Source organism: Rhizobium atlanticum (genome assembly GCF_030182485.1).
Taxonomy (GTDB): Bacteria; Pseudomonadota; Alphaproteobacteria; order Rhizobiales; family Rhizobiaceae; genus Rhizobium.
This window is the reverse complement of record NZ_JAQJCJ010000014.1, coordinates 57,672-169,650: the sequence shown is the minus strand read 5'-3', so window position 1 is coordinate 169,650 and position 111,979 is coordinate 57,672. Positions and strand designations below refer to the sequence as shown.

Here is a 111,979-nt window from a genome sequence, read left to right as displayed (position 1 = left end):
ACCGGCGTCATCATCGCGCCGCCCATGCCCTGCAGGAACCGGGCGAAAACGAATTCGACGAGATTGGAGGAGACGGCGCAGAAGATCGAGCCAATGACGAAGACCGAGATGGCAAGGCGGAAGATCTTCTTGGCGCCGAACCTGTCGGCCATCCAGCCGCTGACCGGGATGAACACCGCCAGCGCCACCATGTAGGAGGTCAGCGCCAGCTTCAGCGTGATCGGCCCGACATTGAGATCCCTGGCGATTGCCGGGAGCGCCGTCGAAATCACGGTGGAGTCCATCTGCTCCATGAAGAGAGCGACGGCAAGGATCAGCGGGACGATGCGGTTCATAGGCGGGAGCCTTGATAGGCTGCGGATCGGAGCAGGGAAGGCACTTGCTGTGTAGACGCAGTTCCAGGGCCTGCCAATCCTTCAATCCGCTTCGATCGCACGTTTGGTTCACGTCTGCGTGAGATGGCTTGCGCGAAAACCTTCCCTATCAAGATTGGCAGATGTTCCGGACAGAAAATCCGGGCAGACACATCGTCGGGGCAGCGCGGCGGCACACTGCGCATCAAAGGGGAGTGGATATGGCAATCTCAACGCATATAAAGCGGCGCACGCTTTTTGTCGCAAGCCTCGGACTGTTGGCGGCGCCGATGATTTTAAGAGAGAAGGCCGAAGCGGCCGTGACTGGAGAAAGCAGCACTATGGATGCAGCGCCTTTGCCCGAAATCGATCAATTCAAGCTTGGTTCCTACAAGGTTACCGTCGTGCGCGACGGCATCAACATCTCCGAAAAGCCCCATGAAACCTTCGGCACCAATCAGGACCCCGAAACGGTCAAGGCATTGCTGACCGCAAACTTCCTGCCGGCAGATAAATTTCTCAACGGATATTCGCCTGCCCTCATCGATACCGGCTCGGATGTCATTCTTGTCGATACCGGCTTCGGTGCAGCCGGGCGGGTGCGCGGCGCCGGCCGCCTTGCGGAAGGCTTGAAAGCCGCAGGATATTCAGCCGACGACGTCACCGTCGTGGCGCTCACCGATCTGCACGGCGATCATATCGGCGGCCTGACGGAGAATGCCGCAGCTGCCTTCAAGAATGCCCGCTATGTCATCGGCCAGGCGGAATATGACTTTTGGTCGAACAAATCACGCGAAGGTACGCCCGCCGAAGGCGGCCACAAAGCCGTGCTCGCCAACGTGACGCCGCTCGTCGAAAAAGCCACCTTCATCAAAGACGGTGACAGCGTTGCGCCCGGCATGACAGCGATGCTGGCAGCCGGTCACAGCCCGGGCCACATGGTGTTCCATGTTGAATCCGAGGGTAAACGCCTGGTGCTGACCGGCGATACGGCCAACCATTATATTCTGTCGCTGCTGCGCCCGGATTGGGAAGTGCGCTTCGATATGGACAAGGCACAGGCGGCAGCCAGCCGCCGCAAGGTTTTCGACATGATCGCCACCGAGAAGATCGCCTTCCTCGGTTACCACATGCCTTTCCCGGCGGTCGGTTTCGCCGAGAAGCAGGATGGCGGCTATCGTTTCGTGCCGAAGACCTATCAGTTCGACATTTGATCCAGGGCGGTTCAGCTTTCACCGAAGGAGGAACCGCTCGATCCCCTTGTTTGGCGCGATTTCCGGCAAACCTGCTTCGCGATTTAGCTGGGAATTGCTCTCCGTGCATGGCACCCATGACGAGCCCGGCCGATGTACCGGGCTTTTTGCTATTTCCTTCCTGTCATAGACGTGTTACCAGCCCTCGCCAACTTCCAAGCAACTCATGCACACCGCCGGGGCGGACGATTCGTTTCCGGGGCCGGTTGCATTTTCTTAAACGAAGGAATTTGGCCATGGCACGCATCATTGAAACGGCAACCGGCGCGGACGCGCTTACCTTCGACGACGTGCTGCTGCAGCCGGGGCACTCCGAGGTCATGCCCGGCCAGACGAACATCGCCACCCGCATCGCCCGCGACTTCGATCTCAACATCCCGATCCTCTCTTCAGCCATGGATACCGTCACCGAAAGCCGGCTGGCGATTGCCATGGCCCAGGCGGGCGGCCTCGGCGTCATCCACCGCAACCTGACGCCGATCGAGCAGGCCGAAGAGGTCCGCCAGGTGAAGAAGTTCGAAAGCGGCATGGTGGTCAACCCCGTCACCATCGGCCCGGAAGCGAAGCTTGCCGAAGCGCTCTCCCTGATGAAATCGCATGGCATCTCCGGCATCCCGGTCGTCGAGAAGTCCGGCCGCCTCGTCGGCATCCTCACCAACCGCGACGTCCGCTTCGCCTCGGATCCGGAGCAGAAGATCCATGAACTGATGACCAAGGACAATCTGGTCACCGTCAAGGAGAGCGTCGATCAGCAGGAGGCCAAGCGCCTGCTGCATTCGCATCGCATCGAGAAGCTGCTGGTCGTCGACGCCGAAGGCCGCTGCGTCGGCCTCATCACCGTCAAGGATATCGAGAAGTCGCAGCTGAACCCGAACGCCTCCAAGGATGCGCAGGGCCGGCTTCGCGCCGCCGCCGCCATCAGCGTCGGCGACGACGGCTTCGAGCGCGCCGAACGGCTGATCGAGGCCGGCGTCGACCTCCTGGTCGTCGATACCGCCCATGGCCATTCGCAGCGCGTCCTCGATGCCGTGACCCGCGTCAAGAAGCTTTCCAACTCGGTCAGGATCATGGCCGGCAACGTCGCAACCTATGACGGCACCAGGGCGCTGATCGATGCCGGTGCGGACGCCGTCAAGGTTGGCATCGGCCCGGGTTCGATCTGCACGACGCGCATTGTCGCCGGCGTCGGCGTTCCCCAACTCGCCGCCATTATGTCGGCCGTCCAGGCCGCCCAGGATCAGGATGTGCCCGTTATCGCCGATGGCGGCATCAAATTCTCCGGAGACCTTGCCAAGGCAATCGCCGCCGGCGCCTCCGCCGTCATGATCGGCTCGCTGCTCGCCGGCACCGATGAGAGCCCGGGCGAGGTCTATCTCTACCAGGGCCGTTCCTTCAAGGCCTATCGCGGCATGGGCTCCGTCGGCGCCATGGCCCGTGGCTCGGCTGACCGCTATTTCCAGGCTGAGGTGCGCGACACGCTGAAGCTCGTCCCGGAGGGCATCGAGGGTCAGGTGCCCTACAAGGGACCTGTCTCGGCCGTCGTCCACCAGCTCGCCGGCGGTCTCAAGGCCGCCATGGGTTATGTCGGCGGCAAGGACCTGAAGGATTTCCAGGAGCGCGCCACCTTCGTGCGCATCTCCGGCGCCGGCCTTCGCGAAAGCCACGCCCATGACGTGACGATCACCCGCGAGAGCCCGAACTATCCGGGCGCCGGCCTCTGATCATGAAGGCGGGCAGCGCAATTCCGCTCTGGATCGTTGCGCTGCTCGCCGCCCTTTGTCTTGCCGTGCTCGCCTGGACGACCTTCGGCTTCGTCGTGCCTTTCAAGCACGAAACCGGGCAGGCGGTACTCGACACCTATTTCGCCGGTTACGACGAATCGGCCGTCTTCCACATGCAGAAGCTGCTCGATGAAAACGAGACGGCGGCCAAATTGCTCAGCGCCATGTATTTCGGGCCGGAGCTGATGTTTCCGGCATTGCTCACGACGCTGCTGTTCCTTGTCTTCGTGAGGCTCGGCCCCGTCGGCTCGTGGTTCGGCCGGTCACTTCATCCGCTCACAGCCAAGGTGATCTATCTGCTGCCTTTCATCTACGGCATCTCGGACTACGGCGAGAACATTTCCAGCCTGATTGCTTTCGGCAACGGCGCATCTGCAGGTCCTGCAATGCACGTGCTGCCGTGGATGACGCGGTTGAAATTCGCAAGCCTCGCTATCTGCTTCATCGTCGCCGCCCGGCTTGCCGTCGCCCGTTGGCTGTCGACAGGCCAGGACTGAAGCGGCATCAGCTCTTTCGCCGCCAAACCGGATTTGACAGTCTCGCCATCATGAAATCGGAAAGGACCTCGACCTTCGCTGGCCGGTTGCGAGCAGAAGGTGTGACGAAATACAGTGCGCCTGTTGGCAGCGTCCAGCCGGGAAGGACCGGCTTCAGCCGGCCGTCTATGAGATAGTCATGTGCGAGAAACTCGGGTAGCTCGATGATCCCGAGGCCGCGTAGCGCCATTGGCACCAAAGCTTGCGAATTGGTGGCCTTGAGAGAGCCACTTGGTACGATGACCTCCTCCTTACCTTCACTGTTGCGCAGGCGCCAGACATCCTGCCGCGCCCTGTAGGAGTATCCGAGGCAATGATGAGCCGCTAGTTCGCTCGGATGTTCCGGCACGCCGTACCGATCGAGATATGCGGGTGCAGCGAGAATGAAGCGATCCACCGGCGTCAGCCTGCGCGCGACCAATGACGAATCCGGCAGCACCGCGATTCTGAGCGCCGCATCAAAGCCGTCTCCCACGATATCGACGACGGCATCGCTCATGTGCAGGTCGATCGAAATCTCCGGAAAGAGCTCGAAAAACTCAGGCAGGACCGGCGCCAGCCAGCGTGTCCCGAAGGCCATCGGTGCGGCAAGCCTGATGAGCCCCTTCGGCCGGGTGGCAATCTCCCTCGCAGTGTCCTCTGCCATCTCGGCTTCCGCATAGATTCGTGCGGCGCTGTCGACCAGTCGCAGGCCGAATTCAGTCAACGCGAGCTGCCGAGAGGTGCGGTTAAAGAGCCTTGCCCCCAGCCTGTGCTCAAGACGGCTCACGGCGCGCGAAACGGTCGGCACTGACACGCCGAGCGTCTGTGCAGCCCGAAGGAAAGAACGCTCTTCGGCGACCTTCGCAAACATCGCCAGACCCTCGAAATCCGGAAACTTGTTCATTTCATTCCTGAAACAATAGCTTTCAATTCTTTCTATTCCGAAAGAATGCCCCCGTCCATATCTCAGCTTCAGTCGAGCCAAAGGAGACGACAAATGACACAACGATTGAATGCGAAGATTGCGGTTATCACCGGCGCCACGTCTGGCATTGGCCTTGCAACGGCCAAGCGCTTCATCGCTGAGGGCGCACGGGTTTTCATCACAGGCCGTCGCAAGGACGTTCTCGATGCGGCAGTCGCTGAGATCGGCGGCGGGGTTGTGGGAATTCAGGCTGACTCAGCCAATCCAGCCGACCTCGACCGCCTCTATCAACGGGTGAAGGCAGAAGCTGGGAAAGTCGACGTGCTCTTCGTCAACGCGGGTGGCGGCTCCATGTTGCCCCTCGGCGAAATTACCGAAGAGCAGTATGACGACACGTTCGATCGGAATGTGAAGGGAGTTCTCTTTACGGTGCAGAAGGCCTTGCCACTGCTTTCGGCAGGATCATCGATCATCCTGACAGGATCGACAGCAGGCTCGACCGGGACACCTGCCTTCAGCGTTTACGCTGCATCGAAAGCCGCTCTGCGCAGTTTTGCGCGCAACTGGATCCTCGACTTGAAGGATCGCGGGATTCGGGTCAACACGCTTAGCCCTGGTCCGACGGAAACGACCGGACTGGTCGAATTGGCGGGTAAGGACCCAGTGCAACAGCAGGGCCTGCTTGACGTCCTGGCGGCCCAGGTGCCAATGGGCAGGGTCGGCCGTGCCGAGGAAGTTGCCGCTGCCGCACTCTTCCTCGCTTCGGAGGATTCCAGCTTCGTCACCGGTGCCGAACTCTTCGTCGATGGCGGCAGCGCCCAGGTGTGAAGACGATATCGGGTTTGCGGATGCCGGCGGCGAGCCGCTGGCATCCGCTTATCCTTTCCGCTAATGCTGCCAATGACATACGAAAGCGGAAAGGAAGTGGCGATCATGACCGGCTATGAAATCTTCTGGCCACTCCTTGCCCATGTGGCCCTGGTCTATGGTCTCTACGCGCTTCTTGGCTTGAGGCGAAAGAAAATGGTCCGAGCCGGAAAAGTCGCTCGGTCGGATTACCGAGAAAATCGCGGCGAGCCGGTCGAAAGCCTCGTTGTGAAGAACGCTCTCGCCAACCAGTTCGAACTGCCGGTGCTCTTCTATGCCTGCAGCATTCTCCTTTATATCACGCAGGCCGACAACATCTTCACCGTCAGTCTTGCGTGGATCTTCGTCGCGCTGCGTTATGCTCACGCCGCCGTTCACGTCACCAGCAATGAAATGCGCTATCGCAGTCCTCTTTTTGCGGCAGGCTACCTTGTGCTCGCTGTCCTGTGGGTCTGGCTCGCTGTGTGGATGGCGATGGACTGACTTGCGTCGATCGCACCTGACCGAACGCGCGCCTGTACCAAGGTAGGTCCGCCGCTTATCCCTGTTCTCACACAACCTTTCGAAGTCTTTTCAATCCCCGTCAATTATCGCGATATGCTGCGAGGGCTTGATTTCACAGGCTTTTGCCGGTCGCTAAAATGTGAACTTTTCCATTTACCGCTGATGAAGGCCTGCAATGTCATATCCGCTCGATGCGGTGGTGGCAGATAGCTCCTGCGCGAAACAATAAGAATGGGAACGACATGGGCGCGGAAAGCATGGATCGCATCGGCTTGCGCAGGCAGCCGAAGCAGGAGCGCAGTATCCAGAGGCTGGATCTTATCCTCGCCGCCGCCGCCAAGATCATCGCCAAAAAGGGCGTCAGCGCCATGCGGATGACGGAACTCGCGATCGCCGCCAAGGTACCGATCGGCTCGGTTTACCAGTATTTTCCCGAGAAGGCGGCGATCGTAAAAGCCCTGTTCGACCAGCACGCTTCGGCGATCCAGGCGAAGACGGCGGCGATGTTCAGCGATGTGCAGTCACTCGACCAGGCCCTCGATCGCGTCTGCGCCACCATCGACTGGTATTACGAATCTTATCGCGACGATCCCGTCTATCGCGGCGTCTGGATGGGAACCGAAACCGATCAGGATCTGCTTCGGCTGAATATCGAGCATAGCGGCCGCGTCGCCGGTATCTTTCATGACGCCGTAAGCAGGTTGGCTCCCGACCTTTGCGACGAGGAAATGTTCGCGCGCACTTACCTTTTCAGCCACCTGATCGGCGCCGTCGTCCGGCTTGCCGCTGTCAGCGAAGAGACCATAGCGCGGCGCATGCTCGGCGAGTGGAAGCGCGTCATCCGCGTTTCCCTTTTCGCCGCGAGCGCGTCGAGCGCCGCCTGAGGCTTTCTACCAGCTCGGCATCATGTTGGCGGCCTTCGGCCGCGGGTAAAGGCGCGCCTGAGCCGATTTGACATCCGCGTCCAGACCGTCGTCGACGACAGCCGGCGTGATGTTGTCGAGGCAGGCAGTGATATGCGCCGTAATCGCGTTCATCAGCGACAGCGAGACGCCTGGCCGCTTCATGATGCCGATCTGCACCGGCGGCAGCGCCGGGAAACCGTCGGCCTGGCTTAGCACCTTCATGCCCGTCCGCAGCGCCGATTCCGGCATGACCGAGACCGCCATGCCGGCCAGCACCGCCGCGGCGACGACGGTGCAGGACCAGCTGGTGAACAGGATCTGGTGCTCGCGGCCGACGGCATCGAGAGCCGAGCAGGCGAGCTGGCGCCACTGGCAGTCGCGGCGGCCGACGGCAAGCGGCACCGGCGCGTCGTCGCGGATCGGATGGTTGGCCGAGCCGACCCAGCAGAGCGGCTCGGTTCTCACCACATCGGACATGCGCTCGCGCGGATTGTGGGTGACGAGCGCGATGTCGAGCTCACCCTTGTGCATGCGCTCGGCGAGATCCACCGAGGGCTCGCAGACGATGTAGAGCTCGACGTTCGGATGGGTCTTGGCAAAGCGGCCGATGATTTCAGGCATATAGCGATCGGCATAATCGTCCGGCGTACCGATGCGCAGCGTCCCCTCCAGCCTGTTGTCGTCGAAGGCGGCGATCGCCTCATTGTTGAGGCGGATAATGCGGCGGGCGTAATTGAGCAGTTTTTCCCCCTCGACCGTCAGCCGGTTACCGCGGCCGTCCTTGATGAACAGCTGCTTGCCGATGCGCTCTTCGAGACGGCGCATCTGCATGGAGACGGCGGATTGGGTTTTGTAGACCCTGTCGGCGGCCTTGGTGAAGCTGCCGGAATCGACGATGGCGATGAAAGTCTGCAATTGGTCGAGATCAAGAGGCGCGGACATGGGTTCACCTATAAAGATAGCTGATGATAATCATTAGAAACATTCGTTGGACTGATCAATAGGTCTTTGGCATCTTCGAGATGCAAATCAAGCAAAGTAAAGGACAGACACCCTGCCTGTCCTACAGCGCCGCGCGTCTTTTCCGACGCGCAAAGGGACGCTGTAGCATTTTGAGTGGCTGCATAATTTTATCCTTAAATCAATTCCGATTTAAGGAATTAAGCAGTGCCGAATCCAGCCTGCTCCCTTCCGCACGACCTCGCGGCAGGGGTGGGTTGTTGCGTGCCCCGAAAGAAAGGAGAGTTCGATGCACACGACAGACCGGACACTAGAACTCGACTGCGGTAAGCTTACCCCGACGTTTTACCAGCGTCTGGCGGCAGGCCTTGCGCCGTTGACCTTCCTCTTTCGCGTGTTCCGCAATCGCATGGAGATCAACGCGCTGCATGATCTGAACGACGCGCAGCTGAGGGACATCGGCCTCACCCGGGCCGACCTGACCTCGGCGTTCCTGGCCTCGACTTTTTTTGAGGACCCGTCGGAACATCTGACGCGCTCGGCGCGTAATCGTTGGCGCCTGCAGTTCTTCCGCTCCTCCGACGAGTAGGAGCGCGAGTTTCCCCGCAGGGTGATAGCCAATAGCCCTGCCGCTTGACCCGGTGATCGGCTTTCCCAGCCATCGCCGGGTCTTTTTATGCGTGCCGGATGTCGCCGGGACGCGACGCGTCAGGTCTCTGACGAAGGCTTCGGCCGGTAGGTTTCGAAGATCGCCTCCAGATTCCTCTGATAGCTCTTCTGCACCTCCAGCCCGCTGTCGAACATGGCGTTCAGCATTTCGGCATAGCTCTCGGCATTGAGTTTTTGCTCTTCCTTCGGCGCTGCCTGCGTCTTCGCTGCCGGCTTTTGGGCCGCCGGCTGCTGGCTGAGGCCGGCCATCATCTCCTGGAAAGCCTTGGCGAAGGGATTGTCGAGGAAGGGGTTGGGTTGAGGCGCCGGTTCGGGCTTCGGTGCCGAAAACATCGTCTGCATCGCTTGCGTGAACGGGTTGTCGAAGATGCTGGCTTCAGGAGCAGTCTTTGGCTTCGGTGCGAAGCCCGTGCTTTCCAGCCATTTCTGGATGGTCTCGCCCATCGCCGTGTTGACGAAGGGATTGACGGGCGCGGCCATTTGACCGGTCGTTTGCTTGAAGAGCCCGCCCATCAGCGTATCTGCCAGCACCGGCAGCATCTGTTTGTAGATTTCCTGCCCGATCCCGGTCATCTGGGCGGCCTGAGCTGCGATCGCCCGCGAAACCTCTTTGGAGCCGAAGAGCTGGGCGAGGATATTGTTGCCGTCGGAAATGCCCTCAGGCGTGAAAGCCCGGCTCATATCTTCGAAATAACGTGCGTAATTGCCGGAGGCGACGGCCTGCATCAATCCGACGAAATCGTAAGGATTACTGGTGCTGCGCTTCAGGCCGGCGGAAAAGGCCGGCATCAGCGCCGCCATGGCCTTCGTTGCCTGCTCCTGCGCCAGGTTGAATTGACGGGCGACCGCTTCCATCGCTGCGCCGTTCTGCGCCTGCATCATCATGTCGAAGAGTGGCAGCATGGAGGTCCCTTTCCCCGAGTCGTGACGCGTGTAACGCCACTATATCCGGAAAAGGTAATGTGCAAACGGCTTTTTGCCATAAGAACTTAAAGCTGTTCCGGCAAAGGCGCGGAGTGAGGTATCCGAGCTAGAGAGTGCCGGTGCGGCAAACCTAATACTGGTAGTCCTCGAAGACCGGCTCGACGGAAAGCTGCCAGCGGCCGTGATAGAGCGACAGCAGATCCTCGGCGAGCGTTGCCTTCTTGGCGAGCACTTCGTCGAGCGGCGCCAGGAAGATGCTCTCGTCCTGCCCTTCGCCGTTGAGCTTGCCGCGGGCTTTGAGGCCGGCCCTCGATATGCCCAACACCTCGCGCGCCGTCTCGAGAAGCGAGTGCCCGTGAAATTCAGCCTGCAGCCCTTCGGCCGGAACGGCGTTGCGCAGGGCGCTGACCTCGGCAAAGCTCCAATCCTTGGTCAGCTGGTCGGCTGCCTCGAGGGCTGCATCTTCATAGAGCAGGCCGACCCAGAAGGCCGGCAGTGCACAGATGCGCCGCCACGGGCCGCCGTCCGCACCGCGCATTTCGAGGAAACGTTTCAGCCGCACGTCGGGGAAGAGCGTCGAAAGATGGTTCGTCCAGTCGCCCATCGTCGGCTCCGGATCGGCGACCTCGCCCTTCAAGGCGCCGTTCATGAACTGACGGAAGGTGACGTGCGTACAGTCGTGATAGCGCCCGTTGCGGACGATGAAATACATCGGCACGTCGAGCGCCCATTCGGCGTAATCGCGGAAACCGAAGTCGTCGCGGAAGGTGAAGTCGAGCAGGCCGGCGCGTCGGTTGTCGACATCGCGCCAGATATCGCCACGCCAGGAAAGCAAACCGTTCGGCTTGCCTTCGGTGAAGGGCGAGGAGGCAAACAGCGCAGTCGCCAGCGATTGCAGCTTCATCGAGACACGCATCTTCTTGCGCATGTCGTCTTCCGAGGAGAAATCGAGATTCACCTGGATCGTGCAGGTGCGATACATCATGTCGAGACCCTTGGTGCCGACCTTCGGCATATAGCGGGTCATGATCTCGTAGCGCGATTTCGGCATCTGCGGAGTCTCGGCATAGGTCCATTTCGGACTGCCGCCGATGCCGAGGAAGCGGATGCCCATCGGCTCGGCGATCTCGCGCAGCGTCGCCAGGTGCTGGTTCGATTCCTTGCAGGTCTGGTGGATCGTTTCCAGCGGCGCGCCGGAGAGTTCGAACTGGCCGCCGGGTTCGATCGAGATCGCGCCCATGCCGTTCTGTTCGGCAAGGCCGATGATGTTGCCGCCGTCCACGATCGGCTCCCAGCCGCTCTTTTTCTGCAGGCCGGTGAGCAGGGCAGAAATGCTCGCATCGCCAAAATAGGGAACCGGGCTGTTGTCGGCGCGGAAGAAGGCGAACTTCTCATGTTCGGTGCCGATCCGGAAGCGCTCCCGCGGCTTGTTGCCCGCGGCGATGTAATCGGTCAGATCCTGAACCGAAGAGAGCGGCGTCTGGTCGGTAGTGTCGCGGGCCATGCGGGGTACCTGTATTCAAGAAGGCGCCCAGGGGGCGGGCAGTTGGAAGGTGATTAGGACCCAAGCCACGTTTGTTGCAAGTGAAATTCTTTCAACGACGCATCAAAAAAACAGCAGTGATTTCCGCGTCAACCGTTTTCCCGGTCACGTCCAGTCGCCGATCGCCGCCTGGACCACCGCCAGCGCCGCAACGGCCGCCGTATCTGCCCTGAGGATGCGCGGCCCGAGCGGAATGGCGGTGACGAAATCGAGGCTTCGAAGCCGCGCCCGCTCTTCTTCCGAAAAGCCGCCTTCCGGCCCGACGAGCAGAGCGAGATGCCTTTCCTGGATGGCTGCCAGCACCGGCAGCGGGTTTTGCCCGGCATCGCCCTCGTCGCAATAGATGATGCGCCGCTCGCTCGGCCAATGGTCGAGCAGATCGAAAAGTCTCACTGGTTCCGCCACATCAGGGATGCCGAGAACGCCGCATTGCTCCGCCGCCTCGACGACATTGGCACGCAGTTTGTCGACATTGGTGATTTTGCCCTGCACGTGCTGGGTCATGACGGGCTGCAGCAAGCCGGCGCCCATTTCGACAGCCTTCTGCACGAGATAATCCATGCGGCCGACTTTGAGCGGCGCGAAGAGATAATGCAGGTCGCAAGGCGCCGGCTGTGGCCGCGTCTGCTCGATCGCCGTCAGCTGGATGCGTTTGCGCGTGGGGAAGGAGAGGGAGGCCTTCCACTCGCCGTCCCGGCCGTTGAAGAGCAGGATCTCCGCAGCGTTCTCCATTCTCAGCACATTGGCGAGATAGTTGAACTGATCGGCATTCGCCTCCACGACGGCGCCGCTGGAAAGGGGCGCGTCGACGAAAAGCCGTTGCATGCGGAAATTGGCGCGCATTCGAAAAACCTGGAGCCTCAGATGAAGAGCGCGAACATAACCCAATAAATCATCGCTGCAAGCGTCGCCGAAACCGGGACGGTAATGATCCAGGCCGCGATGATCGTCATGAAATGTGAGCGGCGCACGAGGTAGCGCCGCCGCCTTTCATGAATGTTCGGCTCCTCCGGTTCATCCAGTTCCCAGCTCTCGGCCTTGCGCCTGATATAGGCGATGCGGCGCTTGGAACGGCGGGTGTACCATTCGCGGAAGAAGCCGACGCCGAAGACGGCGCCGACGGCAATATGCGTGGTGCTGACCGGCAGGCCGAGCCAGGAGGCGACGATGACGGTGAAAGCGGTCGACAGCGCGACGCAATAGGCGCGCATCGGGTTGAGCTTGGTGATCTCTTCGCCGACGAGGCGGATGAGGCGCGGCCCGAAGAGCAGCAGGCCGACGGAGATGCCGAAGGCGCCGATCAGCATTACCCAGAGGGGCGGATGGCCGACGCCGTCGCCGCCGATACCCACCGAATGGACGATCGCCGAAAGCGGCCCGACTGCGTTCGAAACGTCGTTTGCGCCATGCGCGAATGACAGCAGCGCCGCCGAGCCGATCAGCGGCAGCCGGAACAGCACCCGCAGTGAGCTATTGCGGTTTTCGAGATCCCGCGCCTGGGCGAGGACGAGCGGCCGAACGGCAAGCCAGCTCACCAGCCCCATGCCGATTCCGATCAGAATGACGGTGAAGGGCGGAAATCTGCCGATCGGCGACAGCTGCAGCAGCATATAGGCCATGAAGCCGCCGGCCATCGTCGCGACCAACACCGGCACCCAGCGCCGCGCCGCTGCGATTTTGTCGTCGCGATAGATGATGAGGGTCTTGACGAGATAGAGCAGACCGGCCGCGATCAGTCCGCCGAGCAGCGGCGAGGTGATCCAGCTCGAGGTGATCTCAAACATCACCCTCCAATTCACCGGCTCCGGCCCCACAGCTGAGATGCCGGCCCCGATCACTGCGCCGACGATCGCATGCGTGGTGGAAACCGGCGCATTCATCCAGGTTGCAAGGTTGATCCAAAGGGCTGCTGCGGTCAGCGCCGCCATCATGATCCAGCCGAGCACCGCCGGCGACACCTGGCCGGCATCGACGATGTCGGAGGAAATCGTCTTGACCACTTCGCCGCCCGCGATCGTAGCGCCTAAGACCTCGAAGATCGCAGCGATGACAAGCGCCTGGCCCATCGTCATGGCGCGTGCGCCTACGGCCGCACCGACATTGTTGGTCACGTCATTGGCGCCGATATTCATCGCCATGTAGCCGGCAAGGGCCGCTGCCGCCACGACGAGCACGGCGCCCGGACGGTCGAAGACGTAGACGCCTGCAAAGAGCATGACGATGCCGACGAAAATCAGCCCGAGCCCAGGCGCCACCAGCCGCCGCGCAACATGCTTCGCCGCATCCTCGACATAGGTAATCTTATCGAGGTCCTTGTCGAGCGTGCGTTTCGTCAGAACTGCGGGACGGGGCGGCATTCTTTTTCCTGAAGGATGAAATCTGCTTCTACGCTGCTTTCCTAGCAGTGCAAGATGGCAGGATTCATTCCACCGGAATTTGTTTCGTCGCCTTGGCCGAGAGTCTGTCGGTCATCTTTTGCTTGAAGGCGAGGAAGAGATTGCGAAGTTCTGGTTCGCGGACGCGGCTGGCCGCCTCGTCGCATGAGACCCATTCGATGGTGCGCTCGCCCTTTTCCTTGAAGTTCTTCGCCAAGTCGGTAACCTCAAGCGGATAGACCTGCACCTTGCAGACGACCTGCACCCCGTCACGCAGCACCTTCTGATAGGTGTAGAAACCCAGCGTTTCCGCCTCGGCCGCGCCGCGTACGCCGGCTTCTTCCAAGGCTTCCTGCGCGGCGACCTCATGAGCGCACTTACCGTTCATCGGCCAGCCCTTGGGAATGACCCAGCGCCCGGTGTCGCGGCTCGTCATCAGCAGAACTTCGACCTCAGCGCTTTTCTTCTTCACCCGGTAACAGATGGCACCATATTGCTGTCGCGGCGGGCGCCGGAACATCAGTTGCACATCGGATGCCAATCGGGCGAGAAGAGTCAATTGTCCGGTCACCTTTGCATGGTTGTTAGGAATCACTCATATACGTGTATCACGGAACCCTGACGCAATCCAAAGCCGCGGGCTATCCAAAACATGATTAGCCGCCGTTTTTAGGGGAAATCGAGCTGGGGCAGGCTCAGAAATCCGTCGCGGCCTGTTTCGAATGCGTCATATTGCACAGGTGTACAGTATGAGTCGGTCCGGACCCCTAATCAATGCCGGGACGAATTGTTCCCCTATCATTTTGCCAATGTGGTAATTATGCGTCTCCCGCCCCTCAATGCCGTCCGCGCCTTCGTGTCCGTCTGCCGCCATGGCAGCATTCTGAAGGCTTCCGAGGAGCTGAACGTGGTGCGCGGCGCCGTGCGCCAGCAGATTGCCACGCTGGAGAATCACTTCGGCCGGAAGCTTTTCACGCGCGACGGCCGCAGGCTGGTCCCGACACCAGAGGCGAGCGTGTTCGCCGAGGCTGCGAGCGCGGCTTTCGATATTCTGCAGCGGGCCGCTTTGGATTTCGAGGGTGCCGCACCTGGCCGTATTCGCCTCGGCGTGCCTTCCGCCTTCGCGGTCTGGTGGCTGATGCCGCGCGTTGCGGATATGCAGGCAAGCCTCGGCGATACTCTGATTGACATCGTGCCGATGGCCGTGGCCGAGCCGCTGCAGATGCACCCGGAACTGGATGCGGTGATCATGGGCGGCGAATACCGGCCGGCTGCAGGAATTGTCGCGCTGCGCTTCATGGAGGACGAATTCGGTCCCGTCGCCATCCCGGCGCTTGCCGCGACATTGTCCGCAGGACTCGGCGCGATGGGCGCTCTGACGCAACTCGTCAGCCGCAGCGTTCCGCGGTTATGGGACGACTGGTTCGCCGAAAGCGGCACGCCGCCGGTCAGCTTTTCCCGCCGGCAGGAATTCGAGGATCTGCTGCTGGCGCTCGCCGCTGCCCGCTCCGGGCTCGGCATCGCGCTTGCGCCGCGCGCCTCGATAGAGGACGACCTCGCACGTGGGCAACTGGCCGCGCCCTTCGGCTTCATTTCCCGGCCGTCGGGTTACAGTCTCTGCTGCCGCACGCCGGATGCCAAGCGGCCGGCCTTAGCGGCCTTGTCCGCCTGGCTGCTTCGCTGCGGAACACCGGCCTGAAAGGGCAGTTTTTCTGCTCCAGCGCCAGAATTACGTCCATGTCCGCCTTACTGCCGCTGCGCTAATACAGGCGCGGAAACGGAAAAAGGAAGAGAAGATGGAAAGCACCGCAACCCGCATCGACTGGATCGGCAGCGTCTGTCGGCTGCTCAAGGCAACAGCGGCGGAATTCGAGCGCACGCGCCCTTTAGATGGCCTGTCGATCGGCACCGGCATCCATCTGGAGCCGAAGACGGTGGCGCTTCTCATGACGCTTCGTGCCGGCGGAGCGCGCCTCGTTTGCACCGGCAATCTCAACAGCACCCAGCCCTCGACGGTCGAGTTCCTGCGCGCACAGGGCATCACTGTCTTTGCGACCCTGACGACCGATGCCGCGGCCCATCACCAGAGCCTGGAAGCTGTGATCGCCGAAAGGCCGGATCTGCTGCTCGATAATGGCGGTGATCTTTTCGCCATCGCCGTGGAAAAGCCTTTCGCCAATCTTCTCGGCGGCACCGAGGAGACGACGTCCGGCCGCACGCGGCTGTTGCCGATGCGCGCACGCCTGAACATGCCGATCCTCGTCATCAACGACAGCCCGATCAAGCAGTTTGCCGAGAACCGGCATGCGGTCGGTCAGAGCCTGTTCGAGAGCTATCTTCGCTTCACCAATCGCTCCACCAATGGCAAACGGGTGACGGTTTTCGGCTATGGCGCCTGTGGCAAGGGCACGGCCGCCTGTTTTCGCAATGCTTTTTCCACCGTCAGCGTTGTCGACATCGATCCGGTGACGACGCTCGAAGCCCATCTCGACGGTTTCGTGACGCCCTTGCGCGACGCCGCGATCCGCTCGGCCGATATCCTCATCACCGTCACCGGTTTTCCCGCTATTGTGACGGCGGCCGATCTGCCGCTTCTCAAGGATGGCGCGATCCTGATGAATGGCGGCCATTTTCCGCTGGAGATCGATGTCGAAGCCTTTCGGCGCCATCCCGATGTCGCCGGTATCAACCGATATGAGGCCGAGCATATCGAGACCTTCCATCTGAAGGATGGCCGTTCGTTCCACGTGCTTGGCCGTGGCCATATGGCCAACCTGGCCGGTCCCCGGCCGCTCGGCAATTCCGCCGAGTCGATGGACCTCGGCTTCACGCTTCAGGCCCGCTGCCTGGAGCGGATCGCGAAAGGCGAGGCCGGTGCCGAAGCCTGCGTGGTGCCGGTGCCCTCTGATATCGATGCGACGGTGGCGAGCGCCTATCTCGATCTCTGGCGTTAGAGCATGTCGGGAAATCAAGACTGAAAGCGTGGGCCGAGCGGATCTAGAAGATCGCGGCGCGCTTTAAGCCGAGGCAGCGGATCTGCGAGCTCCCAATAAGGGACGGGACCATAAAGCTCGGCCAGATAGTCGATGAACAGCCGCACTTTGGCCGGCAGGAACTGGCGGCTGGGATAGACGGCCGACAGGCCGACATTCTGTGAGCCCTCATAGGCCGGCAGCACCTGCACTAGTTGGCCGGACTTGAGTTCCTTGCCGATATCCCAGGTCGAGCGCAGGGCAATTCCAAGGCCTGCGATCACCGCTTCGCGGATCACTTCGCTGGAATTGGTGATCAGCATGCCCTCCGGCCGCAGGCTGAGCGCACCCTCCGGCCCGATCAGCCGCCACGTGTCGTTGTTGTGCGCCGGAAGGCATCGGTGGTGTTTCAGATCCTCGATGTCCCCCGGTTGGCCATGCGCAGCGAGATAGTCCGACGAGGCACAGAGCACCCGTCGCACCGGCGCCAGCCGCCGGGCAACGAGGCTCGAATCCGTCAACTCGGCGATTCGGATCGCCAGATCGAAGCCGCCTCCGACGATGTCTGAGAATTCGTCCGTCAGCACCAGGTTAATGGCAAGCTCTGGATGCGCCTCCATGAAATTCTTCAAATGCGGCGCGATATGCATGCGACCGAAGGAGGTCGGCGCCGAGATCTTCAGCGTGCCGTGCATCTGCGCCGAGCGGCCGGAAATGTAAAATTCAGCCTCCTCCAACCCGGCGAGAATACCGAGGACACGGTCGTAAAAACCCTGTCCGGCTTCCGTCAGCGAGATCTGCCGCGTCGTGCGCTGCAGAAGCCGGGTGCCGAGCCGGTCCTCCAGCCGTTTGATCCGCTTGGAGACGACCGCGGGCGAAAAGCCGAGGGCCCGCCCGGCGAGCGACATGCTGCCCGTCGAAACGACCTTGGCAAAGATTTCGAGATCACCCAGATTGGTCATAAGGTTTTCAGACTTTTTCCCTTTTGACATAAGTGCTTAGCATTTGCGCCACTTTCGGGAAAGTGCTAAGCCGGTTCACCGGCGGCAGAGGCTGGCGGCCCGTCCCGCTGTCATCTTGCCGCTGCGATTTCCGGTCGTCAGGGTCAGGGAGGACACCATGTCCGACGCCATTCCGTTTCTCGCCCCGCGCGCCGATGTGCTGGCGCGCCGCGCCCGGATCGTTGCCGATCTCGCCGATCTTCTGCCGCCGGAATGCCTGGTTCATGAGGCGCGCGAGCTGGTGCCGTTCGAAACCGACGCCTTCGTGTCCTATCGCCGCCTCCCGCTCGCCGTCGCCCTGCCGCGCACCACGGCCGAGGTCGCGGCCATCATGCGCTATTGCCACCGATACGGCATTCCCGTCGTGCCGCGCGGCGCCGGCACTTCGCTTTCCGGCGGCGCCATTCCGCAGGAGGATGCCGTCGTGCTCGGCCTGTCGAAAATGAACAGCATTCTCGAAATCGATCTGCCGAACCGTGTCGCCGTGGTTCAGGCCGGCGTCACTAATCTCAACATCTCCGAATCCGTCTCCGCGGACGGCTTTTTCTATGCGCCCGACCCGAGTTCGCAGCTCGCCTGCACCATCGGCGGCAATATCGGCATGAATTCCGGCGGCGCCCATTGCCTGAAATATGGCGTTACCACCAACAATCTGCTCGGCGTCAGAATGGTGCTTGTCGACGGCACGGTGATCGAGCTCGGCGGCAAGGCGCTGGACGCGGCCGGTTACGACCTGCTCGGCCTCGTCTGCGGCCACGAAGGCCAGCTCGGCATAGTCACCGAGGCAACGGTGCGGCTGATCGCCAAGCCGGAAGGTGCCCGTCCCGTGCTCTTCGGCTTCGAAAGCTCGGAAGAGGCCGGCGCCTGCGTTGCCGATATCATCGCCGCCGGCATCATCCCGGTTGCCATCGAATTCATGGACAAGCCGGCAATCGAGATCTGCGAGGCCTTCGCCCATGCCGGCTATCCCCTCGATGTCGGGGCGCTGCTGATCGTCGAGGTCGAGGGTTCGGAAGCCGAAATGGACGCCACCCTGAAGGATATCGTCGAGATCGCCCGCCGCCATGCTGTGAAGACCGTACGCGAATGTCAGTCGGCCACCGAGGCCGCGCTGATCTGGAAAGGGCGCAAATCCGCCTTCGGCGCCACCGGCCGCATCGCCGACTATATCTGCATGGACGGCACCGTGCCGCTCAGCCAGCTTTCCCATGTGCTGAAGAAGACCACGGAGATCGTCGATCATTACGGCCTGCGGGTTGCCAACGTCTTTCATGCCGGCGACGGCAACATGCATCCGCTGATCCTCTTCAATGCCAACGACCCCGAGGATGCCGCCCGCGCCGAAGCCGCCGGCAACGATATCCTCAAGCTCTGCGTCGACGCCGGCGGCTGCCTCACCGGCGAGCATGGCGTCGGCATCGAAAAGCGCGACCTGATGCGCCATCAATATTCGGAGGCCGATCTCGCCCAGCAGATGGCGGTGCGCGCCGCCTTCGATCCGGGCTGGCTCCTCAACCCATCGAAGGTCTTCCCGCTCGAAGGGCGCCCGTCCCAATGATCGATCTGATGCCCACAAGCGAGGAACAGGCGGCGGCGATCGTCCTCACACATGCGGAGACGAACCGGCCGCTCGCTATCTGTGGCGGTGATACGCGCTCGGGTTTCGGCAACGCCGTTGCATCGGAAGACCGGCTGCGATCGACCAGGCTTTCCGGCATCATCGCCTACAATCCCGGCGAGATGGTCATGACGGTCCGCTCGGGTACGCCGCTTGCCGAGGTCGAGGCGGCACTGTCCGAAGGCGGCCAGATGCTTGCCTTCGAGCCAATGGATCATCGGCCAATCATGCGCAGATCGGGCGAGCCGACGATCGGCGGCGTCTTTGCCGCCAATGTCTCCGGCCCGCGCCGCCTCATTGCGGGGGCTGCCCGCGACAGCCTGCTCGGCGTGCGCTTCGTCAACGGCAGGGGCGAGATCATCAAGGCCGGCGGCCGGGTGATGAAGAATGTGACCGGCCTCGATCTCGTCAAGCTGATCGCCGGCTCGCACGGCACGCTGGGTTTCATCACCGAACTGACCTTCCGCGTGCCGCCGCGCCCGAAGACGGAACAGACGCTGGTGCTCTCCGGCCTCAACGATGCCGAAGCGGCCAATGCCATGGCGGCGGCGATGGCGCTGCCGGTCGAGATCTCCGGTGCTGCCCATCTGCCGCTGACGGTGACCTGGAAATTCCTTGCCGGCAAATTGCCCGAGGGCGAGGCGACGGTTCTGCGCGTCGAAGGCTTGCCCGGTTCGGTCGACGTGCGCATCGAGAAGCTTGCGGCCGCGATGTCGGCCTTTGCCACGGTGACGCGGCTGGATGAGCCGGAAAGCCGCAGACTCTGGCGAGAAATCCGTGATGTATTACCCTATGCCGACGGCACGACGCGGCCGGTCTGGCGCGTTTCGGTTGCGCCGGGAAACGGCCATCAACTGGTCTCGGCACTCCGCCTCGAAGCCGGCGTCGACGCCTTCTACGACTGGCAGGGCGGTCTCGTCTGGATGAGGATGGAGGCGGATCCTGAAGCAGATCTGGTCCGCCGCTTCATCAAGGCGCTCGGCGGCGGCCATGCGACACTGATCCGTGCATCGGAGGCAGCGAGGGCGGCAACGGCGGCGTTCCATCCGGAGCCGGAGGCGGTGGCGATGCTGTCGCGGCGGGTGAAGGAAAAGTTCGATCCGGCTGGGATTTTTAATCCGGGGAAGATGGGGTGAGAAGATGAGTCTGTGCGCGGGTCACCCCCCTCTGTCCTGCCGGACATCTCCCCCACAAGGGGCGAGATCGGATCGGGGCGACGGCTTCCCCAAACAACGGGGGCACTGCCGGTCGAACACGGCAGAGAGGGACCGATGGCCGATCGTCTTGCCGATCTCCCCCCTTGTGGGGGAGATGTCCGGCAGGATAGAGGGGGGTGCCCCAGGCACAGCGCCCCCTAAGCGGAGGCCCCGCTAGATGCAAACCAATTTCACCCCGGCCCAGCTCGCCGATCCCCATGTCGCCGAATCGGAGCAGATCCTGCGCAAATGCGTTCATTGCGGTTTCTGCACCGCCACCTGTCCCACCTATGTGACGCTCGGCAACGAGCTCGATAGCCCGCGCGGTCGCATCTATCTCATCAAGGACATGCTGGAAAACGGCCGGCCCGCCGATGCCGAGGTCGTCACCCATATCGACCGCTGTCTCTCCTGCCTTGCCTGCGTCACCACCTGTCCCTCGGGCGTCGACTATATGCATCTGGTCGATCACGCCCGCGCCCATATCGAAAAGACTTACAGACGGCCGTTCATGAACCGGCTGACGCGCGCCATTCTCGCGGCCGTGCTGCCCTTTCCCGGCCGGTTCCGGCTGGCGCTCCATCTCGCCCGTCTCGGTCGCCCCTTTGCCGCACTGATGCGGGGGGCAGCGCTGCAGCCCTTTGCCGCCATGCTGGCGCTTGCACCGCGCCGCATCCCCGCACCTTCAGACTTTTCAAAACCCGGCACATATCGGCCCGGGGCGGAGCGGCGCGGCCGGGTGGCGATCCTGTCCGGCTGCGCCCAGCCGGTGCTCGATCCCGGCATCAACGCGGCGGCGATCGGGCTGCTGACGCGGTTCGGCGTCGAGGTCGTGGCGCCGGAAGGCGAGGTTTGCTGCGGTTCGCTGGTCCACCATATGGGCCGCGCCGAGCAGGCGCTCGCAAGCGCCCGCACCAACGTCGATATCTGGACGCGCGAGATCGAGAGTCATGGCCTCGATGCGATCATCATCACCGCTTCGGGCTGCGGCACGACGATCAAGGACTACGGTCACATGCTGCGCCTCGACCCCGCCTATGCAGCAAAGGCGGCCAGGGTTTCGGCGCTGGCAAAGGACATTAGCGAATATCTGGCGACCCTCGACCTGCCGGCCCATATGCCGAGGGGCATCACGGTCGCCTATCATTCCGCCTGTTCGATGCAGCACGGCCAGCGCATCACCCTTCAGCCGAAGCAACTGCTGAAGGCGGCGGGCTTCACCGTGCGCGATCCGGCCGAAGGCCATCTCTGCTGCGGCTCGGCCGGCACCTACAACCTCCTGCAGCCGGAGATTTCGGCGGCGCTGAAGGCGCGTAAGGTCAAAAACATCGAAGCCACCAAGGCCGATATCATCGCCACCGGCAATATCGGCTGCATCACCCAGATCGCCACCGGAACCGAGATCCCGATCCTGCATACGGTCGAACTTCTCGATTGGGCCTATGGCGGCGCTATGCCGGAAAAATTAACCGGTTTGCCGTTAGGCTGAAGGCAATGCGGGCCCATTCGGGCCGCTCCCGGGAGGTTGGGCGATGTGGCGGGGAATGATTGTACTTGCGGGACTGCTCGGTGCGGCAGGCGCGGCCCGTGCCGACAGCCGCCTATTTTGTTCCGCCGATGACGCGCAGGCGCGCTTCACCCTCGAGAGCGGTTTCGCAAGCGATGCCGGCCACAGGCTCAACCATTTCCGCGGCGCGCTTATTGTCAAGGATCCCGCACAAGCGGCCTTTGCAAAACGTGTGTTCGAATCACAGCATCTGAGCAATCACTGGTCGCGCGATGGCGAACTGCTCCTGGAAGTCTTCGACGGCGGCGGTGACGATACCGGCGGCGCAACGCTGGATCTGGTGGTGGTCGCCGGCGCGCGTGGCAAGCCGGCGGCGAATTTCAGCGGCACCTATTCCCTGGCCATCGATGGCGGCAGCAAACCTTACGCCGCCGAGGGTAAGGTCAGTTGCGGCACGAAATAGCGCCGGGGCAATTCAAACTGTCCTCGCGTCCTTTGCGCCTCTGAAAGGCGTGCAGCGTTGCAGCGGACCGAAATCGGAACGAAAAAACAATAAAAGCGCCGCGCCTCCTACCGGGTTCGCGGCGCTCTGTTTCTCTTATTCTGTTACCAGTGGAACGATACGCCGACGTTGACGGCATTCGTGAAGATGTTGGTCTTCAGGTCCACACCGCTATCGATCGGAACGTCGACGCGCGAATAGGTGCCCTTGTATTCGACGAAGGTCGACCAGCGGTCGGTCACCTTGAAGTCGACGCCGGCCTGGGCCTGCAGCGTCACGCCGCCGAATTCATAAGCCCAGGTCTTGCCCTCGGGGCGAATCACTTCGACATGCGGGATGTTGACGCCGATGCCGGCGCCGAGATAGGGCGTCCAGCGGCGGGTGGGATCCTGGAAGCGATAGAGACCGTTAATGGTTAGCAGGTTGAGGCCGTCGGTGAATTCGAAATGCGACCAGCCGGTCTTTTCGAGGGTATCGTCGTCGGCATAGACCTTGTCATGGGTGTAATCGAGCGAGATACCCCAGTTCGGCTTGTTGAAGTTTTCGAGCCACCAAGTGACGCGGCCGCCGTAATAGGGCGGGCTTCCGAAGGATTTGCCTTCCCAACCGGCGGTGAAATGTGTGCCGTCGGAAAGGTCAACACCACTGTGCGGCGCGGTCTGGTAGCCGCCATAGATGGAGAATTCCAGATCTTCCGCTGAAGCCGAGGCGGCTGAAAAGATGGTGAAAAATGCGATGCCCGCAAGAAGGGAGGCGGAGGAGCGCAGCGCAGACGTCATTGAATAACCCCAAATTGCAATATGTCGACTCTGAGGCAGCTTTGGCAGTTTTCCGCCGCAATGTCTAAGCAAAACAAAGGGCGCCTCCAATGGCGCCTTTCGTTTTTTTCTAAAGTGTTGCTCAGCCGCCGAACATCGTGCGCAAAACGTCGATGCCTCTGTCTTCGAACGCCACGTTGCCCTGCTTGTTGCCGGGACCGATGACGATCACCTTGGTGCCGACGGGGGCGCGATCGTAAAGATGCATCACGTCCTCGTTCATCATGCGGATGCAGCCGGAAGACATGTTGAGGCCGATCGTCCAAGGCTGGTTGGTGCCGTGGATGCGGAAGATGGTGTCGCGGCCGCCCTGATAGAGATACATGGCGCGGGCGCCGAGCGGATTGTCCTCGCCGCCTTCCTGGTAGGCGGGGATGATGTGGCCTTTGGCGGCTTCGCGGCGGCGCATTTCGGCCGGCGGCGTCCAGGCCGGCCATTCGGCCTTGCGGCCGATCTTAACGATGCCCGACCAGCCGAAGCCGTCGCGGCCGACGCCGATGCCGTAGCGGGTGGCGCGGTTGTTGCCTTCGACCAGGTAGAGATATTTGTTGTTGGTATCGATGATGACGGTGCCAGCCGCTTCCGTCGTCACCAGGCGCACTTTCTTGCGCTTGAACTGCGGCTTTACGTACTTCGGCATCTGCGCCACGCGCACAATCTGCGCCGGCTGCCGTGCATTGTCGGAAGCCGAGCCGACCGGCGCGGCGAAGGCTGATGTAGAAATCAAGGACAGGACAAGTCCGGCCGCGGCCAGTCCCGGCATCACTTTGATCATAGTCGATTCCCCTCAAGCAAGTCCGCCCGAAGCTACATGATCTTCTGCCCGATTCAAGATCGACATGGCCGGATAAAGCAATTTTGACGAGTGGAGCCGCCTGTCTTAGCGGCTTCATAGAGCATTTCCGTATTTCTCCGAAACACGAAAATGCTCCATCTCGTTGTTTTTACGGAATTCCCAACGCAAAACCGCTGAACACTCTTGCTGGTGCTCCAGCTTTTGCGTGTGCCGTTACATGACGATAACGCGGGTTCCGACGTTGACGCGGTCGTAGAGATCGACGACGTCCTCGTTGCGCAGGCGGATGCAGCCGGAAGAAACGGCGCTGCCGATTGACCAGGGCGCGTTGGTGCCATGGATGCGGTAAAGCGTCGAGCCAAGATACATGGCGCGCGCGCCAAGCGGGTTTTCCGGGCCGCCGTCCATGCGCGCCGGCAGATAATGGCCCTTGGCGGCCTCGCGGCTGATCATCTCGGAAGGCGGCGTCCAGTCCGGCCATTCCGTCTTGCGGGTGATCTTATGGACGCCCGCCCATTCGAAGCCCGGCTTGCCGACGCCGACACCGTAGCGCCGCGCCTTGCCGCCGTCCATGACCAGATAGAGAAAGCGGTTGTTGGTGTCGATGACGATGGTCCCGGGCTTTTCCGTGGTGTCGTAATCGACCATCTGCGGCAGATATTGCGGCTCGATCGGATGGCGGATCGCCGGTATGCCGGGATTGATCGCCGAAACGGTCTGAGGGGCCGGCTGCGGCGCCTGACGCATGATGCGGCGCTGGAAAAGACCACGCTGCTGCGGCTGCACCACCGGGCGCTGATAGACGACAGGCCGGACCTTGCCGCCGAGCTGATTGATCCACGGTCCGGTCAGATCGGGGCTGAGGATGATTGGCGGACGGGTGGCGTAGCGGTCGTCCGCAATGGCGGCCGTGGAGAAGATGCCGCAGAAGGCTGCGGCTAGAAAAAGGTGTTTCATCATCGGACGAACTCTCTACAAATGACCGAAAATGGACTGGCGGGACGGATCCGCTCGCACAGACGCTGCCACCCCATCCGCCAGCGAATGGTAAAGATTGATCCGTGAAAAACCGACGGGCCGAATAAACTTTTCGTCAGGGTTACCGATCGGTTTGGAAAGACGGTTTGCAAATGGTAAAGCCGGAATCATGACTGGTGAGCGAAGCGGATCCCCGAAAATGAAGCGGACATGAGCACGAATGGCATCATCATCGGCGAGGACGGCAGGAGCCGCTGCCACTGGCACGCCAACCTGCCGGACTATCTCAAGTACCACGACGAGGAATGGGGCCGGCCGGTCACCGACGATATCCGCCTGTTCGAGAAGATTTGCCTCGAAGGATTTCAGTCCGGCCTTTCCTGGCTGACCATCCTGCGCAAGCGGGAGAATTTCCGCGCCGCCTTTGCCGGTTTCGATTTCGAGAAGGTTGCCCTCTTCGGTGAGCGGGATGTGGCCCGCTGCCTGGCCGATGCCGGCATTATCCGTCATCGCGGCAAGATCGTCTCCACGATCAACAATGCCAGGCGCGCCATCGAACTTAGGGACGAATTCGGCTCGCTCGCCGGTTATTTCTGGCGCTACGAACCCGGCCACAACGAGCGGCCGGCTGTGGTCGATCGCGACCACATCGTCGCCAATCCGACGACGCCGACATCGGTCATCATTTCGAAGGATCTGAAGAAGCGCGGCTGGACCTTTGTCGGCCCGACCACAATTTATGCCTTCATGCAGGCGATGGGCCTCGTCAACGATCATCTGGAGGGTTGTTTCTGCCGGCCCGAGGTGGAGGCGATGCGCGCCGTGCTGGTTCGACCATGAAAGATCTGTCCGTGAAAATATTGTTCGCTGCCCTTGCCCTGTTCTTCTTGCCGGCATTTGCCGCGGCGCAGACGCCGCAGCTCGATCGCGGCGAGAAGCTGGAGAAGCTGCAGTTTCCGGCCGTCACGATGCAACTCAAGGGATGGACGAAATTCGGCAATAGCCATGTTTACACGCTGCCGGTGCGCGCCGGTCAGCACGTGAAGATCGATTTTTCCACCAAGAGCAAGTTCGCCTTCCTGGCGATCTTCGACCTGTCGAAACCCGATGACGAAGCTTTCTTCGGCACCGATGAGGACGGCATGAGCTACCAGACGACGGTGAAGGAAAATACCACCTGGCTGCTGCGGCCCTATTACTCCAAGGTCTCGCCGCGCCGCGGCCTCGGCGCCCCCTTCAGCATCCTGATCGAGCCCTTGACCGCAGCCCCGCAGCAGCCGCCGGCTGAGCCGGAATCGCCCTCACTGTTTCCGAAGGCGCCTCCCAGGGCGAAGTGAGGCGCGGCCGCGCTATGCGAGCCCGTCGATCAGTTCGCGCAATTCGCCGAGATGGCCGATCTTGCGGAAGCGCGGCGCTTCCGTCGGTTCGTCCACATGTTCCAGCACCCAGGTGAGTTCGTGCGGCACGAAGACGCCGTAGCTGCCGGCGGCGATCGCCGGCACGATATCCGATTTCAGCGAATTGCCGACCATCATCGCTCGCTCCGGCCCGTCGCCAACCTTGGAGAAGATGCGGCGATAGGTGACGGCAGTCTTGTCGGACACGATCTCGACGGCATCGAAGAAGTCGCCGAGCCCGGATTGGGCGAGCTTACGCTCCTGGTCGAAGAGATCGCCCTTGGTGATCATGACAAGCAGATACTTGCCGGCGAGCGCCTCCAGCGTGTCGCGCGCATGCGGCATCGTCTCGACCGGATGGCTGAGCAGGTCGCGGCCAGTATCGAGGATCTTGGCGATGACGCTCGCCGGCACCTTGCCCTCGGTGATCTCGATCGCCGTCTCGATCATCGATAGGGTGAAGCCCTTGATGCCGAAGCCGTAGTGGCGAAGATTGCGTTTCTCGGCTTCCAGCAGCCGCTCGGAGATCTTCGGGCCTTCGGCGAAATCGGCAAGAAGCTCGGTAAAATGAGCTTCCGTCAGTCGGTAATATTGTTCGTTCTGCCAAAGCGTGTCGTCGGCGTCGAAGCCGATCGTCGTCAGTGCTCGCGTCGTCACATGTGCACCTCTTGAACTATGGCCGGCAATCTATCGGCCGCCTGTGTCGAGACAAGGGCTAAGTCGAGACAAGGGCGTCAGCCTTCGATGCGACAAGGCCTGGCGTTGAAAAGCGCCGCCGTCGCACTACATCGAATGGGCCTCACCCAGCAGCCAGCCACGGCTGTGCCTGTCGCGCGCAGGCCAATAATCAAAAGATGAAGTTCTTCCGTTCGCAAGTCCCTCTTGCGGCAGACACAAAGGATTTTTTCGACCATGCGTTACAATCAACTCGGAAATACGGGACTTTTTGTCTCGGAAATCTGCCTGGGCACGATGACCTTCGGCGAAGCCAAAGAAGGCAGCATGTGGGGCGCCATCGCCGATGTCGACCAGAATGCCGCCGACCGGATAGTCGAGCGCTCGCTGGCAGCAGGCGTCAATTTCATCGACACGGCCGATGTCTATTCATCAGGCGAGTCCGAAAGGCTGCTCGGCCAAGCGCTGAAGAACCTCGACATCCCCCGCAAGGACGTCGTCATCGCCACCAAGGTCTATGGCGTCATGGGCGACAAGCCGAACGACCGCGGCGCCTCGCGCGGCCATATCATGGATTCGGTCGAGGCGAGCCTCAAGCGGTTGCAGACCGATCATATCGACCTCTATCAGATCCACGCGACAGATACGGTGACGCCGATCGAGGAGACGTTGCGCGCTTTCGACGATCTCGTTTCGCGTGGTCTTGTGCGCTATATCGGCGTCTCCAACTGGCAGGCCTGGCGCATTTCCAAGGCGCTCGGTCTCTCCGAACGCCGCGGCTTTGCCCGGTTCGAAACGGTGCAGGCCTATTATTCCATCGCCGGCCGTGATCTCGAACGGGACATCGTGCCGATGATGCAGGAGGAAAAGCTCGGCCTGATGGTCTGGTCGCCGCTCGCCGGCGGCCTGCTCTCCGGCAAGTATGGTCCGGGCGCCCCCGGCAACGGCGAGGGCCGCCGCGCCAATTTCGACTTCCCGCCGGTCGACAAGGGCAGGGCCTGGGCCTGCGTCGCCGTCATGCGCGAGATTGCCGAAAAGCATGGCGTCAGCGTCGCGACCGTTGCGCTCGCCTACATCCTCGCAAAGCCTTTCGTCACCTCGGTCATCATCGGCGCTAAGCGTGTCGATCAGCTCGACCAGAACCTCGCCGCCGTCAGGCTGAAGCTCGACGAAGGCGATATGCAGAGGCTCGACGAGGTAAGCGCGCTGGCGCCTGAATATCCGGGCTGGATGCTGGCAAGGCAGGGAGCCGGCCGACGCCCGGCCGATTTCGAGCCGAAGGACTGATCGCCGAAATCCGGTCCAGCACTTCGCAGGGACGCCGGAAAGATCCGGCGTCCCCGTTTCCAGACGATCGGCTATTTGCCGTGAGCTTTGAGCCAGGCATTCATCTCCGTAATCTCGGCTTCCTGTGCCTTGATGACGGCTTCGGCGAGTTTGCGCAGATCGGGGTCCTTTCCGTACTGGAGCTCGATCTTGGCCATGTCGATCGCTCCCTGATGGTGGGGGATCATGCTGCGGACGAAATCCGTATCGGCGTCGCCACTGTACTTGATCATCATATCCTCGTGCATCTTGTCGTTCGCCTTCTTGAACGCCTGGCTGGAGTCGTCGTGGCCGGTCATCGGCTTGCTCATGTCCATGGGTTTGTCTTTGGCAAGAGCGGGCGAAGCAAGGGCAGCGAGCACTGCGGTGATGGCGATGATTTTCAGAGACATGAGAGTTCCTTCCTCTGTCTGACAATAGGTTTTTGGGCGGCGCCTGCCGCCCGTTCGGCATGAAAGAATCCGAGATCAGAACATTCGGGGAGGGGGCGCCAGCGGAGCAGGGCGATCGTCATCCAGGACGCGGGCAAGCGCCGGCGCGGGATAGGCGAAAACCGGCTTTACACCAGCGGCCGTCATGGCCGCCGGCGGCAGCAACAGACAGGCCGCACAAAGTGGCATTTGCGCCGCCCTGCCGGCAGCGCAGGGATCTTTCAGCGCCTGCGCCTTGCCCGTCGCTCCGGACATGTCCATCCCGGCCATCGCGTGATCCATGGTGGCGGACTTGGGGGCCGCCGGCCCGTTCATCGATGCGCATGTCGGACAGCCTGCCCATGCGGACATCGCGCTGTAGACCAGCCAGCCGAGTACCATCGTCATGAGAGCGAGCGTGCGCATGAGTTCCAATGTAGGCAAATCCCGACGGAAGCCAAGTCAGTAACGCAAATCTCAATCGTCGACGGCGCGACAGGCCTTTCACCAGGCGGCAATCACCTTGTGTTCGATCCGGTAATCCCTGCGCTCTTCGCCGAGCGGAGCGACCGGCCATGTCCAGACCGCTTTCGCCGGTGGCGGGGCGATGCCATGCAGCAAGTCGGCCTCCTCATGTGTTTTGCCGTTGCGGTCGATGACGGCATAGGCGATGTCGGTCACGAGGCAATGCCGGCAGGAAAGTCCCGAAAGGCCGCTGAGATGCGCAGCGACCAGCCTCTCCACAGTGTCTTCAGGCATTCGACCGGCCGCCTCTGCCTCATGGCGCCGTTTCACGCCGCGGCCGATCTGCGACAAGAGATTGGCGGAAACCACGAAATCGAGATAGGGCACGCTACGAAGGAAGCCGAGCGGTTCGGCTTCTTGCCCGGCCGCGAGTTCGTCATAGCCGGAGAGATCGCGCTCGATCAGCCGGACGTTGCGATAGCCCTTGGCCGCAAGCCACAGCCGTACTGAGGCGAGATGAACGAGATCGATGAGCACGACCGTGTCGAAATCGCGTACCAGCTCGTCGATCGGCACGTCCCGCAACAGGCCGGAGCCGAGCACGACGGCGGTCCGTTTCTGACGGAGCCCGGCCGCCGCCGCACGGATCGCATTGCGGCTCTTCTCTTCGTGGTCGGCCCAATTACGGGCGCAGCGTCCAGCCCGCGACCAGAGATTGACGGAATAGCGGATGAACTTTCGATGGCGCTTGCCGGTCAGCGGCAACGTCGCGGCATAGAGGAGCGCCTCGGTGATCATGAGCATATCCGCATTCTGAACAATGCCTCTCGTTCAATCGATTCCGGCAGTGCCATCAAGGCCCTTCGCCCTTGCCGCTCCCCGCCCAATCCGCTAGGACACCGCCACTGTCACAGTCAGCGGAATTCCCGGAAATGAACGACAAGCAGAAGAAACCGCAAAAGCTCAAGGCCCGCCTGCCGCGCGGCTTCGTCGACCGCTCGGCCGACGATATCCGCGCCGTCAACGAGATGACGGCAAAGATCCGGGAAGTCTATGAGCATTATGGTTTCGATCCTGTGGAAACGCCGCTGTTCGAATATACCGATGCGCTCGGCAAGTTTCTGCCCGACAGCGACCGGCCGAACGAGGGCGTCTTCTCGCTGCAGGATGATGACGAGCAGTGGATGTCGCTGCGTTACGACCTGACGGCGCCGCTTGCCCGCCACGTCGCGGAAAATTTCAACGAGATCCAGCTTCCCTACCGCACCTATCGCGCCGGCTACGTCTTCCGTAACGAGAAGCCCGGCCCCGGCCGCTTCCGCCAGTTCATGCAGTTCGATGCCGATACCGTGGGCGCGCCTGGTGTTCAGGCCGATGCCGAAATGTGCATGATGATGGCCGATACGCTCGAGGCCCTCGGCATCAAGCGCGGCGACTACGTCATCCGCGTCAACAACCGCAAGGTTCTGGACGGCGTCTTGGAGGCGATCGGCCTCGGCGGCGACGACAAGGCCGGCCAGCGGCTCAACGTTCTGCGCGCCATCGATAAGCTCGACAAGTTCGGGCCGGAAGGTGTCTCGCTGCTCCTCGGCCCCGGCCGCAAGGATGAATCGGGCGACTTCACCAAGGGCGCCGGCCTCAATCAGGAGCAGATCGACAAGGTGCTGTTCTTCGTCGGCATCAAGGATTATGCCGAAAGCGCCGGACGTCTGGCCGAACTCGTTGCGGGGACGTCAAAGGGCGTCGAAGGCGTCGAGGAACTGAATTTCATTGGCGCGCTCGTTGCGAGCGCCGGCTATGGCGCCGACCGCATCAAGATCGACCCCTCGGTCGTGCGCGGCCTCGAATATTATACCGGCCCGGTCTATGAGGCCGAGCTTCTCTTCGACGTCACCAATGAAAAGGGCGAGAAGGTCGTCTTCGGCTCGGTCGGTGGCGGCGGCCGTTATGACGGCCTGGTCTCCCGCTTCATGGGCCAACCGGTGCCGGCGACCGGCTTTTCGATCGGCGTCTCGCGCCTGATGACGGCGCTGAAGAACCTCGGCAAGCTCGGAGCGAGCGCGGTGATCGAGCCGGTGCTGGTGACGGTGATGGACGGCGACGTCGAGGCGATGGGCCGCTATCAGAAGATGACCCAGCAGCTGCGCGCCGCCGGCATCCGCGCCGAGATGTTCCAGGGCAACTGGAAGAAATTCGGCAACCAGCTGAAATATGCCGACCGCCGCGGCTGCCCCATTGCCATCATCCAGGGCGGCGACGAGCGCGCCCAAGGCGTCGTGCAGATCAAGGATCTGATCGAGGGCAAGCGGCTCTCTGGCGAAATCGAGGACAATGCCAGCTGGCGCGAGGCCCGCGTGGCGCAGGAGACGGTTGCGGAAGCCGATCTCGTCACCAAGGTGCGAGATATCCTTGCGGCGCAGGCGGAAGATCGGAAGAGGGCAGGCTCTCGCTTCGAAACTCCATATGATCCCGCTCAAGCCGGTGACACAGATGACGACATTTGAGAGAGAACTCCCCTTCTCCCCTCGGAGAGAAGGTGGCTCGAAGGGTCGGATGAGGGGGCGCCACGGCAGAAGCTGTCCTTCGCTCGCCGCTCAGGACATTCGTCGTTTACACTCCTCATCCCCCTCATCTGCCCTGTCGGGCATCTTCTCCCCGTTGGGGAGAAGAGGGAAGTCAACCCAATGCCCCTGATCAACCTCCCCGAATTCTCCAGCGAGCTGCTTGCCGAATTTGACGCCCGCAACGCGGAGCGCATCGATACGCCGGTCATTCAGCCGGCCGAGCCGTTCCTCGATATTGCCGGCGAGGATCTGCGCCGGCGCATCTTCATGACCGAGAGCGAAACTGGCGCCAGCCTTTGCCTGCGCCCCGAATTCACCATCCCCGTCTGTCTGCGCCACATCGAGACGGCGACCGGCACGCCCAAGCGTTACGCCTATCTCGGCGAGGTCTTCCGCCAGCGCCGCGACGGCGCCAATGAATTCTATCAGGCCGGCATCGAGGATCTCGGCGACATCGACATACCGGGCGCCGATGCGCGCGCCATCGGCGACGCCACCGGCATTCTCGCCCGCCTGCTGCCGGGCCGGCGCTTAGCCGTGACGTTGGGCGATCAGGCGGTGTTCGAGGCGGTCGTCCAGGCGCTCGGCCTGCCGCTCGGCTGGCAGAAGCGACTGATCCACGCTTTCGGCAACATGAGGCAGCTGGAGGCGCTGCTGGCCGGCCTCGTCAGCCCGCAATTCGTCACCGGCCTTGACGATGATATCGCCAGGATTGTTGCATCAGGCGACGATCAGGCGCTGGTCGCCCATATCGAGCACGAGATGCAGGCGACGGGTTACTCGACGAATGCCAGCCGCTCGCCTCTGGAGATCGCCCGGCGCCTCAAGGAAAAGCTCATCCTGTCCGAGACGCGTCTCGACGATGCCGCCTTCCATGTGCTGGAACAGTTCCTGTCGCTGCACGTACCGCTCGTCAATGCGTCCGCAGCACTTGCCGGCTTTGCCGACGCTGCCGGCCTGAAGCTCGGCAATGCGCTGTCGCGCTTCAACGGCCGCGTTGCCGCCCTTGCCGATGCCGGCGTCGATCTGTCCTGCCTGGACTATCGCGCCGCTTTCGGGCGTCCGCTCGATTATTACACCGGTCTCGTCTTCGAGGTGACGGTGGAAGGTTCGAGCGCGGTTCTAGCCGGCGGCGGCCGCTTCGACCGGCTCTTAACCTTCCTCGGCGCGACGGATCGCATTCCGGCTGTCGGCTTCTCCTTCTGGCTCGACCGCATCGAAACCGAAAGGGCAACCGCATGACCATCACGATCGCGCTCCCCTCGAAGGGTCGGATGAAGGACGACGCTTCGTCGATATTCGAGCGGGCCGGCATGCCGATCTCGGCGGTTGGCAACGACCGCTCTTATCGCGGCCGCGTCGAAGGCTGGGATGATGTCGAGATCGCCTTCCTGTCGGCGTCGGAAATCTCCCGCGAGCTCGGCAACGGCACCGTCGATTTCGGCGTTACCGGCGAGGACCTCATGCGCGAGGGCTTTTCCGAGGTCGACAAGCGTGTCGAATTCTGCGCCCGGCTCGGCTTCGGCCACGCCGATGTCGTCGTCGCGGTGCCCGAGATCTGGCTCGATGTCGACACCATGGCCGATCTCGGCGATGTCGCCGCCGATTTCCGCGCCCGCCACGGCCGACGCCTTGCCATCGCCACCAAGTACTGGCGCCTGACCCAGCAATTCTTTTCGAGCCAGCATGGCATCCAGCTTTATCGCATCGTCGAAAGCCTGGGTGCCACCGAGGGCGCTCCCGCCTCCGGTTCGGCCGATATCATCGTCGATATCACCTCCACCGGCTCGACGCTACGGGCCAATCATCTGAAGGTGCTCCAAGACGGTGTCATTCTGCATTCAGAGGCTTGCCTCGTGCGTGCCCGCAAGGAGAGCCACGTGGACTCGCCGGTCGTGCAGGCGATCGTCGACGCGGTGCGCGCCGCCCTCTAATCTCTACTATCAACGCGTAAGAAAACCCGCCGTCAGTTCAATGACGGCGGGTTTTGCATGCTTGGGAGGAGATGGAATTAGCGGGCAGCGACGGCCTGCAGACCACGGCGTGCGTCGATCGAATAGGCACCGGCGCCGACGGTGGCGAGCAGGATGTACGCGCCGGCCAGCGTGATGTTCTTCATAACCATGATCTGGTTGAGAATGTTCACGAGTTCCGTGCCGCTAGCGTAGGGCAGATGGAAGGCAACGCCCGTAAAGACACAGAAGCCAGCGAGCAGCCAGCCGGCAATACGGACCTGGAAGCCTGCGAGAACCGCAAGGCCGGCCAGCAGTTCGAAAAGGCCTGCGACATAGGCCAACAGGGTTGCCGCCGGCAGGCCGGCACCGGCGATCATGCCCGCAGTACCGGCGGGATCGGTCAGCTTCATGAAGCCGGAAAGGATGAACATGAATGACAGAAGAATGCGGGCAATCAGGATGATGGCGTTCGACATGGATATTGTCTCCGTTTGAAGGCTCGGGAGATCTTGGTGCCCCGGCACGCTGTGGATCTCTGATACCCCTATGTCGCCGATTTCTTCCGTCATGGAAAGATAAACAGAAGGGGACGCTTCGTTCAACAATATGGAACAATACCCTCGCTTGCCTTTCCGGAGCATCGTCTTCTATGGTCGGCCGATAATATGGAGTCTCTTATGGCAGATCTTTCCGCATTTCCGATCACCACGCGCTGGCCGGCGAAAAATCCCGATATCATCCAGCTTTATTCACTGCAGACGCCGAACGGGGTGAAGGTATCGGTCGCCCTCGAAGAGCTCGGGCTCCCCTATGAGCCGCACTATATTTCCTTTGCCGCCAACGAGCAGAAGTCGCCGGAATTCGAATCGCTCAATCCGAACGGCCGCATTCCGGCGATCATCGATCCGAACGGGCCTGGGGGAAAGCCGATCGGGCTGTTCGAATCTGGCGCCATCCTGCTCTACCTCGCCGAAAAGACCGGAAAGCTCATCCCCGCCGATGCCGCCGGCCGCTATGAATGCATCCAGTGGGTGTTTTTCCAGATGGCCGGGATCGGTCCGATGCTCGGTCAGTTCGGCCATTTCCACAAATTCGCCGCCGACAAGGTCGCCAATAATTCCTATCCCGTGGAGCGCTACCGCGATGAATCCAAGCGGCTGCTCGGCGTGCTCGAAGGCCGGCTGAAAGGCCGCCAATGGATCATGGGTGATCAATATACGATTGCCGACATCACCACTTTCACCTGGGTCCGCGGCGCCGATATCTTCTATGGCGGCCGTGAGATTCTCGAATATGCGAAGTTCCCCGCCGTTTCCGATTGGCTAGAGCGCTGCATCGCGCGCCCGGCAAGCGCCAGAGGCCTCAACATTCCTGTCAAACCGGAGTAACGGACGATCCGCCGGCAAATGCAAAAGGCCGCCCTGCCGCCCGGCCACTAACGTGGAATCGTGAGGACCATCTTAAGCAAAACCCCAATAACCCTGGTGGTCGGGGCATTACTCATGCCGGAGATTTCCTCAGACATTCAAGGCGGCTTCGATTGCCTGTCCCTTCCGGGGAGCGAACGTCAACCTTTGCAAGAACCCGCATCGGCCGAAATTCGGGATCGCCTCAGATGTGGAGGATCGGCGCGATAGGTCAACCGGAACAAGCAACCCCGTATCAAGGGCGCGATCCGCTTCGGCTGGCGACCGCAATCACGGCGGCATTCGGTCGAGCCAGACTTTTTTGACGCTGGCTTCCACAAATCGCAGATGGCGATGACTCTTTTCACCTCCTTGAACCGTCGTTGTTGCGACCGTCGTCGAGCGGTCGAATGAACGAGGACTGAGAAATGGATCTGGAAGGAAAGCGAATTGTGGTCGTCGGCGGGAGCCGCGGCTTGGGGAGTGGGCTTGCCGAGGCATTCCTTGCTCGCGCTGCCGAAGTCACCGTGGTCGCCCGAACCGCGACGGCTGTGCAGGGGCCGGCTGAGCAACTGGCCGTCACCGCCATATCGGCCGATGCAACTGATGCCGACGCGGCGTGGCGGATCATGGAGCAGACGCGACCTGATGTCGTCATGATGAATGCCGGTGCGAAACCGCCCATGGAGCGGATCGACCGGATTGGCTGGGAGGCATTCACGACCAACTGGAATGTAGACGTCAAGGCCGCGCTCCATTGGGTACAGGCTGCCCTGACCTTGCCAATGGCGCCGGGCGGGCTCTTCGTGCTGGTCTCCAGCGGAGCCGCCGTGCAGGGATCCCCACTATCGGGAGGTTATGCCGGCGCCAAGCGCGCGCAGTGGTTCATTGCAAAATATGCCGACGACTTGTCGGCGGAACTCGGCCTGGGCTTGCGGTTCCGGGTCATCGTTCCCCGGCAGATGTTCGTTGGAACTGGTGTGGGCGATACCGGAATCGGGGCCTATGCTGCGAAGGCGAGTCGGACATTTGCCGAACAGGCCGCCACCTGGCCGGACATGACGCCGCGGGCTTTCGGTGATACGGTCGCCGAACTGATCGGCGATTCCGGCCTCGCTGAGGCCATGGTCTATGCCGTGCGTGGGGATACGGGTGTGACGGTCATCGAATGACGAAAGACCCAGCTCTCGGGACTGAAGAGAGGAAAACTCTGCTTGCAGACCTGGCCAGGGAAGCGGACGCGCTTCGCCCCCAACTGCATCGTTACGCTGCTCGTCTGGTGGGTTCGGTGATCGACGGCGAGGACGTGATTCAGGACGCGTTTGCCAGGGTATTTGCGACGGCTGGCTCGATCCCACCTGGCACGCCGCTGCGGCCGTGGCTGTTTCGCATCGTCCACAATCGAGCCATAGATTCCCTGCGCCAGCGCAGTACGCGCCGGTCGGAGCCCCTTGAGATGGCCTTTGATCTGCCCGATATCAGCGCAGTCGGTCCTGAGGACGCGCTGATCCGGCGGGACACGGTGCGGGTCGCCCTGGGTCATTTTGCAGAATTGCCGGTGCCGCAACGCAGCGCAGTAATCCTCAAGGATGTGTTGGGAGAGTCGCTTGCGGATATCGCAGCGCTGCTCGAACTGAGTGTCGACGCCGTCAAGGCCCATCTGTCGCGCGGTAGGGCGAGATTGCGTGCGATCTCCGACGTGCGGTCTGACGTTGCGCCGTTGCCAAGTCCCGAGGCCCTGAACTTTGCAGCGCTCTTCAACGCCCAGGATTGGGACGCGCTCCGTCGCTTGCTGGCCGATGACGTTCGGCTTCGCCAGGCGCGACGGCCTGAAATCTCGGGTGCCGCCGATGTCGGTCGATTTTTCACCTATTATGCCGAATATCCGCGAGTCCGGGTCGAACCGGCCTGGCTGGAAGGCAGGGAAATTTTCCTGGTTTCGGCCGAACCGGCGAGCGGGCCTTCCTATTTCATGCTGCTCGAATGGCGGGGGCAAGAGATAAGCCTGATCCGCGACCATCGCTATGCGACCTATGTCATGGATGGTGCTGATGTCATGCCGGCCGCATCGCGGTGACCGATACTGATCGAGACGTGCTTCCTCGCGGCCCGCTATGCGCCGCCACTTGCGGACGTTTCGTAAAACATGACTATTCCCGCTATGCCAAAGGGTACGCTGCGATTCCTCTTTGATTTTGCGGCCGGCGGCCGCTTGCGGGCGGGTGATGAAGCTACCCAATCCAAATTGGCCGTCGGACCGCTTGATGCGAGTAGAAATAGTACGGATGGCTGCAATGGACCCGTCGGTCGTGGGCTGAAAATGTGGACCGCAAAATTTAGCGATTCCACATTTACGTTAGTAGCTGGGCCCTGAGCCGCCTTTATCTAGCGTCGCCGGTCTTATTGCCGGCTGGTGATCTGCCTTGCGCCTTCGAGCTTGAAGCGAGGGAAGATGAAGACGCCGGTCATGCTGCCGCTGTATTTCTCCTCGAGCCCGTTCGACTCGCCCATGCAGAACAGTGGCTGGCGCAAGCCGTTCGGCATGATGATTGTCGTTGAAAAGCAGAAGGAGGAGCAGTGCGTCGCCGCCTGCTCGAACAGTTCCAGCACGCGGGCTCGATCCTGGCTATCGTAGCAGCGGATCAGGTTAAGCAGCCCGCATTCCTCGGCGGAGAGGCCGTGCAGCATCGCGCTCCATTTGCCGAGACGGATCAGGCCGCTCGAAAAATCTCCGGTCCAGCTTTCGGAAACCGACAACTGCGCCAGCATCTGGTGATTTTGATGGTTGTCGTTCAGCGAGCCGGTCATCAAGGGCACGGCTCCATTGGCTTTGGCGATCTTAAACAAGGCGTTCCCCAGTTCGGATGCGGCTCCTCCGCCGCACGCTCGGCAAACACAAAGAAACAGGATCATGGGACGGCGGGCATGATGCCCGCGCCTACTTCGGCGATCGTTGCAGCCATTCGAGTCTGCGGACCTGAGCCCTTCGAATACGCATTAGGCATCGCCTTCCCGCGCTCGTCTGACAGCGAAAAATGATCGTGGCCGGGCGCGCATCAATTGCAGCCGCGGATTTATAGGAGCTTTTGCACAAACGGCAACGGCTTTTTGAGCCTGTTCGGATCGGCATTATTTGTGAGAGATGTCGGCATCATCACGCTCTTCAGCCAGAAGTGACCAGTTTCGGCATTTTTCGAACGGTTTAGCATCTATTGCGTGAGAAACCTTCCCCCGGAAGCAATCTCCCGCGCACTTTCCGGCATTGGAAAAAGAGCAGCGACGCAAGCCTGACGAAAGCTTCGAGGTCGGCTGACGCGCTGCACGGGATAAAATAGTGCGCAACGGAACGAATCGCAGCGGACAAAAGAAAAGGGCGACCCGGGGGCCGCCCTTCCTGTTCCGGATGTGCCGGAATGGATGTCAGTGACGGCTTTCGCCTATCACATCATGTCCATTCCACCCATGCCGCCCATGCCGCCCGGCATAGCCGGAGCGTCCTTCTTCGGCAGCTCGGCGATCATGGCTTCGGTGGTGATCAGCAGCGATGCGACGGAAGCGGCATCCTGCAGGGCGGTACGAACGACCTTGACAGGGTCGATGATGCCCATGCCGATCATGTCGCCATATTCGCCGGTCTGGGCGTTGTAGCCGTAGTTGTCCTGATCCTTGTCGAGGATCTTGCCGACAACGATCGAAGCTTCGTCACCAGCGTTTTCAGCGATCTGGCGGGCCGGAGCCTGCAGAGCGCGGCGAACGATGTTGATGCCGGCTTCCTGGTCGTCGTTGACGCCCTTGGCAGAGATCTTGACGGAAGAACGCAGCAGGGCAACGCCGCCGCCCGGTACGATACCTTCCTGAACGGCAGCGCGCGTCGCGTTGAGGGCGTCGTCGATGCGGTCCTTCTTTTCCTTGACTTCGACTTCGGTCGAGCCACCGACGCGGATGACCGCAACGCCACCAGCGAGCTTGGCAAGACGTTCCTGCAGCTTCTCGCGGTCGTAGTCGGAGGTGGTTTCTTCGATCTGGGCCTTGATCTGGGCAACGCGGCCTTCGATGTCGGACTTGGCGCCCGAACCGTCGACGATCGTGGTGTTTTCCTTGGAGATCGAAACCTTCTTGGCGCGGCCGAGCATGTCGAGCGTGACGCTTTCGAGCTTGATGCCGAGGTCTTCGGAGATGACGGTGCCGCCGGTCAGGATGGCGATGTCTTCGAGCATGGCCTTGCGGCGGTCGCCGAAGCCAGGCGCCTTGACAGCAGCGATCTTGAGGCCACCGCGCAGCTTGTTGACGACGAGGGTCGCAAGCGCTTCGCCTTCGACGTCTTCAGCGATGATGAGGAGCGGCTTGCCGGTCTGGACGACGGCTTCGAGAACCGGGAGCATCGACTGCAGGTTCGAGAGCTTCTTCTCGTGGAGGAGAATGAAGACGTCTTCGAGGTCGGCAACCATCTTTTCCGGGTTGGTGACGAAGTAGGGGCTGAGATAGCCGCGGTCGAACTGCATGCCTTCGACGACTTCGAGTTCGGTTTCGGCGGTCTTGGCTTCTTCAACCGTGATGACGCCTTCGTTGCCGACCTTCTGCATGGCTTCGGCAATGTCGAGACCGACCTGGCGTTCGCCGTTTGCGGAGATCGTGCCGACCTGGGCGACTTCTTCCGAAGTGTTGATCTTCTTGGCCTTGGCCTGGAGATCCTTGACGACTTCGGCAACGGCGAGATCGATGCCGCGCTTCAGGTCCATCGGGTTCATGCCTGCGGCAACGGCCTTGGCGCCTTCGCGAACGATCGCCTGGGCAAGAACGGTTGCAGTCGTGGTGCCGTCACCGGCGATGTCGTTGGTCTTCGAAGCGACTTCGCGGACCATCTGGGCGCCCATGTTTTCGAACTTGTCTTCAAGTTCGATTTCCTTGGCGACGGAAACGCCGTCCTTGGTGATGCGCGGAGCGCCGAAGGACTTGTCGATGATGACGTTACGGCCCTTCGGGCCGAGCGTGACCTTCACTGCGTCGGCGAGAATGTCGACGCCGCGCAGCATCTTTTCGCGCGCGGTGCGGCCAAACTTGATTTCTTTAGCTGCCATGTTTGTGTCTCCTGAATTCGATTTGTTCGGGCAACAAGCCCGTCAGCCATTTCGGGAAGCGGATCGGCCGATCAGCCGATGATGCCCATGATGTCGGCTTCCTTCATGATAAGAAGGTCTTCGCCGTTGATCTTGACTTCAGTGCCGGACCACTTGCCGAACAGGACGCGGTCGCCAGCCTTGACGTCGAGAGCGACGACCTTGCCGGACTCGTCACGTGCGCCGGAGCCGACGGCGACGATTTCGCCTTCCTGCGGCTTTTCCTTGGCAGTGTCGGGAATGATGATGCCGCCCTTGGTCTTCTCTTCGGACTCGACGCGACGAACGACGACGCGGTCGTGAAGCGGACGGAAATTGGTGCTTGCCATTGTCTAATCCCTCGATCGAATGACATTCGCGGACCGGAGCGGTCCGCATGGATAAGTGTTAGCACTCCTCTCTGGTGAGTGCTAGCGCTCGAGCATTTAGGGATGGCTCCGAGAGGAGTCAATGAGAGCAATCACGAATTTTTGTGCCGGAATTGTGAAGAGGCGGCGAATTATCGGAGGTTACCGCCGAAATCTTGTCTGGCATAGCAACGTTGCCAGGCCTTGCCGTCCCCTCTCGCCGGTGTTGCCGAGGATCTTGTCTGCCAAGGTGAAGAAAATGCCTTGCCATCGCCTTGCGCCTTTGCAATGTCACCGGTGACTGAAGCAAATCGGGAAATTGGAATGGCCAGGCGGATAGGAAACTTCTCGGAGATCACGGATCGCTATGACGTGGTGCTCTGCGACGTCTGGGGCGTCGTTCATAACGGCGTGGATCCGTTTCCGAAGGCCGCCGCCGCCCTTCAATCCGCGCGTGAGAGCGGCCTTGCCGTCGTCCTCATCACCAATTCGCCGCGCCTTTCCTGGCAGGTGGTCGAGCAACTGCGCCATATCGGCGTTCCCGATGACGCCTATGACCGGATCGTCACTTCGGGGGACGTCACCCGAGGGCTGATTTCCGAGGGGCCGAAGAAGGTCTTTCTGCTCGGCCCCGAGCGCGACAAGGCGCTTCTCGAAGGCATCGGCGTCGAGCGCCGGCCGGCCGGTGAAGCGCAATCGCTCGTCTGCACTGGCTTTTTCGACGACGAGACCGAAAAGCCCGAGGACTACACCGACATGCTCCTCGATTTCCAGGCGCGCGACGTGCCGATGATCTGCGCCAATCCCGACCTCGTCGTCGAACGCGGCCATCGCATCATCCCCTGTGCCGGCGCCATGGCTGCCTATTACGAGCAGCTCGGCGGTAAAACCCGCATTGCCGGCAAGCCGCACCGGCCGATTTACGAGGCGACGCTTTCGGCCGCCCGCGAGCTTCGCGGCGATTTTTCCACCGACCGTGTGCTGGCGATCGGCGACGGTATGCCGACGGATGTGCGCGGCGCCTTGAATTTCGGCCTGGATCTTCTCTACATCAGCGGCGGGATCCATGCCAAGGAATACACCTTGAACGGCGAGACCGACGAGGCGATCCTCAACGCCTATCTCGAGCGGGAGAAGGCCGCGCCGAAGTGGTGGATGCCGCGCCTTGCATGAAGAGAAGCCAGCCGATGACCGTCTTCCACCGCAATGAAACCCGCGAAGCCTTGCCTGCCCATCTGAAGGGCGGGGTCATTGCCATCGGCAATTTCGACGGCGTGCATCGCGGCCATCAATCGGTGCTGAACCGCGCGCTCGAAATAGCGAAGGCGCGCGGTATTCCTGCCCTGGTGCTGACCTTCGAGCCGCATCCGCGCACGGTGTTCCGGCCGCAGACACCGGTCTTCCGGCTGACACCCGCGCCGCTCAAGGCCCGGATTCTGGAAACGCTCGGTTTCAACGCAGTCATCGAATATCCTTTCGACTACGAATTTTCGCAGCGCTCGGCCGACGATTTCATCCATTCGATCCTCAAGGATTGGCTAGGCGCCACCGAAGTCGTCACCGGCTTCGATTTCCATTTCGGCCGCGGCCGCGAAGGCGGGCCTGCCTTCCTGATGAATGCCGGCCAGACCTATGGTTTCGGCGTCACCCTGATCGACGCCTTCCGCGACGAGAACGCCGATGTCGTCTCGTCGAGCCATATCCGGGCGCTGCTGAAGGACGGCAATGTCAGCGAAGCCGCCGGCATGCTCGGCTACCGCTATACGGTCGAAGCCGAGGTGATCGACGGCGAAAAGCTCGGCCGGCAACTCGGTTTTCCTACCGCCAATATGCGCCTGCCGCCCGAGGCCGAACTTGCCGCCGGCATCTACGCCGTTCGCTTCCGCCGCCGGGACGGAACGCTCCACGATGCCGTCGCGAGCTACGGCCGCCGCCCGACGGTGACGGAAAACGGCGCGCCGCTGCTCGAAACCTATCTGTTCGATTTTCACGGCGATCTCTACGGCCAGCTCTGCGCCGTCTCCTTCTTCGGCTATCTCAGACCCGAACTGAAATTCGATGGCCTCGATGCGCTTGTCGTCCAGATCAAACGCGACGAGGAAGAGGCGAGGGCGCTGCTGGCGGGCGTGGCGCCATTGGGCGAACTCGATCGCAAGCTTTGCTTCTCCTGAGAGTGCACTGGTCGGAATGTTCCGGGTGCATGCCGGATTCGGCAGTGCCTCGCGATCGTAGGCAGGCAATTTCCTCTCTTCCTTTTCCCGGCAAAAACGCCTATGAACCGGCGCTATGACGAAACTTCGGCTGGCAATGACGATACGAATTATCGGCCCGGCCTTCCGCGCGCGCTAAGCGGCCGGGAGGTCCGGGTTTTCGGCGCTTGCGAGCAGGCGCTTCCGCCGCCACCTATTTTCACGTCCGTCGCGCCCTCACGGGGCTGCCAGAAACGATTGTCACACATGACCGAAACAGCCGAAAAGATCGATTACTCGAAGACCCTCTATCTGCCTGAAACCGATTTCCCGATGCGCGCCGGTCTGCCGCAGAAGGAACCGGAGCTTGTTGCCCGCTGGCAGCAGATGGATCTCTATAAGAAACTGCGCGCCTCCGCCGCCGGCCGCGAGAAATTCGTCCTGCACGACGGCCCGCCCTATGCCAATGGCAACATCCATATCGGCCATGCGCTGAACAAGATCCTCAAGGACGTCATCAACCGTTCGTTCCAGATGCGCGGCTATGACGCCAACTACGTGCCCGGCTGGGATTGCCACGGCCTGCCGATCGAATGGAAGATCGAGGAAGAGAACTATCGCGCCAAGGGAAAGGCGAAGCCTGACCTGAGCGAGCCGGCGGCGATGATCGGCTTCCGCCGCGAGTGCCGCGCCTATGCCGAGAAGTGGATCAAGGTCCAGGGTGACGAGTTCCAGCGCCTCGGCATCGTGGGCGACTTCGAAAACCCGTATCTGACGATGAACTTCCATGCGGAAAGCCGCATCGCTGGTGAGCTCTTGAAGATCGCCGCTAGCGGCCAACTCTACCGCGGCTCCAAGCCGATTATGTGGTCGGTGGTCGAGCGCACCGCGCTGGCGGAAGCCGAGGTCGAGTACCACGACTATGAAAGCGACACGATCTGGGTGAAATTCCCCATCGCGAAAGGCCCCGACAGCGTCAAGGATGCCTTCGTCGTCATCTGGACGACCACGCCATGGACGATCCCCGGCAACCGCGCGGTCGCCTATTCCTCACGTGTCGCCTACGGCCTTTACGAGGTCACGGCTGCCGAGAATGATTTCGGCCCGCGTCCGGGCGAGAAGCTTGTTTTCGCCGACAAGTTGGCCGAGGAATCCTTTGCCAAGGCGAAGCTGCAGTACCGGCGCCTAGCCGATGTCACGGCTGCCGATCTCGCCGGCATGGCCTGCGCACATCCCCTCCGAGGCCTGGAAGGCGGTTACGAATTTGTCGTGCCGCTGCTCGAGGGCGATCATGTCACCGACGATGCCGGCACCGGTTTCGTGCACACCGCACCCAGCCACGGCCGCGAAGACTTTGACGTCTGGATGGCGCATGCCCGTGAGATCGAGGCGCGCGGCATCGAGACCAAGATCCCGTTCCCGGTCGACGACGGCGGCTTCTACACGGCGGATGCTCCCGGTCTGGAAGGCGCACGCGTCATCGACGACAACGGCAAGAAGGGCGATGCCAATGATCGCGTCATCAAGGCGCTGATCGAGCGCAATGCGCTCTTTGCCCGCGGTCGGCTGAAGCACCAGTATCCGCATTCCTGGCGCTCGAAGAAGCCGGTGATCTTCCGCAATACGCCACAGTGGTTCGTCTATATGGACAAGACGCTGCCGGATGGAACGACGCTGCGCAGCCGGGCCCTCGGCGCGATCGACGACACCCGTTTTGTGCCGGCGGCCGGGCAGAACCGTCTGCGTGCGATGATCGAGCAGCGTCCGGATTGGGTTCTTTCCCGTCAAAGAGCGTGGGGTGTGCCGATCTGCGTCTTCGTGAATGAGCAGGGCGAAGTTCTGAAAGACGAGGCCGTCAACCAGCGCATCCTCAATGCCTTCGACGCCGAAGGCGCCGACGCCTGGTTTGCCGAAGGCGCCAAGGAACGGTTTCTTGGTAACGAGCACGACCCGGCCAAGTGGACACAGGTCATGGATATCCTCGACGTCTGGTTCGACTCGGGCTCGACGCACACCTTCACGCTGGAGGATCGCCCCGACCTGAAATGGCCGGCCGACCTTTATCTCGAAGGGTCCGACCAGCATCGCGGCTGGTTCCATTCTTCGCTCTTGGAATCGGCTGCCACCCGCGGCCGCGCGCCTTATAACGCCGTCCTTACCCATGGTTTCACCATGGACGAGAAGGGCGAGAAGATGTCGAAGTCGAAGGGCAACGTCACCTCGCCGCAGGAGGTGATGAAGGATGCCGGCGCCGACATCCTGCGTCTCTGGGTCATGACCTCGGACTACGCTGATGATCTCCGCGTCGGCAAGACGATCATCCAGACCAATGTCGATGCCTATCGCAAGCTGCGCAATACCATCCGCTGGATGCTCGGCACGCTCGCTCACGACAAGGGGGAGGTCATCGCGCTTGCCGATCTGCCGGAGCTGGAGCAGCTGATGCTGCACCGTCTCTCCGAGCTCGATCAGCTCGTGCGCGAGAATTATGATGCCTTCGACTTCAAGAAGATCGCCCGCGCATTGATCGACTTTGCCAATGTCGAGCTCTCGGCCTTCTACTTCGACGTCCGCAAGGATGCGCTCTATTGTGATGCGCCCTCCAGCCTCCGCCGTCGCTCGGCGCTCTATGTCATCCGCATGATCTTCGATTGCGTGGTGACCTGGCTTGCGCCGATGCTTCCGTTTACGACGGAAGAGGCATGGCTCTCACGCAATCCCTCGGCTATCTCGGTGCATCTGGAGCAGTTCGCTCCGGTCGCCAAGGAATGGCGCAACGATGCGCTGGCCGAAAAGTGGAGGAAGATCCGCGCGATCCGCAGCGTCGTGACCGGCGCGCTCGAAATCGAGCGCAAGGACAAGCGCATCGGTTCCTCGCTCGAGGCGGCGCCCGTTGTCTATGTCGCCGATGCGGCGCTTCGCGAGGCGCTCGAGGGCCAGGATTTCAGCGAAGTCTGCATCACCTCTGGCATCACGATCAAGTCAGATGCCGGCCCGGCCGACGCTTTCCGCTTGGCCGAGGTGCCTGACGTCGCCGTCGTGCCGAAGCCTGCCGAAGGCGTCAAATGCGCCCGTTCCTGGCGCATCACCACCGATGTCGGTTCTGATCCGGACTATCCCGACGTCTCGGCGCGCGACGCCGCCGCCTTGCGCGAACTCGGCATCCGCGCCTGAAGATATTTGCCGGGTGAATTGCCATTGCGGCGTTCATCCGGTAAAAGCTGCCTGAAAATGGCCGGATTTTTGCGTCAGGGGGACGGTTGTCCGGTAGGGCGACGATTGCACCGGTGGCTGGAAGGGTTTTCATGTTCGCAACGCATTGGTTCCGTATTGGCGCCTGCCTGTCTGTTGTCATGGCGGGATGCTCCCTTGTGTCCGGCTGCGCCAGCAGCCCGACCTACGGCACCGACAAGACCGCCATGGAGCAGCTGACCGACGATCTTGGCCAGTCCGTGTCTCTGACCGGACCGGAACCGAAGAACAAGGGCGTCAAATACACGCCGCGCCCGACGCTGGTGCTGCCGGCTGAGGGCCAGCGAGAGACCCTCGTCGCGCCGCAGCCGACGGTGGCCAACAAGGACAATCCGCAATGGCTTGAATCGCCGGAGGAGACCCGCGCCCGCCTCGTCTCCGAGGCTGACGCCAATTCGGACAATCCGAATTACCGCTCCCCGCTGGCAAGCTCCGCCATCGAAGGCGGCCGGCGCACGACCGAAGCCCAGACCCAGGCCTATCGCGAGGCCCGAGCCCTGCAGAAGGGCTCCTACGTCGATCAGCGTCGCTACATTTCCGATCCGCCGCCCGGTTACCGAACCGTCGACGACCCGGCCAAGCTCGATGACGTCGGCGAGCCGGAGCTCAAGAAGCAGAAGAAGCGCAAGAAGGACGCGGCAATCGCCAATTCCGGCAAGCAGTGGTGGAACTTCCTGCAGTAGCAGCTTTGACCGGCCTGTAGCCCATGCTTTTTGGTTGGTTCGAGTTCTATCGATATCACCGGACCGGCCCCTCATCCGCCTGCCGGGATGACGGTGTTGTGCAGGCCCTGAGATTACGGCGCCTCTCTTCGTTCCGCAAAGAATCGCCGCAAAATCTCGGCCGACTGCACCTCATCGATTCCCGAATAGACTTCCGGCGCGTGATGGCAGGTCGGTTGCGCATAGAATCGCACGCCATTGTCGACGGCGCCGCCCTTCGGATCCTCGGCGCCGTAATAGAGCCTGCGGATGCGCGCAAACGAGATGGCTGCCGCGCACATGGTGCAAGGCTCCAGCGTCACATAGAGATCGGCGCCGGTAAGGCGCTCCTGCCCAAGTGCCTCGCAGGCGAGCCGGATTGCGGCGATTTCGGCGTGCGCGGTAACGTCGTTGAGCTCGCGCGTGCGGTTTCCCGAGCGTGAAACAGCAATATTGTCGACAACGACGACCGCGCCGATCGGCACCTCGCCGCGTTCTCCGGCGGCGCGCGCTTCTTCAAGCGCCATCTCCATGAAACGATTTGTCTTCACGATCGCAAGAATTTCCACTTAACCGCAGATGCGTGACCTGATAGACAGGCCCAAAAGGCAGGCAAACAGCAAATGACACCCAAAGACAAGCCAAAACGCCCGGGCGCAAAGCCCCTTTCACGGGATAACAGGCCGAAGGCGGGCGGTGCGAAGCCGGCGAAGGCCGCAACCGCGCGCTCGGCGGCGGCGGAAGCCGACAGCGACACCAAGGCCGAACGCATTTCCAAGGTGATGGCGCGTGCAGGCGTCGCCTCCCGCCGCGACATCGAGCGCATGATCATGGAAGGCCGTGTGACGCTGAACGGCACGGTTCTCGAAACCCCCGTCGTCAACGTCACGCTTGCCGACCGCATCGAGGTCGACGGCGTGCCGATCCGCGGCATCGAGCGCACCAGGCTCTGGCTCTATCACAAGCCGGCAGGCCTCGTGACCACCAATGCCGATCCGGAAGGCCGTCCGACCGTCTTCGACAACCTGCCGGAAGAGCTGCCCCGCGTCATGTCGATCGGCCGGCTCGACATCAACACCGAAGGCCTACTGCTGCTCACCAATGACGGCGGTCTCGCCCGCGCCCTCGAACTGCCGGCGACCGGTTGGCTGCGCCGCTACCGCGTCCGCGCCCATGGCGAGATCGATCAGGAGGCGCTCGACAAGCTGAAGGACGGTATCGCCGTCGACGGCGTGCTCTACGGCTCGATCGAGGCGACCCTCGACCGCACGAAAGGTTCGAACGTCTGGATCACCATGGGCCTTCGCGAAGGCAAGAACCGCGAAATCAAAAATGTGCTCGGCGCGCTCGGTCTCGATGTCAACCGTCTGATCCGCATTTCCTATGGGCCGTTCCAGCTCGGTGACTTGCCGGAAGGCCATGTCGTCGAGGTGCGCGGCCGCACATTGCGTGACCAACTCGGCCCGCGCCTGATCGAGGAAGCCAAGGCGAATTTCGACGCGCCGATCTACAATGCGCCCGCCGTCGCTGCCGAAGAAGAGGAAGAGGCTTCGGCACCGGCCGCACCAGCAAAGCGCGAGCGGCCGCGACGCGAGGAGGATAAGCGCGAACGGGCGCTGAGCCGCCTCGACACCAAGCGCGACGATCGCCCCGGCGGGCGCAGAGACGACGATCGCGGCGGCGGCCGCAGGGATGAAGACAAGCCCAAGCGCGCCCAGTCGCTCGGCCAGCGCCGCAGCGCCAATGTCTGGATGGCGCCCGGCGCCCGGCCCCTCGGCGAGAAGGCGGCAGCCAAGGCCGCCAAGAATGCGCAGACCGCGCGCCGGCGCGGCGAGCAGACGCAGGCAAAGGGCACCGGTTTCCACTATATCGAAGATCGCCCGCGCACGCAGATCAATCGCGTGCGCGAGGAGGACGGCGAATGGATCCGCTCGAGCGAGCAGCCCCACCGCAAGGATGAGGGCGAAGGCCGCGGCCACAAGCGCTCGTTCGGCGATCGCCCGGCCCGCGAAGACCGCGGTTATGGTGACCGCCCGGCGCGTGGCGAAGGCCGTGCGGAGCGTTCGCGCGGCGACCGGCCATTCGGCGACAAGCCGCGCGGCGATCGCAAGCCGCGCGCGGATGGTGATGAGCGTCCTCGCGCCGCCAGAGCGTCCACCGGCGAGAGTCGTTCTGAGCGCCCGCGCAGCGACCGCCCCTTCGGCGATCGACCTTCGCGTGGCGATCGACCTTTCGCCGGCAAGCCGCGTGGCGATCGAAAGCCGCGCGAGGAGGGTGACGAGCGCCCGCGGACAGCCAGAAGCTTCGCCGGCGAGGGGCGCTCCGAGCGTCCGCGCGGCGAACGCTCGTTCGGCGACAAGGCCCCGGGCGAGAAGCCGCGCGGCAAGAGCTTTGGCGCCAAGCCCGGTGGACCCAAGAATTTTTCCGGCAAACCTAAGGGCGCCAAGCCAGGCGGTGAAAGGCCGGCCGGGGACAGGCCGGCGGGCGGTCCGTCCAGAGGTGGTGCTCGAGGAAAGGGAATGACGCGCGGTGCGGATCGTCGGCGGTGAGTTTCGCGGACGGCCTCTCGCCGTGCCAAAATCCAACGATATCCGGCCGACTGCCGACCGGACGCGCGAGAGTCTGTTCAATATTTTGAGCCATGCCTATCCGGAATGTGTCGACGGCACCCGGATCCTCGATCTTTTTGCCGGAACCGGCGCCGTCGGCCTCGAAGCCGTCTCGCGCGGCTGTCGTCACGCGCTCTTCGTCGAAAACAGTGTCGAGGGCCGGGCGCTGCTCTGGGAAAACATCGATGCGCTCGGCCTGCACGGCCGTACCCGCATCCTGCGCCGCGATGCGACCGATCTTGGCAGCGTCGGCAATCTCGAGCCTTTCGACGTTCTCTTTGCCGATCCGCCCTATGGCAAAGGCCTGGGCGAGAAGGCGATGGCGGCCGCCGCCGTTGGCGGCTGGCTGCGGCCGGGGGCGATCGCGGTGCTCGAAGAACGCGCCGACATTGTCGTTTCGGTCGACCCTTCCTATGTTTTCCTCGAAAGCCGCATCTTTGGCGATACGAGGGTGCATTTCTTCCGGTATCAGCCGCAATAGGCGCAGGGGCGGGGCGTGCAGCAGGCAGAGATCATCAGTCCGAAACTGCCTGCGATCAGCGATTTGCCGACGGTCGCTGTCGCCTTCGGCGGCGGCGGCGCGCGCGGCCTGTCCCATATCCATGTCATTGAAACCCTCGACGAACTTGGCATCCGCCCTGTGGCGATTGCAGGTTCGTCGATCGGCGCGATCATGGGGGCGGGCATGGCCGCCGGCATGTCCGGCGCCGAGATCCGCGAACATGCGCTGGCAACCGTCGGCAACAAGACGGCCGTCGTCGCCCGCATCTGGGGCATGAGGCCGACGACAGTGCGCGATGCCGTGGCCAAGGGCATCCGCATCGGCCAGTTCAACCTGGAGCGGATCCTCAAAGCTTTCCTGCCGTCGGAGCTGCCGGCCCGCTTTGCGGATCTGCTGGTGCCGACAAAGGTGATCACCACAGATTATTACGGGCAGAACGAGGTGATCATCGAAGAGGGCGAGCTGTTTCCCGCACTTGCCGCCTCGTCCTCCATCCCCGCCGTTTTCATGCCGGTGCGCCTGCGCGGCCGCGTGATGATCGATGGCGGCATCAGCAATCCTGTGCCTTATGAGTGCCTGATGGATCTTGCCGACATCGTCGTCGGCGTCGATGTCGTCGGCGCTCCCGAGGGCGACGGCACTCATATTCCCAACCGCATGGAAAGCATCTTCGGTTCCGGACAGCTGATGATGCAGACGGCGATCTCGCTGAAGCTGAAGCTTTGCCAGCCGCACATCTTCCTGCGCCCGACGGTCGGCCGCACCGGCGTCATGGATTTCCTGAAGGCTCGCGAAGTGCTGGCTATGTCCGTCGGCGTCAAGGACGATCTGAAATTCGCCCTCGACCGCGAGATCGAAGCGCGGCTAAAACGCTAAGGAACCTTGCACGGGCACCGTTGCCGGCGTCCGCGAGACATGCGCCAGCGGTTCAGCGAACATCGCTTCGGCTATGAGCTCGGCATCGTTATTGTCGATTTCGAAGAGACCAAAGCGCAGTCGATAGCCCCAGCCTGTCCGATCGCTCGTGAAAGATAGCCGATCGAGCAGCGGCCGGATGGGCGTTTCAATGGCCCGCCACCAGACGACATCCCGCCTCCAAGGGCGGAAGCCGGGGTGAGCCTCCACTTGATATGCCGCCGTTTCCTCGACCACGCCGATGGCCGTGAACGCCTGCAGGCGATCCTTGCCGCCAAACGTTTCAGTCGGCGAATAGTAAATCACGCGGTCCCCTGGCGCGCTCCGCTTGAGCGGAGCGGCCTTGCCGTGACAGACTTGCATGAACCCGGCTGCGCGCCCGATGCGGACGTGGTTTGCTGATGCGACGGCAATCCAGCTGCGGGACATGGTTCAGTCCTCCGCGACGTTGTAGACGCGCAAGCGATGCCCGTCGGGATCGGCAGCAACAAAGCTGCGGCCGAAATCGAGGTCGGTCGGCGGCAGAAGGATCGCCGCGCTCTTGCCCTGCCATTCGATATGGACCCTATCGACCATGTCCGCTGTCGCGACCTTGAAACCGACCTCGCAGCCGCCGCCCGCAGCAGCCGGCGCCGGCTGGACGCCCGTCCGGCCCCACAATCCGAGCGCCAGGCCCGAAGGCAGAATGAACATTGCGAAGGTCGGGCTGGCCTCCACAGGATCTTGCCCGAGCAGCCGCGCATAAAAGCTGGCGCTCTTCGGCGCGTCGGTTACGAAAAGTAGAATGCTGTTGCTGTCGAACACGAAAAACCTCCTGTATATTGGGCAGGAGAATATTTAGAGAGAAATGCTGACAGATTCTGGCAGTAGCCCACTGTTTTCGAACTGCTCGACCGTCGCAGCTCCGGCAACAGGTTTATGCGTCCGCCACCGCATTCGCGACTCCCGCCAGCGGATCGTCCTCGAAAGGATCGGCGGTGCGCTTCGGCTTGACCAGCGGTTCGGGACGCACCGGATGGGAAAACAGCATGTCGCGCCCCGCCTGCAGCCCTTCGGAGACCTGCAGCACCAGCCGCGCCTCGTCGCGCTTGCGGATATCCTCGCCGATTTCATAGGCATCGACCTCCGAGACGCCCAGCGCCTCCAGCGTCCGCCGTCCAAACAGCAGGCCCGATTCCAGCGTTTCGCGCAGCTCGTAATCAATCCCCTTGTTGCGCAGTTCGATCGAATGGATTCGGTCATAGGAGCGTACGTAAAGGCGCGTCTGCGGATAGTCCGCTTGCACCAGTTCGACCACCTTGTCAGTGATCTCCTTCTTCTGTGTGCAGACGAGCACGATCTTTGCCCGGTCGATGCCGGCCGAGCGGAGCACGTCCTTGCGGGTGCCGTCGCCGAAATAAATGCGGAAGCCGAAGGAGGAGGCCTGGCGGATGCGGTCGGCGGAAAAGTCGATGACGGTGACGCTGCGCCCGCCGGCAAGCAGGATCTGGGCGGCGATCTGGCCGAAACGTGAGAAACCGACCATCAGCACGTCGGCGCCCGCACCTTCGAAATCCTCGTCGAGCTCTTCCTGTTCATCGCCGTTGAGCAGCCGCTTCGACAGCGCCGCGCCGATCGGCGTCAGCGCCATGGACAGCGTGACGATCGCCACCAGCAGCGACGCGGTGCTCGTCGACATCAAGCCGACGACGCCCGCAGTGGTGAACAGCACGAAGCCGAATTCGCCGCCTTGCGGCAAGAGGAAGGCGATGCGGATCGCGTCATTGTGCGGAGATCCCGATATCCGGCAGAGACCATAGATGATAATCGCCTTGACGGCCATGACGATCGGCACCGTGACGATGACGAAGAGCGCATTGTCGACGAGAACGTCCAGCTCCAGCGACAGGCCGACGGCAATGAAGAAGATGGCGAGCAGCACGCCGCGGAAAGGCTCGATATCGGCTTCCAGCTCGTGCCGGTAGGAGGATTCGGCCAGCATCACCCCCGACAGGAAGGCGCCCATCGCCATCGACAGTCCGGCAAGCTGCATCAGGCTTGCCGATCCCATGACGACGAAGAGCGCGGCCGCGATCATCGCCTCGCGTGCGCCGGTGCGGGCGATGATCTGGAAGAGCGGCGTCAGCAGATAACGCCCGGCGACGATCATCGCCGCCACGGCGCCGACGGCCACGGCCATATCGGTGAGCGGCGTATTGCTGCCCTTGCCGCTGCCGTCGAGAACGGTGATCAGCGCCAGGAGCGGCACGATTGCCAGGTCCTGGAACAGCAGCATCGAGAAGGAACGCTGCCCGTATCTCGTGTTGACGTCGCCATCGCCTTCGAGGATCTGCATGGCGAAGGCCGTCGAGGACAGCGCCAGGCCGAAGCCGGCGACGATGCTGCCGCGCCAATCGAGAACCTCGGAAAACCAGGAGAGCGCGGTCAGCGCCAGCCCTGTTACCAGCACCTGCGCCGTGCCGAGGCCGAAGATGTCGCGCCGCATCTGCCAGAGGCGGCTTGGCTTCAGCTCCAGGCCGATGATGAAGAGCAGGAAGACGACGCCGAGCTCGGCGACGGCAAGGATCTGTTCGCCGTCGGTGATGCCGTGGAAGACCGGGCCGATGACGATGCCGGCGGCGAGATAACCGAGCACCGTGCCAAGCCCCAGCTTCTTGAAGATCGGAGCGGCGACCACCGCGCCGCCGAGCAGCAGGATCGTTTCGGAGAAAAGGTCGTTGGGCGCTGACATGCTGGCAATTTCTTTCGACGGCGGGAAACATCCTGGCAGCCCCGGCAAAGAATCGGCGGCGGCGGCCTTGATGCCAGGGAGAGTGCACAATAAATGGAAGCCGAAGGAAAGGCCAAATCATGTCCTCTGAAATCGATTCTTCGACACTTCTTTCCCGCGCAACTCAATTGATCGATCTGGCAAGGAAGGCAGGGGCCGACGCTGCCGACGCCGTGGTCGTTCGCTCTCGCTCGCAATCCGTCAGCGTCCGGCTTGGAAAGGTCGAGGGGACGGAATCGTCGGAAAGCGACGATTTTTCGCTCCGCGTCTTCATCGGCAAGCGTGTCGCCAGCGTTTCGGCCAATCCGGGCTTCGATCTCCAGGCGCTGGCCGAACGTGCCGTCGCCATGGCCAAGGTTTCCCCGGAAGACCCCTTCGCGTGCCTGGCGGACGAGGCGAACCTCGCCAGGTCCTATCCCGACCTGAAATTACTCGATGCCACCGACGTTTCCTCCGAGATGCTGCGCGAGGCTGCTCTTGCCGCCGAGACGGCCGCACTTGCGGTCAAGGGCGTCACCAATTCCTCCGGCGCCGGCGCGTCGGCCGGCATGGGCGGTCTTGTTCTCGCCACATCGCACGGTTTCCAAGGCAGCTACATGGCCTCCCGTTTCGGCAATTCCGTCAGCGTCATCGCAGGCGAAGGCACGGGCATGGAGCGCGATTATGATTTCGACAGCCGGCTTTATTACGCCGAGCTCGACGATCCCGCCGAAATCGGCCGCCGCGCCGGCGAACGGGTGGTCAAGCGCGTCAATCCGCGCCAGGTGCCGACCGGCAAGAACGTCACCGTCGTCTTCGATCCGCGCGTCGCCCGCGGTTTTGTCGGCCATATCGCGGGTGCGATCAACGGTGCCGCCGTCGCCCGAAAGACCAGCTTCCTGCGCGACAGGATGGGTCAGCAGGTGCTGAAGTTGGGCCTTTCGATCACCGACGATCCTCTGATCGTGCGCGGGCCTTCCTCGCGTCCCTTCGACGGTGAGGGCGTGTCCGGCGAGCGGCTTGTCATGATCGAAGACGGTGTCCTGAAGCACTGGTTCCTCTCGACCTCGACGGCCCGCGAGCTCGGCCTGCAGACCAATGGCCGCGGCGTGCGCGGCGGCAGCGCCGTCACGCCGTCTTCCACCAACCTCGCCTTGGAGCCGGGCGAGATCTCGCCGGAGGAACTGATCCGCAGCATCGGCAACGGTTTTTACGTCACCGAACTAATCGGCCACGGCGTCAACATGATCACCGGCGAATACAGCCGCGGCGCCACCGGCTTCTGGATCGAGAACGGCGAACTCACTTTCCCGGTATCCGAGGTGACGATCGCCTCGAACCTCAAGGAGATGTTCATGCGCCTGACGCCGGCAAACGACATCGACCGCAAGTTCGGCGTCGCGGCTCCGACCCTCGCGATCGAAGGCATGACGCTCGCCGGGCAGTAAAAACGGGCAGGAATGGAATGACGGGATGAGCGATAGGGAAAAGCTCCGCTGGCAGAGCGATCTCGCCTTGATCGCCGATGCTGCGAAGGAGGCCGGCGCGGTCGCCTACGGCTTCTTCAACCAGTCTCCCGAGGTCTGGTGGAAGAACGGCGACCGCTCTCCAGTCAGCGCCGCCGATTTCGCCGCCAATAAGACGCTTGAAACGATCCTGCGCAAGGCGCGGCCGGATTATGGTTGGCTGTCTGAGGAAACCGAGGACGATGAAGACCGCCTGTCGCGCGAGACGCTTTTCATCGTCGATCCGATCGACGGCACGCGGGCCTTCCTCGGTGGGCAGCAAGTCTGGTGTGTCAGCGTCGCGGTCGTGCATCGCGGCCGCCCGGTCGCCGGCGTGCTCTATGCACCGGCGCTCGAAGAGCTCTACGAGGCCGTCGACGGCGGCGTGGCGCTGAAGAACGGCACGCCCTTCACCGTTTCCGCCGCCGGGCCGGACGAGTTGAGCCGGCTTGCGATCGGCGAAGACCTGTTGAAGACCTTTCCGCCGGCGTTCCGTGACCGGGTGAGACGCGAAAAATATGTCCCCTCGCTGGCCTATCGCATCGCCATGGTGGCAGACGGCCGTCTGGAAGCCACCTTCGTCAAGGGCAATTCGCATGACTGGGACCTTGCCGCCGCCGATCTCGTTCTGGCCTGCGCCGGCGGCGGGCTTGTAGATCTCGACGGCAAGTCCATCGTCTACAACAGGGCCGACGTCACCCATAAGGTCCTCTGTGCGGCGCCAGCGCCCCGTATCGATGAGTTCCTCGCGGCCTTCGCCGGGCGACGAGACAGTTGACGTTTCCGTCAAAATCCCGCAGATGAGGTGGCGGAGGAACTAGGCAGAAAGAGAACAAGAAAATGACTGACTCCGGTGACAAGAAACAGCTTTTGCACCTCGTTTTTGGCGGCGAACTCGAAAGCCTCGAAGATGTCCAGTTCCGTGATCTGGACGGCCTCGATATCGTTGGCATTTTTCCCGACTATGCCTCGGCGCTGACGGCCTGGAAGGCGAAAGCGCAGCAGACGGTCGACAACGCACATATGCGCTATTTCATCGTCCACATGCACCGTCTGCTCGATCCGCAGCAAAAGGCTGGGGGCAACTGACCTCGGCAGCCGCAGCCAGCCGAACGGGCCTTCGTGCATCGGGCGCCCGTCGATCCGGATCGTTTGACGCATTCTGAACAAATTGATCGGCCATTCCGGCCGCAACGATAATAAGGGAATGGGTTTGATGTCGATCGTCTTGGGTCGGAGGCTGGCGCGATGAGCTCCCGGATGGCGCGGCTCGGTCTGAGCACATACCGTCTGGCGGGGACCGTGGCTTCCCCCGTCGTCGGCCTCTATCTGACCTACCGCACGGCCAAGGGCAAAGAAGACCGTGCGCGCCGCCTGGAACGCTTCGGCTATCCGAGCGCCAATCGGCCCCAGGGTCCGCTCGTCTGGTTCCACGCCGCAAGTGTCGGCGAAACCAATGCGGTCATACCGCTGATCCGCGAAATTCGCCGCCGCGACATTCATGTCATCCTAACCACCGGCACCATCACCTCCGCCAGGCTCGCCGCCGAGCGCCTCGGCCAGGAGGCGATTCATCAATATGTGCCGCTGGATCTGAAGCCATCCGTCAGCCGCTTCCTCGATTATTGGCAGCCCGATTGCGCCATCATCGCCGAATCCGAAATCTGGCCGGCGACGGTGCTGGAACTCGGCCGTCGCCGCATCCCGCAAATCCTGGTCAATGCCCGCATGTCGGACCGCTCCTTTGCCCGTTGGCGCGGCCGCCCGTCGATTGCTGAGGCCCTGTTCGAGAACCTCGCTCTCGTCATCGCCCAATCCGACGTCGATGCCGAGCGTTTTCGCGATCTCGGTGCCGTTCCCGTCATCACTTCGGGCAATCTGAAGGTCGATACCGATGCGCCGCCTTATGACAGCGCTGTCTTCGCCCGCTACAAGAAGCAGATCGGCGATCGCAAGACCTGGGCGGCGATCTCCACCTTTGACGGCGAGGAAAATGCCGCCGGCATCGTCCATCGCGCCCTTAAGGAGCGCGATCGTCAATTGACGATCATCGTGCCCCGCCATCCCGAGCGCAGCGACGAGATCGAGGCGGCGCTCGTCAAGCAGGGGCTGAAAGTCGCCCGCCGCACCCGCGACGATGTCCTCTCCGCCGATGTCGATATCTTTCTCGGCGATACGATCGGCGAAATGGGGCTTTATCTCCGTCTGACCGAAATCGCCTTCGTCGGCCGCTCGCTCTTTGCCGAGGGTGGTCAGAACCCGCTGGAGCCTGCCATGCTCGGCTGCGCCATCCTCTCCGGCGGCAATGTGCAGAATTTCCGCGAGGCCTATCAGAAGCTCGCCCGCAGCGGCAGCGCCCGAATGGTGCGCGATACCGAAATGCTGGCCAAGGGCGTGCATTACCTGCTGACCAACGATGAAGCCCGCCGTAACATGATCGAGGCCGGCGTCGCCACCGTGCACGAGATGCGTGGCGCACTGTCGGCGACGGTGAAGGGGCTCGAACCCTATATCAATCCGCTGACGGTCAAGGCGCGTTTGCTGCCCAGGACCGCGGCCCAGGTTTGAGGAGACGCGATGTCCGGCCCGGCGCATATCAAAGGCATCCTCTTCGACAAGGACGGCACGTTGCTCGACTATGATGAGAGCTGGCTGCCGGTCAATCGCGAGCTTGCCCGCATCGCCGCTGAGGGCGACCCGCTTTTGGCCGACCGGCTGCTGTCCGCCTGCGGCATGGATCCGGTGAGCGGCCATATCGTCCCCGACAGCCTGCTCGCCGCCGGCAATACAAGGCAGATCGCCGAGGGACTCGTCGCCGCCGGGTCGATGGTCGACATCGACGAATTGACGATCCGTCTCGACGACCTCTTTTCCGGCGCCGCTGAATTTTCCGTGCCGGTGACCGACCTTGCCGGCTTCTTCGCAAGGCTGCATCGGCGCGGTTTCAAGCTCGGCGTTGCCTCCAGCGACAATGAGCGCTCCATCCGCCAGACGGCGGAGCGCTTCGGTTTCGCCCGCTATGTCGATTATATCGCCGGCTACGACAGCGGCTTCGGCGTCAAGCCGGAGCCGGGCATGGTGCTCGGCTTCTGCGCTGCGACCGGTCTTTTGCCTGAAGAGGTCGCCATGGTCGGCGACAACAATCACGATCTGCACATGGGCCTGAATGCCGGTACGGGACTGAGGATCGCCGTGTTGACGGGAACGGGCTCGCGCGATTCACTGGCCGCGGCGGCCGATCATGTGCTCGACGATATCACCGCGCTTGAGACGCTGCTGCCCGATCTGCAACCGGCCTGATCGGTAAAGGCTTGCATTTTCATCGATTTTAACCTCTCAATCCGGCCGGGAAGACGAAATTTTCTGGCCGGGCGGGGAGCGGGACGGCAAAATGATTTCAGAAGCGCCGCCGTTCTGGTGGAGGAAAGCCGATTGGCGCGCCTGGCTGCTGGCGCCGCTGTCCTTTCTTTACGGCCGTATCGCCGGCCATCGCATGGCCCATGCGCGCCGCGCCTCGGTTTCCGTTCCCGTCATCTGTGTCGGCAATTTCACCGTCGGCGGCGCCGGCAAGACGCCGACGGCGCTGACGCTCGCCCGCGCCGCCAAGGCGAAAGGCCTGAAGCCGGGCTTTCTCAGCAGAGGCTACGGCGGCTCGCTCGACGTCACGACGGTGGTCGATCCCCATCATCACCGAGCGGTCGCCGTCGGCGATGAACCGCTTTTGCTCGCGAAGGAGGCGCTGACGGTGATTTCCCGCCGGCGCGTCGACGGTGCTCGGCGTCTGGTGGCGGAAGGCGCCGATCTCATCATCATGGACGATGGGTTTCAGAGCGCCCGGCTGGCGATCGACTATGCGCTGCTCGTCATCGACGCGACACGCGGCCTCGGTAACGGCCACATCGTGCCGGCCGGCCCGGTCCGCGCGCCGATCCGCCAGCAGCTGCGTTCGGCGACGGCGCTGCTGAAGGTCGGCGGCGGCAATGCTGCCGACGCGATCGTTCGCATGGCGGCACGCGCGGCAAAGCCCTATTTCACCGCATCGCTGAAGGTGCGCGGCGACGACCGGCTTGCCGGCATCAAGGTGCTCGCCTTCGCTGGCATCGCCGATCCCGCCAAATTCTTCCGCACCGTCGAATCGCGCGGCGCCGAAATAGCCCTCGCCAAGAGCTTCGGCGACCACGAGCATCTGACCGAGGAGGAGATCGACGACATCCTGACGACCGCCGAACGCCAGGATCTCCTGATTGTCACCACGTCAAAGGATTTCGTTCGTCTCTCCGGCCATCACGGCAAGGCGGAGCAACTGGCGAAAAAATGCCGGGTGATCGAAGTCGACATGGTCTTCGAGGATCATCTCGCCCCGGGCCTGATCATCGACCGGGCGATCGTCGCTTGTCGCGAGCGGCGTTTAAGGGAAATGAAAGTTAAGAGCTAACGCCGCTGGTTCGGCAGCAAGCCGGCACGTTTGTCGGCTTCGATTGCAGAAATAACGTCGGCATAGGGCTCCTGGCGGGCGACGCTCCAGTAGCGCAGTTCGTCGAGCGGGATGTTTTTTCCGGTCATCGCACAGACGACATAGGAGCCGGGCGAGAGAATCTGGAAATCGCCGTCGAGATAACGGATCTTCGCCTCGCGGTTTCCGTGCCCTTCGAACAAATTCATGCGCTCCGTTCCCTGCAACTTGTCATCCGTCTGCCATACTCCGGCAAAGGCAGCTTTGCCAGCTTTTTCAGCTTCTGCCGAAAAGCCGCTCAATGTCGCTGAGCTTCAATTCGATATAGGTCGGCCGGCCGTGATTGCACTGGCCGGAGCCGGGCGTCACTTCCATTTCCCTCAGCAGCGCGTTCATTTCCTCCGGCCGCAGCCGCCGGCCGGAGCGAACCGATCCATGGCAGGCCATGGTCGCCGCCACATATTCGAGCTTGGCCGACAGGCCCGACGCCGTCTCCCATTCGGCAATCTCGTCGGCGAGCTGGCGGATCAGGCCATGGACGTCGACCTCGCCAAGCATGGCCGGCGTTTCGCGCACCGCGATCGCCCCGGGACCGAAGCGCTCGATCGCCAGACCGAGTTCGGCAAACTCTGCCGCATGCAGCATCAGCCGGTCGCAATCCTCTTCCGGAATGTCGACGATCTCGGGGATCAGCAGCACCTGCGAGGCCAGCCGCTTCGAATGCAGCGCCTTGCGCATCGCCTCGAACACCAGCCGCTCATGCGCCGCATGCTGGTCGACGATGACGAGCCCGTCCTCGGTCTGGGCGACGATATAATTGGCGTGGATCTGCGCCCGTGCCGCGCCGAGCGGATAACGCCCGGCCGGTTCAGGCGCAGCAGGCTGTGGCGAAGACTGCGTCTCGGCCCGCGCTGTCGGCATCGAAAGTCCGTCGAAAGCGGCTTGGGATCGTTCGCTGAAACCCGTTGCTGGCTGATAGGGGCGGGAGGGCGAGGTCTCCGCCGACCATGGCGCCTGCGAGCGTTGGGCAAAGGGCTGGAAACCGGGGCGGAAGGCGCGCAGCATATCGCTCGCGCCGGTCGTTGCCGCCCGGCTGCCGTCGCGCGCGAGCGCCTCGCGAATGGCGCCGACGATCAGGCCGCGCACCAGTCCCGGATCGCGGAACCGCACGTCGGATTTGGCCGGATGCACGTTGACGTCGACGAGGGCCGGATCGAGAGCGATCGACAGCACCGCCACCGGATAGCGCCCGGACGGGATCGTCTCGGCATAGGCGCCGCGGATCGCCGAGAGGATCAGCTTGTCCTGCACCGGGCGGCCGTTGACGAAGGCATATTGATGGGCGGAGTTGCCGCGATTGAAGGTCGGCACGCCGGCAAAGCCGGTCAGCGTGATCTCCTCGCGTACGGCGTCGAGCGCAATGGCGTTGTCGCTGAAGTCTTTGCCGAGCACCTGCGCCATGCGCGCCAGATGATCGTCGCCCGTTGCCGGAAATTCGAGCGTCGCACGGTCGGAGCCGGACAGCACGAAGCGCACGGCGGGAAAAGCGATCGCCATGCGTTTGACGATCTCGGTAATCGCACCCGCCTCGGCCTTTTCCGTCTTCAGGAATTTGAGCCGCGCCGGCGTGGCGAAGAACAGGTCGCGGACTTCGACGATCGTGCCGGGATTGGCGGCGGCCGGCCTCAGATGCAAGACCTTGCCGCCTGCAATGGCGATCTCGTGGCCGCCGGCGCTGTCGCGCTTGCGGCTTGCGATGCTGAGCCTCGCCACGGACCCGATCGAAGGCAGTGCCTCGCCGCGGAAGCCGAGCGTTCTAATATCCTCGAGCGTTCCGGAGATCTTCGAGGTGCAGTGGCGCCTGATCGCCAGTTCCAGATCGGCCGCGTCCATGCCGCTGCCGTTATCGCTGACCCGCAGCAGCGCCTTGCCGCCGCCTGCCGTGGCGATCTCGATGCGTGTCGCTCCGGCATCCAGCGCGTTCTCGATCAATTCCTTGGCAGCGCTCGCCGGCCGTTCGATGACTTCGCCGGCGGCGATCTGGTTGATGAGCGTTTCGGAAAGCTGTCTGATGGCCATGAGCTATTTTCGAGGATTCGCGGGCGGGAGGGAAGGGGTTTCCGATCGCTTGGTGGAACTGTGATCCGCGGCTCCCCCGCATTCGGGGATCGGTAGTGTTAAGCCGGTTTTAACAGAAAAATGGCATTTTTAATCACACACCTCCAGAAGCCGCGAAATCGAACAGATGTGGGACGAAATGGAATGAGGGCCGGCTTCGAAAAGGCGGACACATCATCAGAGACCGACGGGACGCTCGCCGGGACCGATCTGCAGACGGCGCTCTTCGATGCGGTGTGCGACAGCCTTTCGGCAGCGTTCATCATCTACGACAAGAACGATCATCTGATCTTCGCAAGCCGCCAGATTCTCGAATTCTTCCCCTTGCCGCCCGAAATGCTGAAGCCGGGCATCCGGCTGCGCGATTTCCTCGGCGCGATCTACGATACCGGCGTTCGCCAGCAATATGATCTCAGGCAGAGCGGCTCGCTGAGCCGCGAGGACTGGCTGTCGCAGCAAATCGCCTCGCATTGGCGCGAGCGCTTCGAATCCGTCGAGCGACATGGCGCCGACAGCTGGGTCCGCTTCGTCAAGCGCAGGCTGCCGAGCGGTTACGGCGTCACCGTCGTTTCCGATATCTCCGAGGACAAGAAGCGCGAGGCGCAGTGGCGCTCGGACCTGGAGCGGGTGCAGCTCACCGAAGACATTCTCGATAACCTGCCGTTCCCGCTTTTCGTCAAGGATCGCAACCTCGCCTATGTTGCGGTGAACCTCGCCTTTTGTGAGAAATATCAGAGGAGCGCCGACGAGGTGCTCGGGCGCAAGAGCGGCGATCTCTTCTCACCTGAGATCGCCAAGCGCTTCGAAGAAAGCGATCGTCACGTGCTGGAAACCGGCGAGATGTCGATCTCCCGCCAGCGGCAGATCTCCCGCGACGGCATCGAGCGCGACATCGTCAGCCGCAAACACCGTATCGGCAAGCCAGGCCGCTATTTCCTGGTGTCGACCATGCAGGATCTGCCGCGCGACGGCGCCGATCTCGAGGAGTTTGACCGCGCCTCGGCGATCACTGCCTCCGCCAACCAGAGCTATCGCCGCGCCTATGTGCCGGTGCAGAGCGCGGTGGAGCGCCGCGAGCCGGCGGCGATGGAGGCGATCGTCCCGGAGAATTTCTCCGGCCGCAAGATCCTCGTCGTCACCGCCGACCTTGCCGCCGAGGCCGCCGCTCTGCGGACGCTGTCGAAATATGGTTTCGAATCCTGCTCGGTGCGTGGTGAGGATGAAGAGGAACGATTCCTGGAAATCGCCACCTCCTCCGGCATTTCGCTGGATCTCTTGATCATCGACAACCAGATGGGCATGCGCTGCCTCGAGCTTTCCGAGCAATACGGCATCCCGGCGCTCGTCATGGACGGCTTCCAGATCGCCAACGAGCTCACCTTCCAGATCGCCCGCCACTTCAATCGCAACAGCCGCAACAACGGTGCCGGCGCCGATGCGGACTGGGAAATCAGCACGTCCGACGAGATGGTCGGCCTGCAGGTTCTCGTCGCCGAGGACAACGATATCAACCAGATCGTGTTTTCACAGATCCTCGAGGGCCTTGGCTATCGCCATATGATCGCCGCGACCGGCGACGAGGTCGTGCGCCTTTGGGCCGAGCACAGGCCGCAGGTGGTGCTGATGGACATTTCGCTGCCGCGTTTCAACGGCTTCGAGGCCGCGCGCCTGATCCGCCAGATGGAGGAAGCCGGCGGCGCAGCCCGCACCCCGATCATCGGCGTGCTCACGCAGGCCTTCGAGCGCGATCGCGCCGAATGCGCCAAATCAGGAATGGACGACGTCATCATGAAACCCGTCAGCCCCGACATGCTCGAGGCGATATTCCAGAAATACCTGATGGAAGACGCTGCACGGGTCCGAGCGAGCGGATGATACCGGTATCCGGCGGCGCGTGTCGTCAACTCCCCAATTTTGGGGCGAATCAGGCTGCCGACGCCACTGATTTACTAGCGAATTGTTAAGAAATCCCGGTCATTCTTTGCCCGGCTGCGGAGGAAAGCTCGGATTTGGATGATGAGATCGGCGGAAACGGCTTCCTTGGCCGTGAGTCATAATGAGCTTCAAGCGATGGCCTATACCGATCCGCTGACCGGATTGGGAAACCGCAATCGCATGCGCGAAAAGGTCCTGCAGATCTCCGCCGAACGTGCCAGCGATCCGGCCCCTTTCACCATCGGCATCGCCAATCTCGACAGCTTTAAGCCGATCAACGATCTCTTCGGCTCATCGGCCGGCGATGAGATCCTCTGCCAGGTCGCCCATCGGCTGAGGGCCTGCATTCCGGACGGGGCGCTGGTCACCCGCCACGACGGCGACGAATTCGCCTTCGTGCTGCCGTTGATTTTCGAACGGGCGAGCGCCGAGAAGTTCGGCCAGATGATCCGCGAGGTGTTGTCGGCGCCCTATGATCTCGGCGACCGCAACGTCCGCCTCTCCGCCTCCTTCGGCTTTGCCATCTACCCCTTCGCCGGCGAGGACTGCGAAGAACTGCTAAAGAGCGCCGACACTGCCCTCTATCGCTCCAAGCGCCGCGGTCGCGGCCAGATCACCGTCTATTCGCGGGAAATCGCCCAGGAGATGAAGCGCGCAACACAGCTGGAGCAGGCGCTCAGAAACGCCATCATCTCCGACGCCATCGACGTTCACTTCCAGCCGATCGTCTCGCTCGCCAACAATCAGGTCGTCGGCTTCGAGGCGCTCGCCCGCTGGAACGATCCCGATCTCGGTTTCGTGGCGCCCGGCGTCTTCGTGCCGCTCGCCGAAGAGCGTGGTTTCATCGACGCGCTGTCGGAGGCTCTGCTTCGCAAGGCTGCTGAAGCAGCCTTGTCCTGGCCGCGTGAACTCTTTCTGTCGTTCAATCTCTCTTCGGCGCAGCTGATGGATCCCGGCACGAGCGGCAGCATCCTGTCGATCCTCGGCCGGGTCGGCTTCGATCCGCACCGCCTGGAACTGGAAATCACCGAGACGGCGGTGATGGGTTCGGCCGACACCGCCCACCGCATCATCGCCGATCTGCGTGCAGCCGGCGTTCGCATCTCGCTCGACGACTTCGGCACGGGCCAGTCGAGCCTAGGTCGTCTGCGCGACTTCATCTTCGACAAGATCAAGATCGACCGCGCCTTCGTCTCGCGCATCAATTCCGACCGCGCCTCCGAACACATCATCAAGGCGATCCTTTCCATGTGCGAAGGCCTGGAACTGGAAGTCGTGGCCGAAGGCATCGAGGATTATGCCGAAGCCGTGAAGCTGCGCACGCTCGGCTGCGGCATGGGCCAGGGCTACCATTTCGGCCGCCCGGCCGATGGCATCGCCACGCTGCGCTTCCTGCACGAGAACTATTACGATCTGGTGCCCGCCGAGCGCGTCAGCGCATAAGCAATACCAGCAAAAGTGCGCAGCGGTTTTGCGTCCGGGATTGCGCAAAGCAAAAAGCCAATACCAGCAAAAAGTGCGCAGCGGTTTTGCGTCCGGGATTGCGCAAAGCAAAAAGCCAATACCAGCAAAAGTGCGCAGCGGTTTTGCGTCCGGGATTGCGCAAAGCAAAAAGCCAATACCAGCAAAAGTGCGCAGCGGTTTTGCGTCCGGGATTGCGCAAAGCAAAAAGCCAATACCAGCAAAAGTGCGCAGCGGTTTTGCGTCCGGGATTGCGCAAAGCAAAAAGCCAATACCAGCAAAAGTGCAAAAGTGCGCAGCGGTTTTGCGTCCGGGATTGCGCAAAGCAAAAAGCCAATACCAGCAAAAGTGCGCAGCGGTTTTGCGTCCGGGCTTGCGTGAAGCAAAAAGCCGATACCAGCGCACGTGCGCAGCGGTTTTGCGTGGTGAACTGCGTGAAACATGCAAAAAGCAATGGCGCCCCTAGGAGCGCCATCGCCTACGCTATACTACCGCGCGCGCGGTTTACTTCGGCGTGGTCGAGCCGGTTGCCGTCGTGTCGGTACCGGTTGCGGCCGGGGCCTTCTCTGCAGACTGCATTGCCAATGTCTTGAACTCGGGCGCAGCCTTCAGCGATTCAGCGGTTTCGGTTGTTGTCAGCTTGAGACTGCCGTCCTGAGTGTTCTGGGCGATGGTGATTTTTTCGATCGGAACGGCGACGTCCTTTTCGCCGATGCCGAGGAAGCCGCCCACGCCGACGATCGCAGCAACGATGCCGCCATCTTTCTTCATGATCAGGTCGTTGATGCTACCGATGCTATCATTGTTGGCGTTGTAGACCGACTGACCGATATAAGTGTTGGCGCTGATCTGGTCCGGAGCCTGCTCCGTCAGATAGGTACCCTGAGCTACATCCGTGCTCGGTTTTGCAGCCGGAGCCTGTGCAGCGTCGCCCGCTGGCTTAGTGACATCAGGGGTGACGGGCTTGGGGGCAGCCGGATCGGCCGGCGCTGCCTGATTGGTCGCGGCGGGATCGGCAGGCTGCGGCGCCGTCTGCGAAAATGCCGCCGGTGCGAAAGCCGTGGCAAACAGCGCGCCAGCGGCAACGGTCGTCAAAAGTTTGCGTGTCATTTCGAACCTACTTTCATTTCCCTAGAGTGATCGCTGACCCGGCAATGCATCATCCTTGCCGCGCCGGTTCGAAGGGAAAATGAGTGGTGCGCCGATTGGTTCCGGTTGAAAACACGGAAAATTTCTCGATTATCACGGAACTTTTATTAGCGAACGGCCCCGGAAACGAAAAGACGCCCACTCGGGAGCGCCTTGCATTGGCCGAACTGCTGTCAGAGCACATAGACGGGATCGAACACGCCCTTGACCTCGATGCCGAGTTCCAGAAGCGCGCCGGCGCTCGGCTGGGCCGAACGGGCGTCCTCGTCAAGTCCTTCCCAGGCCGTCGTCACCGCCAGTCGATCGGCATTGGCGCCGATGAAGGCCGGGCAGGAGGGCTGGACGGCGGGAACCTTGTAGCGCGAGATACGCAAGCCATCGGGATTGTAGCGATCGACGACGCCGGCGCCCCAGCGAGCATTCCAGATATAGCCATCGGCATCCACCACCGAACCGTCAATGTCGCCGGGCTCGTTCATGCTGTCGACGAGCACGATCGGCTCGCCCGAGGGCAGGCCGGTCTGCGGATCGACCATGACGCGCATCAGCCGGTTGATGCGGGAATCCGTGTAGTAGCCGATGGTGCCATCCGGGGAAAAGCAGATCGAATTCGGAATGCTGATGCCGCTGAAGATCTTTGTCACCTTGCCGCCGGCGACATGATAGATGGCGCCGGCCTGGTTTTCCGCTCGCTTGCTCATGGTGCCGATCCAGAGCGCCCCCGACGGATGGGTGCGGCCATCATTCGAGCGGTTTTCCGGCCTGTCGTTCTCGAGCGCCGCATAGAAGGTAAGGTTACCGCTCGCCACATCGCGCACGAAAAGCCCTTCCTCCGTCGCGATCAGCTGCCGTCCGGCGTCGATGCGGGCCAGCACGCTTGCCATCACGGGCAGCGGATGGACCTTTTTCTCCCCTGTTGCGAGTCTGAGCTCGTGCAGCTCTTTGCCGAGGATGTTGAACCACCAGACGGTATCGCTGTCCGGATCATAGGTCGGACCTTCGCCGAGAACGGAATTGGTGTTGCAAAGGGTCTTGCCTTCGAACTCGTAAATGTCGGTCATACGTTCACGCTCCCATGGCTGCATCATAGGCGTAAATGGTCGCCCTGGCGCGCTCGGCAACCTCTGCCGCGGTCATTCCGGGCTTGTAGAGGCTGGTGCCGAGGCCGAAGGCTGAGATGCCGGCCTTGGTGTAATCGGCGAAATTCTTGTCCGACACGCCGCCGACGGCGGCAATCGTCAGTTCCGGCGGCAGGATCGCCCGGATCGCCGTGATGCCGGAAGGGCCAAGCACGCTCGCCGGGAAGAATTTGAGGCCGGTGGCGCCGGCGCGTGCGGCCGCTAAGGCCTCCGTCGGCGTAAAGACGCCCGGCATCGTCACCATACCATATTCGCGCGCCCGGATGATCACGTCCGGTTCGACATTCGGGGTCACCAGCAGCTTGCCGCCGGCCGCATTCAGCTTGTCGACAGCCTCGACCGTCAGCACCGTACCGGCGCCGATCAGCACCTCGGCCGGCGCCATCTTCGCGGCGATCTCGATGGATTTGAACGGCTCCGGCGAATTGAGCGGAATCTCGATGGCCGTCAGGCCGTTTTCGATCAGGGCGCCGACGATGCTCTCGGTCTCGTCGGGCCGGATGCCGCGCAGGATGGCGATCAGCGGGCGCTTCATGTCGGGGAAGGGGATACGGTTCATCATGTCAGCTTTCTCAATTCGGCCAGATGGCTTCGGCGGCTGCCGATAGGCCGCGGCGCACGGCCGCGTCGGCGTCGATGGCGGTGAAGGCAAGGGAGAGGGTGTTGAAGGCCTGCTCATAGAGGGCCTGCAGGCGTCCGGAGGCGACGAGGGTGATGCCAGTGCCGTTGGCGGCATCCTGCAGCGCGCCGGCAATTTCGAGGCCGATCAGCGTGCCGGAGAGCCGGGCCTGCGCGGCCGCGGCGGAGATCCCGTGCAGCAGCTGGCCCGAACGGGCGGCAAACAGCAGATTGGAGGCAAGTGCGGGATGCGCAAAGGCCGCCGATACGGCCGCTTCGAAGGCAGCCGCATCCGCCGGCTGTTGTTCGGCACCTGCCACGGCATGCGACAGGATCGTGTTTTTGCTGATCACGTCGAAAAGTTCGCCGGTCATGAAAGTCGAAAAGCCGGCGACCTTGCCGTCCGCGACATGCACCCATTTCGAATGCGTGCCGGGCATGCAGACTGCCTGCGCCGCGGAGTTCGCGCGGCCGAGCGCGCCGAGAAGCTGGGTCTCCTCGCCGCGCATGACATCTGGCCTCGCCACATCCCGCTGGGCAAGGCCCGGCAGGATGCGGATGTCACGGCTTTCACCCGGCACGCGGACCGCCGCGGTGAGGATCGAGGCGAGCGGCGCGGGCACGTCGATATACCCGGCTTCGACCCAGCCCTGCCTTGCGCCGGCCATGCCGCAAACGATGACAGGCAGACCTTGCGGCGCTTCGACAGCGGTGAGATGGCCCGACAGCACCTGGGAAAAGCCGATCTTAGCCGCGCTCGTCATGCCTTCGCCGCTGCGGCGTTCGGCAAGGATGCCGCCGTCCCTGTCGATCAGCCAGAGCCGGAAACTGCTGGTGCCCCAGTCCACCGCGACGTAAGCGGGATTAGCCATTACAAAACGCCTCCATCGACGATCAGGGACTGAGCGGTCATCGCAGCCGCGCAGTCGGATGCAAGAAACAGGCAGGGACCGACGATGGCATCCGCCTTGAGCGGGAATTTCAGGCATTGCTGCTCGACCGAGCGGGCGATGCTTTCCTCGGTGAGCCACAGCTGCATCTGCCGTTCGGTGACGACCATGCCGGGCAGAATGCAGTTCACCCGGATATTTTCCGGCCCGAGCCGGCCGGCCATGCTCTTCGTCAGTCCGACGACCGCCGCCTTCGCCGCCGCATAGGAAGGAAAGTCGCCCATGTTCAGCTTGAAGGCGATCGATGACATATTCACGATCGCGCCGCCGCCGGCTGCTCGCATCGACGGCGCGACCGCCTGCGAGGTGAAGAACACATGCCGCAGATTGACCGCCTGATTGTTGTCCCAATAGGCCTCGGTAACCGCGTCGAATTCGTGGCGGTCATCCCACGCTGCATTGTTGACAAGCACGCGGATCGGCCCGGATGTCTGAACGACGACATCGACCGTGCGCCGGATCGCCTCGATGTCGCGCAGGTCGGCATGGTGGAAGAGCACCGGATGCACCGTTTCCCGGGACAGCCTTTCCGCGAGTTCCGTGCCGGCCGTTTCGGCAATGTCGATGAAGGAGACCTTGGCGCCCTGACGTGCGAAACCTTCGACGATCGCTGCGCCGATGCCGGATCCGCCGCCGGTCACGAGCACGGCGCGATCTTTGAACTCGGGAAATTGTGCTGCCACTGCGCTCACCGTTTCCTCCCTCCCAGATGTTCCATTATTCGGAACTTAATTTGACTATGTGGAATTATCGGATTATGCTGGTCTTCCTGTCAAGGGCGCACGCTTGCCGGCGCGGATCGATTCGATGGCACATAGACAATGACTTCAAGCGACGGCATGGCCCAGGCCCGCGAGACCGGCACCCTCGGCAAATTGATGGCTCTCCTCGATCTCGTCACCCATGCGGATACGCCACTACGCTTCACCGATATCCTGACGCTCGCCGGCCAGCCGCGCGGCACGCTGCATCGCCAGCTCAGCCACCTGGTGGAGGAGGGGCTGCTGGAGCTCGATGGCGACGGCCGGTATGCGCCGGGCCTGCGCCTGCTCGATTTTGCCGCGCGCAGCTGGGCGCGCAACGAATTTCGTCTGATTGCCGAACCGCATTTGGCCGAACTCCAGCAGGCGACCGGCGAGACGGTGCATCTCGGCGTTCTCAGGGGACAGTCGATCATCTATCTCGACAAGGTCGAAGGCCGCCAGCCGGTGCGCATGTATTCGCAGATCGGCAACGCATCACCATGCTACTGCACCGGCGTCGGCAAGGCCGCCCTGTCGCTGCTGCCGACAGAAAGTCTGGCCGACGTCCTCGCCAGCCTGAGCTTCACCCGGTTTACTGCCGCGACCCATGTCTCGGCTGAAACGCTAGCCGCCGAAATCCGCGAGATCGCCAATCAGGGTTATGCTTTCGACTGCGAGGAGCACGAGGCCGGCATCCGCTGCGTCGCCGCACCCGTCTGGTCGGAGGATCGAACCTTTATCGGCGGCATTTCTATTACCGGGCCGGCCTATCGCTTGTCGATGGAACTTCTGCACCAATGGGCCGTTCCCGTTAAGCTGGCGGCGGGAAAGATCATGGAAGGCATGCGTGTCCGTCTCGGCCCGCGCCGCTGACGGGACAGTCATCTACCGTACCATTGCTGGACGTGATCTGCGGAGCATGCTTATGACGAGCGCGATATGAGCTTTCAAGCGAATCAGGACAACTGCTGCGCGAAAAATTGCACTCAATCATGGGCCATACGCGGAACGCCGAGTGCCGAGCCCATTTTTGTCCAACCACAGATCGTATTTCCTGATAGAGTCCAACCAACTGCGGCGGCAGAATTCGCGTGGGATTTCCCGACTGCTGTGTCGAAGATGAAGAAATGTGATGGCACCCTTGTCACAGGCATCCACTGAAGAAGACGATTATATCAACGAAATCGCCGGCCTGAAGACGCAGTTCGATATTTTCCGTTTCTTGAAACGCGTCACGGAAGCCTATCGCAGTCGCGCCTTCATGGTTCTCAACTTGCCGCCGATCACCTCTCTCGACCTGCAGGCCAACACCGTCATCACCAGTTGGCCGGCCGAGCTTCTGGCGCTCTACGACCAGGAAGCGCTGATGGTGAACAGCCCGGTTTTAAGGCGGCTTAGAACATCGACGCGGCCTTTCTTTTACGACATGTCGCGGGAGGCCTGGGCGCGGGACGACGGCAAGTCCGTCCTGGTCACGGGGTTGTTCGAGCGTTTCAGGATGATACGCGGCGCCTATTTCCCAACCCACGAGGCCTCCGGCCTGCGCGGTGCCGTCTCCTTCTCCGGCGACCGCGAACCCTTCAGCGCCGCCGAAATGCGCGAGCTTTGTTATATCGCCATCCATGTCTTTGACAGGCTTGCCGAAATCCGCAACCTCGATACGCGCATGACGGATTCGCTAACCGACCGAGAGATCGACTGCCTCAACTGGACGGCGGCCGGTAAGACCAGCGCCGAGATTGCCGAAATCCTCACGCTGTCGGAGCATACGGTCAATCATTACCTCAACCGCGCCACCAAGAAGCTCGACACGGTCAACCGCACCCAGGCGGTCGCCAAGGCACTGCGGATCGGCCTGATCAAATAAGTCGCAAAGATGGCGGCGCGCCGTGGCCGTCCGCTCAGCGCTTAGGCAGAACCGGGATGTTGCCGCGGCGCTTCTCGGCGCTTTTCCCGATTTTTTCATCTGGCACGCTTTCTGCATCTCCTTTGCCAGAGGTCCAGAGGGGACTTTGATGACCAGCGCCAGGAAATGGCGCGGCCGACACACCGCTGCTCGACGCCGACGCCGCTTCTCTCCCGGCCTTCGGCGTCGGTGGCGGTTGTTGCCTTTTGGCACCGCTTCTTGCGCAGCTGTTTACGATTTCCTCTTCCGGGTCACTTTTCACTGGCCTTTTTTTCGGCTTGCGCTAATTCGCCCCGCATTGCGCCGGTTCTTGGGGAGAGAGACCGTTGCGGCCATCAGGGCGATAAGCCCGGCGGACTTGATGGCCGCAGCGGATTCGGGGTCCCTGCCGGCGTTTTTCGCAGCCGGCCAATTGATTTTCCTTCCGATGATTTTGTTTGGCGAAGACGTGCGGCTCCACTATCTCTACCGCATGATTTCATGCCTTGGTCGGAATTGGCCGAAGCTAAAATCATGTGCGCGCCTTGAAAGACGCGTGGCGCCGTAGTCTGCGAGAAAAAGCAATGAGGGTGGAATGACCGACGTCACCAAGGAACAGGTTCTCGAAACGCTGAAGACCGTGCGCGGACCGGATCTCGAACACGACATCGTCTCGCTCGGCATGGTCTCCGATGTCTTCATCTCCGACGGCAAGGTCTATTTTTCCATCACCGTTCCGGCCGAACGCGCCAAGGAGCTGGAGCCGATGCGGCTCGCCGCCGAGCGCGTCATCAAGGAGATGCCGGGTGTCAAGGGTGCGCTCGTCACGCTGACGGCGGACAAGAAGGCGGCCGCCGCGGCGCCCGCTGCCCGCCCGGCGCCGAACCCGCCCCACGGTCATGCCGGTCATGATCATGGGGGCCACGCGCATGCGCCGCAGCAACAGCCGCCCCGCGCCGGCAAGATCGGTGTCCCCGGTATCGGCGCCATCATTGCCGTCGCTTCCGGCAAGGGCGGTGTCGGCAAGTCCACCACCGCCGTCAACCTGGCGCTCGGCCTGCTCGCCAACGGTCTCCGGGTCGGCATTCTCGATGCCGATATTTACGGCCCGTCAATGCCGCGGCTCTTGAAGATCTCCGGCCGCCCGACGCAGATCGATGGCCGTATCATCAATCCGATGGAGAATTACGGCCTCAAGGTCATGTCGATGGGTTTCCTCGTCGACGAGGAGACGGCGATGATCTGGCGCGGACCGATGGTCCAGTCTGCCCTGATGCAGATGCTGCGCGAAGTGGCATGGGGCGAGCTCGACGTTCTCGTCGTCGACATGCCGCCCGGCACCGGCGATGCGCAATTGACGATGGCCCAGCAGGTGCCGCTTGCCGGCGCCGTCATCGTTTCCACGCCGCAGGATCTCGCCCTGATCGATGCCCGCAAGGGCCTCAACATGTTCCGCAAGGTTGAGGTGCCGGTTCTCGGCATCGTTGAAAACATGAGCTATTTCATAGCACCCGACACCGGCACCCGCTACGACATTTTCGGTCATGGCGGCGCCCGCAAGGAGGCCGAGCGCATCGGCGTGCCCTTCCTAGGTGAAGTGCCGCTGACGATGAACATCCGCGAAACGTCCGATGCCGGCACGCCGCTCGTCGCCTCCGATCCGAACGGCGTCGTTGCCGGCATCTATCGCGGCATCGCCGCCAAGGTGTGGCAGCAGCTCGGCGGCCAGCCCCAGCGCTCGGCGCCGGCGATCGTCTTTGAATAACGTCTCGGTTTATGGGCAGGACTTCCGGGCCGGAGCGCATGACAGCAAAGCGCTGAAGCGCCGAATCACCGTTGCGACCATCTCGAATTGTGCGGGAAATGTGGTGAAAAGCCGCGCTTCACGGAAGATGTCTTGATTATTTCACGGCTTTGCTTCATATGCCGCGGCGCCATGATGGCATTGCTGCAGATGCTCAATGACGGCCGTCTTCGTTTCGAAGGTCCCGGACCGCCCGCAAGGTCGAAGGGATTGGTAACTGCGATGCGGTGGAGCACAATGCGCATGCTGGCTTTCGAGGCCGGATGCAGCCGGAGTTGTATGAACTTTCTTGATCCGCTTCCGTTTGGGCCTGGAACGAGCCACCCTCGCATTGCCGCGATGGCGGACGGATGGAAAGGCTTGCAATGAAGATGATGACCGCGAAGTGTCGTGAGCATCGGAGACGCTGCCGGTGATCACCGCTTACCGTTCCAATTGCAAATCGGTCGAGATCCGCGATCTCTCGCAGCCGGCATCCTTTCCCGAGGATGTCGTCTGGATCGATATGCTCGAGCCGAGCCGCGAGGAGGAGCTTTATGTCGAGAAGGTTCTCGGCATCGAGGTCCCGACTCGCGACGATCTCAAGGACATCGAACCGTCGGCTCGCCTTTATATCGAAAACGACGCCGTCTTCATGACCGCTTCGCTCGTCTGGAAGGCGGACACCGACGCGCCGACGCTGACCGATGTCGCTTTCATCCTGGCCGGAAACCGCCTGGTCACCATCCGCTACGCCCAACCGAAATCCTTTGCGCTGTTCATCGCGGCCCTTCACCGGCTGCCGGAAAACTGGCGCAGCGGCGCGGCCCTTCTCGCCAAGCTGCTGGAGACGATCGTCGACCGGACCGCCGAAATCCTCGAAACCTCCGTCTCGCGCATCGACATCTTGTCGACGCATGTCTTCGGAAGGGCGAATAAGGTCCGCAAGCCTTCGAACCACCTCGAGCAGAAATTGCGCGATATCGCCGGTCATCACCGCATGATCAGCAAGCTGCGCGACAGTCTCGGCTCGCTTTCCCGGCTTCTGACGTTCTTTTACACGGTCCCGGCGATCCACCAGGACCACGAGGCGAAGGAGCTCTGCCGCACCGTCTCGCGCGATATTCAATCGCTGTCGGAGCATGCCTCCTTTGTCGCCGGCAACATCACCTTCCTGCTCGACGCCTCACTCGGCCTCATCAACATCGAACAGAACTCGATCATCAAGATTTTCTCGATCGCCTCCGTCGTGTTCCTGCCGCCGACATTGGTCGCTTCCATCTATGGCATGAATTTTCAGGTCATGCCGGAACTGGCCTGGGCGGCGGGTTATCCCTATTCGCTGGCCTTGATGGTAATATCAGCCGTCATCCCCTTTTTCTTTTTTCGCTGGAAAGGCTGGCTCTGAAGAGCCTGTTGAAATTTCATGTCCGAAGAGAGCGATCCGCACGAACGCCACATGACGCCGCGCAAGCTGTTCTATCTCGCGCTCGGTTCCGTTGGTGTCGTCTACGGCGATATCGGCACGAGCCCGCTCTACGCATTTCGCGAAGCGCTGAAGCCCGTCGCCCATGACGGCGTCACCCGTTTCGAGATCATCAGTCTTATTTCCCTGATGATCTGGGCGCTGACCATTATCGTCACCATCAAATACGTCCTCTTCCTGCTGCGCGCCGACAACGACGGTGAGGGCGGCACGCTGTCGCTGCTCGCCCTTCTGATGAAGACCGCCAACGGCCATACCGCACTGCTGATGCTGCTCGGACTGATGGGCGCTGCCCTGTTCCTCGGCGATGCGATGATCACGCCTGCACTTTCGGTGCTGTCGGCGGTCGAAGGTCTGAAACTCGTCACGCCCAGCCTGGCGGAATATATCGTGCCGATCTCGGTGGTGATCCTGGCGCTGCTCTTCGTCGTGCAATCGCGCGGCACCGGCGCCGTCGCCAAGTTCTTCGGGCCGATCACTGCTCTCTGGTTCCTCGTCATGGCCGCCGCCGGCATCTCCCATATCTCGGACGATTTCGGCATCCTCGCCGCCTTCAACCCCTATTATGCTGTCAGCTTCCTGCTGCATGAGGGCTTTTACGGCGTCGTCGTGCTCGGTGCCGTCTTCCTGACGGTAACGGGTGCCGAGGCGCTTTATGCCGACCTCGGCCATTTCGGCCGCCGCCCGATTCAATGGGCCTGGTTCCTGCTGGTGTTTCCGGCGCTGACGCTGAATTATCTCGGGCAGGGTGCGCTCGTCCTCGGCAATCCGATGACGATGTCCGACCCCTTCTATCTGATGTATCCGCAATGGGCGTTGCTGCCGGTCGTCATCCTGGCGACGGCGGCGACGATCATCGCCAGCCAGGCCGTCATAACGGGCGCCTTTTCGCTGGTGCGCCAGGGCATCAACCTCGGCTTCCTGCCGCGCATGGAAATCCTTTTCACCTCAGAAACCAATACGGGACAGATCTTCGTGCCGTCGGTCAACGCCGTGCTGTTCTTCGGCGTCATCTTTCTGGTGCTGAGCTTCAAGACCTCGGACGCATTGGCGACCGCCTACGGCATCTCAGTCACCGGCGCCATGGTCGTCACCTCGATCATGGCCTTCGAATTCGTCCGCGCACGCTGGAACTGGTCGCTGCCGGTCGCCGTGATCGCGCTCGCGCCACTCGTCGTGCTGGAAATGATCTTCCTCGGCGCCAACCTTCTGAAGATCCACGATGGCGGCTATATCCCGATCCTGATCGCCACCGCCTTTACCGTCGTCATGTGGACCTGGCGCCGCGGCACCGCGATCCTGATGGAGAAGACCCGGCACACCGATATTCCGCTCGCCTCCTTCGTCAGTTCCATCGAGCGCAAGAGCGAACATTCGCCGGCCCAGGTTCCGGGCACGGCGATCTTCCTGACCAGCGATCCGGAATCGGCCCCCGCCGCCCTGCTGCACAATCTCAAGCACAACCACGTGCTTCACGACCGCAACGTCATCCTGACGATCCGCACCGTCAATAAGCCGCGGGTGGCGAGCCAGGACCGCTACAAGGTCGAGCAGATTTCCCCGCGTTTCTCCCGTGTCGAACTGCTGTTCGGCTTCATGGAATCGCAGAACGTCTCGCAGGCGCTCGCGACGCTGCGCAAGACCGGACTGAAGTTCGACATCATGTCGACCTCCTTCTATCTCGGCCGTCGCAAGCTGGTGCCGGATGCCAAGTCGGGCATGCCCTACTGGCAGGACCGGCTCTACATCGCGCTGGCCAACGCCGCCGCCAACCCCTCGGACTATTTCCGCCTGCCGGCCAACCGCGTGGTGGAGCTGGGCTCGCACGTTATTATTTGATGGGATGGGAAGTGATTGCTGACTTCAGCGCCCGCGCTTTGGATTTGCCCTTCCGCCACCTAATCTCCGTCATGCTCGGCCTTGAGCCGAGCATCCACACCGCACCCACCAGCAGCTGAGGCATGGGCGCTCGGCTCAAGGCCGAGGACGACGGAGATTGGGGATTCGTTTCCGTCGAACTCGCCCCGCAGGTTCAGGTCAACAGGCATAGCGCCACCAGGAGCGCAGCGGCTCCTGGTGGACGAAGTTATCAGCCATATTAGAACATCCAAAAACTCACACTGCTACTTTCCGGCACGCCTCGTTAACCAGGCATCAAGGTTAATGAGAGATTTTCGATGGCATGTTCCCGCGTTCCATGCCCGGAGTTCGTGTTGCGTCGAAAGAGCCCTTCCCGTAGCAAGCTGCGTCTTCTTCCCGAGAACTGGGTGTCGCCCGTCATCTTCGGACTTGCCGGCTGGCTGATCTTCCCGAGCGTTGCCTCCCACGCCGATCTCGCCACTATGCTTGCCGGTCTCGACCGTGAGGGGGAGAGCTGGCGCATGGTGCTGACCAATTCGCCGGCCGGCTCCAACCATCAGGCCGAGCTCGCCTTCGCCGATCCGGCAGCGACCGGCTCGATCGCCTCAGGCGCCGGCATGGTGCTGCCCGACGGCCGCAAGGTGGCATTTACGGCCAAGGACAAGGGGCACGAGGACACGCCGGACGAGGACCGGGTCATTCGCGGCACGAAGAAGGGCCGCGTCGTCGCCATCGAGAAGATGCAGCCGCCGAAAGACTTTTCCGCCGGCTCCATTCTTGAGCGCACCAAGATGCTGTTCACTCCGAATTTCGATCTCAAGGACAGGTCGGCTTTCGTCAAGCCGAAGATCCAGGGTAGGGAAATCGAGATCGCCACCTCTTTCTATAGGAAACAGCCGGTGAGGCCGGAGGTCGGCGTGCCGGCGATGCTCGCAAGCCTCGTCACCAGCAACAAGGCCGACGTGCTTGCCACCGCCTATGCGCCGGCGGCACCGGATTATGCCCGCCACTCGCCGTTCGATTCGATCCTGACCGAACCGGAAAGCGGCCGCTTCGTCCCCCAGATCGGTCCGGGCGACCACGCCTGGGCCGCAAGCGTGCTGCCGCCGAGCGTCTTTTCCGCCCGCGAGCAGCAATGCCTTGCCTCAGGCATATATTTCGAGGCGCGCGGGGAGTCGGTGAAGGGCCAGGCGGCCGTCGCCCAGGTCATACTCAACCGCGTTCGCAACCCCGCCTATCCCAAGAGCATCTGCGGCGTCGTCTACCAGAACGAGGATTGGCGCAACCGCTGCCAGTTTTCCTTCGCCTGCGACGCCATCAAGGACCGGGTGAATTCGCAATATCACTGGCGGGTCGCCCGCGATGTGGCCATGGCGGTGACATCAGGCAGGATCTGGCTGCCGCAGGTGGGTTCGGCGACGCACTACCATGCCGTTTACGTCCGCCCGAAATGGGCAAAGACCATGGAAAAGGTCGGGCGCATCGGTCTTCACGTCTTCTATCGCACCTATGGCGGCGGTTGGAGCTGAGAGAAAGCGTTGGGCGATGCCGATTTTCCGCCCCCAAAAGCGGATTCTTCCCGTCGAATTTGCGCGCTCGGCCGGAAATCGACTTATCCATTTGATTTCACGAATTTATTTTCTCGCTGGACAGAAGTCGTCTACGCCTTGACTATACCAAGCCCTAAAACTATGTTGCGCGCGACTTCAGAACGGGCCGGAAGGGTCTCAACCTTCGCGTCCGGGGTCCGAATGACCGGGGTAGCGGGAGTGCGGGCGACGGGCAGGCGAGGAGAGATCCATGGCGGACGACCGCGAGGAAAGTCTTGAGAAGCGCCGTGCGCAGCTGGAAGCGGAACTCGCGACCAAGCGCGTAGAGGCGAAAGTGGAAGAGGCAAGCGAAGCCCGCGCCGAGGAAAGCCGCAAAGGTTATGCCCAGGCGATGAAGCTTTCCAGCGAGTTCATTTCCGCGATCGTCGTCGGCGCCGTCCTTGGCTATCTTCTCGACCGTTTTGTTGGCACGGCGCCTTGGGGGTTGATTGTTCTTCTGCTTCTCGGATTCTGTGCCGGCGTTCTGAACGTGCTGCGTTCTGCGGGGGTGGTGGCCCACCCTCTGGACAAGGACGACAAGAAATAGGGGGCCGGTCCCGGTCCAGTGCAATGACCCCGCGTCCTGCGGGCCAAAGAGAGAGAACAAGCGGTGTCTAACGATCCGACTCATCAGTTCCTGATCCAGAAGATTGTGCCGATCGAAATCGGCGGAATTGATTTTTCGTTCACCAACGCATCGCTCTTCATGGTCGCTTCGGCAGCCGTTGCCGCAGGCTTCCTTTATTTCTCGACCTCGAACCGCGCCATCGTGCCGGGCCGTTCGCAGTCGGTCGCGGAAATGTCCTATGAATTCATCGCCAATATGCTGAAAGAGGGCGCGGGCAAGCAGGGGATGAAGTTCTTCCCGCTGGTCTTTTCGCTCTTCATGTTCGTGTTGACGGCGAACCTGCTCGGCATGTTCCCCTATTTCTTCACGATCACCAGCCAGATCATCGTCACCTTCGCGCTGGCGATTCTCGTCATCGGTACGGTGCTCGCCTACGGTTTCTATAAGCACGGCTTCCACTTCCTGAATGTCTTCGTGCCCTCGGGCGTGCCCGGCATATTGCTGCCGCTGGTCGTCTCGATCGAAATCATTTCCTTCCTGTCCCGTCCGATTTCGCTCTCCGTTCGTCTTTTCGCCAACATGCTCGCCGGTCACATCACGCTGAAGGTGTTCGCAGGCTTCGTCGCCTCGCTTGGAACCCTCGGTGCGGTCGGTGTCGGCGGCGCCGTTCTTCCTCTCATCATGACCGTCGCCCTGACCGGTCTCGAGTTCCTCGTCGCCTTCCTTCAGGCTTACGTCTTCGCGGTGCTGACTTGCATGTACCTCAACGACGCAATCCATCCGGGCGGGCACTAAGGATAACGACAACGACGTCTCCAGGGCGTCAGTCATTCGCCGCAACAACCATTTCAAAGGAGTTCAACATGGAAGCGGAAGCAGCAAAGTTCATCGGTGCAGGCCTGGCTTGCTTTGGTATGGCCGGTACGGCTCTCGGCCTCGGCAATATCTTCGGCAGCTACCTCTCCGGCGCTCTGCGCAATCCGTCTGCCGCTGACAGCCAGTTCGGCCGTCTGGTATTCGGCTTCGCCGTTACGGAAGCTCTGGGCATCTTCTCGCTGCTCGTCGCTCTCCTCCTCCTCTTCGCTGTCTGATATCGGCGAATAGATGGATCACGGCCTGCGACCGCAAGCCGTGATCCTTTGCATTTGCAGTCCACCTGGAGGTGAGCATGTTTTTTGTGACCCCGGCTTACGCTGAAGAAGCACCGGCGGCAGCGACCGGCACGGATGCGCATGCCGCTCCGGCCGCAGGCGAGGTCCATACCGAGACCGGTGTTGCCGAAGGCGAACACGCCCGCGGCCCGTTCCCGCCTTTCGATTCGACGACCTACGCATCCCAGCTGCTCTGGCTGGTGATTACGTTCGGCGTCTTCTACCTCCTTATGCAAAAGGTCATTGCGCCGCGCATCGGGGCCATCCTCGACCAGCGCCACACGCGCATCTCCCAGGACCTGGAAGAAGCAGGCCGCCTGAAGGCGGAAGCCGATGCCGCCGTCGAGACCTATGAAGGCGAACTGGCCGCTGCTCGCGCCAAATCCCACGCGATCGGTTCCGCCGCCCGCGACGCCGCCAAGGTCAAGGCCGAAGAGGATCGCCGCACCGTCGAGGCCAGCCTGTCGGAAAAGATCAAGGCTGCGGAAGCTCGGATCGCCGACATCAAGGCCAAGGCCTTCGCCGACGTCGGCAGCATTGCCGAGGAAACGGCAGCCGCCGTCGTCGAACAGCTGATCGGCAGCAGCGCTGCGCAGGCAGAAGTCGCCGCCGCCGTCGCGGCCGCCAAGAAGGAGGCTTGATCGATGGAATTTCATTTCGACGCGACTTTCTTCGCCTTTGTCGGCCTCGTCCTCTTTCTGGCGCTGGTCGTCTATCTGAAGGTTCCGGGCATGATGGCACGCTCGCTCGACGACCGCGCCGACCAGATCCGCAATGAATTGGCCGAAGCCAAGCGCCTGCGCGAGGAAGCCCAGCATCTGCTCGCTGAATACCAGCGCAAGCGCAAGGAAGCGGAAGCGGAAGCGGCCCATATCGTTGCCGCCGCTGAGCGCGAAGCCGAGATGCTGACCGCCGAGGCGAAGAAGAAGACGGAAGAATTCGTCGCCAACCGCACGGCGCTCTCGGAGCAGAAGATCAAGCAGGCCGAGGCCGATGCGATGAAGGCGGTGCGTTCCGCCGCCGTCGACCTTGCCATCGCGGCCGCAGAAACGGTGCTCGCCAAGAAGGCCGACGGCAAGGTCCAGTCCGAGCTCTTCGGCAACGCCGTCGGACAGGTCAAGACACGGCTCAACTGAGCGGTGTCGAATGGAATGAAGGAAGGCCGGGCATGTCCCGGCCTTTTTCTTGTTGATAGATCTTTCTTTTGTCTGGCCTCTTGCGGAGCCGTTCCTGATCCGGCGTGCACCCCTCTAAAGGCGGAATATGCCGATCTTTTTTCGGCGACTATTCCGAGAGCAGTTCGTCCATCTCAGGCTCGTCGCCGTCCTTCCGCAGTGGCCGAAAGCTCATTCGGTGCAGGGAGCAGGGGCCGTGCTGTTCAATGCCGGCGCGGTGCTGCGCCGTGCCGTAGCCGGCGTGGGCCGCAAAACCGTAATCGGGAAATACATGATGCGCCCGCGCCATCATCCGATCGCGCGTCACCTTGGCGACGATAGAGGCGGCGGCGATGGAAACCGAGCGGGCGTCACCCTTGACCACGGCCTGTCCTGGGCAATCGAGGCCGGGCGGCACATCAAGCCCATCTGTCAGGACGTAGCTTGCGGGAATGGCGAGGCTGCAGATGGCGCGGCGCATCGCGTCAAGGCTTGCCTTGCGTATGTCCGTTTCGTCGATCCGGGTCGAGCAGGAGGAGGCGATGGAAACCGTCGCCGTCGCCAGGATCTGCGCGAAGAGTTCTTCGCGCCGCTGGGCCGAGAGCTGCTTGGAATCGTTGAGGCCTTCAGGGATGCGCTTCGGATCGAGGATGACCGCAGCGGCCACCACAGGCCCCGCCAGCGGCCCGCGGCCTGCCTCGTCGGCGCCGGCGACCGGCCAGTGGCCGGCCTTGCGGGCTTTGAGCTCGAGCTTGAAATCCGGCACGAGAGGGACCGTGTCGAAAAGCAGGGGAGAATCGGGTGGCGTGCGACGTTTCATGCGGCTGAACCTCGCACGCCAACCCGATTTCCCGCAAGTCCCCGGATCAGGGCGGCGGTCGGGGACGGTCCGGCGGATGGAGGCGGTCAGGGCCATCCGCGGAAATTGCGCTCGGGGCTCGAAAACAGGGCGGATTTTCTGAGCAGCCGATGCGCAAGCTTAAAAAATCAGAGCAGCGACAGCTGTACGCCGCTGCCATCCGGTGGCACGAACAGATCGTCGCGCAACGGAACGCTGCGGCGTGTCAGCTCGAAGCGTCTCGCCGCCATTTCGAAGCGCCGGGCGATCTGCCAGGCATAGGGGCCGGCGCCCTTCATGCGCTTGCCGAATTCGGCGTCGTAATCCTTGCCGCCGCGCATCGAGCGCACCAGCGACATCACGTGCCGGTAACGATCGGGATAGTGCTGCAGCAACCAGTCGCGAAAGAGCGGGCTGACTTCAAGCGGCAGCCTGAGGATGACATAACTCGCCTCGGTTGCGCCGGCAGCCTTCGCCGATTCCAGAATGCGCTCCAATTCGTGATCGTTCAGCGCCGGGATCAGCGGAGCGGCCATGACGGCAGTATGGATCCCTGCCTCAGACAGCGCATGAATGGTCTCCAGCCGTCGCGGCGGCGTGGCGGCGCGCGGTTCCATCGCCCGGGCAAGCTTGCGGTCGAGCGTGGTGACCGAGATGCCGACGCGCACCAGGTTCTTGACGGCCATTTCCTGCAGAATGTCGAGATCGCGCAGGATCATCGCCGACTTGGTGACGATCGACACCGGATGGTTCGCCTTGTTCAGCACCTCGAGGATGCCGCGCATGATGCGCCATTCCTTCTCGATCGGTTGATAGGGGTCGGTATTGGTGCCGATCGCGATCACCCTCACCTTGTACCCCGGCTTGGCGAGCTCCCGCTCCAAGAGCTTCGCCGCATCGGGCTTGGCGAAGAGCTTCGTCTCGAAATCGAGCCCCGCCGAAAGCCCCATATAGGCGTGCGTCGGGCGGGCGAAACAATAGATGCAGCCGTGCTCGCAGCCGCGATAGGGATTGATCGAGCGGTCGAAGGAAAGGTCCGGCGATTCATTGCGTGTAATCGCGGTGCGCGGCTTTTCGATCTGAACCACGGTCTTGAACGGTGGCAGTTCTTCCAGCGTCTGCCAACCGTCGTCGAAGGTCTCCCGCTGCAGCGCTTCGAAGCGGCCTGTTGGGTTCAGTCCCGCTCCACGCCCGCGCCGCCGGTCAACCTCGACCCGAAGACCGGAGGACACGATCATCGCATCGGCAATATCTGCCGTATTGGCAGGCGCGAATGCGGCCTGCCCTGCCAGGGACTGCTCTCTCATCGGATTCTCCCGCAGCGGAAAGCCGTTGTCTCCGCCCGTTTGTGATGATTAAATTCCTATCGGTAAAATGAGAACAATGCAAGAACAAAATACGCAAAACGGTGCTGGCAAAAAATTGTGCGGCGCATTATGAATAATCGATGTTGACGGTTGTTCTCGAATGCCAGGATCAGGAATCCGAACTGGCGCAGACCTTATCGGTATTGGTGGCAGGCGCGGTGGAAGGACTCGTCAGCGATGTGATCGTGCTTGATCACGGCTCGCGCGACGGAACCTCGCGGGTCGCCGACGCCGCTGGCTGCCGTTTCCATTCACAGTGGGATATCAAGGACATCGTGCGCTCCGCCCGAGGCGAATGGCTGCTCTTTATCGAGCCGGGCGCCAGGCCGCAGGCCGGCTGGATCGATGAGATCGCCGAATATGTGGCGCTGAATAAGACACCAGCGCGCTTTGCCGCGTCGCGCGGCTATCGACGCCCGTTCTTCCAGCGCGTTGCCCGCGGTCGACCGCCGCTGGAGCTTGGCTTGTTGATGCCGAAGAACCTGGCGCTCGCCGCCGCCAGAAGCGGGATGCCTGTTGGCGACTTCGCCAAGGGCCAGAAGCCCCGCAAGCTTGCAAGTGAATTGATTCCTTCCTGGGTGGCGCGTGCCACGCGGTAGAATGCCCATCGCTGCATCGACGCTGTCTGAGAGATTGTCTCTCACCTAACCCTCTCCCCGTAGAAGCGGGGCGAGGGGACGTGGTCTCGTCGCAAGCGCTTCGGTGACTACTCCCGCCATGGCGCAAAGATGGCGCCCAATCGGATTTCGCGTTATAATTCACCTATGGCGCCGCCGAAGCGCCGCGCTTCGCAACGGGTGCCGTGGAATGCCGGTGAACGGCAGAACAGGTCGGCGAAAAATCTCCTCTTCTGCCGGGTTTCCGGCGAAAGGAGGTGCGTCATGCCAAGCGGTAGGATTTACCGCATGCGCGGTAGGATCTGCGGCGTACGCGGTAGGATCTTCGGCATGCTGGCCGTCATATTGCCGACATTGGTGATCGCGCATCCGCATTTGGCAGCATCGCAGACGATGCTCAGTTGCGCAGGCCGATCCGACGTCGTCAGTTTCCTCGACAGGAACTTCGGTGAGAAGCTTACCGCCGTCGGCCTGGTCAACCAGAACGCCGTTCTCGAGGTCTATGCCGCCAAAAGCGGCACCTGGACGCTCGTCGTCACGGATGTCCACGGCATAAGTTGCATTCTGCTGTCCGGTGATGGCTGGGATTCGATGCCGGCTCTGCCGGGCATTGCCACATAACAAAGGCCAGCGCGTCGGCCTCGAAAGTCTAAATCGGGTTTTCGACGGCGCGACCGCGGCATTGTAACGGCAGCGCCAGTCTATTTCTTTGCGCCGCGTTTCAGATGCTCGTCGAGGCGCGGCATGATCTCGACGAAATTGCAAGGCACGCTGCGATAGTCGAGCTGTGCTTTCAATATGCCGTCCCAGGCGTCCCGGCAGGCACCGGGCGAGCCGGGCAGGGCGAAGATGAAGGTGGAGTTGGCAACACCCGCGGTGGCGCGCGACTGGATGGTCGCCGTGCCGATCTTGTCATAGGAGATACGGTGGAAGACAGCGGAAAAGCCATCCATGCGCTTTTCGAACAGCGGCTCCAGCGCCTCGGGCGTAACGTCTCGGCCGGTAAAGCCGGTGCCGCCCGTGGTGATAACGACATCGATCTCATCACGCTCGGTCCACGCTTTGACCTGAGCGGCGATTTTCTCCCGGTCATCGGGCACGATCGCCCGCTCGACCAGCCTGTGGCCGGCCTCGGCGATCCGCACCGCCAGCGTGTCACCTGATTTGTCCGTCTCCGGCGTGCGCGTATCCGAGACGGTGAGGACGGCTATGCCGACGGCGATGAAGGGCCGTTTTTCGTCCAAACCTGCCATCACATGCCTCCCGAAACCGTTTCCGTCGCTTGGAAATACCAGTCGGGCTGCGCCTCGTGAAGAGCCGCCGTCGCATCGCGCGCGGCGGCCATATCGGCGAAGATCCCGAAGCAGGTGGCGCCGGAGCCGGACATGCGGGCAAGAAGAGCGCCCTCAGCCTGCAGCATCGCCGAGATCGCCGCGATTTCGGGCACGGCTTGGCGTGCCGGTGGCTCCAGGTCGTTGCGAGCCGCGCCGATCGCCGCAAGCCAGTCTTCGGTGTGTGCGAGCCTCAGGGGTGAATTGTTCTTTGCCGTGAGCCGCCGGAAAACCTCCGGCGTCGAAACGCCCTTCAGCGGGTTGGCCAGCACCATGGCAAAGGCCGGCAGATCGGGCACGGCTTCGATCTCCTCCCCGATGCCGCGGGCAATCAGCGGCCGGCTCTCGAGGCACATGGGCACGTCGGCGCCGAGCTTCAGCGCCAGCGCCGCCAGCGTTTCCACCGGCAATCGCAAGCCCCAGAGGCGCATCAGTCCCCGCAGGGTCGCCGCCGCATCGGCCGAGCCGCCGCCGATGCCGGAGGCAATGGGCAGGTTCTTCTGGAGATGGATGTGAACAGGGAAGGCAAGGGCGCCGACAGCCTCGCGCAGGAGATCGCGCGCTCTGATCACAAGGTTGGTGTCGCCGTTGCCGGCAAGCGTCTCTCCGAAGCGGCCCGACAGGGTGAAGGCATCGGCCTGCGCGGGCAGGAAGCCCAGCCGGTCGCCGCAATCTGCGAAGGTCACCAGCATATCGAGCAGGTGATAGCCGTCCGGCCGCTGGCCCGTCACATGCAGGGCGAGATTGATCTTCGCGCGCGCCTCTTCGGTGACGCCGAAAGCCTCGGCCAAGCCCTGCTCAGGCATCGGTCGCGCCCGTCAGGACTTCTTGTCGACCGGCGGCGGCGTGACCGGCGCCGGATCCGGCTGCTTCTTGTCGGCCGCCTTGGCATCGTCGCTAGCGGGCAGGCCGTTTGCGATCTTTTCCTTGATCTTCGGAATTTCGGCCGCTTCAGGCTCGGAGGCGAGCGCCCGGTTCCACTGGTAGACTGCTTCGAGCTTGCGCCCGACCCGCCAGTAGGCATCGCCGAGATGGTCGTTGATCGTCGCGTCGCCGGCCTTGATCTGCGCAGCCCGCTCCAGCTCGTCGACGGCGTCGTCGAAGCGGTTAAGGCGGAAATAGGCCCAGCCGAGCGAATCGATGATGTAGCCGTCGTCAGGGCGAAGATCGACAGCCTTCTTGATCATGGCGAGGCCTTCGTCGAGATTCCGGTTCATGTCGATCCAGGAATAGCCGAGATAGTTCAGCACCTGCGGCTGGTCGGGGTTGAGCTCCAGGGCTTTTCGGAAATTCGGTTCGGCCTGGTCCCACTTCTTCAGCCGCTCATAGGCAATGCCGCGCTGGAAGAAGACGCTCCAGTTGGCGCGGCCGGGGATTGGGCCGATCACTTCGACCGCCTTGTCGTAATTGGCGGCCATCGCCTCGTAGTCCTTGGCGTCGGAGAGCACGCTGCCATAGGCGAGGTAGCTGCGGATATCCTTCGGATCGGAGGCGATCAGCGCCTGCAGGTGCTTGCGCGCCTCGTCGACCTTGCCGCCCTGGGCAAGGGCGAGGCCGAGTTGAAGCTCGGAGATGCGCCGCATCGGCGAATCTTCCGGCACCTTCTTATAGAGGGAGATGGCGCGGTCCATCTGGTTCTGCTTTTCGGCGATGCCGCCGAGCAGCACCAGTGTATCGGCGCTGTTGGGATCGAGCGCCTTCGCGGTCTGCAGGTAGAGAGAGACGATATCCTCGGCGCCATCGCGGTTCAGAGCACCGCCGACGGAGAAGAGCACGCCGGCGGCGCCTTCTTCGGCCGTCTTGACCTGCTGCTCCTGCTTCTCGCCCTTCTCGATGCTGTCGCGCAGCGCATTCAGCGGCGCGTAGTTCGGCAGCAGGTTATCGCCGACGGAAACCGCATCGAGCGCCTTCTGCTTGTTGCCCTGCGCCGCCTCCAGGCGGGCAAGCGCCATCACCGCGCGCATGAAGGTGTCGGGCGCCGTCGCCCCGCCTTCCTTGTCGAGCACGGCGTCGTTGAGATGCTGGCGGGCCGACTTCACATCGCCGGTAACGACGGCGATCGCGCCGGCATTGTAGTTCTGAAAGATGCGGAACCAGTCCGGCCCCTTCATCTTCTCGACCATGGCGAGCGCTTCCTTGCCGCGGCCGGCGCCGACGCGGGCCCAGGCGAGCAGCAGGTCGTTCATCATCCGGTCGAGATCGTTCGGACCCTTATATTTCAGGATCGACTCGGCTGTCTTGTAGTCGTCGCGGCGCACGGCATCCATGGCGCGCACGATCGTGGTGATACGCTCGACCGAAGGATCGCTCTTCAGATCATTGGCGTATTTGACGCCTTCCTTGATGTCGCCGTTGAGCAGCAGCGAGATCATCAGCCGCTGACGGATCTCGGGATTGCCGGGCTCGATCTGCAGCGCCTTCTTGTAGAGCGCGATCGCGGTCTCGTAATCGTGATCGACATCGGCTGTGCGCGCGGCGAGGAAGGCGCCTGAGAACGTGGTGACGTTATCGGCATCGAAGAAGCTCTCGGCTTTGCCGGCATCGCCCGCCTTGGCCGCATCTTCGGCACTCACGCCGGCAACGCCGCCAAGCGAAAGGACAGCCGCCAGCGCTGCGCTCGTAAGAAGACGGATGGCAATTCTCTGCCGCATTAGAAAACCTTTCTTCGAGAGCGTCCGGCCGCTGCCGGTCGCAAATCAGTCGTCATCACTGAGTCATAACAGGATGGCTTTTTTGGAGCGGCGCTGCAAGAAAATCAGCCTCGATCGCGGCGTTCGATCAATTGACGCGCTCGATGCAGAAGTCGATCACTTCCATCAGAGCGGATTTCCATACCGTATCGGGTAGCGGCGCCAGCGCGTCCCGCGCGATCGTGCCATAATGGACCGCCCGGCCGATCGTGTCGCTCAGCGTGCCGTATTTGGTGATCAGCCCGAGCGCTTTTTCCAGGTTGGCGTCGCTGCTGTTGCCGGCCTCGATCGCATCGCGCCAGAAGGCGCGCTCTTCCGTCGTGCCGCGGCGATAGGCGAGGATGACGGGCAGCGTGATCTTGCCTTCGCGGAAATCGTCACCGACATTCTTGCCGAGATCGGCGGCCTTGCCGCCATAGTCGAGCGCGTCGTCGACGAGCTGAAAGGCGAGGCCGAGGTTCATCCCGTAGGATTTCAGCGCATTGCGGCCAGAGCGGCCGGCATCGGCAACGATCGGCCCGACTTCGGCGGCAGCCGCAAAGAGAGCCGCCGTCTTGGCGCGGATGACGGAGAGATAATCGTCCTCCGTCGTCTCCATGTTCTTGGCGACGGAAAGCTGCAGCACTTCACCTTCGGCAATCACGCAGGCCGCGGACGACAGGACGTCGAGCGCATCGAGCGAGCCGACATCGACCATCATGCGGAAGGCCTGGCCGAGCAGGAAGTCGCCGACTAGTACGCTTGCCTGGTTGCCCCAGATCATCCGCGCCGTCGATTTGCCGCGACGCAGGTCGCTTTCGTCGACGACGTCGTCATGCAGCAGCGTCGCTGTATGCATGAATTCGACCGAGGTGGCGAGCTTGATGTGGTTTTCGCCGCGATAGTCGAACAGCGAGGCGGCCGCCAGCGTCAGCATCGGCCGCAGCCGCTTGCCGCCTGATGAGATCAGATGGTTCGCCACTTCGGGGATCATCTGCACGTCGGAGCCGGCCTTGGACAGAATGAGCTGGTTCACCCGCTCCATGTCAGCCCGGGTGAGATCGACCAACGGCTTGATGGATGCCAGTTTGTTTTTGCTTTCTTCAAGCGGTATGACCACGCCCAACGACCCGGACTCCTGTTCACTCATTGCATCTGACAATAGAAAGGGGCGATGGACGCGGCAAGGGGTGAATTGTCGCGTTAGCCGAAATTGGAAGGAAAAAGACGGCAAATGCATGAACTTATCCGCGCTAACGATCCCGTTCTGCTCTCCTTCGCCGAGAGCCTGATGAAGGATGCCGGAATTCACTGCTTCATCGCCGATCAGGGCATGAGCGTGCTGGAAGGCTCGCTCGGCATGCTGCCGCGCCGCCTGCTGGTGGATGAGGACATGGCCGACCGGGCCCGCCGCATTCTGATCGATGCCGGCCTCGGCGGCGAGCTGCGCGACAGGACGTGAGCGGACGATGACCGGCGGACCGGCTGAAACCATCGATGCCTTCCATCGCGGCGCCTTTCATCTGGTGCAGCCGAAGGGCAGGGGTCATCGCGCCGGCATGGATGCGATGCTGCTGGCCGCCCTCGTCGCCGACGATCGCGCGGTCAGGGTGGCCGATCTCGGCGCCGGCGCCGGTGCCGCCGGCCTTGCCGTCGCCTCGCGCCTTCCTAAGGCGCAAGTCGTGCTCTTCGAACGCTCTGCCGAGATGGCCGATTATGCCCGCCGCAGCATCCTGTTGCCGGAAAACGCCCATCTCGCCGCCCGCCTCAGTGTCGTCGAGGCCGATGTAACGCTGACCGCCAAGGCGCGCAACGATGCGGGCCTTGCCGATGAAAGCTTCCATCACGTGATCATGAACCCGCCCTTCAACGATGCCGGCGACCGGCGCACGCCCGATGCGCTGAAGGCCGAAGCCCATGCGATGACCGACGGCCTGTTCGAAAGCTGGATCCGCACGGCCGGCGCCATCATGATCCCGGGCGGGCAATTGTCGCTGATCGCCAGACCCCAGTCGATCGCCGAGATCATCGATGCCTGCGGCCGCCGCTTCGGGGGCATCGAGGTGACGGCCATCCATCCGCGCCCCGGGGAAAATGCCGTCCGCATCCTGGTGACCGCCATCAAGGGCTCACGGGCGCGGCTGTCGCTGCGCGCGGCCCTCGTCATGCACGAAGAGGGAAGCCACAAATTCTCCCCTCTGGTCGACGATTTCAACAATGGCCGGGCGGCCTATTCCAGGCTTCGATCGTCAAACGCTAGCCGGTGACGAAGTCGAAGAGCAGCTTGACGTTCAGCCCAGCGATCACGACCGCAATCACATAGGCGATGCCGCTCAGCCAGCGCGGCGCCACGAGTTCGCCCATCTTGGCCCGGCTGGCGGTGAACATCACCAGCGGGAAGACGGCGAAGGAAAGCTGCAGGCTGAGCACGACCTGCGTGAGGATCAGCAGTTCAGCCGTGCCCTGGTTGCCGTACCAGATGGTGACGACCGCCGCCGGCACGATGGCGATAGCGCGGGTGATCAGCCGGCGCACCCAGGGTTTCAGCCGGATCTTGAGGAAGCCTTCCATGACGATCTGGCCGGCAAGCGTCGCCGTCACCGTCGAGTTGAGGCCGCAGCAGAGAAGCGCGATGCCGAAGAGCGTCGGGGCGATGGCGAGGCCAAGCAGCGGCGACAGCAGCGCATAGGCGTTGCCGAGCTCGACGACATCGGTCTTGCCATTGGCATTGAAGGCGGCGGCTGCAAGGATCAGGATCGAGGCATTGATCAACAGCGCGAAACAGAGCGCGACGGTGGAGTCGATCGTCGCATAGTTCAGCGCCTCCTTCTTCTCGGGGATCGTGTGACCATAGGCCCGCGTCTGCACGATGCCGGAGTGCAGATAGAGATTGTGCGGCATGACGGTCGCACCGAGGATGCCGAGCGCCAGATAGAGCATTTCCGGGTTGGTGACGATCTCGGTCGTCGGGAAGAAGCCGGTGATGACGGCGCCCCATTGCGGATCGGCAAGGAAGATCTGCACGCCGAAGCAGAGCGCGATTACCCCAAGCAAGGCGATGATGAAGGCTTCCACCCAGCGGAAGCCGAGCCTCTGCAGGAAGAGGATCAGAAAGACGTCGAGCGCGGTAATCAGAACGCCGAGCTCAAGCGGAATGCCGAACAGCAGATTGAGACCGATTGCCGTGCCGATCACCTCGGCAATGTCGGTAGCGATGATGGCGATTTCCGCAAAGGCCCAGAGCGGCACCGAAACCCATTTGGGAAAGGCGTCGCGGCAGGCCTGCGCGAGGTCGCGGCCGGAGGCGATCGCCAGCCGCGCGCAGAGTGATTGCAGCACGATTGCCATCAGGTTGGAAAGCAGTGCGACGGTGAGCAGTGCATAGCCGAATTTCGAACCGCCGGCGAGCGAGGTCGCCCAGTTGCCCGGGTCCATGTAGCCGACTGCGACCATGTAGCCCGGCCCGGCAAAGGCTGCCGCCCGTCGCCACACCGAGCTGTGACGTCCGGTTCCGACGGTTCGGTAGACATCCGACAGCGACGCCTCGCCGCGTTCGTGCCGCCAGCCGCTATTTGCATTGGGATTGAGGGCGTCCATGCCATTTCCACCTGTTTATCGTCGGTGCACTATGACCGATTAGAATGATAATGCAAGTCATTCGCAACAAGAAAATCAATCCGGTGTTTTTCAGGAACGCGGCCATTGCGTTTGTCGTTCCAGCGCATACATGGATGCGATTGCGAAATGACGATCGTACGACCCGAAGCGAAGGATGGGAAATGGCCGGATTCTTGAGAAAGCTGCTGCCGAAACGGTTCCGCAAGGAGGGCCTCACCATCCCCGTCGTCAGGCTGCAGGGCGCGATCATCAGCGGCGGCGGTCAGTTCCGCCCCACCCTCAATCTCGCCAATGTCGCCCCCGTCCTGGAAAAGGCCTTCGCCATGAAGGAGGCGCCGGCCGTTGCCATAACAATCAATTCGCCGGGCGGCTCGCCGGTCCAGTCCCGACTGATCTTCACCCGCATCCGCGAGCTCGCCCGCGAAAAGCAGAAGAAGGTGCTGGTCTTCGTCGAGGATGTCGCCGCTTCCGGCGGTTACATGATCGCGCTTGCCGGCGACGAGATCATCGCCGACGCCACCTCGATCGTCGGGTCGATCGGCGTCGTCTCCGGCGGTTTCGGCTTTCCCGAACTCCTGAAGAAGATCGGCGTCGAGCGCCGCGTCTATACGGCCGGCGAAAACAAGGTGATCCTCGATCCGTTCCAGCCGGAAAAGGAAAAGGATATCGAGTACCTCAAGAGCCTGCAGCTCGAAATCCACCAGGTCTTCATCGCAATGGTGCGCGAGCGCCGCGCCGGCAAGCTGACAGATGATGCGACGGTGTTTTCCGGCTTGTTCTGGAGCGGCACCCGCGGCCTCGAGCTTGGCCTCATCGATGGCCTCGGCGACATGCGCCAGGAATTGAAGCGGCGCTACGGCCAGAAGACCCGGCTGGAACTCGTCACCGCCGGCCGCGGCCTCTTCGGCCGCCGCATTCCCGGCGTATCGCCTGTTACACTCGAAGGCGCGGGGGCGGGTCTCGCAACAGGACTTGTCGAAGCGGCGGAAGAGAGAGCATTGTGGAGCCGCTTCGGGCTTTGAGAGGAGCAAGAGAGGGGCATGGCACAGCTTATCACGATCCTGGTCCTGGTGTTCTCAGCCTGGTGGCTCTACCGCCGCTTCGTCTCCGATGCCCGCAAGCTCGCCGAAAAATCGCGCCGCGCCGAAAAGGAACGCCAGACCGGCGCGATCGGCACGCTGGTCAAGGACCCCGTGACCGGGGAATATCGGCTGAAGCGGGATGAGGAATAGATACAGCCTTGGATTTGCCTCATCCGGCTGCGGGTCCGCCGCGCAAACGTAGGTGGGCTGGGCACCCCCCTCTGTCCTGCCGGACATCTCCCCCACAAGGAGGGAGATCGGCTGGGCGTGACGGCTTCCCCAAGCAACTGGGCATTGTGATTGTCGCAGCCGTTAGAGAGGGAGCGATGGTCAAGCCTCTTGCCAATCTCCACCCTTGTGGGGGGGAGATGTCCGGCAGGACAGAGGGGGTGCCTAGCCCGCCATCGCTGGATTGAGGGTAGGCGCAGTTAGGTTCCGCTTCCACATCGACGTTCGACCCCGACCGCTGCAAAACCCTTGACCCCTGCCGCCCTCCATGGCACCTGTCGCGCCGATAATTCCCAAGCCAGCGGTGCCATCCCATGTCAGCTCTCCCAGACCATATGAACCCGAAGCGCTCCTTTCAGGCGCTGATCCTGACCCTGCATAGCTACTGGGCGGACAAGGGTTGCGCGGTGCTGCAGCCCTACGACATGGAGGTCGGCGCCGGCACCTTCCACCCGGCAACGACCTTGCGCGCCCTCGGCCCCAAGCCGTGGAAAGCGGCTTACGTCCAGCCCTCCCGGCGCCCGTCGGATGGCCGCTATGGCGAAAACCCGAACCGGCTGCAGCATTATTACCAGTATCAGGTCATCCTGAAGCCGAATCCGCCCAATCTGCAGGAGCTCTATCTCGGTTCGCTCGCGGCGATCGGCCTCGATCCGCTGCTGCACGACATCCGTTTCGTCGAGGACGATTGGGAAAGCCCGACGCTCGGCGCCTGGGGCCTCGGCTGGGAATGCTGGTGCGACGGCATGGAAGTCTCGCAATTCACCTATTTCCAGCAGGTCTGCGGCATCGAATGCGCGCCGGTCGCGGGCGAACTGACCTACGGTCTCGAGCGCCTCGCCATGTATGTCCAGGGCGTCGACAATGTCTACGACCTCAATTTCAACGGCCGCGAAGGCGACGAGAAGATCAGCTATGGCGACGTCTTCCTGCAGGCCGAGCAGGAATATTCGCGTCACAATTTCGAATTCGCCAATACCGAAATGCTGCATCGCCATTTCGTCGATGCCGAGAAGGAATGCCGGGCGCTGCTCGATGCCGGCGCGCCGGGCCAAAGCGACAATCAGCGCCTGCACAAATGCGTCTTCCCGGCCTATGACCAGTGCATCAAGGCCAGCCACGTCTTCAACTTGCTCGACGCACGCGGCGTCATCTCGGTCACTGAGCGCCAGAGCTACATCCTGCGGGTGCGCACGCTCGCCAAGGCCTGCGGCGAAGCCTTCCTGCTGACCGACGCCGGCGGCGTCAACCTGTCGAAAGAGGCGGCATGACGCAAAAGCCTGCCGGCCGTATCGTCCATATCAACGGCTGGCCAGGCACCGGGAAGCTGACCATCGGTCGCTTGCTGGCGAGAAGGCTCGGCGCGCGGCTCATCGACAATCACATGCTGCTTAATCCAGCCGAAGCGCTTTTCGCCCGCAGCAACCCTCTGCATCTATCTCTGCGTGAGCAGATTCGGCGAGCTTTTTTCGACCATGCCGTGCGCGCTGATCCGGCTGAAAGTTTCGTCTTTACCGATGCTCTTGCCGATGACGAGCATGATAGTGCGATGTTCTCCTGGTATCGCGATCTGGCTGCCGCCAGAGGCGCGGATCTGGTCGCGATTCTCCTCGATTGCGCGCCGGAGGAGAATGCCAGGCGCCTCATCTCTCCCGGCCGATCCGAGGCGCTCAAGCTGACCGATACGGCGAGGCTGCAACAGCTCCGGGCAAACTACAAACTGTTGCGCGGACTGGCTGAACGCACAGTTGAAATTGATACGACGGACCTTTCGCCCGAGCAGACGGCGGCTCGAATTCTCACGCATATCGGCGTTTGACGACAGCCGGGTATCCTGCGTAGTCTTTGTACAAACATTACTTCGTTGCAGGGGATTCGCGATGTATATTGCGCTTGGCGTCATCGTTCTGGTCGCACTCTATGTCGTCTTCATCTACAACGGCCTAGTTCGCTCTCGGCAGATGGCGGAGGAAGCCTGGTCGGGCATCGATGTGCAGTTGAAGCGCCGCGCCGATCTGATTCCGAACCTGATCGAGACAGTCAAGGGTTATGCCGCCCATGAAAAGTCGACGCTCGAGGAGGTGGTTGCGCTGCGCAACAAGGCGCAGGCCGTGCCATCGGGCGATGTCGCCGGCAGGGCGCAGGCGGAAGGGCTGCTCGGCCAGGCGCTCGGCCGGGTGATCGCGCTCGCCGAAGCCTATCCCGATCTCAAGGCCAACCAGAATTTCGCCGAGCTGCAGGCGTCGCTTGAAACCATGGAAGGTGAGCTGCAGATGGCGCGGCGTTATTACAACGGCGCGGCCCGCGACCTGAACGTCAAGGTCGAAAGCTTCCCCTCCAATCTTGTTGCCGGCCAGTTCGGTTTTACCAAGCGCGAGTATTTCGAAATCACCAACGAGGCCGATCGCGCCGTCCCCAGCGTCAAATTCTGACGATCCGCCATTTTGCCTTTGCGAGAAAGCGGTTAAGAGCAAGTGCAGACGGCGACGCGATTTAGCCTCGCTCATGGACGGAAGACATAGCATGACACGCAAAGCCAAACTCACGATCATCCCGCCGGGCCGGCCGCTTTCGGGCCGCGCGATGCCACCGGGTTCGAAGTCGATCACCAATCGCGCCCTGCTGCTCGCCGGTCTTGCCAAGGGCACGAGCCGGCTGACCGGTGCGCTGAAGAGCGACGATACCCGCTATATGGCCGATGCGCTGCGCGCCATGGGCGTTGTGATCGACGAGCCCGACGACACGACCTTCGTCGTCACCGGTAGCGGCAGGCTCATGCCGCCGAAGGCGCCGCTCTTCCTCGGCAATGCTGGCACGGCCACACGCTTCCTGACGGCGGCTGCGGCTCTGGTCGACGGCACCGTCATCGTCGACGGCGATGAGCACATGCGCAAGCGCCCGATTGGCCCGCTAGTTCAAGCGATGCGCACGCTAGGCATCGACGTCACAGCTGAGACCGGCTGCCCGCCGATCACCGTCAGAGGCACCGGCCGCTTTGAGGCCGATCGAATCCTGATCGATGGTGGGCTGTCCAGCCAATATGTTTCGGCGCTGCTGATGATGGCGGCCGGCGGCGACCGGCCCGTGGACATCGAACTCGTCGGGGAGGATATCGGCGCGCTCGGATATATCGATCTCACCACCGCGGCGATGAAGGCCTTCGGCGCCGATGTCGAAAAGACCAGCCCCGTCACCTGGCGCGTAGAGCCGACCGGCTATCGCGCCGCCGATTTCGTCATCGAGCCGGATGCATCCGCCGCGACCTATCTCTGGGCGGCCGAAGTGCTGAGCGATGGCAAGATCGATCTTGGCGTGCCGAACGATGCCTTCACCCAGCCGGATGCCAAGGCCTACGAGACGATCGCCAAATTTCCGCATCTGCCGGCTGAAATCGACGGCTCGCAGATGCAGGACGCCGTTCCGACCATCGCCGTGCTGGCCGCCTTCAACGAGACGCCGGTCCGCTTCGTCGGCATCGCCAATCTGCGCGTCAAGGAATGCGACCGCATCCGCGCCCTGTCCACCGGGCTCAACAATATCCGCGAAGGTCTGGCCGTCGAGGAGGGGGACGATCTGATCGTCCACTCCGATCCTGCTCTCGCCGGTCAGACGTTGCCGGCCGAGATCGACACCTTTGCCGACCACCGCATCGCGATGAGCTTCGCACTTGCGGGCCTCAAGATCGACGGCATCACCATTCTCGACCCCGATTGCGTCGGCAAGACCTTCCCCGCCTATTGGCGGGCGCTTGCCGCGCTTGGCGTGACCTATCGGGATAAGGATTGAAGCAAGGCGCAGCCGGGGCAGCCGGCGGGGAGACAGGGATGGGGCGTCGGTTTTTCGGATTTTGCTTGGCGCTGCTCCTGATGGTCGCCGCCCCGGCGGCCTTTGCAGCCGAGGTGATCGACAGTTTCGCCTCCGAGATCGCGCTCGAAAAGAGCGGCGTGATGACGGTGACGGAAACCATCATCGTCAATGCCGAGGGTAACCGGATCAACCACGGCATCTTCCGGGATTTCCCGCTCTATTTCACCGACGCCGGCGGCCGTCGCCGCAGCGTCGATTTCGACATGGTCTCGGTCACGCGCGATGGCGCGAACGAGCCCTGGCACACGGAATCGATATCCGGCGGTATCCGCATTTATGCCGGCTCCGCCGAGGTGACGGTGACGCCGGGCCGTCATCGCTACGTCTTCACCTACCGGACCAACCGACAGATCCGCTACTTCGACGATCACGACGAACTCTACTGGAACGTCACCGGCAATGGCTGGATCTTTCCGATCCGGTCAGTCACCGCAACCGTGAACCTGCCGCCTGATGTCAGCGCGACCGAGACGACCTTCTTTACCGGCCCGCAGGGCGCCAGGGGAAAGGATGCCCGCGCCAGCGAAAGCGGCGCCGGCATCGTCTTTTCCACCACCGCGCCTCTTGGCCCCAAAGAAGGCCTGACCTTTGCGATCCGCATGCCGAAGGGCTCGATCGATCCGCCGGGCGCGGACATGGAAAGCACCTGGTGGCTGAAGGACAACCGCAATTATTTCATCGGCTTCGGCGGCCTGATCCTCGTTTTTGCCTACTACCTCAGATCCTGGCTGAAGGTCGGCCGCGATCCCGCCCGAGGCGTCGTCGTGCCGCGCTGGGATGCGCCGGACGGCATCTCGCCGGCGCTGGTCAACTATATCGACAATAAGGGCTTCTCCGGCGGCGGCTGGACGGCGCTTGCCGCAACCGCGCTCAATCTTGCGGTGCGCGGCTATGTCAAGCTCGACGACCTCAAGGATTCGATCATCATCCGCGGCACCGGCAAGCCGCTCGGCAGGGAGAAATTCCAGGCCGGCGAGACAGAGCTGCTGAAGGCCGCCGGCGGCGAAGGCCGGACGCTGACGATCGACGAGGCGAATGGTGAGCGGGTGAAAACGATCGGCCAGTCCTTCCGTTCGGCGATCGAGAGGGAGCATCGCGGCAAATATTATAATTCCAACATCGGCTACACCACCGGCGGCGTTGCGCTGAGCGCCGCCGCCCTGGTGGCGTTGTTCGTCTTCGGATCGCTGGAGCCGGATACGATCGCGCTGATGCTGATCCCGATTGGCATCTCCGTCTTTATTGCCGTCTTCATCGCCGGTTTGGTCAAGTCGCTGCACCAGGGCAGATCGCTGTTCGCCAAGGTCATGGCCGTCGTCGCCGCAGCGGTCGGCGTTTTTGTCGGCATCGGCATTATTTCCATTATCGTCCTGACGCTTGCCTCGTCGCTGGTGGAATTGCACGAGACGCCGATGCTCTTTGCCGTCGGCGGCATCTTGCTGCTCAATGTCCTCTATTTCTTCATCATGGGCGCGCCGACCCCACTCGGCGCCAGGATGATGGACGGCATTGACGGCCTGCGGCAATATCTGACGCTGGCCGAGAAGGATCGCATGAATATGGCCGGCGCCCCACAAATGTCGCCGCAGCATTTCGAGACGCTGCTGCCCTATGCGGTGGCGCTCGGCGTCGAAAAGCCCTGGTCGCGCGCCTTCGAGACCTGGCTTGCGGCGGCTGCCGCCGGCGCGGCCGCAGCCTATGTGCCCTCCTGGTATTCCGGCGATTTCAACAGCGGCAGCTTCTCCGATCGCGTTGGCGGCTTCTCCTCGTCGATGGCCTCCACCATCGCGTCGACGATACCCTCGCCGCCGCCATCGAGTTCATCCTCCGGTTTTTCCGGCGGCGGCTCCTCCGGCGGCGGTGGAGGCGGCGGCGGAGGCGGGGGCTGGTAAGCTTTCCCGCTTGACCTTTCGGCCCTCGGCCCTTAACCGCCTGACGGAACAGGAAAGGGATCGCGCATGAAGGTTCTGTTGATCGGATCGGGCGGACGCGAGCACGCGCTCGCCTGGAAGCTGGCGCAATCGCCGTTGATGAGCGAATTCTACGCCGCCCCCGGCAATCCCGGCATTGGCGAACACGCCGTCCTCGCGCCCTTGAATGTCGAGGATCACGAAGCGGTCGCCTCTTTCTGCAAGGACAGGGCGATCGATTTCGTCGTCGTCGGACCCGAGGCGCCGCTCGTCGCCGGCCTCTCAGACCGGCTGCGCGCTGACGGTCTGGCAGTCTTCGGGCCCTCCGCCGGTGCCGCCCAGCTCGAGGGCTCCAAGGGCTTCACCAAGGATATCTGCGCCCGCTACGGCATCCCCACCGGCGCTTACCAGCGCTTCAACAACGCGCCGAAAGCCAAAGCCTATATTCGCGCCCAGGGCGCTCCGATCGTCGTCAAGGCCGACGGGCTGGCCGCCGGCAAGGGCGTGACTGTTGCGATGACGCTCGACGAAGCGCTCGATGCCGTCGACGACTGCTTCGAGGGCGCTTTTGGCGCCGCTGGCGCCGAAGTTGTCGTCGAAGCCTATCTCGATGGCGAGGAAGCGAGCTTCTTCTGTCTCTGCGATGGAAAACATGCGCTGCCGCTGGCGACCGCCCAGGATCACAAGCGGGTGGGCGAGGGCGATACCGGCGTCAATACCGGCGGCATGGGCGCCTATTCGCCGGCGCCTGTGATGACGGCCGAGATGGTCGAGCGCACCATGAAGGAGATCATCGAGCCGACGATTCGCGGCATGGCCGAGAGCGGTCATCCCTTCTCCGGCGTGTTTTTCGCCGGACTGATGATCACGAAGAAGGGGCCGGAGCTCATCGAATACAATGTCCGCTTCGGCGATCCGGAATGTCAGGTGCTGATGATGCGGCTGAAGAGCGATCTGCTGCCGCTGCTGCTTGCCACCGCCAATGGTACGCTCGATCAGGTGAGCGCCGAATGGAGCGACGATCCGGCGCTGGCGGTGGTCATGGCCTCGAAGGGCTATCCCGGCGCCTATGAGAAAAACACACCGATCCAGTCGCTGCCCGAGGCAGGCGAGGGCGAGAAGGTGTTTCATGCCGGCACGGGCATGAAGGACGGCGTGCTGGTCGCAACCGGCGGCCGCGTGCTGAACGTCACGGCATCGGGCGGCACGGTTGCCGAGGCGAAGGGCCGCGCCTATGCCCTGCTGGATAGGGTTCGGTGGGAAAACGGCTTCTGCCGGCGCGACATCGGCTGGCGCGCGATCGAGCGCGAAAAAGCCTCGAACGACGCATAAATCGTGGCGTTCCTTAAATTTCTATCCTTTCCCCTGACGGGATGGAAACGAAGCTGCGCTATACCGCTGTCGTAGTGAGACGGAGGTGCGTTGATGCGTCAGATTTTCCTCGGTGCGGCAGTCCTGCTGATGGCAGGCTCGGCGATGGCCTCCTCGATCGAGGTGATCGGCAAAACGGCAGGGCGTGCCGAAGGCAGCATCGTCACTGAACGCTGCACTGCTTGCCCGCCGCTACAGGCCGAGCAAAGCCGCAAGGACTATACGGTGCCGGAACTGAAACCCGGCGTTCTCCAGGCGAGCGAAGTTCGCGACGTCGGCGGCGAAACGAAGATCTTCCGCACCGAAGCCTGGATGGGCGGTTCGCCCGTCGTCTTCGTCAGCAAGGCAACGCCGGAAGCCTTGGCTGCCGCCGAACCTTCGATCTCGCCCGCGCCAGGCATCGACATGAACGCAACGACTGCAGCCGTCATTGGCGGCGATGCCCGGCCGGTTGCCGCCGGCATGGTTGAGCAGCCGCCGGCTCCCGATGTTTCCGAATTCAAGCTGCGTTTCTAAAAAACCACGGCATCAGAGGGCTGTGTGCCCTTAAGCCAATTTGAGCCGCTGCGACAGTTCCCTGCCCCTGCCCGATCAAGGTTTCGATCGCTCGGGGTTCCACTGCGGTGGAGCGGATGCACCCTCGAAGAGAAGCGGGGGTGCATTCCTGCTTTGAGGCCCCCGCAGATCCCCAGAGCGAAAACGAGAGATATTCGACTATGAGGGGAAACTCACCGCTTGTCTTAGTAACTCAGCCCCCTGATTTTTAGGGAAATTCGCGTCAGTTCGAATAAAATTAAAGCTTTCTTATTGAGTCACCTTCAATTCTTATCCGCCGGTCGCAGCATGTTGTTTAGCAGCGGTAGACGCGTCCTTCTCAGATGCGCTCGCACAGGCGGTAGAAGACCGCACCGGAATGTATTCGCTCATTCCCTTTGCGAGGAATCATGAAAAATCTAAAAATATCGAAGCAGCTCATATTGCTGATCGTCGGCTTGATGGCGGCCTTTGCGATTGCCACGTCCCTGCAGATCCGCTCCTCGGTCGATGCGATTTACAAGGAGCGTTACGACATGCTCCGTGCCGAGGTTCAGTCGGCGATCTCGGTTCTCAAGCTTTACCAGGCCAAGGTCACCGCAGGCGAAATGACGCTGGAGGATGCCCAGAAGCAGGCTTACGCCACCGTCAACGGCATGAAATACGATCCTGACGGCTATTTCTTCGGCTATAGCTACGATGTTCAGATGATGTTTCACTACGATGCCTCGAAAGTCGGACAGAACCTGAAGGGGCAGCCGGACAGCAAGGGCAAGCTCTATCGTGAGGAGCTGGTCAAGCTCGGTCAGCAGGGTGGCGGTCTCGTTGAATTTTATTCCACCAGCAAGCCGGGCCAGCCGGCCGGCGATTATCGCAAGACGGCCTATGGCCAGGCCTTCGCCCCCTGGAAGGTCGTCGTTGTCACCGGCGTCTATATGGATGATCTCGATGCCCAGATTAACAGCACGATCCTGACCGCGCTCTCCGGCAGCATCGTCCTCTTCGTCCTTGCCATGGCGGCTGCCTACGTCGTCATTCGCGGCATTTCTGGCCCTCTCAACAATGTCCATGCCGCCCTGAAGGCGGTCTCCGAAGAGGACGTTTCCATCGCCATCCCGCATACCGGCATGAACAATGAGGTCGGCATGATGGCGAAGGCGACGCTGTCGCTGCAGGAAAAGATCCGCGAACGCCATCAGATGTCCGATCGCGAGGCGGCCCAGCAGCTGGCGCTGGAAAGCGAGCGCGAAAACAACCTGCGCCAGCAGCAGGACGAGGCGGCACTCCAGGCCCGCGTGGTGACGACGATCGGCCAGGCGCTGGAGCTGATAGCTCGCGGCGACCTTACGGTCCGCTGCGCCGATCTTGGCCAGAAATACGCCGCCCTTCGCGACAACTTCAATGATGCACTGTCGCATCTCGAGGCCGCCATGGCCAAGGTCAGCGCCAAGGGCAGTGATATCGGCACCAGCAAGGAAGAGATCCGCCGCGCCTCCAACGAGTTGTCGCAGCGCACCGAACGCCAGGCCGCAAGCCTGGAGGAAACATCCGCCGCCCTCGATGAACTCACCGTCGCCGTCCGCCAGACGGCCGATGGCGCCCATGAGGCGAGCAAGCGCGTGCATGCCGTCAGTGCCGAGACCACCCACAGCGATGCGATCGTCAGCCAGGCGATCGAGGCGATGAGCGGCATCGAGAAATCGTCTTCGGAGATATCAAAGATCATTGGCGTCATCGACGAGATCGCCTTCCAGACCAACCTCCTGGCTTTGAATGCCGGCGTCGAGGCTGCCCGGGCCGGCGAATCCGGCAAGGGTTTTGCCGTCGTCGCCCAGGAAGTGCGCGAACTTGCCCAGCGCTCCGCCGCCGCGGCAAAGGAGATCAAGGACCAGATCGCCCGCTCCTCCAGCCAGGTCGAACACGGCGTCCGTCTGGTCGGCGAGGCAGGCGAGGCGCTGAAGCGCATCTCCGACCAGATCAAGGCTGCCAACGAGATCGTCGCCAAGATCGCCCACAGCGCCTCCGAGCAGGACACGACGCTGCGCTCGATCTCCTCGTCGGTGAACCAGCTCGACGCCGCCACCCAGCAGAACGCCGCCATGGCCGAAGAGACCACTGCATCGGCCGAGACGCTCGCCAGCGACACCGACGAATTGATCGATCTCATCCGCGGCTTCCGGGTCGGCAATGCCGGCGCTGCTCCCGTTGCACATCAGGGTCGCCGCGCGGCCTAACGCAATTCCAGGAAAAGCGTGAAGCGGTTTTCCGTCAGGATTGCGTAAAAACATAAGTGGCGCGGCGACAAACAGGATTTTCAGCACCAAATTCTTAGCGGCCGTCGGTTTTCCGGCGGCCGTGCCGTTTGGGGCTTATTGTGCCAGACGATCGACCAATTGCTCGATTTCCCGATCGGAGAACACGTCGACACCGGCCGCTTTCAGAGCCGCCGCCGTCACGCCATTGCCAGCCTGCCGGCGCCCGGAAAATGTGCCGTCATAGATGAACCCAGACCCGCAGGATGGGCTGCCGTCGATGAGCAGCGCAAAGCGGCAACCGGTCTGGCGTGCGAGCGCCACGGCATTTCCGGCCGCCTTCTGGAACTCTTCCGTCACATCGCCGCCCGTCAGCTCTATAACCCGAGCCGTGCCGGCCAGAACCTCTTCGCCGGTCGCTCCATCCGCGATCTCCGCCGGCGGCCGCGGCACCGGCATGCCCGCCGACATCTCCGGACAGATCGTCACCAGCCGCCCTTCGGCCCGCCATCTCTCGATCGCCGGGTGAAGCAACGGCTTCGCCCGCCCGTCATAACGGACGGCGTGCCCCACGAGGCAGGCGCTGACGAGAATCTTGTTTTGCATGGCTGCTTGAGTAACCGCATTGGGGCGGTGATGCTAGGGTTGGATCATCGATGTATGGTGACCGACCAAAACAAACCGCACAAGCAGAGTGCTTGGCATGGATGCTCGGGTCAAGGCAGGTCAAGGCCGAGCATGACGGAGAGATGGGCGGCACTGTTGGCAAGAAAGGACGTCTGCATCTTTCCCATGAAAAGCTGGCTGCGCTCTAGGAAACTGAATTCGAAGTCGCTGATCGTATTGCGTCTGCGGCGCCGCATTTGGCGCAGTGCTCACTCCCCACTCCGTCATCCTCGGGCTTGACCCGAGGATCCATGCGGCAAGCACAGCGTTCGCGTTAGCACTGGCGAGAGCACCCAGCTCAAAATCCGCTCACCCCGAAATCTTCGAGAAATCCGCCACCGTTCCCGTCGTCTCGCGGATCAACCGCAGCAGGGCAAGACGGTTGGCGCGGATCGCGGCGTCCTCGTCGTTGACGAGCACATCTTCGAAGAAGCGGTCGACCGGGCCGCGCAGCTTGGAAAGCGCCTCCATCGCCGAGCGGAAATCCTCCGCGGCAACGGCGTTCGCCGCATCCTTCGAGGCACTCGTTATGGCGGCGAACAGCTCCTTTTCGGCATCGAGCCTGAAGAGCGCCGGCGAAACGCCGTCGGCGATGACGGTGCCCTTCTTCTCCTCGGCGGCGAGCAGCTGCGTGGCGCGCTTGGTGCCGGCAAGCAGGTTCTCGCCGTCCTCCGAGGTGATGAAAGCTGTCAGCGCTTCGACGCGGCGCGCCACCATCAACAGGTCGTCGGCTTCAGGCGTCAGCACGGCATCGATCAGATCGTGCCGGGCGCCCTGATCGCGCAGATAGACTTTGAGACGATCATGAAAGAAGGAGAGCAGATCACCATCCTTGGTCGTCGCCAACAGCGGCAGGCGGATCCGTCGCTCGAGCAGAATGCGGACGACGCCGAGGGCTGCTCGCCGCAGGGCGAAGGGATCCTTCGAGCCCGTCGGCTTCTCGTCGATCGCCCAGAAGCCGGTCAGCGTGTCGAGTTTGTCGGCAAGCGCCAGCGTAACCGCCACCTTGTCCTCCGGCACGCGGTCCGAGGGGCCTTGCGGCTTGTAATGGTCCTCGATCGCCGCGGCGACGGAGGCGTTCTCGCCCTGCAGCACCGCATATTTGCGGCCCATCAAGCCCTGCAGTTCCGGAAACTCGCCGACGGCTTCGGTGCGCAGATCCGCCTTGGCGAGCACGGCGGCACGATCGACGAGGGTCTGGTCGGCGCCGGTGATCGCCGCCAGTTCCCTTGCCAGCGCCCGGATGCGGGCGACGCGGGCGCCCTGCGTGCCGAGCTTCGCATGAAAGGTCACGTCGAGCGCGTCGAGCTTGGCCATGCGCTGGTCGAGCGGCTTGCTCAGGTCGAGACCGAACTTTGCCGCAGATGCTTTCAGCGTTTCGAGATCGGGCATATCGCCTTGGTCGCGCTTCCAGAAATGCAGGGCATCCGAAAGCCGGGCGCGCACGACCTTGCCGTTGCCGTGAACGATTTCCTTGCCGCCGTCGCTCGCCTGGATGTTGGAGACGAGAACGAACCTGTTCGACAGCGTCTCTTCACCCTGCCTGCGGGTTACGAAACACTTCTGGTTGGTCTTGATCGTCAGGCGGATGATCTCCGAGGGAATGGAGAGATAATCCTCCTCGAAGGAACCCATCAGCACCTGCGGCCATTCGACGAGGCCGGAAACTTCCTCCAGCAGGCCTTCGTCTTCCACCAGTTCGAGCCCGTTGGCAAAAGCGATGTCGCGCGCGTCATGCAGGATGATGTCCTTGCGCCGCTCGGCGTCGAGGATGACTTTCGCCTTTTCCAGGCTCGCCACGTAATCGTCGAAACGCCGGACGGTGATTCCCTCGGGCGCGTGGAAGCGATGGCCGTAGGTGATGTTGGAGGCGGTAATGCCGTCGATCTCGAAGGGGATGACGACGGTTTCTTCATGCTCCGGGCCAAAGGTGCAGACGATCGACTGCAGCGGCCGCACCCAGCGCATTGCGCCGGGCTTGGAGGAAGCCTTGCCCCAGCGCATGGATTTCGGCCAGGGGAAATTGCGGATGATGCCGGGCATCACTTCGGCAACGATCTCTTCCGTCGCGCGGCCGGGTTTGGAAATCACCGCGACGTAGAAATCGCCCTTCTTCGGGTCGCTCACCACCTGGGCCTCGGAGACGGACGAAAGGCCGGCGCCGCGAAGAAAGCCCTCGATCGCCTTCTCGTTGGCGTCGGTCCGCGGCCCCTTGCGCTCCTCGCGCACATCGGCCGAGCGCGCCGTCAGGCCGTGAATGTCGAGCGCCAGCCGTCGTGGCGTCCAGTATTCGCGCGCGCCTTCATAGGACAGGCCGGCTTCGACGAGCGCATCGGTGACGAGCTTCTTCAGGTCGCCGGCAGCCTTGCGCTGCATGCGGGCCGGAATCTCTTCGGAGCGAAGTTCGAGAAGAAGGTTTGGCATGTCACTCTTTTCCTTGCGCCCGCGGGCAGGGCGATCCAAAAACGTTGCTTCTGCTATCAAAGAATGCCGCATCTGCACAACCGCAAAAACGGAAGAGAGCAATGGGGTAGTGGGCAACGGTTGGCGTTGTGCCGTGTAGCCCCAACCCGTCAACTTCCGCTGTGGAAACCCCAGTCGGGCATTGCCTTGCCGCTTTTCGCCGCTATGGTCCCGCAACTTTCGTCGACATAGGGAATCCCATGGCCGCAGACCTCCGTTTTCTCGCAGCCCGCATCTCCTCCGAAATCAATGCCCGGCCCGACCAGGCCAAGGCCGCCATCGAGCTGCTCGACGAGGGGGCCACCGTGCCCTTTATCGCCCGCTACCGCAAAGAAGTGACGGGCGGGCTCGATGACACGCAGCTGCGCGATCTCGCCGAGCGGCTGGTGTACCTGCGCGAGCTCGAGGCCCGGCGCGACACGATCGTCGAATCGATCACCGGCCAGGGCAAGATGACTGAGGAGCTGATGGCCAAGGTCGCGGGTGCCGCAACCAAGGCGGAGCTCGAGGATCTCTATCTGCCCTATAAGCCGAAGCGGCGTACCCGCGCCGAAATCGCCCGGGAACGCGGCCTCGGCCCGCTTGCCGAGGCGATCCTTGCCGATCGCGGGCGGGAGCCAGCGGTGCTCGCTGAAGGCTTCGTCACGGCTGATGTGCCCGACGTCAAGACGGCGCTCGAAGGCGCTCGCGACATCATTGCCGAAGCCATTGCCGAAAATGCCGACCTGCTCGGCAAGTTGCGCGCCCATATGCGCCAGGCTTCGCTGCTGAAAGCCAAGGTCGTCGACGGCAAGCAGGCGGCGGGCGAGAAGTTTTCCGACTATTTCGATCACTCGGAACGCTGGGCGACCGCGCCCGGCCACCGGGCGCTTGCCATGCTGCGCGGGTGGAACGAGGAGGTGCTGACGCTGACCATCGAGGCCGATGCCGAGACCGCCTCGCCGAATAAGCCGGTCGAACGGATGATCGCCGCTGCCTACGAGATCGGCACGAGTCGCCCCGGCGACCGCTGGCTGATGGAGGTCGCCAGCTGGACCTGGCGGGTGAAGCTTTCCATGTCGCTGTCGCTCGACCTGATGCGCGAGCTGCGCGAAAGGGCCGAAGAGGAAGCGATTCACGTCTTCGCCCGCAATCTCAAGGACCTGCTCCTGGCCGCACCCGCCGGCTCGCGCGCGACGATGGGCCTGGATCCCGGCATCCGCACCGGCGTCAAGGTCGCCGTCGTCGACGGCACCGGCAAGGTGGTGGCGACCTCGACCGTCTATCCCTTCCAGCCGCGCAACGACGTGCGCGGCGCCCATATCGAACTCGCCTCGCTGATCCGCAAGCACAATGTCGAGCTGATCTCGATCGGCAACGGCACCGGCAGCCGCGAAACGGAAAAGCTGGTGGCCGACATGCTGGCCGATCTGCCGGCCCCGAAGCCGACCAAGGTCATCGTCTCGGAAGCCGGCGCCTCGGTCTATTCCGCCTCAGCGACCGGCGCGGCGGAGTTTCCCGATCTCGACGTATCGCTGCGCGGCGCCGTCTCCATCGCCCGCCGCCTGCAGGATCCGCTCGCCGAGCTCGTAAAGATCGAGCCGAAATCGATCGGCGTCGGTCAGTATCAGCACGATGTCGATCAGCAGAAGCTGTCGCGTTCGCTCGATGCCGTGGTCGAAGACGCGGTGAACGCCGTCGGCGTCGATCTGAACACCGCCTCGGCGCCATTGCTTGCCCGTGTCTCCGGCCTCGGCCCGTCGATCGCCGAGGCCATTGTCCGCCACCGCGACAGCGAGGGCCGCTTCGAGACGCGGCGCGATCTGCTGAAGGTCGCACGCCTCGGCGGCCGCACCTTCGAACAATGCGCCGGCTTCCTGCGTATCCCGAACGGCAAGGAGCCGCTCGACGCCTCCTCGGTGCATCCCGAGGCCTACGGCGTCGCCAAGAAGATCGTCGCCGCCTGCGGCCGCGACCTGCGGACGCTGATGGGCGACAGCGCCGTCTTGAAATCGATCGATCCGCGTCAGTTCATCGACGAGAAATTCGGCCTGCCGACGGTGAAAGATATTATCGCCGAGCTGGAAAAGCCCGGTCGCGACCCGCGTCCCAGCTTCAAGACCGCGACCTTTGCAGAGGGCGTCCACGAGATTTCCGACCTGACGCCCGGCATGGTGCTCGAAGGCACGGTCACCAATGTCGCGGCGTTCGGCGCCTTCGTCGATATCGGCGTGCACCAGGATGGCCTGGTGCACGTGTCGCAGCTCGCCGATCGCTTCGTCAAGGACCCGCATGAGGTGGTCAAGGCGGGCGATGTCGTGAAGGTGCGGGTGGTGGAAGTCGATGCCAAGCGCAAGCGCATCGGCCTTTCGATGCGCCGCGACGATGGTTCTTCTGCGTCTCAGCCGCGGGGTGATTCCCGCACAAGTCAGGGCGCCCGGCCGCAGAACGAGCGCCGGCCTGCAGCTCAGAAAGCCGAGAGCCAGGGTGCTTTCGGCGCTGCACTCGCGGAAGCCATGAAGCGAAAATAAGGATTTAGCCAGGATTCTGGCAAAAATGCCACAGTTTGGCAGCGTTCTGCGCTGACTGCTAAATCCGGCGCTTGTAAGGCGAGTGAGAGCTATTAAGTTGATGTGACCATCCTGTCACATTTGCGAGGCGTCCATGGCGTCGGCTTTCTTATCGATCGTCCAGCAAATCATCCGCAAGGGTTCGTTGAAGCTTACCCTTGCCAACGGCGAGACCCACGTGATCGGCGACGGCACCGGCGACATGGTGGTCGCCCGGCTTGCCGATCAGGAGGCCGAGGACGCCATCCGCCGCGATCCGACGATGAAGCTCGGCGAGATGTACATGCAGGGCCGGTTCATACTCGAACAGGGCAACATCTATGATTTCCTGTCGCTGGTGAAGCAGAACACCACCAATGAGATCTTCGATTTCAAGATGGCTGCACTGCTCGTCGGCCGCATTGCCTGGCAGCAATTGAAGAGCCGCGTGCCGGTCAATCGCAACAAACGCAACGTCGCCCACCATTACGATCTCTCGGCCAAGCTCTTCGATCTATTTCTGGATGAGGACTGGCAATATTCCTGTGCCTATTTCAACCCGCCTGGCATCGGTCTGGATGAGGCCCAGCTCGCCAAGAAACGCCATATCGCCGCCAAGCTCCTGCTTGCCCCCAACCAGCGCATCCTGGAGATCGGCTCCGGCTGGGGCGGCATGGGCATGTACCTGACGGAAGCGACTGAAGGCGCCGAGTTTACCGGCATTACGCTCAGTGAAGAACAGCTCAAGGTCTCCCGCTCACGCGCCGAGAAACGCGGTCTTTCCGAGCGGGTACGTTTCGAGCTGCAGGATTACCGCACCATGACGGGCAGGAAGTTCGACCGCATCGTCTCGGTCGGCATGTTCGAGCATGTCGGGATCGGCAACTACGGCAATTTCTTCCGCAAGGTCTCGGACCTGCTCGACCACAACGGCGTCATGGTGCTGCATTCGATCGGCCGTCCGAAGCCGAGTTTCGGCACCAATGCCTTCATCGAGAAATATATTTTTCCTGGCGGCTACATCCCTTCCGTCGGCGAGGTTTTGCCGCCGCTTGAAAAGGCCGGGCTGCTGGTCAAGGATGTCGAAATCCTGCCGATGCATTACGCCTATACGCTACGCCACTGGCGCGAGCGTTTCGTGGCGCGCAAGGCCGAGGCGGTGGCCCTTTACGACGAACAGTTCTTCCGGATGTGGGAATTCTATCTCGCCGGCTCGGAAATGGGCTTCCGCTGGGATGAGCTGTTCATCCTGCAGATCCAGATCGCCAAGAACCAGTTCGCCGTTCCCGACAACCGCAACTACATCGCGGAGAATGAAGCCAAGCTGAAGGAATTCGAGGCGCGGCGGGCGCCGCTGGAAAAGGTGACGTTCTGAACCGCCGCGGCGTTTGGAATGAAAGGGAATGCGGATGAGCAGTGCGTTTCCCGAAATATATCTGGTTCGACACGGTGAAACCGAATGGAGCCTGTCCGGGCGCCATACCGGGCGCAGCGATATTCCCTTGACGGCGAATGGTGAAGCCGCCGCTCGAAAACTTGCCGAGCGGCTGGCCGGCCTTTCCTTTTCCGCCGTCTGGTCGAGCCCGTCGGCGCGAGCCCGCAACACCTGCGCTCTCGCCGGCTTCGGAGCGGGCGCTCTGATCCGCGACGATCTCGCCGAATGGGATTATGGCGCCTATGAAGGCGTCACGACAAAGGCGATCCTGGCGGAACGTCCCGGCTGGCAGCTCTTTCGCGACGGCTGCCCGAACGGCGAAACGGCTGCCGATGTCGGTGCCCGCGCCGATGCCGTCATCCATGCGCTTCGCCAAGCGGCAGCGCCCATCCTGATCTTCTCCAGCTCGCATTTCCTGCGCGTGCTGGCCGCCCGCTGGCTCGGCCTGCCACCGCAAGGTGGCGCGCATTTCGTGCTCGATACCGCCAGCATCAGCGTGCTCGGCTATGAGCACGACCTGACCGAGCCGGTCATCCGCCGCTGGAACCAGAGATAGGGCAAATTCCATAGCTGGCGTCGGCCCGTGCGGCCCCTTCATCCGACCCTTCGGTCCACCTTCTCCGCGCTGGGGAGAAGGGGACGTCTCGCGAGATCTCAATCCCCTCTTCTCCCAAGCGGAAGAAGGTGCCCGTAGGGCGGATGAGGGGGCCGCACGGCATGAGTTTCATGAGTTTCACTGTGGTTAACATTGGGGTAACGACATCAGGATAAGTCTAGCGGCCGCCGCTCTCCGCGGCTTTGTTTTTGCGTTTCCTGGAGTGCAGACGTGTCTCATCGATCAGTCGTATCGATTTCTTTTCTTATTGCTTTTTCATCCGTTGGTTCGGCCACCGCGCAGGAAAGCGGCCAGCATTTCTGGTCCGGAGACTGGTATCTGAGCGTTGGTGTCGCCGGCTTTTCAGCGCCGAAATTCGAGGGTTCACGGCGTTATGAATTCCGGTTCAGCCCGCTGATTTCGGCCGGCCGGCAGGGCTCGGCTCCACGCTTTTCCTCGCGCAACGACAATCCGTCCTTGGCCCTCATGGATAATGGCACCTTCCGAGCCGGCATCGTCGGCAAATTCGTGCCTTCGCGCGATGAGGGCGACGGTCACGAGCTGAAGGGCATGAAGAAGGTCAAATGGGGAGCGGAAGCCGGTGGCTTCGTCGAAGTTTATCCGACCGATTTCCTGCGCGCCCGCGCCGAAGTTCGCCAGGGCATCCGCTCGCATGACGGCGTCGTTGCCGATCTCGCCGTTGATGCCTTCACCGATATCGCCCCCAACCTGCAACTGTCAGGCGGTCCGCGCGCGACATTCGCCACCAGCGGCTATTATGATGCCTATTACGGCGTCAACGCCAAACAGGCGGCGGCGAGCGGGCTTGATCAATACAAGCCGTCGTCGGGCATCCAGTCCTATGGCGCCGGTGCGGCTCTGACATGGAAGGCGACGGAAAACCTGTCGGCCAGTTCTTTCCTCGAATACAAACGACTGGCGGGTCCGGCGGCCGACAGCAGTCTCGTGCGGCAGCGCGGCTCGAAGAACCAGGTGCTCATCGGTGTCTCGGCGACCTACAGGTTCAATTTCTCTCTGCAGTGATCAAATCATGTCGCCCGGAAGTGTGCCGCGGTTCCGGGCGTCATGCATCACAAAGAGCCAAAGCGCATCACAGGAATCAGATTTGATGCGACACGCTTCTGGCGCCGTCGCGATCGCTTCTTGACCGGATCGCCAGCCCGCCGCTAGATGGATGGCATGCAAGATACCGGCGAGTTCAACGATCGTGTCTCCGACGCACCTTCCGATAACTGGGTTTACCGGACCCTGCCGCCATGGCTCTGGCCTTATGCGCAGCTTGCACGCTGGGATCGCCCGATCGGCTGGGAGCTCTTGATGTGGCCGTGCTTCTGGTCGGCCACGCTCGCCTCCAACGCGGCGATCGGCCAAGGGCTCTATTCCGGCAGCCTGCTGGTGTCCCACCTTTTCCTCTATTTTATCGGTGCCGTCGCCATGCGCGGCGCCGGCTGCACCTATAACGATCTCGTCGATCACGAGATCGACATGGAAGTGGC

General features: G+C 62.3%; 108 protein-coding genes and 1 pseudogene (2 of these 109 only partly in view). 67 read left to right on the top strand and 42 right to left on the bottom strand.

Going from position 1 to position 111,979, the window contains the following annotated elements; translation table 11 throughout:
* A protein-coding gene (locus PH551_RS21165) for a DHA2 family efflux MFS transporter permease subunit (RefSeq protein WP_285194821.1) crosses the window boundary here: on the bottom strand, positions 1-335 show its start. The gene continues 1,090 nt to the left of window position 1, outside the view; the window shows 335 of its 1,425 coding nt (coding positions 1-335); its start codon is at positions 333-335; the stop codon falls past the left edge of the window.
* A gap of 239 nt (positions 336-574) precedes the next feature.
* Here PH551_RS21165 and PH551_RS21160 point away from each other — a divergent pair, with 239 nt between their 5' ends.
* The 3 genes from PH551_RS21160 (at position 575) to PH551_RS21150 (ending at position 3,884) form a co-directional block, all read left to right on the top strand.
* On the top strand, positions 575-1,567 hold the full coding sequence (locus PH551_RS21160; protein ID WP_285194820.1) for an MBL fold metallo-hydrolase: 993 nt from the start codon (positions 575-577) through the stop codon (positions 1,565-1,567).
* 275 nt (positions 1,568-1,842) lie between these two features.
* Positions 1,843-3,327 (top strand): IMP dehydrogenase, encoded by a 1,485-nt coding sequence (guaB, locus tag PH551_RS21155; protein WP_085777072.1) that lies wholly within the window; start codon positions 1,843-1,845, stop codon positions 3,325-3,327.
* A gap of 2 nt (positions 3,328-3,329) precedes the next feature.
* Positions 3,330-3,884, top strand: a complete 555-nt coding sequence (locus tag PH551_RS21150) for a hypothetical protein (protein ID WP_285194819.1) — start codon at positions 3,330-3,332, stop codon at positions 3,882-3,884.
* A gap of 7 nt (positions 3,885-3,891) precedes the next feature.
* On the opposite strand, the gene PH551_RS21145 is transcribed toward PH551_RS21150, so the two are convergent.
* A complete protein-coding gene (locus PH551_RS21145) occupies positions 3,892-4,809 on the bottom strand; it encodes a LysR family transcriptional regulator (protein ID WP_285194818.1) in 918 nt (305 codons plus the stop codon).
* A 93-nt stretch (positions 4,810-4,902) separates the two neighbouring features.
* Between PH551_RS21145 and PH551_RS21140 the strand changes: the two genes are divergently transcribed.
* The 3 genes from PH551_RS21140 to PH551_RS21130 all read left to right on the top strand — a co-directional run bounded on the left by PH551_RS21140 (position 4,903) and on the right by PH551_RS21130 (position 7,085).
* The gene (locus tag PH551_RS21140) at positions 4,903-5,658 is read left to right on the top strand and encodes an SDR family oxidoreductase (protein ID WP_285194817.1); all 756 of its coding nucleotides are present in this window, start codon (positions 4,903-4,905) and stop codon (positions 5,656-5,658) included.
* Between the two features lie 105 nt (positions 5,659-5,763).
* A complete protein-coding gene (locus tag PH551_RS21135) occupies positions 5,764-6,180 on the top strand; it encodes an MAPEG family protein (RefSeq protein WP_183702864.1) in 417 nt (138 codons plus the stop codon).
* A gap of 263 nt (positions 6,181-6,443) precedes the next feature.
* Positions 6,444-7,085: a TetR family transcriptional regulator gene (locus tag PH551_RS21130; protein WP_285194816.1), complete on the top strand. Its 642-nt coding sequence runs from the start codon at positions 6,444-6,446 to the stop codon at positions 7,083-7,085.
* A gap of 6 nt (positions 7,086-7,091) precedes the next feature.
* Here PH551_RS21130 and PH551_RS21125 read toward each other — a convergent pair whose 3' ends face one another.
* Positions 7,092-8,048 carry a LysR substrate-binding domain-containing protein gene (locus PH551_RS21125; RefSeq protein ID WP_097597820.1) on the bottom strand — a complete coding sequence of 319 codons (957 nt, stop codon included), beginning with the start codon at positions 8,046-8,048 and terminating at the stop codon, positions 7,092-7,094.
* A 307-nt stretch (positions 8,049-8,355) separates the two neighbouring features.
* Between PH551_RS21125 and PH551_RS21120 the strand changes: the two genes are divergently transcribed.
* A complete protein-coding gene (locus PH551_RS21120) occupies positions 8,356-8,655 on the top strand; it encodes a DUF1127 domain-containing protein (RefSeq protein WP_097597819.1) in 300 nt (99 codons plus the stop codon).
* Between the two features lie 119 nt (positions 8,656-8,774).
* Here the strand turns inward: PH551_RS21120 and PH551_RS21115 are convergent, their stop codons facing one another.
* The 5 genes from PH551_RS21115 to PH551_RS21095 all read right to left on the bottom strand — a co-directional run bounded on the left by PH551_RS21115 (position 8,775) and on the right by PH551_RS21095 (position 14,136).
* On the bottom strand, positions 8,775-9,638 hold the full coding sequence (locus PH551_RS21115) for a DUF937 domain-containing protein (RefSeq protein WP_097597818.1): 864 nt from the start codon (positions 9,636-9,638) through the stop codon (positions 8,775-8,777).
* Between the two features lie 151 nt (positions 9,639-9,789).
* Positions 9,790-11,163: a glutamate--cysteine ligase gene (locus PH551_RS21110; protein ID WP_285194815.1), complete on the bottom strand. Its 1,374-nt coding sequence runs from the start codon at positions 11,161-11,163 to the stop codon at positions 9,790-9,792.
* 144 nt (positions 11,164-11,307) lie between these two features.
* On the bottom strand, positions 11,308-12,045 hold the full coding sequence (locus PH551_RS21105) for a 16S rRNA (uracil(1498)-N(3))-methyltransferase (RefSeq protein ID WP_285194814.1): 738 nt from the start codon (positions 12,043-12,045) through the stop codon (positions 11,308-11,310).
* A 17-nt stretch (positions 12,046-12,062) separates the two neighbouring features.
* On the bottom strand, positions 12,063-13,559 hold the full coding sequence (locus PH551_RS21100) for an inorganic phosphate transporter (protein WP_221126939.1): 1,497 nt from the start codon (positions 13,557-13,559) through the stop codon (positions 12,063-12,065).
* Positions 13,560-13,623: 64 nt separating this feature from the next.
* The gene (locus PH551_RS21095) at positions 13,624-14,136 is read right to left on the bottom strand and encodes an NUDIX hydrolase (RefSeq protein WP_285194812.1); all 513 of its coding nucleotides are present in this window, start codon (positions 14,134-14,136) and stop codon (positions 13,624-13,626) included.
* Between the two features lie 261 nt (positions 14,137-14,397).
* Between PH551_RS21095 and PH551_RS21090 the strand changes: the two genes are divergently transcribed.
* Both PH551_RS21090 and PH551_RS21085 read left to right on the top strand, forming a co-directional pair.
* Positions 14,398-15,276 (top strand): LysR substrate-binding domain-containing protein, encoded by an 879-nt coding sequence (locus PH551_RS21090; RefSeq protein WP_285194811.1) that lies wholly within the window; start codon positions 14,398-14,400, stop codon positions 15,274-15,276.
* A 97-nt stretch (positions 15,277-15,373) separates the two neighbouring features.
* Positions 15,374-16,531, top strand: coding sequence for an adenosylhomocysteinase (locus PH551_RS21085; protein WP_285194810.1), 1,158 nt, complete (start codon positions 15,374-15,376; stop codon positions 16,529-16,531).
* A gap of 89 nt (positions 16,532-16,620) precedes the next feature.
* Here the strand turns inward: PH551_RS21085 and PH551_RS21080 are convergent.
* Positions 16,621-17,511: pseudogene (locus PH551_RS21080) on the bottom strand (LysR family transcriptional regulator); the annotation flags it as partial.
* A gap of 157 nt (positions 17,512-17,668) precedes the next feature.
* On the opposite strand from PH551_RS21080, the gene PH551_RS21075 reads away from it, so the two are divergent.
* The 4 genes from PH551_RS21075 to PH551_RS21060 all read left to right on the top strand — a co-directional run bounded on the left by PH551_RS21075 (position 17,669) and on the right by PH551_RS21060 (position 22,334).
* Entirely contained in the window at positions 17,669-19,108 is a 1,440-nt protein-coding gene (locus PH551_RS21075) for an FAD-linked oxidase C-terminal domain-containing protein (protein WP_285194809.1), read from the top strand.
* Positions 19,105-20,304: a glycolate oxidase subunit GlcE gene (glcE, locus tag PH551_RS21070; protein ID WP_085777088.1), complete on the top strand. Its 1,200-nt coding sequence runs from the start codon at positions 19,105-19,107 to the stop codon at positions 20,302-20,304. The genes PH551_RS21075 and glcE overlap by 4 nt, the downstream gene beginning before the upstream one ends.
* Before the next feature lie 238 nt (positions 20,305-20,542).
* Positions 20,543-21,853, top strand: a complete 1,311-nt coding sequence (gene glcF, locus PH551_RS21065) for a glycolate oxidase subunit GlcF (RefSeq protein ID WP_285194807.1) — start codon at positions 20,543-20,545, stop codon at positions 21,851-21,853.
* Between the two features lie 43 nt (positions 21,854-21,896).
* A complete protein-coding gene (locus PH551_RS21060; RefSeq protein WP_285194806.1) occupies positions 21,897-22,334 on the top strand; it encodes a hypothetical protein in 438 nt (145 codons plus the stop codon).
* Between the two features lie 143 nt (positions 22,335-22,477).
* On the opposite strand, the gene PH551_RS21055 is transcribed toward PH551_RS21060, so the two are convergent.
* From PH551_RS21055 to PH551_RS21045, 3 genes are all read right to left on the bottom strand, one after another.
* The gene (locus PH551_RS21055; RefSeq protein ID WP_085777091.1) at positions 22,478-23,152 is read right to left on the bottom strand and encodes an outer membrane protein; all 675 of its coding nucleotides are present in this window, start codon (positions 23,150-23,152) and stop codon (positions 22,478-22,480) included.
* 121 nt (positions 23,153-23,273) lie between these two features.
* Positions 23,274-23,966, bottom strand: a complete 693-nt coding sequence (locus PH551_RS21050; protein ID WP_085777092.1) for a L,D-transpeptidase — start codon at positions 23,964-23,966, stop codon at positions 23,274-23,276.
* Between the two features lie 234 nt (positions 23,967-24,200).
* Positions 24,201-24,947 (bottom strand): L,D-transpeptidase, encoded by a 747-nt coding sequence (locus tag PH551_RS21045; protein WP_285194805.1) that lies wholly within the window; start codon positions 24,945-24,947, stop codon positions 24,201-24,203.
* 228 nt (positions 24,948-25,175) lie between these two features.
* On the opposite strand from PH551_RS21045, the gene PH551_RS21040 reads away from it, so the two are divergent.
* Positions 25,176-25,805, top strand: coding sequence for a DNA-3-methyladenine glycosylase I (locus PH551_RS21040; protein ID WP_085777094.1), 630 nt, complete (start codon positions 25,176-25,178; stop codon positions 25,803-25,805).
* Complete coding sequence (locus PH551_RS21035) at positions 25,802-26,302, top strand: hypothetical protein (protein WP_285194804.1); 501 nt, start codon at positions 25,802-25,804, stop codon at positions 26,300-26,302. Before PH551_RS21040 ends, PH551_RS21035 begins: the two co-directional genes overlap by 4 nt.
* Before the next feature lie 12 nt (positions 26,303-26,314).
* Here the strand turns inward: PH551_RS21035 and PH551_RS21030 are convergent, their stop codons facing one another.
* Positions 26,315-27,019: an HAD family hydrolase gene (locus PH551_RS21030; RefSeq protein ID WP_183702912.1), complete on the bottom strand. Its 705-nt coding sequence runs from the start codon at positions 27,017-27,019 to the stop codon at positions 26,315-26,317.
* Between the two features lie 255 nt (positions 27,020-27,274).
* Between PH551_RS21030 and PH551_RS21025 the strand changes: the two genes are divergently transcribed.
* A complete protein-coding gene (locus PH551_RS21025) occupies positions 27,275-28,324 on the top strand; it encodes an aldo/keto reductase (RefSeq protein WP_285194803.1) in 1,050 nt (349 codons plus the stop codon).
* Between the two features lie 71 nt (positions 28,325-28,395).
* Here the strand turns inward: PH551_RS21025 and copM are convergent, their stop codons facing one another.
* From copM to PH551_RS21010, 3 genes are all read right to left on the bottom strand, one after another.
* Positions 28,396-28,755 carry a CopM family metallochaperone gene (copM, locus tag PH551_RS21020; RefSeq protein ID WP_285194802.1) on the bottom strand — a complete coding sequence of 120 codons (360 nt, stop codon included), beginning with the start codon at positions 28,753-28,755 and terminating at the stop codon, positions 28,396-28,398.
* A 75-nt stretch (positions 28,756-28,830) separates the two neighbouring features.
* Entirely contained in the window at positions 28,831-29,199 is a 369-nt protein-coding gene (locus tag PH551_RS21015) for a hypothetical protein (RefSeq protein ID WP_085777099.1), read from the bottom strand.
* Between the two features lie 78 nt (positions 29,200-29,277).
* The gene (locus tag PH551_RS21010; RefSeq protein WP_285194801.1) at positions 29,278-30,042 is read right to left on the bottom strand and encodes a hypothetical protein; all 765 of its coding nucleotides are present in this window, start codon (positions 30,040-30,042) and stop codon (positions 29,278-29,280) included.
* A gap of 128 nt (positions 30,043-30,170) precedes the next feature.
* On the opposite strand from PH551_RS21010, the gene hisS reads away from it, so the two are divergent.
* The 3 genes from hisS to hisG all read left to right on the top strand — a co-directional run bounded on the left by hisS (position 30,171) and on the right by hisG (position 33,736).
* Positions 30,171-31,742, top strand: coding sequence for a histidine--tRNA ligase (gene hisS / locus PH551_RS21005; RefSeq protein ID WP_285194800.1), 1,572 nt, complete (start codon positions 30,171-30,173; stop codon positions 31,740-31,742).
* A gap of 180 nt (positions 31,743-31,922) precedes the next feature.
* On the top strand, positions 31,923-33,044 hold the full coding sequence (locus PH551_RS21000) for an ATP phosphoribosyltransferase regulatory subunit (RefSeq protein WP_285194799.1): 1,122 nt from the start codon (positions 31,923-31,925) through the stop codon (positions 33,042-33,044).
* A complete protein-coding gene (gene hisG / locus PH551_RS20995) occupies positions 33,041-33,736 on the top strand; it encodes an ATP phosphoribosyltransferase (protein WP_285194798.1) in 696 nt (231 codons plus the stop codon). The genes PH551_RS21000 and hisG overlap by 4 nt, the downstream gene beginning before the upstream one ends.
* 77 nt (positions 33,737-33,813) lie before the next feature.
* On the opposite strand, the gene PH551_RS20990 is transcribed toward hisG, so the two are convergent.
* Positions 33,814-34,233: a DoxX family protein gene (locus PH551_RS20990; protein ID WP_085777104.1), complete on the bottom strand. Its 420-nt coding sequence runs from the start codon at positions 34,231-34,233 to the stop codon at positions 33,814-33,816.
* A gap of 201 nt (positions 34,234-34,434) precedes the next feature.
* On the opposite strand from PH551_RS20990, the gene PH551_RS20985 reads away from it, so the two are divergent.
* The 3 genes from PH551_RS20985 to PH551_RS20975 all read left to right on the top strand — a co-directional run bounded on the left by PH551_RS20985 (position 34,435) and on the right by PH551_RS20975 (position 37,240).
* Complete coding sequence (locus PH551_RS20985) at positions 34,435-35,145, top strand: glutathione binding-like protein (protein WP_285194797.1); 711 nt, start codon at positions 34,435-34,437, stop codon at positions 35,143-35,145.
* Between the two features lie 446 nt (positions 35,146-35,591).
* Complete coding sequence (locus tag PH551_RS20980; RefSeq protein ID WP_285194796.1) at positions 35,592-36,335, top strand: SDR family NAD(P)-dependent oxidoreductase; 744 nt, start codon at positions 35,592-35,594, stop codon at positions 36,333-36,335.
* Positions 36,332-37,240 carry a sigma-70 family RNA polymerase sigma factor gene (locus PH551_RS20975; protein ID WP_285194795.1) on the top strand — a complete coding sequence of 303 codons (909 nt, stop codon included), beginning with the start codon at positions 36,332-36,334 and terminating at the stop codon, positions 37,238-37,240. Before PH551_RS20980 ends, PH551_RS20975 begins: the two co-directional genes overlap by 4 nt.
* Before the next feature lie 323 nt (positions 37,241-37,563).
* Here PH551_RS20975 and PH551_RS20970 read toward each other — a convergent pair whose 3' ends face one another.
* From PH551_RS20970 to groES, 3 genes are all read right to left on the bottom strand, one after another.
* Positions 37,564-38,010, bottom strand: coding sequence for a hypothetical protein (locus PH551_RS20970; protein ID WP_285194794.1), 447 nt, complete (start codon positions 38,008-38,010; stop codon positions 37,564-37,566).
* Between the two features lie 593 nt (positions 38,011-38,603).
* Positions 38,604-40,241 carry a chaperonin GroEL gene (groL, locus tag PH551_RS20965; protein ID WP_088396568.1) on the bottom strand — a complete coding sequence of 546 codons (1,638 nt, stop codon included), beginning with the start codon at positions 40,239-40,241 and terminating at the stop codon, positions 38,604-38,606.
* 71 nt (positions 40,242-40,312) lie between these two features.
* A complete protein-coding gene (gene groES, locus PH551_RS20960) occupies positions 40,313-40,609 on the bottom strand; it encodes a co-chaperone GroES (protein ID WP_004675403.1) in 297 nt (98 codons plus the stop codon).
* A gap of 342 nt (positions 40,610-40,951) precedes the next feature.
* Here groES and PH551_RS20955 point away from each other — a divergent pair, with 342 nt between their 5' ends.
* The 4 genes from PH551_RS20955 to PH551_RS20940 all read left to right on the top strand — a co-directional run bounded on the left by PH551_RS20955 (position 40,952) and on the right by PH551_RS20940 (position 46,751).
* Positions 40,952-41,800, top strand: coding sequence for a TIGR01459 family HAD-type hydrolase (locus PH551_RS20955; protein WP_285194789.1), 849 nt, complete (start codon positions 40,952-40,954; stop codon positions 41,798-41,800).
* 14 nt (positions 41,801-41,814) lie between these two features.
* Entirely contained in the window at positions 41,815-42,798 is a 984-nt protein-coding gene (locus PH551_RS20950; protein WP_085779972.1) for a bifunctional riboflavin kinase/FAD synthetase, read from the top strand.
* A 285-nt stretch (positions 42,799-43,083) separates the two neighbouring features.
* Entirely contained in the window at positions 43,084-45,990 is a 2,907-nt protein-coding gene (gene ileS, locus PH551_RS20945; protein WP_285194788.1) for an isoleucine--tRNA ligase, read from the top strand.
* Between the two features lie 131 nt (positions 45,991-46,121).
* A complete protein-coding gene (locus PH551_RS20940; protein WP_085777111.1) occupies positions 46,122-46,751 on the top strand; it encodes a hypothetical protein in 630 nt (209 codons plus the stop codon).
* 113 nt (positions 46,752-46,864) lie between these two features.
* Here the strand turns inward: PH551_RS20940 and PH551_RS20935 are convergent, their stop codons facing one another.
* Positions 46,865-47,302 (bottom strand): nucleoside deaminase, encoded by a 438-nt coding sequence (locus tag PH551_RS20935; RefSeq protein WP_285194847.1) that lies wholly within the window; start codon positions 47,300-47,302, stop codon positions 46,865-46,867.
* A 90-nt stretch (positions 47,303-47,392) separates the two neighbouring features.
* On the opposite strand from PH551_RS20935, the gene PH551_RS20930 reads away from it, so the two are divergent.
* The 3 genes from PH551_RS20930 to PH551_RS20920 are packed head-to-tail and all read left to right on the top strand — an operon-like array spanning position 47,393 to position 50,756.
* The gene (locus tag PH551_RS20930; RefSeq protein WP_285194787.1) at positions 47,393-49,318 is read left to right on the top strand and encodes a pseudouridine synthase; all 1,926 of its coding nucleotides are present in this window, start codon (positions 47,393-47,395) and stop codon (positions 49,316-49,318) included.
* Positions 49,299-49,859, top strand: coding sequence for a 16S rRNA (guanine(966)-N(2))-methyltransferase RsmD (gene rsmD / locus PH551_RS20925; protein ID WP_285194786.1), 561 nt, complete (start codon positions 49,299-49,301; stop codon positions 49,857-49,859). Before PH551_RS20930 ends, rsmD begins: the two co-directional genes overlap by 20 nt.
* A gap of 15 nt (positions 49,860-49,874) precedes the next feature.
* Entirely contained in the window at positions 49,875-50,756 is an 882-nt protein-coding gene (locus PH551_RS20920; protein ID WP_285194785.1) for a patatin-like phospholipase family protein, read from the top strand.
* On the opposite strand, the gene PH551_RS20915 is transcribed toward PH551_RS20920, so the two are convergent.
* The 3 genes from PH551_RS20915 to PH551_RS20905 form a co-directional block, all read right to left on the bottom strand.
* A complete protein-coding gene (locus PH551_RS20915; protein ID WP_285194784.1) occupies positions 50,745-51,224 on the bottom strand; it encodes an EVE domain-containing protein in 480 nt (159 codons plus the stop codon). The genes PH551_RS20920 and PH551_RS20915 overlap by 12 nt on opposite strands.
* 3 nt (positions 51,225-51,227) lie before the next feature.
* Entirely contained in the window at positions 51,228-51,599 is a 372-nt protein-coding gene (locus tag PH551_RS20910) for a VOC family protein (protein ID WP_285194783.1), read from the bottom strand.
* 112 nt (positions 51,600-51,711) lie between these two features.
* The gene (locus PH551_RS20905) at positions 51,712-53,526 is read right to left on the bottom strand and encodes a monovalent cation:proton antiporter-2 (CPA2) family protein (RefSeq protein WP_285194782.1); all 1,815 of its coding nucleotides are present in this window, start codon (positions 53,524-53,526) and stop codon (positions 51,712-51,714) included.
* A 119-nt stretch (positions 53,527-53,645) separates the two neighbouring features.
* Here PH551_RS20905 and PH551_RS20900 point away from each other — a divergent pair, with 119 nt between their 5' ends.
* The 6 genes from PH551_RS20900 (at position 53,646) to lpxK (ending at position 59,484) form a co-directional block, all read left to right on the top strand.
* Entirely contained in the window at positions 53,646-54,992 is a 1,347-nt protein-coding gene (locus PH551_RS20900; RefSeq protein ID WP_285194781.1) for a TldD/PmbA family protein, read from the top strand.
* Positions 54,993-55,017: 25 nt separating this feature from the next.
* Complete coding sequence (locus PH551_RS20895) at positions 55,018-55,827, top strand: 3'(2'),5'-bisphosphate nucleotidase CysQ (protein ID WP_221114044.1); 810 nt, start codon at positions 55,018-55,020, stop codon at positions 55,825-55,827.
* Between the two features lie 62 nt (positions 55,828-55,889).
* Positions 55,890-56,138 carry a DUF4170 domain-containing protein gene (locus tag PH551_RS20890; RefSeq protein WP_085777121.1) on the top strand — a complete coding sequence of 83 codons (249 nt, stop codon included), beginning with the start codon at positions 55,890-55,892 and terminating at the stop codon, positions 56,136-56,138.
* Between the two features lie 159 nt (positions 56,139-56,297).
* Positions 56,298-57,617 (top strand): lipid IV(A) 3-deoxy-D-manno-octulosonic acid transferase, encoded by a 1,320-nt coding sequence (gene waaA / locus PH551_RS20885; protein WP_085777122.1) that lies wholly within the window; start codon positions 56,298-56,300, stop codon positions 57,615-57,617.
* A gap of 9 nt (positions 57,618-57,626) precedes the next feature.
* Positions 57,627-58,349 (top strand): HAD family hydrolase, encoded by a 723-nt coding sequence (locus PH551_RS20880; RefSeq protein WP_285194780.1) that lies wholly within the window; start codon positions 57,627-57,629, stop codon positions 58,347-58,349.
* A 91-nt stretch (positions 58,350-58,440) separates the two neighbouring features.
* Positions 58,441-59,484, top strand: a complete 1,044-nt coding sequence (gene lpxK / locus PH551_RS20875) for a tetraacyldisaccharide 4'-kinase (RefSeq protein ID WP_285194779.1) — start codon at positions 58,441-58,443, stop codon at positions 59,482-59,484.
* On the opposite strand, the gene PH551_RS20870 is transcribed toward lpxK, so the two are convergent.
* Positions 59,481-59,711 carry a DUF2093 domain-containing protein gene (locus tag PH551_RS20870; protein WP_285194778.1) on the bottom strand — a complete coding sequence of 77 codons (231 nt, stop codon included), beginning with the start codon at positions 59,709-59,711 and terminating at the stop codon, positions 59,481-59,483. The two genes, lpxK and PH551_RS20870, sit on opposite strands and share 4 nt — an antisense overlap.
* 67 nt (positions 59,712-59,778) lie before the next feature.
* Complete coding sequence (gene mutL / locus PH551_RS20865) at positions 59,779-61,581, bottom strand: DNA mismatch repair endonuclease MutL (RefSeq protein WP_285194777.1); 1,803 nt, start codon at positions 61,579-61,581, stop codon at positions 59,779-59,781.
* 183 nt (positions 61,582-61,764) lie between these two features.
* Here mutL and PH551_RS20860 point away from each other — a divergent pair, with 183 nt between their 5' ends.
* Both PH551_RS20860 and PH551_RS20855 read left to right on the top strand, forming a co-directional pair.
* Positions 61,765-63,495, top strand: a complete 1,731-nt coding sequence (locus PH551_RS20860) for a response regulator (RefSeq protein ID WP_285194776.1) — start codon at positions 61,765-61,767, stop codon at positions 63,493-63,495.
* Positions 63,496-63,633: 138 nt separating this feature from the next.
* Entirely contained in the window at positions 63,634-64,998 is a 1,365-nt protein-coding gene (locus PH551_RS20855) for a putative bifunctional diguanylate cyclase/phosphodiesterase (RefSeq protein ID WP_285194775.1), read from the top strand.
* Here PH551_RS20855 and PH551_RS20850 read toward each other — a convergent pair.
* From PH551_RS20850 to PH551_RS20825, 6 genes are all read right to left on the bottom strand, one after another.
* Positions 64,962-65,459 (bottom strand): hypothetical protein, encoded by a 498-nt coding sequence (locus PH551_RS20850; RefSeq protein WP_285194774.1) that lies wholly within the window; start codon positions 65,457-65,459, stop codon positions 64,962-64,964. The two genes, PH551_RS20855 and PH551_RS20850, sit on opposite strands and share 37 nt — an antisense overlap.
* Positions 65,460-65,520: 61 nt before the next feature.
* Positions 65,521-66,126 (bottom strand): PRC-barrel domain-containing protein, encoded by a 606-nt coding sequence (locus PH551_RS20845; protein WP_085777128.1) that lies wholly within the window; start codon positions 66,124-66,126, stop codon positions 65,521-65,523.
* Positions 66,127-66,338: 212 nt separating this feature from the next.
* Positions 66,339-67,226 (bottom strand): SMP-30/gluconolactonase/LRE family protein, encoded by an 888-nt coding sequence (locus PH551_RS20840; protein WP_285194773.1) that lies wholly within the window; start codon positions 67,224-67,226, stop codon positions 66,339-66,341.
* A 4-nt stretch (positions 67,227-67,230) separates the two neighbouring features.
* On the bottom strand, positions 67,231-67,863 hold the full coding sequence (locus PH551_RS20835; protein WP_285194846.1) for a 2-dehydro-3-deoxy-6-phosphogalactonate aldolase: 633 nt from the start codon (positions 67,861-67,863) through the stop codon (positions 67,231-67,233).
* Positions 67,864-67,876: 13 nt separating this feature from the next.
* Entirely contained in the window at positions 67,877-68,794 is a 918-nt protein-coding gene (locus PH551_RS20830; RefSeq protein ID WP_285194772.1) for a 2-dehydro-3-deoxygalactonokinase, read from the bottom strand.
* Complete coding sequence (locus PH551_RS20825) at positions 68,794-69,564, bottom strand: SDR family NAD(P)-dependent oxidoreductase (protein ID WP_285194771.1); 771 nt, start codon at positions 69,562-69,564, stop codon at positions 68,794-68,796. Before PH551_RS20825 ends, PH551_RS20830 begins: the two co-directional genes overlap by 1 nt.
* A gap of 129 nt (positions 69,565-69,693) precedes the next feature.
* Here PH551_RS20825 and PH551_RS20820 point away from each other — a divergent pair, with 129 nt between their 5' ends.
* The 11 genes from PH551_RS20820 (at position 69,694) to PH551_RS20770 (ending at position 81,073) form a co-directional block, all read left to right on the top strand.
* A complete protein-coding gene (locus PH551_RS20820; RefSeq protein WP_285194770.1) occupies positions 69,694-70,488 on the top strand; it encodes an IclR family transcriptional regulator in 795 nt (264 codons plus the stop codon).
* Positions 70,489-70,747: 259 nt separating this feature from the next.
* Positions 70,748-71,482, top strand: coding sequence for a LuxR family transcriptional regulator (locus PH551_RS20815; protein ID WP_285194768.1), 735 nt, complete (start codon positions 70,748-70,750; stop codon positions 71,480-71,482).
* Positions 71,483-72,095: 613 nt separating this feature from the next.
* Complete coding sequence (locus PH551_RS20810) at positions 72,096-73,265, top strand: Mrp/NBP35 family ATP-binding protein (protein WP_285194767.1); 1,170 nt, start codon at positions 72,096-72,098, stop codon at positions 73,263-73,265.
* 451 nt (positions 73,266-73,716) lie between these two features.
* A complete protein-coding gene (locus PH551_RS20805) occupies positions 73,717-74,691 on the top strand; it encodes a magnesium transporter CorA family protein (protein ID WP_285194766.1) in 975 nt (324 codons plus the stop codon).
* 18 nt (positions 74,692-74,709) lie between these two features.
* Entirely contained in the window at positions 74,710-76,608 is a 1,899-nt protein-coding gene (locus PH551_RS20800) for a potassium transporter Kup (protein WP_085777138.1), read from the top strand.
* A gap of 338 nt (positions 76,609-76,946) precedes the next feature.
* Positions 76,947-78,158, top strand: a complete 1,212-nt coding sequence (locus PH551_RS20795) for a cell wall hydrolase (RefSeq protein ID WP_285194765.1) — start codon at positions 76,947-76,949, stop codon at positions 78,156-78,158.
* A gap of 271 nt (positions 78,159-78,429) precedes the next feature.
* Positions 78,430-78,765, top strand: coding sequence for an AtpZ/AtpI family protein (locus tag PH551_RS20790; RefSeq protein ID WP_085777140.1), 336 nt, complete (start codon positions 78,430-78,432; stop codon positions 78,763-78,765).
* A gap of 63 nt (positions 78,766-78,828) precedes the next feature.
* Positions 78,829-79,581: a F0F1 ATP synthase subunit A gene (locus PH551_RS20785; protein ID WP_085777141.1), complete on the top strand. Its 753-nt coding sequence runs from the start codon at positions 78,829-78,831 to the stop codon at positions 79,579-79,581.
* A gap of 68 nt (positions 79,582-79,649) precedes the next feature.
* A complete protein-coding gene (locus PH551_RS20780) occupies positions 79,650-79,877 on the top strand; it encodes a F0F1 ATP synthase subunit C (protein ID WP_003588243.1) in 228 nt (75 codons plus the stop codon).
* 77 nt (positions 79,878-79,954) lie between these two features.
* Complete coding sequence (locus PH551_RS20775; protein WP_285194739.1) at positions 79,955-80,578, top strand: F0F1 ATP synthase subunit B; 624 nt, start codon at positions 79,955-79,957, stop codon at positions 80,576-80,578.
* Positions 80,579-80,581: 3 nt separating this feature from the next.
* A complete protein-coding gene (locus PH551_RS20770) occupies positions 80,582-81,073 on the top strand; it encodes a F0F1 ATP synthase subunit B (RefSeq protein ID WP_085777143.1) in 492 nt (163 codons plus the stop codon).
* Positions 81,074-81,221: 148 nt separating this feature from the next.
* Here the strand turns inward: PH551_RS20770 and PH551_RS20765 are convergent, their stop codons facing one another.
* Positions 81,222-81,911, bottom strand: a complete 690-nt coding sequence (locus PH551_RS20765; RefSeq protein WP_285194738.1) for a ribonuclease HII — start codon at positions 81,909-81,911, stop codon at positions 81,222-81,224.
* Between the two features lie 167 nt (positions 81,912-82,078).
* A complete protein-coding gene (locus PH551_RS20760; protein WP_285194737.1) occupies positions 82,079-83,236 on the bottom strand; it encodes a PA0069 family radical SAM protein in 1,158 nt (385 codons plus the stop codon).
* Between the two features lie 140 nt (positions 83,237-83,376).
* Between PH551_RS20760 and PH551_RS20755 the strand changes: the two genes are divergently transcribed.
* Positions 83,377-83,895, top strand: coding sequence for a glycosyltransferase family protein (locus PH551_RS20755; protein ID WP_285194735.1), 519 nt, complete (start codon positions 83,377-83,379; stop codon positions 83,893-83,895).
* A gap of 306 nt (positions 83,896-84,201) precedes the next feature.
* Positions 84,202-84,534: a hypothetical protein gene (locus PH551_RS20750; RefSeq protein WP_483315437.1), complete on the top strand. Its 333-nt coding sequence runs from the start codon at positions 84,202-84,204 to the stop codon at positions 84,532-84,534.
* Between the two features lie 80 nt (positions 84,535-84,614).
* Here the strand turns inward: PH551_RS20750 and moaB are convergent, their stop codons facing one another.
* The 4 genes from moaB to PH551_RS20730 all read right to left on the bottom strand — a co-directional run bounded on the left by moaB (position 84,615) and on the right by PH551_RS20730 (position 89,039).
* Positions 84,615-85,166, bottom strand: a complete 552-nt coding sequence (moaB, locus tag PH551_RS20745) for a molybdenum cofactor biosynthesis protein B (protein ID WP_097597764.1) — start codon at positions 85,164-85,166, stop codon at positions 84,615-84,617.
* Positions 85,166-86,050: a 4-(cytidine 5'-diphospho)-2-C-methyl-D-erythritol kinase gene (locus tag PH551_RS20740; protein WP_285194732.1), complete on the bottom strand. Its 885-nt coding sequence runs from the start codon at positions 86,048-86,050 to the stop codon at positions 85,166-85,168. The genes moaB and PH551_RS20740 overlap by 1 nt, the downstream gene beginning before the upstream one ends.
* Before the next feature lie 12 nt (positions 86,051-86,062).
* Positions 86,063-87,895: a tetratricopeptide repeat protein gene (locus PH551_RS20735; protein WP_285194731.1), complete on the bottom strand. Its 1,833-nt coding sequence runs from the start codon at positions 87,893-87,895 to the stop codon at positions 86,063-86,065.
* A gap of 127 nt (positions 87,896-88,022) precedes the next feature.
* Positions 88,023-89,039 carry a polyprenyl synthetase family protein gene (locus tag PH551_RS20730; protein ID WP_285194730.1) on the bottom strand — a complete coding sequence of 339 codons (1,017 nt, stop codon included), beginning with the start codon at positions 89,037-89,039 and terminating at the stop codon, positions 88,023-88,025.
* Positions 89,040-89,147: 108 nt separating this feature from the next.
* On the opposite strand from PH551_RS20730, the gene PH551_RS20725 reads away from it, so the two are divergent.
* Both PH551_RS20725 and PH551_RS20720 read left to right on the top strand, forming a co-directional pair.
* Positions 89,148-89,375, top strand: coding sequence for a putative signal transducing protein (locus PH551_RS20725; protein WP_085777151.1), 228 nt, complete (start codon positions 89,148-89,150; stop codon positions 89,373-89,375).
* Between the two features lie 7 nt (positions 89,376-89,382).
* Positions 89,383-90,180 (top strand): tRNA1(Val) (adenine(37)-N6)-methyltransferase, encoded by a 798-nt coding sequence (locus PH551_RS20720; RefSeq protein ID WP_285194729.1) that lies wholly within the window; start codon positions 89,383-89,385, stop codon positions 90,178-90,180.
* Here PH551_RS20720 and PH551_RS20715 read toward each other — a convergent pair.
* Positions 90,170-91,510: an Nramp family divalent metal transporter gene (locus tag PH551_RS20715; protein WP_285194728.1), complete on the bottom strand. Its 1,341-nt coding sequence runs from the start codon at positions 91,508-91,510 to the stop codon at positions 90,170-90,172. The two genes, PH551_RS20720 and PH551_RS20715, sit on opposite strands and share 11 nt — an antisense overlap.
* A gap of 182 nt (positions 91,511-91,692) precedes the next feature.
* Between PH551_RS20715 and PH551_RS20710 the strand changes: the two genes are divergently transcribed.
* The 10 genes from PH551_RS20710 to PH551_RS20665 all read left to right on the top strand — a co-directional run bounded on the left by PH551_RS20710 (position 91,693) and on the right by PH551_RS20665 (position 102,757).
* Positions 91,693-92,553 (top strand): S49 family peptidase, encoded by an 861-nt coding sequence (locus PH551_RS20710; RefSeq protein ID WP_221138976.1) that lies wholly within the window; start codon positions 91,693-91,695, stop codon positions 92,551-92,553.
* Positions 92,554-92,571: 18 nt separating this feature from the next.
* Entirely contained in the window at positions 92,572-92,763 is a 192-nt protein-coding gene (locus PH551_RS20705; protein WP_003584596.1) for a hypothetical protein, read from the top strand.
* Between the two features lie 392 nt (positions 92,764-93,155).
* Positions 93,156-94,112, top strand: a complete 957-nt coding sequence (locus tag PH551_RS20700; RefSeq protein ID WP_064694016.1) for a glycine--tRNA ligase subunit alpha — start codon at positions 93,156-93,158, stop codon at positions 94,110-94,112.
* Entirely contained in the window at positions 94,109-94,660 is a 552-nt protein-coding gene (locus PH551_RS20695) for an AAA family ATPase (RefSeq protein ID WP_285194725.1), read from the top strand. Before PH551_RS20700 ends, PH551_RS20695 begins: the two co-directional genes overlap by 4 nt.
* A gap of 61 nt (positions 94,661-94,721) precedes the next feature.
* Positions 94,722-95,273, top strand: coding sequence for a LemA family protein (locus PH551_RS20690; protein WP_285194724.1), 552 nt, complete (start codon positions 94,722-94,724; stop codon positions 95,271-95,273).
* Between the two features lie 91 nt (positions 95,274-95,364).
* Positions 95,365-96,627 (top strand): 3-phosphoshikimate 1-carboxyvinyltransferase, encoded by a 1,263-nt coding sequence (gene aroA / locus PH551_RS20685; RefSeq protein WP_285194723.1) that lies wholly within the window; start codon positions 95,365-95,367, stop codon positions 96,625-96,627.
* 38 nt (positions 96,628-96,665) lie between these two features.
* Complete coding sequence (locus tag PH551_RS20680; RefSeq protein ID WP_285194722.1) at positions 96,666-98,600, top strand: DUF2207 domain-containing protein; 1,935 nt, start codon at positions 96,666-96,668, stop codon at positions 98,598-98,600.
* A gap of 66 nt (positions 98,601-98,666) precedes the next feature.
* A complete protein-coding gene (gene purD / locus PH551_RS20675; RefSeq protein WP_285194721.1) occupies positions 98,667-99,950 on the top strand; it encodes a phosphoribosylamine--glycine ligase in 1,284 nt (427 codons plus the stop codon).
* Between the two features lie 93 nt (positions 99,951-100,043).
* Complete coding sequence (locus PH551_RS20670) at positions 100,044-100,505, top strand: plant virulence effector HPE1-like domain-containing protein (RefSeq protein ID WP_285194720.1); 462 nt, start codon at positions 100,044-100,046, stop codon at positions 100,503-100,505.
* 428 nt (positions 100,506-100,933) lie between these two features.
* Entirely contained in the window at positions 100,934-102,757 is a 1,824-nt protein-coding gene (locus tag PH551_RS20665) for a methyl-accepting chemotaxis protein (protein ID WP_285194718.1), read from the top strand.
* 135 nt (positions 102,758-102,892) lie between these two features.
* Here PH551_RS20665 and PH551_RS20660 read toward each other — a convergent pair whose 3' ends face one another.
* From PH551_RS20660 to glyS, 3 genes are all read right to left on the bottom strand, one after another.
* Positions 102,893-103,381 carry a 2-thiouracil desulfurase family protein gene (locus PH551_RS20660; RefSeq protein WP_285194717.1) on the bottom strand — a complete coding sequence of 163 codons (489 nt, stop codon included), beginning with the start codon at positions 103,379-103,381 and terminating at the stop codon, positions 102,893-102,895.
* Positions 103,382-103,491: 110 nt separating this feature from the next.
* Positions 103,492-103,638 (bottom strand): hypothetical protein, encoded by a 147-nt coding sequence (locus PH551_RS20655; protein WP_183703058.1) that lies wholly within the window; start codon positions 103,636-103,638, stop codon positions 103,492-103,494.
* 112 nt (positions 103,639-103,750) lie between these two features.
* Positions 103,751-105,865 carry a glycine--tRNA ligase subunit beta gene (gene glyS, locus PH551_RS20650; protein WP_285194715.1) on the bottom strand — a complete coding sequence of 705 codons (2,115 nt, stop codon included), beginning with the start codon at positions 105,863-105,865 and terminating at the stop codon, positions 103,751-103,753.
* A 239-nt stretch (positions 105,866-106,104) separates the two neighbouring features.
* On the opposite strand from glyS, the gene PH551_RS20645 reads away from it, so the two are divergent.
* The 5 genes from PH551_RS20645 to ubiA form a co-directional block, all read left to right on the top strand.
* Entirely contained in the window at positions 106,105-108,414 is a 2,310-nt protein-coding gene (locus tag PH551_RS20645) for a Tex family protein (RefSeq protein WP_285194714.1), read from the top strand.
* Positions 108,415-108,547: 133 nt separating this feature from the next.
* Positions 108,548-109,807 carry a cyclopropane fatty acid synthase gene (locus PH551_RS20640; RefSeq protein WP_285194713.1) on the top strand — a complete coding sequence of 420 codons (1,260 nt, stop codon included), beginning with the start codon at positions 108,548-108,550 and terminating at the stop codon, positions 109,805-109,807.
* A 34-nt stretch (positions 109,808-109,841) separates the two neighbouring features.
* Positions 109,842-110,423 (top strand): histidine phosphatase family protein, encoded by a 582-nt coding sequence (locus tag PH551_RS20635; RefSeq protein WP_285194712.1) that lies wholly within the window; start codon positions 109,842-109,844, stop codon positions 110,421-110,423.
* A 270-nt stretch (positions 110,424-110,693) separates the two neighbouring features.
* On the top strand, positions 110,694-111,506 hold the full coding sequence (locus tag PH551_RS20630) for a MipA/OmpV family protein (RefSeq protein ID WP_097597746.1): 813 nt from the start codon (positions 110,694-110,696) through the stop codon (positions 111,504-111,506).
* A 156-nt stretch (positions 111,507-111,662) separates the two neighbouring features.
* Positions 111,663-111,979: the 5' portion of a 4-hydroxybenzoate octaprenyltransferase gene (gene ubiA, locus PH551_RS20625; protein WP_285194710.1), read on the top strand. 643 nt of this gene lie beyond the right edge of the window; 317 of the gene's 960 nt are visible here — the first part of the coding sequence; its start codon is at positions 111,663-111,665; its stop codon lies beyond the right edge, outside the window.

Excerpts from the sequence above, each read along its gene's own strand:
- PH551_RS21160 (WP_285194820.1), top strand. The coding sequence starts at position 575 with ATGGCAATCTCAACGCATATAAAGCGGCGCACGCTTTTTGTCGCAAGC.
- guaB (WP_085777072.1), top strand. The coding sequence starts at position 1,843 with ATGGCACGCATCATTGAAACGGCAACCGGCGCGGACGCGCTTACCTTC.
- PH551_RS21150 (WP_285194819.1), top strand. The coding sequence starts at position 3,330 with ATGAAGGCGGGCAGCGCAATTCCGCTCTGGATCGTTGCGCTGCTCGCC.
- PH551_RS21145 (WP_285194818.1), bottom strand. The coding sequence starts at position 4,809 with ATGAACAAGTTTCCGGATTTCGAGGGTCTGGCGATGTTTGCGAAGGTC.
- PH551_RS21140 (WP_285194817.1), top strand. The coding sequence starts at position 4,903 with ATGACACAACGATTGAATGCGAAGATTGCGGTTATCACCGGCGCCACG.
- PH551_RS21135 (WP_183702864.1), top strand. The coding sequence starts at position 5,764 with ATGACCGGCTATGAAATCTTCTGGCCACTCCTTGCCCATGTGGCCCTG.
- PH551_RS21130 (WP_285194816.1), top strand. The coding sequence starts at position 6,444 with ATGGGCGCGGAAAGCATGGATCGCATCGGCTTGCGCAGGCAGCCGAAG.
- PH551_RS21125 (WP_097597820.1), bottom strand. The coding sequence starts at position 8,048 with ATGTCCGCGCCTCTTGATCTCGACCAATTGCAGACTTTCATCGCCATC.
- PH551_RS21120 (WP_097597819.1), top strand. The coding sequence starts at position 8,356 with ATGCACACGACAGACCGGACACTAGAACTCGACTGCGGTAAGCTTACC.
- PH551_RS21115 (WP_097597818.1), bottom strand. The coding sequence starts at position 9,638 with ATGCTGCCACTCTTCGACATGATGATGCAGGCGCAGAACGGCGCAGCG.
- PH551_RS21110 (WP_285194815.1), bottom strand. The coding sequence starts at position 11,163 with ATGGCCCGCGACACTACCGACCAGACGCCGCTCTCTTCGGTTCAGGAT.
- PH551_RS21105 (WP_285194814.1), bottom strand. The coding sequence starts at position 12,045 with ATGCGCGCCAATTTCCGCATGCAACGGCTTTTCGTCGACGCGCCCCTT.
- PH551_RS21100 (WP_221126939.1), bottom strand. The coding sequence starts at position 13,559 with ATGCCGCCCCGTCCCGCAGTTCTGACGAAACGCACGCTCGACAAGGAC.
- PH551_RS21090 (WP_285194811.1), top strand. The coding sequence starts at position 14,398 with ATGCGTCTCCCGCCCCTCAATGCCGTCCGCGCCTTCGTGTCCGTCTGC.
- PH551_RS21085 (WP_285194810.1), top strand. The coding sequence starts at position 15,374 with ATGGAAAGCACCGCAACCCGCATCGACTGGATCGGCAGCGTCTGTCGG.
- PH551_RS21075 (WP_285194809.1), top strand. The coding sequence starts at position 17,669 with ATGTCCGACGCCATTCCGTTTCTCGCCCCGCGCGCCGATGTGCTGGCG.
- glcE (WP_085777088.1), top strand. The coding sequence starts at position 19,105 with ATGATCGATCTGATGCCCACAAGCGAGGAACAGGCGGCGGCGATCGTC.
- glcF (WP_285194807.1), top strand. The coding sequence starts at position 20,543 with ATGCAAACCAATTTCACCCCGGCCCAGCTCGCCGATCCCCATGTCGCC.
- PH551_RS21060 (WP_285194806.1), top strand. The coding sequence starts at position 21,897 with ATGTGGCGGGGAATGATTGTACTTGCGGGACTGCTCGGTGCGGCAGGC.
- PH551_RS21055 (WP_085777091.1), bottom strand. The coding sequence starts at position 23,152 with ATGACGTCTGCGCTGCGCTCCTCCGCCTCCCTTCTTGCGGGCATCGCA.
- PH551_RS21050 (WP_085777092.1), bottom strand. The coding sequence starts at position 23,966 with ATGATCAAAGTGATGCCGGGACTGGCCGCGGCCGGACTTGTCCTGTCC.
- PH551_RS21045 (WP_285194805.1), bottom strand. The coding sequence starts at position 24,947 with ATGATGAAACACCTTTTTCTAGCCGCAGCCTTCTGCGGCATCTTCTCC.
- PH551_RS21040 (WP_085777094.1), top strand. The coding sequence starts at position 25,176 with ATGAGCACGAATGGCATCATCATCGGCGAGGACGGCAGGAGCCGCTGC.
- PH551_RS21035 (WP_285194804.1), top strand. The coding sequence starts at position 25,802 with ATGAAAGATCTGTCCGTGAAAATATTGTTCGCTGCCCTTGCCCTGTTC.
- PH551_RS21025 (WP_285194803.1), top strand. The coding sequence starts at position 27,275 with ATGCGTTACAATCAACTCGGAAATACGGGACTTTTTGTCTCGGAAATC.
- copM (WP_285194802.1), bottom strand. The coding sequence starts at position 28,755 with ATGTCTCTGAAAATCATCGCCATCACCGCAGTGCTCGCTGCCCTTGCT.
- PH551_RS21015 (WP_085777099.1), bottom strand. The coding sequence starts at position 29,199 with ATGCGCACGCTCGCTCTCATGACGATGGTACTCGGCTGGCTGGTCTAC.
- PH551_RS21010 (WP_285194801.1), bottom strand. The coding sequence starts at position 30,042 with ATGCTCATGATCACCGAGGCGCTCCTCTATGCCGCGACGTTGCCGCTG.
- hisS (WP_285194800.1), top strand. The coding sequence starts at position 30,171 with ATGAACGACAAGCAGAAGAAACCGCAAAAGCTCAAGGCCCGCCTGCCG.
- PH551_RS21000 (WP_285194799.1), top strand. The coding sequence starts at position 31,923 with ATGCCCCTGATCAACCTCCCCGAATTCTCCAGCGAGCTGCTTGCCGAA.
- hisG (WP_285194798.1), top strand. The coding sequence starts at position 33,041 with ATGACCATCACGATCGCGCTCCCCTCGAAGGGTCGGATGAAGGACGAC.
- PH551_RS20990 (WP_085777104.1), bottom strand. The coding sequence starts at position 34,233 with ATGTCGAACGCCATCATCCTGATTGCCCGCATTCTTCTGTCATTCATG.
- PH551_RS20985 (WP_285194797.1), top strand. The coding sequence starts at position 34,435 with ATGGCAGATCTTTCCGCATTTCCGATCACCACGCGCTGGCCGGCGAAA.
- PH551_RS20980 (WP_285194796.1), top strand. The coding sequence starts at position 35,592 with ATGGATCTGGAAGGAAAGCGAATTGTGGTCGTCGGCGGGAGCCGCGGC.
- PH551_RS20975 (WP_285194795.1), top strand. The coding sequence starts at position 36,332 with ATGACGAAAGACCCAGCTCTCGGGACTGAAGAGAGGAAAACTCTGCTT.
- groL (WP_088396568.1), bottom strand. The coding sequence starts at position 40,241 with ATGGCAGCTAAAGAAATCAAGTTTGGCCGCACCGCGCGCGAAAAGATG.
- groES (WP_004675403.1), bottom strand. The coding sequence starts at position 40,609 with ATGGCAAGCACCAATTTCCGTCCGCTTCACGACCGCGTCGTCGTTCGT.
- PH551_RS20955 (WP_285194789.1), top strand. The coding sequence starts at position 40,952 with ATGGCCAGGCGGATAGGAAACTTCTCGGAGATCACGGATCGCTATGAC.
- PH551_RS20950 (WP_085779972.1), top strand. The coding sequence starts at position 41,815 with ATGACCGTCTTCCACCGCAATGAAACCCGCGAAGCCTTGCCTGCCCAT.
- ileS (WP_285194788.1), top strand. The coding sequence starts at position 43,084 with ATGACCGAAACAGCCGAAAAGATCGATTACTCGAAGACCCTCTATCTG.
- PH551_RS20940 (WP_085777111.1), top strand. The coding sequence starts at position 46,122 with ATGTTCGCAACGCATTGGTTCCGTATTGGCGCCTGCCTGTCTGTTGTC.
- PH551_RS20935 (WP_285194847.1), bottom strand. The coding sequence starts at position 47,302 with ATGGAGATGGCGCTTGAAGAAGCGCGCGCCGCCGGAGAACGCGGCGAG.
- PH551_RS20930 (WP_285194787.1), top strand. The coding sequence starts at position 47,393 with ATGACACCCAAAGACAAGCCAAAACGCCCGGGCGCAAAGCCCCTTTCA.
- PH551_RS20915 (WP_285194784.1), bottom strand. The coding sequence starts at position 51,224 with ATGTCCCGCAGCTGGATTGCCGTCGCATCAGCAAACCACGTCCGCATC.
- PH551_RS20905 (WP_285194782.1), bottom strand. The coding sequence starts at position 53,526 with ATGTCAGCGCCCAACGACCTTTTCTCCGAAACGATCCTGCTGCTCGGC.
- PH551_RS20900 (WP_285194781.1), top strand. The coding sequence starts at position 53,646 with ATGTCCTCTGAAATCGATTCTTCGACACTTCTTTCCCGCGCAACTCAA.
- PH551_RS20895 (WP_221114044.1), top strand. The coding sequence starts at position 55,018 with ATGAGCGATAGGGAAAAGCTCCGCTGGCAGAGCGATCTCGCCTTGATC.
- PH551_RS20890 (WP_085777121.1), top strand. The coding sequence starts at position 55,890 with ATGACTGACTCCGGTGACAAGAAACAGCTTTTGCACCTCGTTTTTGGC.
- waaA (WP_085777122.1), top strand. The coding sequence starts at position 56,298 with ATGAGCTCCCGGATGGCGCGGCTCGGTCTGAGCACATACCGTCTGGCG.
- PH551_RS20880 (WP_285194780.1), top strand. The coding sequence starts at position 57,627 with ATGTCCGGCCCGGCGCATATCAAAGGCATCCTCTTCGACAAGGACGGC.
- lpxK (WP_285194779.1), top strand. The coding sequence starts at position 58,441 with ATGATTTCAGAAGCGCCGCCGTTCTGGTGGAGGAAAGCCGATTGGCGC.
- PH551_RS20870 (WP_285194778.1), bottom strand. The coding sequence starts at position 59,711 with ATGAATTTGTTCGAAGGGCACGGAAACCGCGAGGCGAAGATCCGTTAT.
- mutL (WP_285194777.1), bottom strand. The coding sequence starts at position 61,581 with ATGGCCATCAGACAGCTTTCCGAAACGCTCATCAACCAGATCGCCGCC.
- PH551_RS20860 (WP_285194776.1), top strand. The coding sequence starts at position 61,765 with ATGAGGGCCGGCTTCGAAAAGGCGGACACATCATCAGAGACCGACGGG.
- PH551_RS20855 (WP_285194775.1), top strand. The coding sequence starts at position 63,634 with ATGATGAGATCGGCGGAAACGGCTTCCTTGGCCGTGAGTCATAATGAG.
- PH551_RS20850 (WP_285194774.1), bottom strand. The coding sequence starts at position 65,459 with ATGTTTCACGCAGTTCACCACGCAAAACCGCTGCGCACGTGCGCTGGT.
- PH551_RS20845 (WP_085777128.1), bottom strand. The coding sequence starts at position 66,126 with ATGACACGCAAACTTTTGACGACCGTTGCCGCTGGCGCGCTGTTTGCC.
- PH551_RS20840 (WP_285194773.1), bottom strand. The coding sequence starts at position 67,226 with ATGACCGACATTTACGAGTTCGAAGGCAAGACCCTTTGCAACACCAAT.
- PH551_RS20835 (WP_285194846.1), bottom strand. The coding sequence starts at position 67,863 with ATGAACCGTATCCCCTTCCCCGACATGAAGCGCCCGCTGATCGCCATC.
- PH551_RS20830 (WP_285194772.1), bottom strand. The coding sequence starts at position 68,794 with ATGGCTAATCCCGCTTACGTCGCGGTGGACTGGGGCACCAGCAGTTTC.
- PH551_RS20820 (WP_285194770.1), top strand. The coding sequence starts at position 69,694 with ATGACTTCAAGCGACGGCATGGCCCAGGCCCGCGAGACCGGCACCCTC.
- PH551_RS20815 (WP_285194768.1), top strand. The coding sequence starts at position 70,748 with ATGGCACCCTTGTCACAGGCATCCACTGAAGAAGACGATTATATCAAC.
- PH551_RS20810 (WP_285194767.1), top strand. The coding sequence starts at position 72,096 with ATGACCGACGTCACCAAGGAACAGGTTCTCGAAACGCTGAAGACCGTG.
- PH551_RS20800 (WP_085777138.1), top strand. The coding sequence starts at position 74,710 with ATGTCCGAAGAGAGCGATCCGCACGAACGCCACATGACGCCGCGCAAG.
- PH551_RS20795 (WP_285194765.1), top strand. The coding sequence starts at position 76,947 with ATGGCATGTTCCCGCGTTCCATGCCCGGAGTTCGTGTTGCGTCGAAAG.
- PH551_RS20790 (WP_085777140.1), top strand. The coding sequence starts at position 78,430 with ATGGCGGACGACCGCGAGGAAAGTCTTGAGAAGCGCCGTGCGCAGCTG.
- PH551_RS20780 (WP_003588243.1), top strand. The coding sequence starts at position 79,650 with ATGGAAGCGGAAGCAGCAAAGTTCATCGGTGCAGGCCTGGCTTGCTTT.
- PH551_RS20775 (WP_285194739.1), top strand. The coding sequence starts at position 79,955 with ATGTTTTTTGTGACCCCGGCTTACGCTGAAGAAGCACCGGCGGCAGCG.
- PH551_RS20770 (WP_085777143.1), top strand. The coding sequence starts at position 80,582 with ATGGAATTTCATTTCGACGCGACTTTCTTCGCCTTTGTCGGCCTCGTC.
- PH551_RS20765 (WP_285194738.1), bottom strand. The coding sequence starts at position 81,911 with ATGAAACGTCGCACGCCACCCGATTCTCCCCTGCTTTTCGACACGGTC.
- PH551_RS20760 (WP_285194737.1), bottom strand. The coding sequence starts at position 83,236 with ATGAGAGAGCAGTCCCTGGCAGGGCAGGCCGCATTCGCGCCTGCCAAT.
- PH551_RS20755 (WP_285194735.1), top strand. The coding sequence starts at position 83,377 with ATGTTGACGGTTGTTCTCGAATGCCAGGATCAGGAATCCGAACTGGCG.
- PH551_RS20750 (WP_483315437.1), top strand. The coding sequence starts at position 84,202 with ATGCGCGGTAGGATCTGCGGCGTACGCGGTAGGATCTTCGGCATGCTG.
- moaB (WP_097597764.1), bottom strand. The coding sequence starts at position 85,166 with ATGGCAGGTTTGGACGAAAAACGGCCCTTCATCGCCGTCGGCATAGCC.
- PH551_RS20740 (WP_285194732.1), bottom strand. The coding sequence starts at position 86,050 with ATGCCTGAGCAGGGCTTGGCCGAGGCTTTCGGCGTCACCGAAGAGGCG.
- PH551_RS20735 (WP_285194731.1), bottom strand. The coding sequence starts at position 87,895 with ATGCGGCAGAGAATTGCCATCCGTCTTCTTACGAGCGCAGCGCTGGCG.
- PH551_RS20725 (WP_085777151.1), top strand. The coding sequence starts at position 89,148 with ATGCATGAACTTATCCGCGCTAACGATCCCGTTCTGCTCTCCTTCGCC.
- PH551_RS20720 (WP_285194729.1), top strand. The coding sequence starts at position 89,383 with ATGACCGGCGGACCGGCTGAAACCATCGATGCCTTCCATCGCGGCGCC.
- PH551_RS20715 (WP_285194728.1), bottom strand. The coding sequence starts at position 91,510 with ATGGACGCCCTCAATCCCAATGCAAATAGCGGCTGGCGGCACGAACGC.
- PH551_RS20710 (WP_221138976.1), top strand. The coding sequence starts at position 91,693 with ATGGCCGGATTCTTGAGAAAGCTGCTGCCGAAACGGTTCCGCAAGGAG.
- PH551_RS20705 (WP_003584596.1), top strand. The coding sequence starts at position 92,572 with ATGGCACAGCTTATCACGATCCTGGTCCTGGTGTTCTCAGCCTGGTGG.
- PH551_RS20700 (WP_064694016.1), top strand. The coding sequence starts at position 93,156 with ATGTCAGCTCTCCCAGACCATATGAACCCGAAGCGCTCCTTTCAGGCG.
- PH551_RS20695 (WP_285194725.1), top strand. The coding sequence starts at position 94,109 with ATGACGCAAAAGCCTGCCGGCCGTATCGTCCATATCAACGGCTGGCCA.
- PH551_RS20690 (WP_285194724.1), top strand. The coding sequence starts at position 94,722 with ATGTATATTGCGCTTGGCGTCATCGTTCTGGTCGCACTCTATGTCGTC.
- aroA (WP_285194723.1), top strand. The coding sequence starts at position 95,365 with ATGACACGCAAAGCCAAACTCACGATCATCCCGCCGGGCCGGCCGCTT.
- PH551_RS20680 (WP_285194722.1), top strand. The coding sequence starts at position 96,666 with ATGGGGCGTCGGTTTTTCGGATTTTGCTTGGCGCTGCTCCTGATGGTC.
- purD (WP_285194721.1), top strand. The coding sequence starts at position 98,667 with ATGAAGGTTCTGTTGATCGGATCGGGCGGACGCGAGCACGCGCTCGCC.
- PH551_RS20670 (WP_285194720.1), top strand. The coding sequence starts at position 100,044 with ATGCGTCAGATTTTCCTCGGTGCGGCAGTCCTGCTGATGGCAGGCTCG.
- PH551_RS20665 (WP_285194718.1), top strand. The coding sequence starts at position 100,934 with ATGAAAAATCTAAAAATATCGAAGCAGCTCATATTGCTGATCGTCGGC.
- PH551_RS20660 (WP_285194717.1), bottom strand. The coding sequence starts at position 103,381 with ATGCAAAACAAGATTCTCGTCAGCGCCTGCCTCGTGGGGCACGCCGTC.
- PH551_RS20655 (WP_183703058.1), bottom strand. The coding sequence starts at position 103,638 with ATGCGGCGCCGCAGACGCAATACGATCAGCGACTTCGAATTCAGTTTC.
- glyS (WP_285194715.1), bottom strand. The coding sequence starts at position 105,865 with ATGCCAAACCTTCTTCTCGAACTTCGCTCCGAAGAGATTCCGGCCCGC.
- PH551_RS20645 (WP_285194714.1), top strand. The coding sequence starts at position 106,105 with ATGGCCGCAGACCTCCGTTTTCTCGCAGCCCGCATCTCCTCCGAAATC.
- PH551_RS20640 (WP_285194713.1), top strand. The coding sequence starts at position 108,548 with ATGGCGTCGGCTTTCTTATCGATCGTCCAGCAAATCATCCGCAAGGGT.
- PH551_RS20635 (WP_285194712.1), top strand. The coding sequence starts at position 109,842 with ATGAGCAGTGCGTTTCCCGAAATATATCTGGTTCGACACGGTGAAACC.